Raw genomic sequence first — 115,343 nt, 5'->3', positions numbered from 1 at the left:
CTTGATGCGGTAGAGCAGGCGCCCGGCCCAGGTGCCATAGATCACGCCCTCCACCTCGGCGCGGTTTTTCACCAGCACGCGCAGCAGCTCGGTCAAATTTGGGGTGCTCCAGTCGCCCGCGATAAAGCTCTCGGCAAAACCGATGTCGCCCGACTTGAGGGCTGCGCTGCAGACATTCCAGTTGTGCAGTTGCAGGCTGGCGTGGGGCAGGGCCTCGCCACCAAAGCGCTGCATGCTGCCGTCGGGCAGTTGCACCGTCAGGCTGCCGTGGCGCAGGTGCTGCAGCAGCTTGAGCACGGTGCGGGCCGCCGCGGGGGTGCCGCGGGGCAGCGTGAAGGAAGGTGCGGTGGAGGTGATGCTGTTGGGGTTCATGGGCGTCTCACACGGTCGTGAAAATTCGTGGAATGGGGTTAGCGGGTGGTCAAGGTCGTGGGTGGCACTGGTTTGCGGAAGAACGGGACCCGTTTGAGCCACAGCTTCAGCGCCTGCCAGTGGATGCGTGCCACGACGCCCAGCGTCATGGCGGGGTAGGTCCACAGCGCGCGGCGCACGCTCTGGGCGTTCAATAGCTCCAGCGTGCCGCTCACGCTGGTCTCGATCAGCGGGCCTTGGGCGTCGTCGTAGTCGACACGCGCCACGGTGCGCTGCAGGTCGGGTGTCAGCATGAAGCGGAAGCGGTAACCACCCTCCACCGGGCAAAACGGTGAGACGTGGAAGACCTTGTCTGCGCGCAACTCGGCGCCGTAGCGGGGCTGGTCCAGCAGGTAGCAGTGGCGCTCGCCAAAGGTGTTGTTCACCTCCACCACGATGGCGCGTAAGGTGCCGTCCGTGCGTTGGCAGTACCAGAAGCTCACGGGCTTGAACGTGAAGCCGAGTACGCGCGGGTAGCAGTGCAGCCAGACTTCGCCATTGGCATCGTTTATGCCCTCGGCGTGCAGCAGCGCATCCAGCCAGGCCAATGCGCCGCCCTGTTCGGGGCCGCGGCCATCTCCATGGTCGCGGTCATAAAAACTCAATGCGGCCCAGCAGTTGCGTGCCAGCGCGCCGGGGCCCTGCGCCTGCAGGCTGCGCAGCGGCAGCATGAGGAAGTAGGTGCCATAGGCAAACGCATGGTGCGCGGGCCGCAGCCGCGTGTGGCGCACCTGCCCAAAGCCCAGCAAGGCGGTGGATGGTGTGCGCGCAGCGTGGGCCATGGATCAGACTTCCGCGGCCAAGAGGGCCTGCAGGCGTTTGGCCACGCCGAGGCCGGATTTCAAGCCATCCTCATGGAAGCCATAACCCGTCCACGCGCCACAAAAGTAGGTGTGGTGCTGGCCCTGCAGCGCGCCCACCTCGCCCTGCGCGCGGATGGCGGCCAGGTCAAACACCGGGTGGGCGTAGTCATAACTGCCATGCACATGCTCGGGGGCAATCTCGCGCACCGGGTTCAGCGACACCACCACACTTTGCGCAAACGGCAGCGGCTGCAGCATGTTGAGCAGGTAGTGCAAGCAGACGCGGGCGGCATCCTGCGTGCCGTCGGCACTGCGCTCGTAGTTCCAGGCGGCCCAGGCGCGGCGGGTGCGGGGCAGCACGGTGGTGTCGGTGTGCAGCACGGCGCGGTTGGCCTGGTAACGAATGGCGCCCAGCGTGGCGCGCTCCTGCGTGGTGGCATCGGCCAGCAGCGCCAGCGACTGGTCCGAGTGGCTGGCCAGCACCACCTTGTCAAAGTGCTCGGTCTGGTCGTGGCTGGTGATCAGCACGCCCTCCGGCGTGCGCTTGATCTGCTGTACCGGGGTGTTCAGGCGTTTGTCTGCAATCTGCGCGACGATTTTTTCTACGTAGTGTTTGGCGCCACCGGTCACCGTCCACCACTGCGGGCGGTTGCTGACCTGGATCAGGCCGTGGTTGTGGCAGAACCGGATCATGGTCGCCACGGGGAACTGCAGCATCTGGTCGGTTGGGCAGCTCCAGATGCAGCCCAGCATGGGCAGAAAATACCAGTCGCGGAACTCGGCGCTGAGCTGGTGCTGCGCCAGAAAGTCGGACAGCGGCTGCATCAGCTCCACCTCCGCGTTGCGCTCTGCAATGTGCGTTGCCAGACGGTTGAAGCGCAGCACATCGCGCAACATGCGCAAGAAGCGCGGGTTGAGCAGGTTGCTGCGCTGGGCAAACACGGTGCTGAGCGTGGAGCCGCTCCATTCCAGTGGCCCGCCTGACTTGGCCCCGGGCACTTGGACCGAAAACGACATGTCCGACTTGGCCGTTTCCACACCCAGTTCGGCCAGCAGGGCGATGAGGTGCGGATACGTACGCTCGTTAAACACCAGAAACCCTGTATCCACACCATGGGTGATGGGGCCTTGGGGGCCCGGCAGCGTGACATCCACCGTGTGCGTGTGGCCACCAAAGTAGTTGCCGGCTTCGAACAGCGTGAGCTCGGCCTGGCCGCGCAGCGTGTGGGCGACGGCGAGGCCGGAGATGCCGGAACCAACGATGGCGATTTTCATGGCGAGTGGGGCAGCGTGGTGGTGGATAAAGGGATGATGTAGACTATAAAGTAATTATGTGACTAATTGGTAATTTTTTAATGCAACGGGTTTTTTGATGGGTGTTGCACCCGTAAAAACCTTGCCTCCTGTATGGAGGCGTCACGGCTCTGTCAACGTGCTGACACACAGCCCGTCTAGAATTCCGCGAAATTGGAACTGAAAGGTCGCCATGCTTTACCCTGAACTCTTCAAACAGCTTGAATCGGTCCGCTGGGACATGGACAAAGACATTCCCTGGGCCGCCTTTGAGGGCGACAAACTGTCCGACGAGCAGGCCGCCACCATCAAGATGAATGCCATCACCGAGTGGGCGGCCCTGCCCGCCACCGAGATGTTCTTGCGTGACAACCGCGGCGACAGCGACTTTTCCGCCTTCATGTCGATCTGGTTTTTTGAAGAGCAGAAACATTCGCTGGTGCTGATGGAGTACTTGCGCCGCTTCCGTCCCGACATGGCGCCCACCGAGGAAGAGCTGCACGCCGTGCGCTTCGAGTTCGACCCGGCGCCTGTGCTGGAAACGCTGATGCTGCACTTCTGCGGCGAAATTCGCCTGAACCATTGGTACCGCCGCGCCAGCGAGTGGCACACCGAACCCGTCATCAAAGCGATCTACACCAAACTTAGCCAGGATGAAGCCCGCCATGGCGGCGCCTACCTGCGCTACATGAAGCGCGCCATCAGCAAGTTTGGTGTGGAAGCCAAGAGTGCATTTGCCAAGGTGGGCGTATTGATGGCCAGTGCGCGCCGCACGGCCCAAGCCTTGCACCCCACCAACCTGCATGTGAACAAGGCTCTGTTCCCCCTGGACACCATCCAGAGCCGCCTGCCCAACCCCGAGTGGTTGGAGCACTGGCTGGACAAACAAATCAACTTTGATGCCGTGTGGGAAACCAAGGTGGTCGAGCGCATCTTGCACAACATGAGCTTGCTCATGGAGCGCAGCTTTACCACCGTGCAGGAACTCAACAAGTTCCGCAAAGAGCTTGCGCGCGACCTGGGCGCCAACCTCGACCCGGCTTCACCACGGGCGGTCTGAGGCGGGGGCTGCGGTGAGCGGCAGCAGCCGCTCCAGGTTGATTTGGACCTTCACGTCGCGGTGGGCCACGCTGGCCACAATCCGGTATTCACGCACGCTGCTGTCGCGGATGGTGGGCTCCACTGTGGGCAGGCCGGCACGGTTGATGAGCACCGCCACACGCGGTGTGGTGGTATTGGCGCCGCGTTTGATCACCACCGCCACTTCATTGGTGGCCAGGCGTACAAACGAACCCGGTTGGTAAATCCCCACGGCCTTGATCAGGGCCGCGCCGGCTTCGTCAATCGCTTTCTTCTCGTCAAAGTAGCAGGCCTGCATGGCCGCTGCCGGTGCAATCGGCGCGCGTGCGGCCCGGGGCGCCAGGCGCGCCGCAAACATGTCGGCCCGCTGGATCAGGCGGGCGATGCGCTGGGCCCTGTTGCGTTCGGCCAGCGGACCCGGGGCTTGGGTGTGATGGCCGCGCACGGCCTCCAGCCAGTCGTGGTCACCAATGCCCATGCTGCGCAGCTGCTCGGCCGAGCGTTGGGCGTGGGTGCTGATGGCCGCGCGTTGGACGGCATTGGGCGCTTCCACCTGCAGAGCCAGCCGGTCTTGCAGCTCGGTCATGGCCACATTCATGGTCAGCGCCGTGCGCACCACCAGTGCCTGGTCGTCGGCGGACCAGTTCAGCACGTCTTTGGCCGCCAAGCCGCACATCACGCTCACCAGCATGGAATGGGTGGCGCTGTACATGTGGGTGTCGGTGGCGGACAGGTAGATCAGCGCGAACAGCGTGCCGTCCGGGTTGCGCAGGCTGTGGCGCTCCAGTTGGCGCAGCAGGCGCGTCAGGCGGTCGGCAAACGAGGTGGCGTGGGTGTCGCGCAACAAGGTGTTGGCGGTTTCCTGAAGGTCCAGCCAGTCCATGCGGTCATCCTGCTCGGCCTGGCGTTCGCTGGCCGAGTCGCCCGAGATCTTGGCACCGGCAATCTCACCCAGCGGCTTGTCTTCGCGTACTAGGTCGTACAGGCGTTCTACGTAGGCGCGGTGGTGCGCCTCGGAGTCGGCCACGTCGATAAACAGGCCGCCGCCGCGCTGGGAAATTTCGTCGAGCTCGCGGCGCGAGACGACCACAAAGGACTTGCGGGCCAGCAGAACGCCGTCCTTGTCCACCAGCGGAAAAGGCAGGGGCTGGCCAAGGCGGATGGACTCGATATTGACGGGGACAAGGTGCATACAGGTCGGCGGATTATGCAATGCCGCCCAAGGGCGCAGCGCCGTGCTGCTAGCATTGCCCGCATGTCTTCTATCGACCCAACTCCGGCTTTTCTTCAAAAAATTGTGGATGCCAGCACCCTGGCGGCGGGCCTGGCCACGCTGCCCCGGCCCTGGGTGTTCACCAACGGTGTGTTTGATGTGCTGCACCGTGGCCACGTGATGTACCTGGCGCAGGCCCGCGCGCTGGGCGGCAGCCTGATCGTGGCGCTGAACACCGATGCCTCGGTCAAACGCCTGGGCAAGGGTGACGACCGCCCGCTCAACGCCGAAGCCGACCGCGCCATCGTCATGGCCAGCCAGGAGGCGGTGAGCCTGGTGACCTGGTTTGGGGAAGACACACCGGTGGCGATCATTGCGCAGATCCGGCCCGACATCCTGGTCAAAGGTGGCGACTACGACATGGCCAAGCTGCCCGAGACCGCGCTGGTCGAGTCTTGGGGCGGTCGCGCGCTGGCGTTGCCCTTTGTGGCGGGTTACTCCACCACCAAGCTGGTGCAGCGCATCCGCGCCAGCTGACCCCCGCCGTGGTGCGCCAGGGGGTACGCGTAGTTTGCTATTAAATCAATAGCTGTTTGCGCAGTGCCCATATGGGCTAGAGCCCTAAAAGGCTTTAAATTTCCGGGGTGCCAAAGACCGCGGTCCACAAGGCCAGCCCGGCTGCCCGCTCGGCGTTGACCGACTCGGCGTCCACCTGTGTGGGCTCTTCGTTGAGCCGCGCCCGGTGTTGCAGCAGGCGCAACTGGCGGTAGGCTTGGGCGGCGTCTTCCCCCACGGGCGCGGGCAGCAGGCCGCAGGCCTGGGCGCGCTGCAGCAGCGCAATATTGCCTACATTGGGCAGCAGCTCCGCATGGTGCTGGCCGTGCGCCAACAGCAGGTACTGCACCGCAAACTCGATGTCCACCATGCCGCCCACGCTGTGTTTGACGTCAAACTGCCCATCCTTGTCGGCATGGGCGCCGCGCACCTTGGCGCGCATGGCTTCGATTTCCAGCCGCAGGGCGTTGGCGTCGCGTGGGGTACGGATCACGTTGTCGCGCACGGTGTCAAAACGCTGCTGCAGGCTGGCCGGGCCCAGCACGCAGCGCGCGCGTGTCATGGCCTGGTGCTCCCAGGTCCAGGCGGTGTTGCTGCCGCGTTGTTCCTGGTAATTGGCATAGGCGGTGAAGCTGGTGACCAGCAGGCCCGAGTTGCCATTGGGCCGCAGCGCGGTGTCGATCTCGTACAGGTCGCTTTCGCCGGTTTTCACGGTCAGCCAGTTAATGAGTTTGCGTACCAGCGCGGCGTAGATCTCTCCGGCGCGTTCGTCCTCGTCGTCGTAGAGGAACACGATGTCCAAGTCGGAGCCATAACCCAGCTCTTTGCCACCCAGCTTGCCGTAGGCAATGATGGCGAACTGCGGCTCGTCGCGGTGGCGGGTTTTCAGGCGGTTCCAGCACCAGCGGGTGGTGGTGCGCAGCACGGCTTCGGCCAGCGCACTCAGGTCGTCGGCCACCTGCTCCACGGTCAACCGGCCTTCCACGTCGCGCGTCAGGATGCGAAACACCTCGGCATGGTGGGCGCGGCGCAGCAGGTTCAGCAGCGCTTCATCGTCGTCTTCGGCGCTGCCTTGCAGGGCGCGTAGGCGGCGTTCCAGGTCGTCCTCAAAGGCGACCGGGTCAAAACGTTCTTCCAGAATGGCGTTGCTGGCCAGCTCGTCAATCACACCCGGGTGCTTGAGCAGGTAACGCGCCGGCCAGCGTGCGGTGCCCAGCATGCGCAGCAGGCGCTCGTGCACCAGGGGGCGCTCCAGCAGCATGGCCAGGTAACTCTCGCGGCGCAGCAGCGGCTCCATCCAGTCGGCCAGGCGCACGCAGGCCTCTTCGTTGACGCGGCCTTCGCGCAGCCACAGGGCCGTGCGTTGCACGAGACGACCCAGGCGCGCCCGCGACTCGTCTTTCAGGGCCAACACGCGCGGGTGCTCGCGCCAGAGGGTGATGCGCTCCTTGAAGCGGCCTTCCAGGTGTTCCAGCACCGCGTCCAGGTCGGAGGCCATGGCGCTGCCACCGCCCTTGGTGCAACCGCGGCATTCCGGCTGGTTGCCCCCCAGCAGCGCATCAAACTCCTGCGCCACCAGCTCGCGGTGTTTGTCCAGCTCTTGCAGCAAGGCGGTGCTGTCGGGCAAATCGAGTGTCTGGGCAATCCAGTGCAGGTCGGTCTCGTCGGTGGGCAGCACATGGGTTTGCTGGTCGTCCAGGTACTGGATGCGGTGCTCCACCTGGCGCAAAAACACATAGGCCCGTGCCAGCGCATCGGCGGTGTCCTGGGGCATCAGCCCGGCGCGCACCAGGCGCTGCAGCGCGCTCACCGTGGGGCGGGTGCGCAGCTCGGGGTACTGGCCCCCGCGCACCACCTGCAGCAGCTGCACGGTGAACTCGATCTCGCGGATGCCGCCGCGCGAGAGCTTCACATCGTTGCTGCGCTCGGGCCGGCCTGCGCTGCGTTTGGCGGCGTGGTCGCGGATCTGGCGGTGCAGGCCACGCAACGAATCGAACACGTTGTAGTCCAGGTAGCGGCGGAACACAAACGGCACGACCACGCTACGCAGCTGCTGCGCGCAGCCCGAGCCAAGGGCCTGCGCCGGTGCCACCACCCGGCTCTTGAGCCAGGCAAAACGCTCCCACTCGCGCCCCTGTACATGGAAATACTCCTCCAGCGCGCCCAGCGACACCGCAGGCGGGCCCGAGTTGCCATTGGGGCGCAGCGCCAGGTCGACCCGGAACACCATGCCGTGCTCGGTGGTGTCGCCCACCAGCGCGTAGACGGCCTTGACCATCTTGGCAAAAAATTCCTGGTTAGAAATACGGCCACGGCCCTCGGTGTTGCCGGTCGTCTCGCCGTCCTGGTCGTAGACGTAAATCAGATCAATGTCGCTGGAGACATTCAGTTCGCGCGCGCCCAGCTTGCCCATGCCGATGATGCACAGCTGGCACAACTCGCCTTGGGGCGTGCGGGGGCTACCGTGTTGCTGCTCCAGCGCGGCATAGCTGTGTTGGTAGGCCTGGTCCAGTGCCAGTTCGGCCAGCTCGGTCATCACGCGGGTCACTTCGCCCAGGCTGGCCTGCTCGTCACAGTCCAGGTGCAGCAGGCGCTCCATGGCCAGTTGCCGGGTGACGCGCAAGGCCGCGCCGGTGTCGAATCCTTGGGTCAGCAGGGCCTGCAGCAGTTCCTGCAATTGCGTGCGTTGCAGCGCGCTGGTCTGGCAAAGGTGCAACTGGTCGGCATAACGGCGGCGGATACGCTGGCCAAAGCGCGAACCCTCGGAGCGAGGTGGCTGCTCATTGCGGGTCATAATTCCTGACATAGTCCCGATAGCACGATGAATGATTTGACTCCCGCCCCCTCGCTCTGGCTCAAAGCGTCTGCTGTGACCGCAAAGTGGGCGCTTCGCTTGTTGTTAACGGCTTGGCTGGTTTTGGCTTTGGCATGGGCGGGACTGCATTTTTGGATTGTGCCCCGAATCGGCGAACTCCGCCCGTGGCTGGAACAACGGGCCTCCGAGGCGCTGGGAACCACCGTGCAGATCGGTGGCATTGCCGCCATTTCCAATGGGCTGATCCCCTCCATCGAGCTGACCCAGGTGCGCCTGCTGGACCCCCAGGGCCGCGATGCGCTGGTGCTGCCTTCTGTTCAAGCCGCACTCTCCCCCCACTCGCTGCTGCGCATGGGGGTGGAGCAGCTCTACATTGCCAAGCCGGTGTTGGACATCCGCCGCACTGCCGATGGCCGCTTCTGGATTGCCGGTATGCCGCTGCCCGAGAGCGGCAGCGACGACAGCGCAGCACTCGACTGGTTGTTTGCCCAGTCCGAGCTGGCGATTGTGGGCGGCACGGTGCAGTGGACCGATGAGCTGCGCAGCGCACCCGTGCTGGCCCTGCAGGACGTCAACCTGGTGCTGCGCAACCGCCTGCTCTCACACGCCGTGCGCCTGGATGCCCAGGCCCCCGCCGCCTGGGGCGACCGCTTCACCCTGTCGGGCATCTTCCGCGAGCCGCTGTTGTCACGCCGTTCGGGCCACTGGCAAAGCTGGGATGGCCAGCTCTACGCCAGTTTTCCGCAGGTGGACCTGGCGCATTTGCGCCGTTATGTAGACCTGGGTGTGGACCTGGCGCAGGGTCGGGGAGCCCTGCGGGCATGGGTGGATGTGAAGAAGGGGCTGGCCACTGGGGCCACGGCCGATGTGCAGATGGCCGGCGTGCAGCTCACCACCGGCGCGAACCTGCCGGCTCTGGCGCTGCGCACGGTGTCGGGCCGGGTGGGCGCGCAACGTCTGGACGGTGGGTCCGAAGTGTTCACCCAAGCCCTGCAATTTGAAACCGAGGACGGCCTGCGCTGGCCTGGTGGCAACGTGCTGCTGCGCCGCTGGGATGCCGAAGGCAGCACCCCGGCCCGCGGCGAAGTGGTGGCCGACCGGCTGGACCTGGCTGCCATGGGTGCGATTGCCCAGCGCCTGCCTTTGGGGGATGCGCTGCACGCCGGGCTGAAACAGGTGGGCGCGCGCGGACTGGTGGAGCAGTTGGACGGCAACTGGCGTGGGACCCTGGAACAGCCTGAAACTTACGCCCTCAAAGGGCGGGTCAGCCAGCTCACCATTCCCGCCCAGACCGGTGATGCGGCGCGCCCGGGCTTTCAGGGGCTGGACGTGGACTTTGACCTGAACCAGGTGGGCGGCAAGGTCCAGCTGGTACTGGACAAAGGCGTGGTCGACGCCTACGGCATTCTGGAAGACGGGCCGGTGTTCTTCGAGCAGTTGCGGGCCGATGTGGTCTGGCAGCGCCAGGGCGAGGCCTTCACGGTGACGGGCAGCAATGTACGTTTTGCCAATGCCGATACCCAGGGGGAGCTGTTGTTCAAGTGGCAGTCCGCCACCAACGGACCCGGTGTGTTGGACCTGCAAGGCAGCCTTGCACGCGCCGAAGGCACACGGGTGCACCGCTACCTGCCGCTGGAGCTGGACAAAGAGGTGCGCGACTACGTGCGTGGTGCGGTGCTGGCGGGCACCGCCACCGGGGTCAAGTTCAAGCTCAAGGGCGATCTGGCGCGGTTTCCGTTTGCAGATGCCAAGCAGGGCGACTTCCGTATTTCTGCCAACGTGCAAAACGCCACCCTGGCCTATGTGCCGCCCTACCTGCTGCCCAAAGACAGCCTGCCCTGGCCGGCCCTGCAGCAGCTCAACGGTGAACTCGTCATCGACCACGCCACCTTGCAGGCCAAGGTGGACCGCGGGGTCCTCGCGGGCACGGCCATCCAGCTGGGCAAGGCCGAGGGGCTGATGACCAATATTTACGAAGGTGCGCAGCTGCAAGTTACGGCCGAGGCCAAAGGCCCATTGGCCGATGTGCTGGGCGTGGTCAACCGCTCACCCCTGGGCGGGCTGTTGGACAACGTGTTGTCCACTGCCAGCGCCACGGGTCTGGCGGACTACAAACTCAAGCTGGCGTTCCCCATCGCTGATGTGGATCGCGCCACGGTGGCCGGCTCTATCGTGCTGTCGGGCAATGACTTGCAGATCACCGCCGACACGCCACGCCTGCAACGTGCCCGGGGCACGGTGGCCTTCACCGAATCGGGTTTCACCGTCACCGGCGGTAACGCGCGTGCGGTGGGCGGCGATATACGCATCGACGGTGGCCTGAACTTGCAGACCGCCCCGCCCACCAACACGGCCCCGGCCGCGCGCGTGGCGGTGCCCGCCACCTTGCGCCTGCAGGGCACGGCCACGGCCGAGGGCCTGCGCCAGGCCAAAGAGCTGGGCCCGCTGGCCCGCCTGGCGGACGATATGCGCGGCTCGGCCGCCTACAGCGTAGCGCTGGGCCTGCGCGCGGGCACCCTGGAGTGGCAGCTCAACTCCAGCCTGGTGGGTATGGCGCTGGCCTTGCCCGCCCCGTTTGCCAAGCCGGCCGATCAGGCCCTGCCGTTGCGGCTGGACAGTACCGCGGTGCGCGCCGTGCCCGGTGCGGCGCCCGTGCGTGCGCAGGAGCAGCTGCGCCTGGAGCTGGGGCGATTGGCCTCGGCCGTGTATGTGCGGGATGTGTCGGGGGCCCACCCGCGTGTGCTGCGCGGTGCCATTGCGCTGGGCCTGGCCGATGACGAGTCGGCCCCGCTGCCCGACGAAGGGGTAGTGGCCAACGTCAACATGGCGGTGCTGGACGCCGATGCCTGGAGCGATGTGCTGGAGCGTGTGGCCGGTGAGAGCCAGCCCGCGGGCAGCCCGGCGGCCTCAGGGGCCTCCGCGGCCATGGGTTACCTGCCCACGGTATTGGCCGTGCGTACCAAGGAACTCACGGTGGCCGGGCGCAAGCTGCACAACATGGTGGTGGGCGGAGGGCGTGATGGCCTGGTCTGGCGCGCCAACCTCGACGCCACCGAACTCAGCGGTTACCTGGAGTACCGCCAGCCCACCGGCACCAACGCCGGGCGCCTCTACGCCCGTCTGGCCCGCCTGGCGGTGGGGCAAAACACGGCGCAGGATGTGGAGAGCCTGCTCGACGACCAACCCACCACGATTCCGGCGCTGGACATCGAGGTCGAAGACTTTGAGCTGCGTGGCAAAAAACTGGGCCGGGTGGACCTGGAGGCGGTGAACCTGGGCGCCGCCGGTGCCCGCGAGTGGCGCCTGAACCGCTTCAACATCCAGACCCCCGAGGCCACACTCACCGCCAGCGGCAACTGGGCCAACCTGGGCGGCCCAACGGCCGGCCGCAGCCTCAAGGAGCGCCGCCGCACGGTGCTCAACTTCAAGCTCGACATCAACAACTCTGGCGAACTGCTCACGCGGTTTGGCATGGCCGGTGTGGTGCGCAATGGCAAGGGCAAGGTGGAGGGCCAGGTGGCCTGGCTCGGCTCGCCCATCACGGTGGACTACGCCAGCATGGGGGGCGCCTTCAATGTGAATGTGGAGACCGGCCAGTTCCTCAAGGCCGACCCTGGCATTGCCAAGCTGCTGGGGGTGCTGAGCCTGCAGTCATTGCCGCGCCGCCTGACACTGGATTTCCGCGATGTGTTCAGTGAGGGGTTTGCGTTTGACTATTTCCGTGGCGACATTGCCATCGAGCAGGGCGTGGCGCGCACCACCAACCTGCAAATGAAGGGCGTGAACGCCGCGGTGCTGATGGAAGGCCAGGCCGACATTGCCAAGGAAACGCAAAAACTGCGCGTGGTGGTGGTGCCGGAAATCAACGCCGGCAGCGCCTCGCTGATTGCGGCAGCCATCAACCCGGTGGTGGGTCTGAGCACCTTTTTGGCCCAACTGATTCTGCGTGGGCCGCTGGTCAACGCGGCCACCCAGGAATTCACCATCGACGGCACCTGGTTGGACCCCAAGGTCACCCAGGTCGAGCGCCGTTAACCCCCTCTTTTTCTAGGAGCCATTGCCATGCGTGTTGCCGCCCTCCAGATGGTGTCTACCGACCAGCTGTCGGACAACCTCCAACAAGCCCAGACGCTGCTGGAGCAAGCCGCCCAGGCCGGTGCCGAGCTGGCCGTGCTGCCGGAGTACTTTTGCCTGATCGGCCAGCGCGACTCGGACAAGCTGGCCATCCAGGAGACCTTTGGCAGCGGGCCCATGCAGGATTTCCTGGCAGCCACCGCGCGCCGCCTGGGCCTGTGGATCGTTGCCGGCACCCTGCCGCTCACCGCCGGGCAAAAAGACCGCGTGTTCAACAGCTCGCTGGCTTACAACCCGCAGGGGGAGTGTGTGGCGCGTTACGACAAGATCCACCTGTTCCGTTTCGACAATGGGACCGAGAGTTACGACGAGTCGCGTGTGTTGGAGCGCGGCAGCACGCCCACTGTGTTTGCGCTGCCCTCGCGTGACGGTCACACCTGGCGCGTGGGCATGAGCATCTGCTACGACATGCGCTTTCCCGAGCTGTACCGGGCTTATGCGGAGCAAGGCGTGGACCTGATTCTGGCGCCCAGTGCCTTCACCCACGTCACGGGCCAGGCGCACTGGGAGGTGCTGTTGCGCGCCCGTGCGATCGAGAACCTGTCCTTTGTGGCCGCGGCAGCCCAAGGTGGGGTGCACCCCAGTGGGCGGCGCACCTGGGGCCAGTCCCTGCTGATTGACCCCTGGGGCCACGTGCTGGCCCAGCAGGCGCAGGGTGCGGGTGTGGTGCTGGCCGACTGCGATGCGGCGCGCCTGCTGCAGTGCCGCAGCCAGCTGCCTTCGTTGCAGCACCGGGTGCTCGTGTAATTGCTATGAAAACAGGAGCTGCTTGCGCATATTCCACCTGGGCTAGAGCCCTAAATGGCTTAAAAATCAGTCCTCTTTCTGAGGCGTCTGGGTCTCTGCGTCCGGTGGTGGCAGCTCGCCGCGCGTGCGCCCTGCAAACATGGTCCACCAAATGATGGCAACAAATATCAGTCCGGCCCCTAGGGCTTCCAGCAGCAGCAGTGTCATGGGGCGTTATCGGTCGGTCGTGGCAATGCTGCTGATTGTAGGAACGCTGGTAGGCTGTGGCAGCGTGCCGGTCTACACCCCTGTGGCGACTAACCCGGCCCCAGCACCGGCGCGGCCCGCCGCGGCACCTGTGGAAGGGGCCCTGACGCAGACCCGTGGCACCTGGGTGCCGGTGCCTTGGTCCGAACTGCCCGGCTGGGGCAGCGACAACCTGTTTGAAGCCTGGAACGCCTGGCTCAAAAGCTGCGAAAAAGCCGCCGTACCCTGGGCCGCGCTGTGCCCCGAGGTGCGCCGCCTGAGCATTGGCAGTGCCCAAGAGCAACTGGCCTGGATGCAGGTACGCCTGCAGGCCTACCGCATCGAATCGGCACCGGGCGAGTCCACCGGGCTGTTGACCAGTTATTTCGAACCGGTGATCGAGGCCAGCCGGGTGCCGGCGCCCGGCTTCACCGTGCCGCTGTACGGCCCCCCGCCCGGCCTGGCCCAGCGCAAACCCTGGTACAGCCGGCAAGAGATGGACACCCTGCCCGAGGCGCAAGCCGTGCTCAAGGGCCGTGCCATCGCCTACATGGCGGACCCGGTGGATGCGCTGATCCTGCAGATTCAGGGCTCGGGCCGCGTGCGCATGGCCCAGGCCGATGGCAGCCAACGCTGGGTGCGCCTGGCCTATGCCGGTACCAATGACCAGCCTTACCGCAGCGTGGGCCGCTGGTTGCTGGACCAGGGGCTGGTGAAAGACGCGTCCTGGCCCGGCATCAAAGCCTGGCTGGCACAAAACCCGGGTCGCCAGCAGGAGCTGCTGTGGAGCAACCCACGTGTGGTGTTTTTCAAGGAAGAAACCCTGTCCGAGCTGGAGTCGGCGTTTGGCCCACGCGGCGCCCAGGGAGTAGCCCTGACGCCGGGTCGCTCGATTGCGGTGGACCCCGGCAGCGTTCCGTATGGCACGCCGGTCTGGTTGGTGTCGCCCGGGCCGCAAACCAGCCTGCAAAAGCTGGTGTTGGCGCAGGACACAGGCAGCGCCATTACCGGAGCCGTGCGGGCGGATTACTTTGCCGGCTGGGGCGCCGAAGCGGGTGATCTGGCCGGCCGTTTGCGCCAGCCGCTGCAGATGTGGGCGATTTGGCCGAAATAGGTCGTATAGCGTTACCATGGCAACACAGCAACCTTGAAGCCTTCAAAAGGACGGACCCCATGAGCAAAGAGATGCGCGAGATTGACGAGCGGACCAACCTGGCCGCCAACAGCATGTTTGAGCTGCTGCTGTTTCGTTTGGGCGAGGCTGCCAACAACGACCGGCGTGAGCTGTTCGGCATCAACGTCTTCAAGGTGCGCGAAATTCTGGTGATGCCCGAGATCACCGCCATGGTGAACTCGCCGCCCGAGGTGATGGGGGTGGCCAATATCCGCGGCCAGATGATCACTGTGATCAACCTGCCCATGGTGGTGGGCTGCAAACCCACCAAGGGCCTGGGCATCTTGCTGGTGACCGAGTTTGCGCGTACCACGCAAGCCTTTGCGGTGGAAGAGGTGAACGAGATCGTGCGCTTGGAATGGAAACATGTCTTGTCGGCCGAGAACTCGGGCGGCGGGCTGGTGACCAGCATTGCACGCCTGGACGGCGCAGCCGAAAACACCCGCCTGGCCCAGGTGCTGGACGTGGAGCAAATTCTGCGCGATGTGATGCCGCAAGAAGTGAAGGCCGAGGAGTCAAAGGGCATCCCCAAGCTGCGCCTGGACCCGGGCCAGGTCATCCTGGCGGCCGACGATTCAGCCGTGGCCCGCATGATGATCGAGAAGGGGCTCAAGACCATGGATGTGCCCTACATCATGACCAAGACCGGCAAGGAAGCCTGGGAGCGCCTGCAGTCCATCCACGCGGCGGCAGCGGCGGAAGGCAAGTCCGTCAAGGACAAGGTGGCCCTGGTGCTGACCGACCTGGAAATGCCCGAGATGGACGGCTTCACGCTCACGCGCAACATCAAGCAGGACGGCCGCTTTAGCCAGATCCCCGTCATTATCCACTCGTCGCTGACCGGCGCCACCAACGAGAGCCATGTGAAGAGTGTGGGCGCCGATGCCTACATCGCCAAATTTGTGGAAGAAGAGCTGGCCGCGACGATTCGCGACGTGCTACACCGTTAGCGCTGTGCGGGGGCCGGTTTCGCCGCCGGGCCGCCCCAAGGCGAAATGCGCCCCCTTGGGGGGCAGCGACCCGCGTAGCGGCGGAGCGTGGGGGCCTTATGGGCCCCTTTTACATTTTGCATTGCACCAGCCGTGAACCGTGCTCCAGCACAAATTCGCGGAAGGCACCGTTGACCCCGCTCAGCGCAGAGTCGCGCCGGTGCAGCAGGCACCAATCCAGCATCTTGGGCATGTCGTCCATGTGCAGCACGGCCAGCTTGCCCGCCTCGATCTCCACCTGGAAGGTGTGGGCCGACAGAAAGCTGATGCCCATGCCCGCCATCACGGCCTGTTTGATGGTCTCGTTGCCTGACAGCTCCATGGTTACCCGCACGGGCAGCGACTGGGCCTGCAGCAGGTGGTCAAAAAACTGCCGCGTGGCCGAGCCCGGTTCGCGAAAGATGAAGGGCTCGTCGCGCAGTGCATCCCAGTGGATGCGGCGCTTTTTGGCCAGCGGGTGGTTGGCGGCGGCGACCACGCAGTGCGGGTTCTGCGCAAAGGTCTCGGCCTCCACATCGGCCTCGGACGGCGGGTAGCCCGCAATCGCCACGTCCAGCTGGTGGTCCTGCAGCATGGCCAGAATGGTTTCGCGCCGGTCGACCGTGAGCTTGAATTTCACACCGGGCCAGTGCTTGGCAAACGCCATCAGCAAGGCTGGCGCAAAGTAGTGCGCCGAGGACACCACGCCCAGGTGCAGCAGGCCACCCACACCGCCCTCGGTGTCGTGGAAGGCGCCGATGGCCTCCTCTGCCATGGTCACCTGGTTCAGGATGCGCCGGGCCTGGCGCAGCATCTCTTCGCCGGCCTGGCTCAGGCTCACCTTCTTGCCAGCTTTCACCAACAGCTGCAGGCCCAGCTCGGATTCCAGTTGCTGCACCTGCATGGACACGGCGGGCTGCGTCACGTTCATTTGCTCCGCGGCCCGTGAGTAGCTCAGCTGCGTGGCCACGGCCTCAAACAGGCGCAGCTGGCGCAGGGTGAGGTTTTTGAGCCGGTGGTCGCGTTTGCCGCCCTGCGGCTCGGACGCAGGGGCCGGGGACCTGCGGGATATCCCTAGGGGTTTGCGGGCAGGCGCAGGGGTGGGGGTGCGGGTTTTCATCGGTGTTTTCCCTAGGGATTCAGCAGGTGGCAGCCCTGCGCCCCAGAGGCGGCCGGGGGTGGACGCAGGGCCTGCGCCGCATTCTAGTGATCTATCAGGTTTCCTGATGAATTTCATAAAAAAGTCTGCGTTGTGCCTATAGCTCAGGCTGTCTACAGTCACTCCAATTCTTCGTAACTGCACCGCACATGACCACTCGCTCCCAACCCGTCCCGTTCCCCGTCTGGAACCAGGACCACGCCGCCAAGCTGGACCAACCCAACCTGCTGCTGTACCGCTCCAACCTGCTGGGCTCTGACCTGCGCATTACCAATTACGGCGGTGGCAACACCTCGGCCAAGATCAACCAGAAAGACCCGCTGACCGGCAAAGACGTGTCAGTGCTATGGGTCAAGGGCTCTGGCGGTGACGTGGGCTCCATGAAGCTGGATGGCTTCTCCACGCTCTACATGGACAAGCTCAACGCGCTGCAAGGCATTTACCGCGGTTCTGACTTTGAAGACGAAATGGTGGGCTACCTGCCGCACTGCACCTTCAACCTCAACCCACGCGCCGCCAGCATCGACACACCGCTGCACGCCTACCTGCCATTTGCGCATGTGGACCACATGCACCCCGACTCGGTCATCGCGATTGCCGCCATGGCCAACAGCGAAGCCATCACGAAAGAAGCCTTTGGCGGCACCATCGGCTGGCTGCCCTGGCGCCGTCCCGGCTACGAGCTGGGCCTGCAACTGCAACGTTATGTGGCAGCGCACCCCGGCCTCAAGGGCCTGGTGCTGGGCGGCCACGGCCTGTTCACCTGGGGCGATGATTCGCGCACTTGCTACGAGAACACTGTGGCCGTGATCGAGCAGGCGCAAACCTGGCTCGCTGCGCAAGCCCAGGCCCGCAAGGCCGTTCCATTTGGTGGCGCCAAGGTCAATGCGCTGGATGTTGCAGCCCAAGACGAGGTGCTGGCCCGGGTGTTGCCTGTGTTGCGTGGCCAGGCCTCGCAAAGCGGCCACAAGCTCTTGCATGTGGACCGCCAGGCCGTGGTGATGGAGTTTGTGAACAGCCAGCAGCTCGAAGCGCTGGCGGCCCTGGGCACCTCCTGCCCCGACCACTTTTTGCGCACCAAGATCAAGCCATTGATCCTGGATGAGTCGGTTTACACCCTGGGTGGTGCCGAGCTGTCCAAGGCCATTGCCACCAAGCTGGCCGACTATCGCGCCGACTACACGGCTTACTACGAACGCTGCAAACGCGCCAACAGCCCGGCGCTGCGTGACCCGAATCCCGTCATCATCCTGTTGCCCCGCATCGGCATGGTGGCGATTGCCAAGGACAAGGCCACGGCCCGCATTGCTGGCGAGTTTTATGTGAACGCCATCAACGTGATGCGCGACGCCAACGCGATCGACACCTATGTGGGCCTGCCTGAGCAAGAGGCGTTTGACATCGAGTACTGGCTGCTCGAAGAAGCCAAGCTGCAGCGCATGCCCAAGACCAAACCCCTGGTCGGCAAGGTGGCCCTGGTCACCGGTGGCGCCGGTGGTATTGGCCGCGCGATTGTGGAGCGCCAGCTGCAAGAAGGCGTGTGCGCCGTGCTGCTGGACATTGATGCCGCTGCGTTGGAGTCCACCGTGGCCGAACTCTCCAAGAAGTTTGGCAAAGACGTGGTGCGCGGCGTGGTCTGCGACGTGACCAGCGAAGAGTCGGTCATTGCGGCCTATGCCCAGGCTGCCATCGAATACGGTGGCGTGGACATCCTGGTGTCCAACGCCGGCATCGCCTCCGCCGCGCCACTGGAAGACACCACGCTGGCGCTGTGGAACCGCAACCAGAGCATTCTGGCCACGGGCTATTTCCTGGTGGGCCGCGAAGCCTTCCGCCTCATGAAGGCGCAGGCCGTGGGCGGCTCCATGGTTTTCATTGCCAGCAAGAACGGCATGGTGGCCAGCAACCAGGCCGTGGCCTACTGCGCGGCCAAGGCCGCCGAGATCCAGCTGTCACGCAGCTTTGCGTTGGAAGGCGCACCGTTGGGCATCCGCTGCAACGTGGTGAACCCCGATGCCGTGATCCGAGGCAGCAAAATCTGGACTGGTACCTGGAGCCAGGAACGCGCCGCGGCCAACAAGGTGAGCGAGGAAGAACTCGAAGCCTTCTACCGCGACCGCTCCATGCTCAAGCGCAGCGTCTTCCCCGAAGACATTGCCGAGGCCACCTACTTTTTGGCCAGCGAACTCGCAGCCAAATCCACCGGCAACATCCTCAACGTGGACGCAGGCAACCTGGCTGCTTTCCCACGTTAAGACCACAGGCATTCGAGACACACCATGACACAACAGATCAACACCGGACTGATCGCCGACCACAACGCCCAGGCCGCAGCGCGCGTGAACCTGGACTATGAAACCCTGGGCGAACAGCTAGCCCGCCGCGGCGTGGACATCGCGGTCCTCAAGGCCGACGTGGCGAAGTTTGCCGTGGCCGTGCCCAGCTGGGGCGTGGGCACCGGCGGCACGCGCTTTGCGCGTTTCCCCGGTCTGGGCGAGCCGCGCCATGTGTTCGACAAAATCCAGGACTGCGGTGTGATCCAGCAGCTGGTGCGCTGCACACCCACCGTGTCGCCCCACTTCCCCTGGGACAAGGTGAATGACTACAAAGAGCTGCGCCAGCATGCCGAAGCCAACGGTGTGGGTTTTGACGCCGTCAACTCCAACACCTTCTCCGACCAGAAAGACCAGCCGCTGTCGTACAAGTTCGGCAGCCTGACCCATGCCGACGCGGGCGTGCGCGCCCAGGCCGTGGCGCACAACCTGGAGTGCATTGAGATTGGCAAGCAACTGGGCAGCAAGGCGCTGACCGTGTGGATTGGCGATGGTGCCAACTTCCCCGGCCAAAGCCACTTCCGCCGCCAGTTCGAGCGCTACCTGGACAGTAACCGCCAGATTTACGATGCGCTGCCGGCCGACTGGCGCATGTTCCTCGAACACAAGATGTTCGAACCCGCGTTCTACGCCACGGTGATCCAGGACTGGGGCTCCAGCCTGCTGGCCGCGCAAACCCTGGGCCCCAAGGCGCGCTGCCTGGTGGACCTGGGCCACCATGCGCCCAACACCAACATCGAGATGATCGTGGCGCGCCTGGTGCACGCACAGAAGTTGGCTGGCTTCCACTTCAACGACAGCAAGTACGGCGACGACGACCTGGACAGCGGCAGCATCAACCCCTTCCAGCTGTTCCTGGTGTTCAACGAACTGGTGGATGCCGCACAAACCGGTGCGGCCGAGTTCGACCCGGCCTACATGCTGGACCAGTCGCACAACGTGACCGACCCCATCGAGAGCCTGATGACCAGCGCCGTGACCGTGCAGCGCTGTTATGCCCAGGCCCTGCTGGTGGACCGCAAGGCACTGACCGCCTACCAGGACAGCAACGACGTGTTGATGGCCGCCCAGACCCTGAAGCAGGCCTTCCACACCGATGTGACGCCCTTGCTGCAAAAGATTCGTATGGATGCGGGCGGCGCTGCCGACCCGGTCCAAGCCTACCGCGCCAGTGGTTACCGCAAGCAGATGGCGGCTATTCGCCCTGCCAGCGGCCCCAGCAGCGGCATTGTTTGAGCGTGGTTGCCATTGGCAGTTGCGCACTCCCCATCGACCCCGGTGCATCGTGTCCCTTTGTGGCCGGTGCAAGCGGTATCGAGACCGGCCTTCGGGTCAATTTTTTCTACTAACAATTCCAGGAGACACGCATGAAGAAACAACTCAAAACCCTGCTGACCATTGCCTTGAGCGCGGCCCTGGTCAGCCCCGCGTTTGCGGCCGACAAAATCGCCCTGGTGGTGAAGAGCTTGGGCAACGGCTTCTTTGACGCCGCCAACCAAGGTGCACAAGAAGCCGCCAAGGAACTCAAGAACGTCGAGATCATTTACACCGGCCCCGCCAAAGCAACCGCCGAAGGCCAGATCGAAATCGTGAACTCGCTGATCGCACAAAAGGTCTCCGCTATCGTGATCTCCGCCAATGACCCCGACGCCCTGGCCCCCGTGCTCAAGCGCGCCATGGACCGCGGCATCAAGGTCATCTCGTTTGACTCCGGCGTGCGCAAAGACGGCCGCCTGATGCACCTGAACCCCTCCAGCAACCCGCTCATCGGCGAGAAGCTGGTGAAGATGACCCAGGAAGCGATTGGCGCCACCGGTGAAGTGGCCGTGTTGTCCGCCACCGCACAAGCCACCAACCAGAACATCTGGATCGAAGAAGCCAAGAAGGTGCTGGCCCAGCCCGCCTACAAGGGCCTGAAGCTGGTCAGCGTGGTCTACGGTGACGACCAGACCGACAAGAGCTACCGCGAAGCCCAGGGCCTGTTCAAGAGCTACCCCAACCTGAAGGCCATCATTGCGCCCACTACCGTGGGTGTGGCCGCAGCCGCCAAGGCCGTGCAGGATGAGAAAAAAGTCGGCAAGATTTTCGTGACCGGTCTGGGTCTGCCTTCGGAGATGGCTGGCCACGTGAAGAGCGGTGCGGTCAAGTCCTTTGCCATCTGGAACCCCATCGACCTAGGCTACTCTTCCATCATGGCTGCCAGCCAGTTCATCTCGGGCAAGGTCACTGGCAAGGCGGGTGACAAGGTGTCGTTGGGCCGCGTTGGCACCGTGACATTGGACGCCAATGGCGAAGCCGCCATGGCTGAGCCTTTCACGTACGATGCCTCCAACGTCGAGAAGTTCGCAAAATTCTTCTAACACCCCCGTGGCTGTAGTGCTGCGCACTTTCGCTTCCCCCCCCCCTTGCAGGGGGCAACACCAGCAGCCCGGCGGAGCCGGTTCTGCGGTGTTTCTGGTGAAGGCGCGCTCCGGCTGACGGAGTCGTTGAACAGCTAAGTTCGTGGGGCATCGCTCTCGGGTAGATGCCCCTATTTTTTGGAATGTTGGATTCTCATCATGTCTGATGTATTGCTGAGTCTGCGGACCATCCACAAACGCTATGGCGCAACCCATGCGCTGCGCGGGGTGGACCTGGATTTGCGGGCCGGAGAAGTGCTGGCCCTGGTGGGCGAGAACGGCGCGGGCAAGTCCACGCTGGTCAAAATGCTCACCGGCGTGGTGCCGGTGGACGAAGGGGTGATCACGCTCAATGGCAAGGTGCAAAGTTTTGCCAACGCACAGGCCTCCCAGGCCGCAGGCATCCTGGCCGTGCACCAGGAAACGGTGATGTTCGAAGAACTCAGCGTGGCCGAGAACATTTACGTGGGGCGCCACCTGATGCGCGGCCCCTTTATTGACTGGTCGGCGATGAACACGCAGGCCCAAGCGGTGCTGGACCAGATTGGCGCACGCTTCAAGGCGGTCACGCTGGTCAAGGACCTGAGCCTGGCCGAGCGCCACCTAGTGGAGATTGCCCGGGCCCTGTCGCAAAAGGCCTCGGTGGTCATTCTGGATGAACCCACGGCCGCGCTGTCGCAGGCCGAGATCCGCGACTTCTACGGCATAGTGCGCCAGCTGCGCGACCAAGGCGTGGGTGTGATCTTCATCACCCACAAGTTCGACGAAATTTTTGCGGTGGCCGACCGCTACGTAGTGCTGCGCGATGGCGCGGCCGTGGGCAGCGGCGCCATTGCCGATGCGACCGAGCAGGAGCTGGTCAAGCTCATGGCTGGGCGCGCCATCGACCAGATCTACCCGCATATCGCTTCCACCCCGGGCGAGGTGGTGATGACGGTGAAGAACCTGTCGCACCCTACCGAATTCAACAACGTAGCCTTCGAGTTGCGCCGTGGCGAGATCCTGGGCTTCTACGGCCTGGTGGGCTCGGGCCGCAGCGAAGCCATGCTGGCCCTCATGGGCCTGAACCCTTCCGCGCAGGGGGAATTCACGGTCTGTGGCCAGACCTTGCACGCGCGCCGCCCTGGCGACGCGATTGCCGCCGGCATTGCCTATGTGCCTGAAGAGCGCCAGCGCCAGGGTGGCATTCTGGGCTTCTCGGTAGAGCACAACATCAGCCTCGCCGGCCTGTCCCGTTTTGCGCGCGGTGTGTGGTTGTCCAAGGTGCGCGAGTCGGCGCTGTGCCAGCGCATGATCGAACGCCTGCGCATCAAGACGCATTCGCCCGACACCTTGCTGTCCGGCCTGTCCGGCGGCAACCAGCAAAAGGTGGTGATCGCCAAGTGGCTGGGGCTGGACCCGCGCATCGTGATCCTGGACGAGCCCACCAAGGGCATCGATGTGGGCGCCAAACAGGCCGTCTACCAGCTCATTGCCGAGATGGTGGAGCAGGGCCTGGCCGTGATTCTCGTGTCCAGCGAATTGCCCGAGGTCATGCACCTGGCGCACCGCACCATCGTGATGCGCCGCGGCGTGCAGGTGGCGGAATTTGACCGTGCGAACGCGCACGCAGAACAGATCGTGGCCGCGGCCTCGGGCCTGGCCGCGGTGCCGGTGGCCTGTGCGCCCGCAGTCGCCACTGCGCAGGAGGCGCTTACAGCATGACATCCTTGAAATCGATTCGGCGCGAATGGCTGCTCCTGGCCATCATCGTCGCCATCGCACTGGCCGTGGGTGCCCGCGCGCCGGTCTTTCTGACCTGGCGCAACGGCCTGGACATCGCCAATGACTCCGCCATCCTCGCCATCCTGGTCATGGGCCAGATGCTGGTACTGCTGACGCGCGGCATTGACCTGTCGGTCGCGTCCAACCTGGCGCTGACCGGTATGGTGTGTGCGCTGATTGGCAAGGCCTGGCCGGGTGCTTCTGTGCCCGTGCTGCTGGTCCTCGCCTTGGGTGTGGGCGCGTTGCTCGGTGCCGTGAATGGCTGGCTCATCACCCGCTTTGAGCTGCCACCGATTGTGGTGACGCTGGGCACCTTGTCGGCCTATCGCGGTGCCATTTTTGTGGCTAGCAAGGGTGCCTGGGTGTCTGACCAGGACATCCATGCCGTCATCAAAGGGCTACCGCGTGAAGTGTGGCTGGGCCTGCCCGCGCTGGTCTGGTTTGCGCTGGCCGTACTGGCCCTGACCGCCGTGTTTTTGAAGCTGCGCCGCGAAGGCCGCGAGATCTATGCACTGGGCGGCAACCCGCATGCGGCGGCCTATGTGGGCATCTCGGCCAACAAACGGCTGATGATGGTCTACACGCTGTCGGGCATGCTGGCCGGTCTGGCCGGGCTGCTGTGGGTGGGGCGCTATTCCATTGCCTACACCGAGCTGGCCGCGGGCTATGAGCTGACCGTGGTGGCGGCCTGCGTGATTGGTGGCGTGAGCATTGGCGGCGGCGTGGGCTCGGTGCTGGGTGCGGCACTGGGCGTGCTGTTCATCGGCGTGGTCAACGGCGCGTTGCCGGTGATCCAGGTGTCGCCTTTTTGGCAGCAGGCGATTGCCGGTGCCGTGATTTTGATTTCGGTGACGGTGAATGCCCGTGCCGAGCGGCGCGCGGGGCGCCAGATTCTGGAACACAAAGCGATGACAAGCACGACCACCCAAGGAGCCGCAGCATGAAGGCCTGGAACACATGGGAGCGGGTGCTGCTGGCCCTGCTGGTCGTGCTGCTGGTGGTGTTTGGCATCGCCCAGCCGGGCTTCATGACGCCTGACGCGTTGGCCGACAGCACCTTCAACTTCAGCGAAAAAGGCATCCTCGCACTCGCATTGGCATTGCTCATCATCACCGGTGAGATTGACCTGTCCATCGCCGCCATCCTCGCCTTGAGCTCGCTGGCCATGGGCTACGCGATGAAGGCGGGCGCGGGCCCACTGGGCATGACACTGGCAGCATTTGTGACCGGTGGCGTGGCCGGTGCTGTGAACGGGGTGCTGGTCACGCGCTACAAGCTGCCTTCCATCGTGGTGACCATTGGCACGCTGTCGCTGTACCGCGGCCTGGCCATGGTGGCGCTGGGCGACCAGGCCATCTCGGGCTACCCCGAGGTGTTCTCCACGCTGGGTAATAGCTATGTGGGTGAGGTGATCGGCGTGCGCTGGCTCATCATCCCGATCGAATTTGCTGTGCTGCTCGTCGGTGCCATCGTGGTGGGCGTCACGCTGCACCGCACGGTGCTGGGCCGCCGCCTCTACGCCATTGGCGCCAACCCCGTGGCCGCGCGCTTCTCGGGCATTGAGGCGGACCGCTATCGGCTCGCGCTGTTTGTGTTTGCCGGCCTGATGGCAGCGCTGGCAGCCATCATGCTGACCGGCCGCATTGGCAGCACCCGCCCCAATATCGCCATGGGCTGGGAGCTGGACGCCATCACCATGGTGATCCTGGGCGGCGTGGCGATTGAAGGCGGGCGTGGCAGCATTGTGGGCACCATGCTGGCCGTGTTGCTGCTGGGCTTGTTCACCTTTGCCATGGGCATGGCCAACGTGACCGGCATTGTCATGAGCATGGTGATTGGTGCGCTGCTCATCGTCTCCATGGTCTTGCCGCGCTTGTTGAAACGCCAGGGAGCGCACGCATGAACGCCGCTGTGCCAACTGAGAAGTACGCGTTTCGCATGTTCCTGAATCCCGGCTGCGTGGCGGAATACAAAAAGCGCCACGACGAGATTTGGCCCGAACTCAGCGCCTTGCTGAAGGATGCAGGCGTCAGCGACTACAGCATCTACCTGGATGAGGAAAACCACGTGCTGTTCGCCGTGCTGCGCCGCGCCAAAGGCCACACCATGGATGCGTTGCCCAGCCACCCGGTGATGCAGCGCTGGTGGGCCTACATGGCCGACATCATGCGCGCCAACCCCGATGGTTCCCCGGTGGCCGAGCCGCTGCCCTGTCTGTTCCACATGGCGTGAAGGTGGTGGCTGTGAACGATGCACTGACGCTGGTGATCGACATCGGCAAGAGCCACGCCAAGCTGCTCATGGTGGATGCGCAAGGCACGGTGGTGGAACGCCATGGGCGTGACAACGCCAGCGTGCCATCGCCCCTGGGCTACCCGGCACTCGACGTGCAGGGTCTGGAAGACTGGATGGCGCAGACCCTGCGCGCATCGGCCCATACGGCCCGCTGCCGCCGCGCCATAGCCTCTACCCACGGCGCCGCGCTGGTGGCGCTGGGTGACGAAGGTCTGGCCTGGGCTCCGGTGGACTATGAATTTGATGGCCTGGCGCAGCACCCCTTGCTGGCCCAGGCGTTTGACGCAGCCGCCGATGGTTTTGCGCAAACCCTGTCGCCCGACCTGCCCGCCGGCCTGAACGCCGCGCGCCAGCTTTGCTATGTGCAAAACCTGCACCCCGAGGCCTGGCGGCGCACGCGCTGCCTGCTGCCCTACGCGCAGTACTGGGCCTGGCGCCTGAGTGGCCAGCGCGCCAGCGAGGTCTCTTCGCTGGGCTGCCACACGCACCTGTGGCGCCCGCAGGATGGTGGTTTCTCCGCACTGGCGCAGGCCAAGGGCTGGGCCGCGCTGTTTGCGCCGCTGCGGTCCGCCTGGGAGGTGCTGGGCACCGTGAGCCCTGGTATTGCCGAGGCCTGGGGCCTGCCCGCGCACTGCCAGGTGCATGTGGGTGTGCACGACAGCAATGCCTGCCTGGCGCGCTACCTTGATGCGTCGGTGGCCAATGCTGCGGCCCTGACCGTGGTGTCGTCTGGCACCTGGACCGTGCTGATGGCACCCGGCGCGCCCACGGCCAGCCTGCAGGCCGAGCGCGACATGCTGGCCAATGTGGACGTGCTCGGCCGCGCCACACCCACCGCCCGCTTCATGGGCGGGCGCGAGTTTGCCGCGCTGCTGGACGGCGCCGCGCCCGATGCGGGCACGTTGGTCGATGTGCAGACGTTGGTGGATTCGGCCACGCTGGCCACGCCCTCGTTTGCCGAGCACGGTGGTCCGTTCATGGGGCGCCAAGGGCAGGTATTGCGCAACGGCCAGCCACTCGCGGCCGCTTTGCCACCGGGCCAGCGCGCCGCACTGGCCGCGCTGTACTGTGCGCAGACCACGGCCTGGTTGGTCGATCGACTGTGGGACGACGTGGACTTGCCGCGCACGGTGGTGTTAGAAGGGCCGTTGGCCCACAACCCGCTGTATTTGGCGCTGCTGCAAGCCCTGTTGCCACAGGTGCGCTGCTTGGCCAGCCATGATGCGATGGAGGGTACGGCGCGGGGGGCTTGGTTGTTGTCGCGCTGGGGTGAGTCGGCGGCTTCGGTGTTGGAGCCGGTGGAGGTTGCGCAGGTGTCGGGGTTGCAGGCCTACCATGCGGGCTGGTTGGCTGCGTTGTCGGTTTGAGTGGCGTTGCTTCTTTAACACCCACTCCCCCAGCCCCTCGCCCCGTCGGCGAGGGGAGCCTTTCAACAGCCGATCTTGTTGCGTCAATCCGGTGATGGCCTTAAAGGGCAAGGTTGCCACTGGGTTGGTACTCCACGGCCGGAGCATACGGTTGTGGCAACCTCACACGTGCTGGCGCTCCCCCACTGGCGGGCGCAGCCGCCAGCGTTGGCAAACACGCACCTCCGAAGCCCCACAACCGCAGCCCAGGGCCGTGGAGCGAACAAACAGTGGCGACCTCACCCCAGTAGCCACGTAACCGGCGCGTCAAAAACCAAATATGGCTGTTAAGGCTCCCCTCGCCGACGGGGCGAGGGGCTGGGGGAGTGGGTGTCCAAAAAAGCGGTGCAGCCGAGCCAAAAAACCTAACGCAAAGAAACCCGAACCTGCACCTCCGTCCGCACTAGGCCACTCTGCTGCTGCCCCCCCGTCAACCCACTAGTGCTGGACTGCGAACTCTGCTCCGACTCCCCCACCGTAGTCCACTCGTCCAACGGCAACGCCAGCACGCTGCTGGTGGCCGAGGTCGCAGTCGCCCCGGGCAGGGCTGAACCAGACCGCAGCGCCTGCTGCGCCGCCAGTTCCAGCTCCACCAGTGTGCCACCGTCCCAGCGCGGCGTGGCGCTAAAACCCGTGCCCGCTTCCAGCAGCACGGTGCCCACGGTGGTCACCACACGGCCATTGCGCACAAAGCCCTGCAGCAGGCGGATGGGCGTGGTGGTCTGCAGCCCCAGGCGTACGGGTCGGCCGTTGAGCACCAGCGCCTGTTGCGTGGCCGAGCCGCTGTTGCGCGACTGGTTCATCTGCGCGCTAGGCCGGTTGCCCAGCTCCACCCCGCTGCGCTGGCTGTCGTCGGACTGCACCTGGCGCACTTCAATGAGCAGGTTGCGCATCGGCAGCGGCACCGGGTTTGCTATTGAATCAGGAGCTGCTTGCGCATATGCGACGGGGGCTAGAGGCCAAAATGATGCAAAAACCAGGGCGTGGCGGCGGTTCATGGGCGGCTCCGGGGTGGGGTGGCAGTGGTGGGCTGGGGCTGCAGGTGGCCCAGCGGCAGGGCGCTGCTGGCCTTCACCTCGCCCAGCGAGAAGCTGGTGTGCAGGTCTTTCACATTGGGCAGGTTGATCAGCACCTCGCGCGCGAACTGGCTGAAGGTGTTGAGGTCGCGGCTGACCACCTGCAGCTCGAAAGTGCCGGTGCCGCTGATGTAGTGGCAGCTGATGACTTCGGGAATCTGGCGGATCGCCTCTTCCAGCGCGTGCAGCACGTCGCCGCTGTTGCGGTTGGCGTCCAGCCGCACAAAGGCCAGCACGCCCAGGCCCATCTTGTGGCGGTTGATCTCGGCGCGGTAGCCGGTGATGAAGCCGCTTTCTTCCAGCGCCTTCACGCGGCGCCAGCAGGGCGCGGCACTCAGGCCCACGCGCGTGGCCAGCTCGGCGTTGCTGAGGCGGCCGTCGTTTTGCAGTTCGTTCAGGATGGCGAGGTCGAAGCGGTCAAGTGTTTCCATAAACACCATTATGAAGAAAGATTCATTCTTTGAAAGCCCATATGAGGGCAAAGAACGCAAAGACATATCCGCGTGGCAGGCCTACACTTTGCCGGCAGCTATAACGGAGACAAGCACTATGAATGCACCCCTCAGCCGCGACCTGCCCGAGCACATCCGCACGGCGCTGGACACGGTCACCCTGGACGACAAATATGCGCTGGACTACGGCCGCGCCTTCATGAGCGGGGTGCAAGCCCTGGTCAAACTGCCCATGCTGCAGCGCGTGCGCGACCAGCGCCTGGGCAAGAACACGGCTGGCTTCATCAGCGGCTACCGCGGTTCGCCGCTGGGCACCTACGACCAGTCCCTGGTCAAGGCCGAGAAGTACCTCCAGGCCCACCACATTCACTTCCAGCCCGGCGTCAACGAAGAGTTGGCCGCCACCGCGCTGTGGGGCACGCAGCAGCTGGGCTTTGCCCCACCCGGCAGCAACAAGTACGACGGCGTGTTTGGCATCTGGTACGGCAAGGGCCCGGGCGTGGACCGCTGCTCCGACGTTTTCAAACACGCCAACATGGCAGGCACCACCCCCTGGGGCGGTGTGATTGCGGTAGCGGGGGATGACCACATCTCCAAGAGCAGCACCGCCGCGCACCAGAGCGACCACATCTTCAAGGCCTGTGGCACGCCGGTGTTCTTCCCGGCGAATGTGCAGGAGATCCTGGACCTGGGCCTGCATGCTTTTGCCATGAGCCGCTTCTCGGGCGTGTGGGCGGGCATGAAGACGATCCAGGAGATCGTCGAGTCCAGCTCCACGGTGATGATCGACCCGGACCGCGTCATCACCCGCGTGCCGGCGGACTTCGAGATTCCCCCGGGCGGCTTGCACATCCGCTGGCCCGACCACGCGCTGGAGCAGGAAGCCCGGCTCATGGACTACAAGTGGTACGCGGCGCTGGCCTATATCCGTGCCAACCGGCTCAACTACAACGTCATCGAAGGCAAAAACGACCGCTTCGGCATCATCGCCAGCGGCAAGGCCTACAACGACACGCGCCAGGCCCTGCTGGACCTGGGGCTGGACGACGCGACCTGCCAGCGCATCGGCATCCGCCTGCACAAGGTGGGCGTGGTTTGGCCGCTGGAGGCGCAGCTGACGCGCGAATTCGCCACCGGCCTGCAAGAGATTCTGGTGGTAGAAGAAAAACGCCAGGTCATCGAATACCAGCTGAAGGAAGAGCTGTACAACTGGCGCGCCGATGTGCGGCCCACGGTGCTGGGCAAGTTCAACGAGGTGGAAACGCCCGACCACTACGGCGCCGGCGGGGAATGGTCCATGCCCAACCCCATGGCCAACACGCTGTTGCGTGCCAACGCCGACCTGTCGCCAGCCATCATTGCGCGCGCCATTGCCCAGCGCATCAAGAAGCTGGGGCTGGATGCGGACACCAGCGCGCGTATCGACGCGCAAATGGCGATCCTGGAAGCCAAGGAACGTGCGATGCACGTGATCGAACTCTCGGGCACCAAAGGCGCGGACCGCCAGCCCTGGTTCTGCTCGGGCTGCCCGCACAACACCTCCACCAAGGTGCCCGAAGGCTCGCGCGCCATGGCCGGCATTGGCTGCCACTTCATGACCATCTGGATGGACCGCAGCACCGACGGCTTCACGCAGATGGGCGGCGAGGGCGTGCCCTGGGTGGGCCAGCAACCCTTCACCAATGAGAAGCACATCTTCGCCAACCTGGGCGATGGCACGTACTTCCACAGCGGCCTGCTGGCCGTGCGCCAGAGCATCGCCGCGGGTGTGAACATCACCTATAAGATTCTGTACAACGACGCCGTGGCCATGACCGGTGGCCAGCAGGTGGGTGAGCGGCCCGAAGGACACTCCGTGGTGCAGATAGCCCAGAGCATGCGTGCGGAAGGTGCTATCAAAATCATAGTGGTGACCGACGAACCCGAGAAATACGACGATGTGGTGGGCCTGCCCGAAGGCATTGCCATCGAGCACCGCGATGAACTGGACCGCATCCAGCGCGAGTTCCGCGAGATTGCGGGCACCACGGTCATCATTTATGACCAGACCTGCGCGACCGAGAAGCGCCGCCGCCGCAAGCGCGGCACGCTGGTGGACCCAGCCAAGCGCGTGGTCATCAACGAGCTGGTCTGCGAGGGCTGTGGCGACTGCGGCGTGCAGAGCAACTGCATGAGCGTGGAGCCGCTGGAAACCGAATTCGGGCGCAAGCGCCAGATCAACCAGAGCACCTGCAACAAGGACTTTTCCTGCGTCAAGGGCTTTTGCCCCAGCTTTGTCACGGTGGAAGGCGGCAGCCTGAAGAAGGCCGCCAAGCCCAAGGCGGGTGACGCACAGACCGCCTCCTGGCCGGCCCTGCCCGAGCCGCAGATTCCTGATGTGGCCAGCGCGCCCGGAGGCGTTTGGGGCACCATCGTCGCCGGCGTGGGCGGCACGGGCGTCATCACCATTGGCCAGCTACTGGGCGTAGCCGCCCACCTGGAGGGCAAAGGCATCGTCACGCAGGACGCCGGTGGCCTGGCGCAAAAGGGCGGCGCCACCTGGAGCCATGTGCTGATTGGTGCCAGCCAAGATGCTATCCGCACCACCCGCGTGGGCACGGCCTCGGCCGACCTAGTGCTGGGCTGTGACCCCATCGTGGTGGCGGGCAAGGAAACCCTGGTGCGCATGCGCCCGGGTCGCACCCATGTGGCGCTCAACACCAACAGCGCGCCTACGGCCGCCTTTGTGAAGAACGCCAACTGGACCAACCCCGGCGAGCAGTGCGTGGCCGATATCGCCAAGACCGTGGGCGAGGGCAACCTGGGCGTGTTTGACGCCGATGCGGCCGCCACCCATTTGTTGGGTGACAGCATCTACACCAACCCCATGATGCTGGGCTATGCCTGGCAAAAGGGCTGGATTCCGCTGGGGCTGGCCTCGCTGATGCGTGCCATCGAACTCAATGCCGTGGCCGTGACCAACAACAAGGCCGCCTTCGAGTGGGGCCGCCGTGCCGCGGTGGACTGGCCGTCCGTGCAGCGCGCCATCAACCCCGGCCAGGTGATTGCCTTCACGCCGCGCCAGCACCAGTCGCTGGATGCCCTGGTGAGCAAGCGGGTGGAATTTTTGACCGGCTACCAGAACGCGGCCTACGCCCAGAGCTACGCTGACTTTGTGGCCAAGGTCCGCGTCGCCGAGGCTTCGGCGGTGGGCGGCGACAAGCAGCCGCTGACCGAAGCCGTGGCCCGCTACCTTTTCAAGCTCATGGCCTACAAGGACGAGTACGAGGTGGCCCGCCTGCACACCGACACGGCCTTCCGCGCCAAGGTGGAGGGCATGTTTGAGGGCGACTTCAAACTGGCCTACCACCTGGCGCCGCCCCTGCTGGCCCGCAAGAATGACAAAGGCGAGTTGCAAAAGATGCGTTTTGGCGGCTGGATGCGGGCTGCCTTCGGTCTGCTGGCGCAGCTCAAGGTGCTGCGTGGCACGGCGCTCGATGTGTTTGGCTACACCCACGAGCGCCGCGAGGAGCGTGCCTTGGTGGGTGAGTACCTGACCGCCATCGATTCACTGCTGCCCACCCTGAGCGCTGGCAACCGCGACGCGGCGGTGGCCTTTGCCCGCGTGCCAGAGCAAATCCGTGGTTTTGGCCATGTCAAGGCGCGCCATCTGCAGGCCGCGCGTCAGCAATGGACAGTGTTGCTGGAGAAGTACCGGCAAACCCCGACTGTCAAGCAAACCCAGGCCGCCTAGGGCCTTGCTGCCCGGCGCTGGCCGGGCCGGTGCACCCGCTTACAATGACCGGTTGCCTCCCCCGGAGGCGGTATGCCAGTGCGCGACCGGTTTTTGGGGCGGGTATTTTTGTGTTTGACCCATTTTGTGGAGTTTGCCTGTGTTCATTTCTTCTGCTTTTGCCCAAACTGCCCCCGCTGCTGCCGGTGGCGACATGCAATCCACCCTGATGAGCATGCTGCCTTTGGTGCTGATGTTTGTGGTGTTGTATTTCGTGATGATCCGCCCCCAGATGAAAAAGCAGAAAGAGCACCGTTCCATGCTGGATGCCTTGGCCAAGGGTGACGAAGTGGTGACAGCCGGCGGCGTGCTCGGCAAGGTCGCCAAGCTGGGTGACAGTTATGTGGGCCTGGAAGTGGCCAGCGGCGTGGAAGTGCAAATCCAGCGCAGTGCCGTGGTGCAAGTGCTGCCCAAGGGTTCCATCAAGTAATTTCTCTCAAAGCGACGCGCGATCATGAACCGTTATCCGGTATGGAAGTACGCGATCATTCTGATCGCGCTCGTGGTGGCTGGGCTGTATGCCCTGCCCAACCTGTTTGGTGAATCCCCTGCAGTACAGGTTTCTCCCGCCAAGGCGATCTTGAAGCTGAACACTGCGTCTCTGTCCGAGGTGGAGGAGGTACTCAAGGCGGCTGGCCTGAGTCCTGACGCCATCAGTCTGGAGAACGGGTCTATCAAGGCCCGCTTTGCCGACACCGACGCTCAGCTGAAGGCCAAGGATGCTTTGCAAAAAGCCCTGAACCCCGATGCGGCAGACCCTGCGTATGTGGTGGCACTTAACCTGCTGTCCCGCTCCCCGGCATGGCTCACTTCCATGCGTGCGTCGCCCATGTATTTGGGGCTGGACTTGCGCGGTGGTGTGCACTTTATGCTGCAGGTGGACATGCAGGCGGCCTTGACCAAAAAGGCCGAATCCCTGTCAGGCGACATTCGCAGCACCTTGCGTGAAAAGAATGTGCGCCACAGCGGTATCACGCGCAATGGTCAGGCCATTGAAATCCGTTTTCGTGACGCGGCAACCGCCCAGGCCGCCAAGCGCATCATCCAGGACCAATTCGTGGATCTGGACACGGTGGAAAGCGCCGAGGGTACCGACGTCAAGATGGTGGCGACCATCAAACTCGTGGCCGCGCGCACGGTGCAAGAGCAGGCGCTCAAGCAAAACATCACCACGCTGCACAACCGGATCAACGAATTGGGGGTGGCCGAGCCTGTGATCCAGCAGCAGGGTCTGGACCGTATCGTGGTGCAGTTGCCCGGTGTGCAGGACACAGCCAAGGCCAAAGACATTTTGGGCCGTACGGCCACTTTGGAAATCCGTCTGGTGGATGAAGGTACCGAGGCACGCGCTGCCGAATCGGGTGCGGGGCCGGTGCCTTTTGGTTCCGAGCGTTACCTGGAGCGCAGCGGCCAGGGCGTGATTGTCAAAAAGCAGGTGATTCTGACCGGTGAAAACCTGACCGATGCCCAGCCTGGTTTTGATGGCCAGACCCAGGAGCCTACGGTCAACCTGTCGCTGGATGCCAAGGGTGCCCGCATCTTCCGGGATGTGACGCGTGAGAACATCAACAAGCGCATGGCCATCATCCTGTTCGAAAAGGGCAAGGGCGAGGTCGTGACCGCACCTGTGATCCGTTCCGAAATCGGGGGGGGGCGTGTGCAAATTTCCGGTCGCATGACCACGGCGGAAGCGGCCGACACCTCTTTGCTGTTACGCGCGGGCTCCCTGGCGGCACCGATGGAAATCATCGAAGAACGCACCATTGGCCCCACCTTGGGGGCCGAGAACATTGCCAAAGGCTTTAACAGTGTGACCTGGGGCTTCTTGGCGGTCGCGGTTTTCATGTGTTTCTATTACATGTTGTTCGGTGTGATCTCCAGTGTTGCGCTGGCGTTCAACCTGTTGCTGCTGGTGGCTGTGTTGTCCATGCTGCAGGCCACGCTCACCTTGCCCGGTATGGCGGCCATGGCCTTGGTGCTCGGTATGGCGATTGACGCCAACGTGCTGATCAACGAGCGTGTGCGCGAAGAGCTGCGCAACGGCGCGTCGCCGCAGGCCGCGATCCATGCCGGTTACGACCGCGCCTGGGCCACCATCATCGACTCCAACGTCACCACCCTGATTGCCGGCCTGGCCTTGCTGGCCTTCGGTTCTGGGCCGGTCCGTGGCTTTGCGGTGGTGCACTGTCTGGGCATTTTGACCAGCATGTTCTCCGGGGTCTTCTTCTCCCGGGGGGTGGTGAATTTGTGGTACGGTAAGCAAAAGAAGCTCAAAAGTGTGTCCATTGGCACCGTGTGGCGCCCTGATGCCGGTCATCAGGTTACGACCAACTAAAGGGTAAGAGCATGGAATTCTTCAAAATCCGCCGCGACATTCCGTTCATGCGCCATGCATTGGTGCTGAATATCGTGTCGCTGGTGACATTTATCGCAGCAGTTTTCTTCCTGTTCTCGCGTGGCCTGCATTTGTCGGTGGAATTCACTGGCGGCACCCTCATGGAGGTGAGCTACTCGCAGCCCGCCGACCTGAATGTGGTGCGAAGCACCATCGATACCTTGGGCATCAAGGATGTGCAGGTGCAAAACTTTGGTACCGCGCGCGATGTGCTGATTCGTATGCCGGTGCAAAAAGGCACAACCTCTGGCCAACAAAGCGATGTTGTCATGGCGGCGCTCAAGGCGGCGGACGCTTCGGCTACCATGCGTCGCGCCGAGTTTGTGGGACCACAGGTGGGCGACGAGTTAGCGGCAGACGGACTCAAGGCCCTAGCCTTTGTGGTGGTTGGCATCATGCTGTATCTGGCGATCCGCTTCGAATGGAAATTCGCTGTGGCCGCCATCATTGCCAACTTGCATGATGTGATCATCATCCTGGGCTTTTTCGCCTTCTTCCAGTGGGAGTTTTCCTTGCCCGTGCTGGCGGCGGTGTTGGCCGTACTGGGCTACTCTGTGAACGAATCGGTGGTGATTTTTGACCGGATCCGCGAGAACTTCCGCCGCTTCCGCAAGATGAACACTGAGGAAATCATTAACAATGCGATCACCTCGACGATCAGCCGCACGATCATCACCCATGCTTCCACGCAGATGATGGTCCTGTCTATGCTGCTGTTCGGTGGAGCGACCCTGCATTATTTTGCGCTGGCGCTGACCATCGGCATTTTGTTCGGCATTTACTCCTCGGTTTTTGTGGCCGCTTCCATTGCTATGTGGCTGGGCATCCAGCGCGAAGACTTGGTCAAGGGCGGCCCGAAGAAAGAGACTGACCCTAACGACCCCAACGCTGGCGCGACGGTTTAAGCTCCAAGCATGGCCACCTCACCCGCATTGACCCCCAGGCTGCAACTCGCACGCGCCTTGCGTGAGCGTTTTCTGGCGGAAGCCGGCAAGGCAGCGCTGGAGATCAGCGGTGTGGTGCAAGAGCGCCTTACGACGCTGATGGACGAGTTGGTCAACGCGCGCGAGTCCCAATCGCGCCGGGACACCTGGATGGCGTACAAGCGTTGCCGTCCCTTGTGGGTGGACGGCACCATGAAGGTTTGGCGCGAATGCCTGGATCCACCCAAGCAAAAAAAGGCTGTGGGCCTGGAGGCTGCGGGCTTGGAGCTGGTGGGGACCGAAGTGGTAGAGAACAAGATTCTCGCCTCCCGTTTGGTCTTGGCTGTCAACGAAAAGGTACTGCCACAGCTCGATGATCTGCGGGTACGTATCCGGTTCCTGGAGAACCTGGAAGAACTGGAGGGCAACGATCTGCTGCGTCCCGAAGTGCTGGTGCTACTCATGGTGGAGCAGTGGGCACAGTCGGGCATGCCAGCGGAGTCTTGGCCCATGGTCAACGAAGTGGTACAGCGTTTACTGATAGAGCGACTGGTTGTGGCCTACAAAAATGCCAACGACCTGCTGATCAGCAAAGGTGTAATGCCCACCATCGAACTCAAGGATCGTGTGAAGGCTCCGGTGCGTGCGCCGCAGCGCCCGCGTCCGCCGCCTGCGCCAGGCATGCCTCCACCGCCCGGTGACATGTCGCCGAGTGGTTATGGCGACGTCGGCCACGGCATGAACCCCGGCGGCAATTACGCCCAAGCCTATGCACCCACGGGTCATGCAGGATTGGGCGGGGGTGCACAGCATTACCCTGGCAACCAGGGTAATGCTGGTATGGATGCCGGGGGCGGTCATGGGGGTGGCGCCTCTGGCGGGTATGCCCCGGGTGGCACACAGCATGCCAGTATGGACGCTGGCGGCGGGCCTGCCGGCCCCGGTGGTTCCGCCAGTGGGCCGCGGTCTGGTGGGGGTGGATTCTTTGGTGGCCGTTTGGGTTGGGGTGGTGGTGCCTCGGCACCCGCAAGCCCAGGCAGCTCCGCCCCTCAGGCAGGGGCTCCCTCATCGCCGACACCTTTCTGGCGCCAGTCGTCTGGCTCTCACAGCATGCCGGGCCAAGCATATGGTGCGGGTGAGGAGACCCGAATGCTCACGGCCACCACGCCGATTGCACGTGCGCGCAGCCGCGCACAGGGCGTCATTGGGCAAATCCGGCGCCTGTTTGTGAGCCATGGTGGCGGAGACTTCAGTGGCACGGCACACCACGCACCGTCGCCTGCATTGGCGGCTGCCATCGCGCCAGGTGTGTCCAATATGGTGTACGCCGCCGGCGGCACGATGTATGAGGACTACAGCCCGGCCGGAGTCGCTCGGGTGGCGGGTGACTTGCGCGAAAAGTCGACCGAACTCAAGAAAAAAGCTGAGACCAAGGGCGAAAAGGCCACGATCGAGATCGTGGCGCTGATGTTTCAAGCCATTCTGGCTGAAGAGCGTATCCCGCCTGGTATCCGCGTATGGTTTGCGCGCCTGCAAATGCCGGTGTTACGCGTCGCGTTGGAAGACCCTGACTTTTTTGGCACGGCTGACCACCCCGCTCGCCAGCTGATTGACCGCATGGGCTCTTGCGTCATGGGGTTTGATGCATCGGGTGTGCAGGGCGGTGCCATGGAAACCGAGATCAAGCGCATTGTGCAGGTCATCGAACAATACCCCGAAACGGGTAAAAAGGTATACCAGATCGTCTTCGAGGAATTCCAGAAATTTCTCTCCAAATTTCTCACGGAAAAAGGGCCGACCCAAAAAGTGGTGAGTGTGGCCCAGCAGGTAGAGCAAAAAGAGACTCTGGCCATCCAGTACACCATCGAGATGCGCAATATGTTGAAAGACATGCCGGTGCGCGACGAGATCCGTGACTTCCTGTTCAAGGTCTGGGCCGAAGTGCTGGCCGTGGCGGCGGTGCGCAAGGGGCCGCAGCACGCCGATACGCTGGTGCTCAAAAAATCAGCAACAGACCTGATCTGGGCGGCCAGTGCCAAGCCCAACCGTGCCGACCGCGCGCGCGTGATTCAGGACTTGCCCAATCTGCTGTTGCGTCTGCGTTCGGGCATGACTTTGCTCGCAATGCCGCCTAGCGAGCAGGAAGGCCATGTCAAACGCATCAGCGATACGCTGGCTGACGCGTTTATGTCGAAGACACAAGCCATTCCACAGGCCCAGATCGATGCCATGGCGCAGCGCTTGGGCAATCTGGAAGACTTTGTGTCTGAGGACGGCATGGGCGATTTGCCGCTGGATGCCGAGAGCATCGAGATGATGCTGGGCATTGATGCGTCTGCCATCGAAGTGGTGGCCAATGGCGGCTCCAAACCCACGGCGGCCATGCTGGCCTGGGCGCAGGAGTTGCAGCTGGGATCCTGGTTCACGCTGGACCACAACAACCACATCACCCAGGTGCAGTTTGCTTGGCGCAGCGACCGCAAACATCTGAACCTGTTTGCGTCCAGCGCCGGCAAGAGCTTCTTGATCCAGGGTGGACGTTTGGCTGCCTACCTGCAGGCGGGACTCTTGCTGCCGCAAGAGGAAGAAGCACTCACCGTGCGTGCCACGCGCGATGCCCTAGCCAAACTCGAAGCCAATCCCGAACGTCTGCTCGCCTGAGTCGTGCGCAGTGAGGCCGAGCGGCCTCAAGTAGAGCCGGCCAACCCCGGTGGGTCGTCCACCGCCCTGTGCAATGGGTTACTTAATGGGCCACACGCTCGGTGGCATCGTCGCACAGCTCGTCGAGCACCAGCGCATCGGGCTCCAGGCCAAAACTCCAGAACACCATCAGGATGATGACCTTGAGCTCATCCAGAGCCACTGGGCCGCCGGGCGCGGCCATGGCACGGTCCAACACCACCTCCCGCAAGTGTGCAGGAAGTACCCCCGCTGACTCCAAAAAGCGGATGAAACCCAGGCACTGGACGCCCAGGTGGTTTTGTTCGTACTGTGGGTAGATACGCACGCTGGTGGGCAGAGGTTGGCGCAACCAGGGCTCTGCCGCCGGGCTGGTTGATGCCTCCACGGCGTCCGGAACTCGGGGGCGGGCACTGCGGGCCGCGCTGTTCAAGCCTTGCAGCCAAGCCAGCGCATCCTCAATTTCATCCGACTCAAAGCCGACGGCGCTGAGTTTGCGTTGCAGGTGGGCGGGCTCGGGGCAGCCCTCGTCCGCATAGTAGTTTTCGTAAACGAAAGCGAGCACTTCAAACATGAAGGCCAATATAGCGCAGAAAAAAGCCCTGCACGGTTCCGGTGCAAACTGCCCCGCTTTTCCGGCGTTTAGCCCCGGGCCAGACGCTGGAACAGGCTGCCCGGCAGGCGCGCCACATGGCCCTGCAATTCCAGCCCCATCAGCAAGGCTTGCAGCGTGGGCGTGTCCAGCCCGGTGCGGGATTGCAGCGCATCCAATCCGGCGGGCTCAAAAGCCAGTGCGGTCAGCAAAGACTGTTCAACGCCAGAAAGTCCCTCGGAGGCCGCAGTATCTGCGTGAGCAGCTCCTGAATCCATAGCGCCCACTAGGCCTGTGGGGAGCGCAAACTCTTCCAGAATGTCCTGGGCACTTTCTACCAGCTTGGCGCCCTGTTTGATCAATGCATGGCAGCCACGCGCCTGGGTGGCGTGGATGGAGCCCGGAATGGCGAACACGTCTTTGCCCTGTTCGACCGCCAGGCGGGCGGTGATCAGCGAGCCCGACTGCAACGCTGCTTCGACCACCAGCGTCGCCTGCGACAGGCCGGAAATGATGCGATTGCGTTTGGGAAAGTTCTCGGACAGCGGCGGGGTGCCCAAAGGGTATTCGCTGATCAGCAAGCCCTGTTGGGCAATCCGGTGGGCCAGCTGGAAATGCGCCTTGGGGTAGACCCGGTCCAGTCCGGTGCCCACCACGGCAATCGTGGCCAATTGGTCTGGGGCGGCGCCGTCCAGCGCACCTTCGTGGGCGGCGCCATCAATGCCCAGGGCGAGTCCGGACACCACGGTCAGCCCCGCCTGGGCCAGGGTTTGGGAGAATTGCCGTGCATTTGCCACACCTTGGGCGGTCGGGTTGCGGCTGCCGACCACGGCGATGCTGCTTGGGGCAGTCCGGGCCCAACCAGCTTGTAGGTGGCGGGCATGGCCCATGGCGTACAGCAGCAGGGGCGGGTCTTCCGTGTCCAGCAAGGCAGCCGGATAACAGGGGTCACCCAGTGTTAACACATGGCGCTGTTGTGGGTTTTGTTCCAGCCAGTCCCACGTGGTTTGCAGCAGGTCCGCCAGACCCTGCGGCACTTGCTGCAGGTTTTCGGCCTGTTTGCTGCTGACGCAGGCTTCCAGCGCGGCTGCGCTTTGTCCAAAAATCTGCTGGGGCAGCCCAAAGCGGGCCAGCAGCTTGCGGCCGCTGCTGTTGCCCACTCCGGGGGTGAGCTGCAAACGCAGCCATGCAGAGAGTTCGTCGCGCTCCACGTGCGAAGGCGCTGCTGGTGGCTCGGTCGCCGAACTTAGCGTGGATTGACCAACCGGTCACCCACACGCACGCTGTCGGTGATTTCCAGAATCAACGCGTAAGACACGCGGTCGAAGGTGCGAAACACCATGAGCAGGCCGTTGCGTTCGTTGGGCAGCTTCATCAGCGGTCGGGCTGGGTCAGTTTTGTCCATGATGCGTTGACCATCCTTGAGGATTGCCAGCACATGGCCCGCCTCCATGCCGTCTTGCGTCCCGCGGTTGATGGACACAACCTGGCTCTGGCCCGCGTTGATCACTGCGCTGCCGTAGACCGACACAATGCGTGCCTCCACCGTTTGTGAAGGGGCATGGGGCGTGTAGGTAGACAGTTCGCGTGCAGGCTCGGGCAGCATGCGGTCACCCACCCGGATTTCTTCTTTTGCCGAGATGATGTCGATGGTTGCAGGCACTACGGCGCTCTCGGGTTGTCCTTTTTCGCCTTGCACCTCACCAGTGGTTTCGCTGCGAGTCAACTGGGCTTTGCCGATGTATTGCGCTTCGTAGCCCAATACTTCGCCAGTTCCGGGGTCCTTCAGCGGCGTTGCATTGCGGAAAAGCCGGAAAACTTGTTGTTTCGCCTGATCGTCCAACATCGGTGCACCGTTGGAGCCTCTTGCATAGGCCCGGTCGCCGCGGGTGAGCAACACGCGTTCTTCTTGTGTGGCCACGATGCGGGGCGCCGATTGCAATTCGTTTGCGTCGACGATCAGCGGTTCGGCCAAAAACGCCTCAATCACCCGGCTTTTCAGGGCAGGCAGGGCCAAGTCGGCCAGGGCTTCGTAGCGGGTGCGCGGTGTTACGCGGATGGTGTCAGGTACAGCGCCTTCGCCACCCGTGCCAGCCACGCGCAGAGTAGCCCGGTCGCCCAGACGCTCTAGGACCAGCACTTGGCCGGGGTAAATGCGATGGGGGTTCTTGATGTCGTTGAGGTTCATGCCCCACAGCTCGGGCCAGCGCCAGGGGCCCTTGAGGAAGAGCTTGGAGATGTCCCACAGGGTGTCGCCACTTTTGACGGTGTAGCTGTCGGGGGCGTTGGCGGCCAGTTCGCTCAGCGGCACGCCTTTTTGGGCGACTTCGTTGGCGGTTTGTTTCTGGGCCGCGGAGATCGGAAAGTTCTGCGCCCAAGTGCCGGGGGCTGCCAAGGTGCCGGCCAGCACGGCCACAGCGGCAAGCGCCACGCGGGATTTCGCCATCAGGTGTGTCGTCATAAGGTGCGAATCGGTGAATGAACTTGATAAGTTACGCACGATTTTGCGCTCAAGCCCTTGATTCGGCAACGTTTTTAGCCCCTCGGTAGTGCAAGCAATCGTAAAAGTGGCGAAAATAGCCACATCTCTTAGGCAGTTCCCATGGCTTTACTCCCGATTCTTTGCTACCCCGACCCCAAACTCCACACCGTGGCCAAACCCATCGCCGCTGTGGACGCCCGCATCCAGCAGCTCGCCACCGACATGCTGGAGACCATGTACGACGCCAAAGGCATTGGTCTGGCCGCTACGCAGATCAATGTGCACGAGCGTCTGATCGTCATCGACGTGTCGGAAGAGCGCGACCAGCCCATGGTGCTGATCAACCCCGAGCTGGTCTGGACCAGCCCCTCCACCCACCTGAATGAAGAGGGCTGCCTGTCGGTGCCCGGCATTTACGACGGGGTGACCCGTTTTGATGCGGTGCATGTGAAGGCGCTGGACGAGAAGGGCAACAGCCGCGTGATCGAGGCCGATGGCCTGCTGGCCGTCTGTGTGCAGCACGAGATGGACCATTTGCTGGGCAAGGTGTTTGTGGAATACCTGTCGCCGCTCAAGCGCAACCGCATCAAGACCAAGATGATCAAGGCCCAGCGCGAGGAATCGCGCTAAGTGACCCAGACCGTTGGCCCGGCAGCGCGGCCCCTGCGCGTCATCTTTGCCGGTACGCCGGAATTTGCCCGCGTGGCGCTGGAGCGCCTGCACGCCGCGGGCCACACCATTGCCTTGGTGCTGAGCCAGCCCGACCGCCCGGCCGGGCGCGGCATGAAGCTACAGGCCTCCGCCGTCAAGCAGTTTGCACTCGAACACGCCATTTCCGTGGCCCAGCCGCGTAGCCTGCGTCTGGACGGCAAGTACCCCGAAGACGCCACTGCCGCGCGCCAGGCCATTGCTGATGCGCAGGCCGATGTGATGGTGGTGGCTGCCTACGGGCTCATCCTGCCGCAATGGGTGCTGGATGATATGGCGGCCGGCGGCAAGCTCGGCTGTTTGAATATCCACGGCTCCCTATTGCCACGCTGGCGTGGCGCCGCGCCCATCCACCGTGCCATTGAAGTGGGCGATACCGAAACCGGCGTCACCATCATGCAGATGGACGTAGGGCTGGACACGGGCGACATGCTGCTCAAAGAGGCGCTGCCCATTCTGGACACCGACACCACGGCCACGCTGCACGACAAGGTGGCCAATCTGGGTGCGGCCATGGTGGTGCAGGCACTGGACCTGGCTGCCCAGAGTGCTTTGCAACCCGTGAAGCAGCCCGAAGCGGGCGTGACCTACGCGCACAAGATCGAAAAGCACGAGGCGCCGATTGATTGGCGCCTGGACGCCGCCGCCATCGTCCGCCGCGTGCGTGCCTTCAACCCATTCCCCGGTGCCAGCACGGTGCTCCATGGCGAAACCATCAAGGTCTGGGGCGCGCATGTGGGTGAAGGCAGTTCCACCGCTGGTTCAGGACAAATAGTGGCTCTGGCCCCCGAAGGTATTGCGGTAGCAGCTATGAATTCAGTAGCGGTGTTGACTGAGCTGCAACGCCCCGGTGGCAAGCGCCTGCCCGCCGCAGAGTTTCTGCGCGGTAGCCCGCTGCAGGTGGGCCAGCGGTTTGAGCTGCCTGCTGCGCCTGAGGCGTCCTGATGTTTTTCCTGCGCAGCAACTACACCCACCCCGAGTTTCGGCGCGGCTTCAACGACATGCTGGGTGTGTCGCCCGGCATTGCCGCCTGGGGTCTGATGACGGGCGTGGCCATGGTCAAGTCCGGCATGAGCACCTTCGAGGCGCTGTTCATGGCGCTCACGGTGTTCGCTGGCAGCTCGCAGCTGGCGGCGGTGCCGCTGTTGATTGCCGGGGCGCCCATGTGGGTGATTTTGGTGACCGGGTTTTGCGTGAACCTGCGTTTTGTGGTGTTCAGTGCGCACATGCGGCCTTACCTCATGCACCTGCCGCGCTGGCAGCGTCTGGTCACGGGTTATCTGTCGGCCGACCTGACCTATGTGTTGTTCGTCAAACAGTTCCAGCATCCGGCCACCGATGAAGCGGGCCGAACCGCCCAAATGGCTTACCTGGCCGGTAACGGCGGTATCAACTGGTTCAGCTGGACGGCCAGCAGTGTGCTCGGTGTGGTGCTGGCCAACTTTGTGCCCACGTCGTGGGGCCTGGGTTTTGCGGGCATTCTGGCGCTGGTGGGCATGATGGCCTCGCTGGCCACCAGCCGACTGCGCTGGGTGTCGGCCGGGGTCGCAGGCGCTGCCGGCGTGGCGGCCTTTGCGCTGCCGCTCAAGCTCAACATCCTGGTGGCGATTGCCGTGGCGGTCACGGTCTGCCTGTTGCTGGACAAGCGGCCCGATACCTCGCACCCGCCGCACCATCCACCCAAGGACCCCGCATGAACTGGGACAGTTTTTTTGTCGGCACCACCGACGGCTGGACCCTGCTGACCACGTTCGGGCTGGCCTGCATCACGGTGATTGCACGTTCGTTTTTCTTCATCACCGACAAGGACTGGTCGCTGCCCGCCTGGGCCCAGCGTGGCCTGCAGTACGCCCCCATTGCAGCACTCTCCGCGGTCATCGTGCCCGAGATCGTCATGTCGCAAGGTCAACTCATCCACACGTTCAAAGACGCGCGTCTTTACGCGGTAGCGGCAGGTCTGGCCTTTTTTGTCTGGCGCCGTGGCGCCGGCCAGGCGGTGCTGGGCACCATCGCCTCGGGCATGGCGGTCTACCTCCCGCTGCACATCGGCCTCGGCTGGTGACGCTAGTGCCCCCACGCTCCGCCGCTGCGCGGGTCGCTGCCCCCCGCGAGGGCTAATTGCCTAACGGCGCTGGCCGCCAAGCGGTCCAGAACGCCTTGGGGCGGCCCGGCGGCGAGTTCCGTGGTCGTTACGTGCTAGCCGCGTCTTGCGCACTTCTACAATGCCGGGTATTGCCGCACCCCGCGCGCGCTTTCTACTACCTGAGGTTTCCCCCATGCAAGTGATCCGTTTTTCTGACCTGATTGCCCAAGGCAAAGTCGCTGGCAAGCGCGTGTTCATCCGTGCCGACCTGAACGTGCCGCAGGACGACGCGGGCAACATCACCGAAGACACGCGCGTGCGCGCCAGCGTGCCCGCCATCCAGATGGCGCTGGACGCCGGTGCCGCCGTCATGGTGACCAGCCACCTGGGCCGCCCCACCGAAGGCGAATTCAAGCCCGCTGACTCGCTGGCCCCCGTGGCCAAGCGCATGGGCGAGCTGCTGGGCCGCGAAGTGCCCGTCATCGCCAACTGGACCGACGGTGTTGACGTGAAACCTGGCCAGCTGGTGCTGCTGGAAAACTGCCGCGTCAACAAGGGCGAGAAAAAGAACGACGAAGTGCTGGCTAAAAAAATGGCCGCGCTGTGCGACATCTTTGTGCACGACGCCTTTGGCACCGCCCACCGCGCCGAAGCCTCCACGTATGGCATCGCCCAGTTTGCCCCCATCGCCTGCGCTGGCCCGCTGTTGGCCGCTGAGATGGATGCCATCAGCAAAGCCCTGCTGGCGCCCAAGCGCCCCCTGGTGGCTATCGTGGCGGGCTCCAAGGTGTCCACCAAGCTGACCATTCTGAAAAGCTTGGCCGAGAACGTGGACCAGCTCATCGTGGGTGGCGGCATTGCCAACACCTTCATGCTGGCCGCTGGCCTGAAGATTGGCAAGAGCCTGGCCGAACCCGATTTGCTGGACCAGGCCAAGGCCGTGATCGAGGCCATGAAAGCGCGCGGCGCCGCCGTGCCCATCCCGACGGACGTGGTGACCGCCAAGACCTTTGCTGCGGACGCCGTGGCTACCGTGAAAGCTGCGACCGATGTGGCAGATGACGATTTGATTCTGGACATTGGCCCACAAACCGCCCAAGCCCTGGCCGACCAGCTCAAGAAGGCCGGCACCATCGTCTGGAACGGCCCCGTGGGCGTGTTCGAGTTCGCCGCGTTCGAGAACGGCACCAAGGTGATTGCGCAGGCGATTGCCGAGTCCAGCGCCTTCTCCATTGCCGGCGGTGGCGACACCTTGGCGGCGATTGCCAAGTACGGCATCGAGCAACAAGTGGGTTACATCAGCACTGGCGGCGGCGCCTTCCTGGAAGTGCTGGAAGGCAAGACCTTGCCGGCGTTCGAGATTTTGACCAAGCGCGCAGCCGGTTAATTTGCTATCAAATTGGAAGCTGCTTGCGCAGGTTCCACATGGGCTAGAGGCACTTTCGGCACTAAACCGAAGGTGCCTTTGCTTTTTATTGGCTAGAGCGGCGCCGGTGCCGTGTCCAAGCTGGCATAACGCACTTGGCCACGCCCACCGTATTTGGCCTGCTGCAGTTGCGCGCTTGCCAGGTCCAGCAGGTCGCTGGCTTGGCCGCTGTGGGGGCTCACGCGGGTGCCAACGCCTACGCTGACTGACACCACCTCGCCACCAGACAGGCCACTGTGGGGCAAGTGCAGCTGGCGCACACGGCGCTCCATCTCTTGCGCCAAGGCCCGCGCATCCTCATGCGACGTGTCGGGCAACAGGCAGGCAAATTCTTCTCCGCCAAAACGCGCAACCACATCGGCCGGACGGCGCAACACGGCCTTGAGCGTGACCGCAATCAGACGCAGACAATCGTCCCCCGCCTGGTGGCCATGGCGTTCGTTGTAGGCGCCAAAGTGGTCCACATCCAGCAACACCAGCGACAAGGACAGGCGGCTGCGCGTAGCACGCGCCCACTCGGTGGCCAGCTGCTGGTCAAAGTAACGCCGGTTGAAGACGCCGGACAGGCCGTCCAGCAGCACCAGTTTTTTGAGCAGATCGGACTGGAATTTGAGCGTGAGGTGGGTGTGCACACGGGCGCGCACCACGGCCGGGTTCACGGGTTTGGAGATGAAGTCCACCGCGCCCAGGCCCAGGCCATGGGTTTCCTGGCCGGCATCGGGCCGCGCGGTGACGAGGATGATGGGAATGTGCGAGGTGGCCTCTTGCGCCTGAAGCTGGCGGCACACGGCAAAACCGTCCATACCGGGCATCAGCACGTCCAGCAGCACCAGGTCGGGCGGGTTGCTCTGGCACACGGCCAACGCCTGTTCGCCTGACGTGGCCATGAAAACCTGGTAGTCCCCGGCAAATGCTTGCACCAGCAGCTGTATGTTGTCCGGCTGGTCGTCCACCACCAACAGTTTCGGCTTGCCGTGTGTGCTGTCCAGCAGCGCAGCGGTGTGGGTGGCGGGGGCGTTCATGGGGGCGGCGAGGAACGTGGAAAGGGCGGGCAGTCATTCAACCACAGCCCCTCGGTTTGCGCCCTCCGGGCTAACCCCGCCTGTGTGTTTCTTGTGCCTGCCATGTAACCAAGGTACAAACAAGCGTGTGAAAATAGGTAACTCACTCTAGGAGACCGTTTCATGCCCAGTCGCGCCACCAAAATCGTTGCCACCCTCGGACCCGCCTCCAGCGATCCCGCATTGCTGGAACAAATGATCCGTGCCGGCGTCAACGTGGTGCGGCTGAACTTCAGCCACGGCAAGGCCCAAGACCACATCGACCGCGCCCGCCTGGTGCGCGAAGCCGCGCAACGCGCTGGCCGCGAAGTGGCCATCATGGCCGACCTGCAGGGCCCCAAGATCCGCGTGGGCAAGTTCGCCGAAGGCAAGGTGTTCCTGGAGCCTGGCCAAAAATTCATTCTGGATGCCGCCCGCGTTGAGTTGGGTGACATCGACGCTGTGGGCCTGGACTACAAGGCGCTGCCTTCCGAAGTGAGTGCGGGCGATGTGCTCTTGCTCAACGACGGCCTGATCGTGATCACCGTGGACGCGGTGAAAGGCGAGCAGGTGCACACCACCGTCAAGCTGGGTGGTGAGTTGTCCAACAACAAGGGCATCAACAAACAGGGTGGCGGACTGACTGCGCCTGCGCTGACCGGCAAGGACATGGAAGACATCCGCACCGCGATGAGCTTCCAGGCTGACTACGTGGCCGTGAGTTTCCCCAAGAACGCCACCGACATGGAAATGGCGCGCCAGCTGTGCAACGTGGCCGCGGCCGAATACAACCACAAGCCCGGCCTGATCGCCAAGATTGAACGGGCCGAAGCGATCCCGAAGTTGCTGGAAATTTTGCTGGCCTCCGACGGCATCATGGTGGCCCGCGGCGACCTGGCCGTGGAAGTGGGTAACGCTGCCGTACCTGCGCTGCAAAAGCACATGATCAAGCTGGCCCGCGAGCACGACAAGGTCGTGATCACCGCCACGCAGATGATGGAATCCATGATCACCAACCCCGTGCCCACGCGCGCCGAGGTGAGCGACGTGGCCAACGCCGTGCTCGACGGTACCGACGCCGTGATGCTGTCCGCCGAGACCGCTGCTGGCAAGTACCCGCTCGAAACCGTGATCGAAATGGCGAAGATCTGCCTGGCCGCCGAGGGCAGCGAACACGTCAAGCTGGACGCTGATTTCACCGGCAAGACCTTCACCCGCATCGACCAGTCCATCGCTATGGGCGCGCTGTTCACGGCCCATCACCTGGGTGCCAAGGCCATCGTGGCCATGACCGACAGCGGCAGTACCGCGCTGTGGATGAGCCGCCACCTGATCCATGTGCCGATCTACGCGCTGACCCCCAAAGTCACGACCCAACGCAAGATGACGCTGTACCGCAATGTGCGCCCGCTCTTGATGGGCTCTAGCTCTGACCGCGACACCGCACTGCTGGACGCTGAGAAACACCTGAAGAGCCGCGGCATTGTGCAAAAGGGCGAGATCTACGCCATCACCTGCGGCGAGCCCATGGGCGCGCCCGGTGGCACCAACATGCTGAAGATCTGCGCGGTGAACTAGCAAGCCCCACGCTTGCTCTGCGTGTGGCAAGCGACACATCAAGGGACCTTCGGGTCCCTTTTTTACACCGGGCTTGCGGGTAAACCCTCGGCGGTTAGAATCCCCTATCGGTAAAAAGTTACCAAGCGGTTACCAAAACCGCGGCGACGGGTTTTTAACTTCCTGGGGACATCCATGGCACTCGTTTCGATGCGCGAGCTTCTCGACCACGCGGCAACGCATAACTATGCGATTCCGGCGTTCAACGTCAACAACCTGGAGCAAGTCCAGGCCATCATGGAGGCCGCCAAGGAGACCGGAGCCCCCGTGATCATGCAGGCCAGCGCCGGCGCCCGCAAATACGCAGGCGAGCACTTCCTGCGGCACCTGATCCAGGCCGCCGTGGAAAGCTACCCCGGCATCCCCGTCGTCATGCACCAGGACCACGGCCAAAGCCCCGCGGTCTGCCAGGGCGCGATCGACCTGGGCTTTAGCTCGGTGATGATGGACGGCAGCCTCGAAGCCGACGGCAAGACGATTGCCAGCTATGAATACAACGTCGAAGTCACCCGCAAGGTGGTGGACATGGCCCACAAGCTGGGCGTGACGGTGGAAGGCGAACTGGGCTGCCTGGGCTCTCTAGAAACCATGCAGGGCGACAAGGAAGACGGCCACGGTACCGATGCCGTCATGACCCGCGAACAGCTGCTGACCGACCCGGAAGAAGCCGCTGACTTTGTGAAACGCACGCAGCTGGACGCCCTGGCGATTGCCATTGGCACCAGCCACGGCGCCTACAAGTTCACGCGCCAGCCCACGGGCGACATCCTGGCGATCGAGCGCATCAAGGAAATCCACCGTCGCATTCCCAATACCCACTTGGTGATGCACGGCTCCAGCGCGGTGCCACAAGAGCTGCTCGCTGCGATCAACCAATACGGCGGCAAGATGGCCCAGACCTGGGGCGTGCCGGTGGAAGAGGTGCAGCGCGCGATTCCGTTTGGCGTGCGCAAGGTCAACATCGACACCGACATCCGCCTGGCCATGACCGCCGCAGTGCGCAAGTTCCTGTTCGAGAACCCTGACAAATTCGATGCCCGCGAATGGCTCAAACCCGCCCGCGAAGCCGCCAAGCAGCTGTGCAAGCAACGCTACATCGAGTTCGGCTGCGAAGGCCGCGCTGCCAGCATCAAGGGCCACAGCCTGCAGGTCGTAGCCGGTCAGTACGCCCGGGGCGAACTGGCCCAGGTCGTGCAAGACTTCGCTGCCGCCTGAAGACCTCTGCACCGGTTGCCGGTGCGAACTTGCGATAATCCAAGGCTTCGCCCTCCATCCTGGGGCGAAGCCTTTTTACTTATGTGGACGCCATGACTTCAGCTTTGCACACCTCCGCCCTGTCCCTTCCCCTGCTTGCCCGTGGCAAGGTGCGCGATAACTACGCGGTGGGCGAGGACCGCATCCTGATGGTGGCCAGCGACCGTTTGAGCGCGTTCGACGTGATCATGGGCGAGCCGATTCCCGGCAAGGGCGCGCTGCTCACGCAAATGGCGCTATTCTGGTTCGAGAAGCTGGGCCCCAACGGCGCCAACATCTGCCCCAACCACCTGACTGGTGACGCACCCGAGAGCGTGGTGCTGCCCTCCGAAGTGGCGCAGGTGACCGGCCGTTCCATGCTGGTCAAGCGCCTCAAACCCCTGCCCGTGGAGGCCGTGGTGCGTGGCTACCTGGCCGGCAGCGGTTGGAAGGAGTACCAGGAGAACGGTGCCGTGTGCGGCGTGAAGTTACCCGCTGGCCTGAAGAACGCCAGCAAGCTGCCCGCGCCCATCTACACGCCCGCTGCCAAGGCCGCCGTGGGCGACCACGACGAGAACATCACGTTTGAGCAAACCGTGGAGATGATTGGCCTGGACCTGGCCACACAAATCCGCGATATCAGCATCCGCATCTACCAGGCCGCGGCCGAGATTGCGCTGACCAAGGGCATCATCATTGCCGACACCAAGTTCGAGTTTGGCCTGGACAAAGATGGCACGCTGACCTTGATGGACGAAGTGCTGACGCCCGACTCCAGCCGTTTCTGGCCGCAGGAGAGTTATGCCGAGGGCACCAACCCGCCCAGCTACGACAAGCAGTTTGTGCGCGACTGGTTGGAGCAGGCCCTGGTAGACGGCAAGCCTTGGGACAAGACCCCGCCCGCACCACGCGTGCCCAACGAGGTGATCACCAAAACCGCCGCCAAGTACCAGGAAGCCCTCACGCGCCTGACGGCCTGAGGCAGCACAGGTTCGGGTCGCACCGCATGTCTGCCTCTTTGGTGGCGCGCAGCCTCGCCAGTATTTGGCACCCCTGCACGCAGATGCAGCGCGCCGCCCAGGTGCCGCCCCTGGCCATCGTGCGCGGGCAGGGGCCCTGGCTCTATGACGAGACCGGGAAGCGCTACTTCGACACCCTCAGCTCCTGGTGGGTCAATCTGTTCGGCCACGCCGATGCACGCATCAACGCCGCCCTGAAGGACCAGCTCGACCAGCTGCCACACGTGATGCTGGCGGGCTGCACCCATGCGCCTGCGGTAGAGCTGGCCGAACGGCTCTCGGCACGCACCCAGGGCGTGCTGGGCCATTGCTTCTTTGCCAGCGACGGCGCCTCGGCGGTGGAGATTGCGCTCAAGATGGCCTTCCACCACTGGCGCAACCGCGGCCTGCCCGACAAGCGCAGCTTTGTCTGCCTGCGCCAGGGTTACCACGGCGAAACCCTGGGTGCGCTGGCGGTGACCGATGTGCAGATCTTCCGCGATGCCTACGACCCGCTGCTGATGCGTTCGCACCAGGTCATGTCGCCCGATGCCCGCCAGGCTTTGCCAGGGGAGTCGGCGGCCGATGTGGCCCACCGTGCAGTAGCTGAATTGCAGACCCTGCTGGAGGCCCACCACGGCGAGATTGCCGCCCTCATCCTGGAGCCCCTGGTGCAGGGCGCGGCCGGCATGGCCATGTACGACCCGGTCTACCTGCAGATGGCGCGTGCCCTGTGCGACCAGTACCAGGTGCTATTGATTGCCGACGAGATTGCCGTGGGCTGTGGCCGCACGGGGACCTTCTTTGCCACCGAGCAGGCGGCGGACGCACAGGGGCAGGTGCCCTGGCCCGACCTGCTGTGCCTGTCCAAGGGCATCAGCGGGGGTTACCTGCCGCTGTCGCTGGTGCTCTCGCGTGACCGCGTGTACGAGGCCTTTCTGGACGAGGACGTGGCGCGCGGCTTTTTGCACTCGCACTCTTACACCGGTAATGCGCTGGCCTGCCGCGCAGCGCTGGCCGTGCTGGATAGGTTTGACCAGGACGACGTGCTGGCGCACAACCGCCAGCAAGCCGCCATCCTCAGCGCCGCCCTGGCGCCCCTGCACAGCGATCCACGCATCGAGCACTTTCGCCACCTCGGCATGATTTGGGCGTTTGACGTGCGCGAGTCCGTCGTCGGCGCGCGTTTTGCCGAGCGCTTTCACCTGGCGGGCCGGGCGCGCGAGCTGCTGATCCGCCCGATTGGCCGCACCGTCTACCTGCTGCCGCCCTATGTGCTGGACGCAACCCTGTCCCCCTGGCTGGCGCAGCAGCTGCTGGCCACGCTGGACGATGTGCTGAACCAAGCCCCCCACGATGCTGATAGACCACCTGAACCGCCAACTGCGTGAGCGTGCGGCCCAGGCCCTGACGCGCCAGCGCCGCACGGCACTCACGCCCTGCGCTCCGCAACAACAGGTTGCTCTGGACGGGCAGCCGGCGCGCGAGCTGCTGGCCTTTTGCAGCAACGACTACCTGGGCCTGGCCAACCACCCCGCGCTGGTGGCGGCCCTGGCGGAGGGCGCACAGCGCTATGGGGCCGGCAGCGGGGCCTCGCACCTGGTCAGCGGCCACTCGCAGGCCCATGCGGCGCTGGAGTCCACCCTGGCAGACTGGATCGCTCCCCAGATTCCAAATGCCCAGGCCCTGTACTTTTGCACCGGCTACATGGCCAACCTGGCCCTGCTCACCGCGCTGGCGGGCGAGGGCGCCGCCATTTTTGCAGACAAGCTCAACCATGCCTCGCTGGTGGACGGGGCGCTGCTCTCCAAAGCTCCGCTGCAGCGTTATGCGCACCGCAACCTCACGGTGCTGGAGCGTCAGCTGCGCCAGAGTGATGCGGCCCTCAAACTCATCGTCACCGATGCCGTGTTCAGCATGGACGGGGACCTGGCCGACCTGCCCGCCCTGCTGGCGCTGGCCGAGCGGTATGACGCCTGGCTGGTGGTGGACGACGCACACGGCTTTGGCGTGTTGGGTCCGCAGGGGCAGGGCAGCCTGGCGCATTTCGGTTTGCGCAGTGAGCGCCTGATCTGTATGGGCACGCTGGGCAAGGCTGCGGGTGTGGGCGGTGCCTTTGTGGCAGCGCATCCCACCATCATCGACTGGCTGGTGCAAACCGCGCGCCCCTACATCTACACCACGGCCGCGCCGCCCGCCATCGCCCACGCCCTGAGCGCCAGCCTGGCCCTGATCGCGGGGGACGAGGGCGCACAGCGCCGGGCGCAGCTGCAGCAGCGCATTGCACAGCTGCGCGGTGAGCTGTCAAAAATGATAGCTGCTCGCGCAGTTCTGGCGTGGGCTCTGGCCGATTCGAGCACTGCAATTCAGCCCCTCATCGTGGGCGACAACGCGGCCGCACTGGCCCTGTCGGCCGCACTGGAGGCCCAGGGCTTGTGGGTGCCCGCCATCCGCCCACCCACGGTGCCGGTGGGCACGGCGCGTCTGCGTATCACCCTGAGTGCTGCACACACCGAGGCCGACGTGCAGCGCCTGGTGGCCGCGCTGGCTGCCGCAGCGGAGGAGCTGCATGGCTAATGTGTTTGTGACCGGCACCGACACCGAGGTCGGCAAGACCCACATCAGCGCAGCCTTGTTGCACTGGGCAGGCCAGCAGGGCTGGCGCAGCGCGGGTTTCAAGCCCGTGGCCGCGGGGCTGGATGCGGACGGGCGCAACGAGGATGTGCAGCGCCTGCGTGCGGCCAGTTCCTTGTCCCTGACGGAGGCTGAGGTGGGGCCACTGCAGTTCCAGGCCGCCTGCGCGCCACACATTGCCGCAGCCCTGGAGGGGTGCAGCATCGATATGGATGGCCTGGTGCGGCAGGCGCGTGCGCTGGCGGCCCGAGCCGATGTGCTGGTGGTCGAAGGTGTGGGCGGGTTTTGTGTGCCGCTGGGCCCGCAGGGCGACACGGCGGACCTGGCCGTGGCGCTGGGCTACCCCGTGGTTCTGGTGGTGGGGCTGCGCCTGGGTTGCATCAGCCACGCTCTGCTGACGGCCGAGGCCATTCGCGCACGCGGCCTGCGCTTGGCGGGTTGGGTGGCCAATACGGTGGACCCGCAGATGTCGCAGCTGCAAGCCAATCTGGACACCTTGCGCGACGAATTGCAGCGCCGCCACCAAGCGCCCTGCCTGGGCGTGGTGCCGCGCTTGGCGGACGCCCACCCGGCGGCCACCGCGGCTTGCCTGGACCGTGCGGCACTTCACAGGGTGCTGGCCCCATGAGCGCCCGCCCCGCCGCGCTGGCGCCCCTGGTGGACGCCGCCTTCCTGGCCAACCCCTACCCGGCCTACCAGGCCCTGCGCGAAGCCGGCGCTATCCACTGGAGCACCGAATTTTTTGGCGGTGCCTGGTTGCTCACCCGCCATGCCGATGTGGAGCAGGTGCTGCGCGACCCACGCTTCTCGGCCCAGCGCACCGGCGGCTGGGTGACGAACCGTGAGCAGCAGCGCGGCGAGCTGGCCGGTTTTCAGCAGTTGTTCGCGCGGGCCATGTTGTTTCTGGATGCGCCGGACCACGGCCGCATCCGCAAGGTGCTGAACGCGGGCTTCAAACCCGCCGTGCTGCAGGCCCTGGCCCCCTTCATCGAAGACACGGTGGCCGAGCTGCTGGACGCAGTGCAGGGCGCGCCCTCGTTTGATGTGATGCAGGCCTTGGCCCGGCCCCTGCCCACCCGCGTGATTGGCCGCATGATGGGCATTGAGAACGCGGCGAATGAAGACTTCGCGGTCTGGTCCGACGACCTGGCCAGCTTCATCGGTGCCCCGCTGGCCACCCACGCCCAGGCGCGCCGCGCCCAGGCCAGCCTGCTGGCCATGGGCCGTTATTTTGAAGGCCTGCTGGCCCGCCGCCGCGCCCAGCCGGGCGACGACCTGGTGAGCCGCCTGCTGCAGGCCGAAGCCGCTGGCGAGATCCAGAACCACGCCGAACTCTTGGCCCAGTGCGCCATGCTGCTGTTTGCCGGCCACGAGACCACGCGCAACCTGCTGGGCAATGGCCTGCATGCCCTGCTGAGCCACCCGGACCAGTGGCAGCGCCTGCAGCAGGAGCCCGCACTTATTCCCAGCGCGGTGCGCGAGCTGCTGCGCTTTGACAGCCCGGTGCAGTACACCGGCCGCCGGGTCACCACCACGCTGGTGCTGCACGGCCAGACCCTGCAGCGCGGCGACCTGGTGGTGCCGCTCATCGGTGCCGCCAACCGCGACCCGGCACGCCACCCGCAGCCCGACCGGCTGGACATTGCCGGGCGCGACGGTGGCTCGGTCTCGTTTGGCTCGGGCGCCCATGTGTGCATAGGCGCCATGCTCACGCGCATGGAGGCCGAAATCACCTTTCGCCAGCTGCTGCAGCGTCTGCCTGGCCTGCGCCTGGCCGACGCCACCCCGCAGTGGGTGGCCAACCCGGCCTACCGCGGCCTGCAGCAGCTGCATGTAGTAACCGGCTAACACCCACCGCCGCGCGGCGCTGCCAAACTTTGTAACTGCTAGTTACAAATATCACCCGGATGGGGGATGTAACTAACTGTTTGTCCTCTGTAAAGTCCTTCGATTCTGCGCAGTCCTCCGTTCGTTGGTGGGTGCCTTATGACAATAACAAGCCCCACCCATGTCGGACCCGCTCCCCGCTATTCATCGCCCGCACCCGCTTCGTTCCACACTTATAACGGTCTTACTGTTGTCGGTGGTGGTGGGTGCTGGTGCCCAAGCCCAGACCAATGCCCAGCGTGATGCCGCAGAGCAGCGCCGGATCCAAGAGCGCGACGCGCAGCTGCGCGAACAGCAGCAAACAGCCCCAGATGCGCGCCGGAACGCACCCGTCGCAGCAGCGCAACGCTTGCCCGAATCCGAATCGCCATGCTTTCCCATCCGCCAGCTTGAGCTTCGCGGAGAAGCCGTTGGGCAATTTGCATGGGTATTGGCCAGCCTCTCGGGTCCGCAGAATACCGACAGCCCCTTGCGCAAATGCCTGGGCACCCAGGGCATCGGCATCCTGCTGCAGCGTGCCCAAGATGCCGTGGTGGCCAAGGGGTTTGTCACTACCCGCGTGTTGGCCCAGCCGCAAGACCTGAGCAGTGGCAGCCTGGTGCTCACCGTGGTGCCAGGTCGGATCCGTAATATCCGTTTTGCGGACTCCGGTGCGTCTCTGACCTCAACAGCCACTGCTGTGGCAGCACAACCCGGTGACATCCTCAATCTGCGTGATGTGGAGCAGGCGCTGGAAAACTTCAAGCGCGTGCCCACAGCCGAAGCAGATATTCAGATTACCCCGGCCGACCAACCCGACCACAGCGACTTGGTCATTGCCTACCAACGCACCACGCCCGTACGGCTATCGCTAGCACTGGACGACAGCGGCGGTAAAAGCACCGGCCGCTACCAAACCAGTGCCACCTTTTCTTGGGACAACCCGCTGGGTCTGAACGACCTGTTCTATGTATCCCAAAACCACGACGCCGGTGGTGGCGACCCCGGCCCGCGTGGCACGCAGGGTTACACCGTGCACTACTCCATCCCTTACGGCTATTGGACGCTGGGTAGCACTTTCAGCGAGAGCCGCTACCACCAGACCGTGACCGGGCTTACTCAAGACTACGTTTACAGCGGCACCAGCGGCAATGCCGAACTCAAGCTCTCCCGCCTGTTCTACCGCGACGCCACCCGCAAAAGCACCGCGCACCTCAAAGCCTTTGAGCGCCACTCCAACAACTACATCGACGACACCGAGGTGCAGATTCAACGGCGTGTAGTGGGCGGCTGGGAGCTGGGCTTGGGCCACAAAGAGTTTCTGGGCAGCGCCACGCTGGACGCCAACTTGGCCTACAAGCGCGGAACCCGGGACTTTGCGGCCATGGATGCCCCGGAAGAGTCCACCGGACAAGGCACCGCACGCTTCAACCTATGGGTGGCAGACGTCACGCTAACCCAACCCTTCAAATGGCGGGACCAATCCCTGCGCTACCAGGCCAACCTGCGCCTGCAGGGCAATGAGACGCCGCTCACCCCCCAAGACCGCTTCAGCATTGGTGGGCGCTACAGCGTGCGCGGCTTTGATGGCGAAAGCAGCCTCACTGGCGACAACGGCTGGCTGCTACGCCAAGAACTGGGCTGGGCACTGGGCAACAGCGGACAAGAGCTGTACCTGGGCATTGATGCCGGTGGCGTTAGCGGCCAGAGCGCGGAGTTCCTGGCAGGCAAAGCCCTGAGCGGCGGGGTTGTCGGTCTGCGCGGCAACTACCGCAAATTGCAATATGACCTGTTTGTCGGTGCGCCGCTGTACCAGCCCTCTGGCTTCAAGACCGCTGAGACCACGGCGGGCTTTAGTTTGAACTTGGCGTTTTGATCCGTTCGCTATTTCTTCTCCACTCTTTAAGGAAACCTTATGAAACCCACCAAGACCACCTTGATTGCAGCCACGTTGCTGATCAGTACAGGAATTACTTTCGCACAGAGCGCCCAACCAAACTTCGTAGGCCCAGCCATCGGTTTGACCGTTTCCGCCATCCAAAACAAAGTGGATTACGAAAGCACCGTTCCCTCCATCAATGGTCAAAACACGCAAACCAATGACTCAGAAGCCGCGCTGATTGCTTCCTACGGTTTTGCACTGTCCCCTGACTGGGTTGGGACGGTGGGAATTTCCTACAGCGTCAAATCGACTGACGCTGGAAAAGTGAACTACACCGCAGGCACTGCGCAGTCGTTCTCCGGTAGTTTCAAAGACCACTTGGCCATCTCTTTTGCACCAGGCTACCGCGTGGGCCCCAATGCATTGGTCTATGGCAAGCTGGCATTTCACCAACTCAAAGCGGACTTCACCGACACAGCCTCGTCTGGTGGAACCAATACGCATACCGGCACAGGTATCGGCTTCGGTGTTGCTTTCGCCATCGCTCCCAAGATGGAACTGCGCGCGGAATATGAGTCTGTCGCGTACTCCAGCCAAAAGACACAGCTCACCACCGGTGCACCAAAACAAGCCGGCCTAACAGTTGGCCTGCTCTACAAGTTCTAAGCCATCGTAGCCAGACCAGGCAGCTGCCTCACCGCACTTTCACCACCCCATGACAGACAGCCGTAGCTTCCAAATCATTGCGCCCGCTTTCAATCTGCCGCCTCATAGCGATGCCGAGGCTTTTGGCAGTGCTGTCTGGCTATGGATGCATGGCCCCAATCATCGCAATTTGCCCCTGACGGCGCTAGACCACATGCTCTTGCCCGCCATTCGTTTGCGCCAATACGTGCTGATACTAGAAGAACGCCCTGAAGGAATCACCCGCCCCATAGGGTATTTGGGCTGGGCCAATTTGAGTGCTGAGGCTGAAAGCCGCTACCTGCGTAACCCCTACCAAGGCCTGCGCAATGAGGACTGGAACAGTGGCGACCGTATGTGGCTCGTCGATTTCTTTGCGCCGTTTGGTGATAGCCAAAAAGTCCACGCGCTTTGGAGTCCGTTTTTTGCCAACGCGAGCGTGCGCTACATGTACCACCGTAGCCACGAGCGTGGAGTGACCGTGCGCACCCTCAATGGCGCGCAAGTGGACCCAGCCCACGCCCGCCAATGGTGGACCGACCGCCCCATGCTGGCCGCTTCGCACGGCGAAGCCACCTCAACCCTGATTGCAGACGGAGCCAAATCCCCATGAACAAGAACCTGTACCGGATTGTCTTTAACGCCCGCCGCGGCATCCGCATGGCGGTGGCAGAAACTGCTTGCGCCCAGGGCAAGCCCGCCAGTGGCAACACCCAGGGTCCTGGCGTTCCGGCATCAAATAGGCCTCTGGCCCTGACAGATATTGCGCCAGCAGCTATCAAATCCATAGTGTCAGCGGTCGCCCTGCTTGGCCTGCCGCTGCTACTGCAAGCCCAAGTGGTGGCTGACCGCACGGCCCCCGGTAACCAGCAGCCTACTATTTTGCAAACGGCCAGCGGGGTCACCCAGGTCAACATCCAGGCGCCCAGTGCAGGCGGGGTGAGCCGCAACACCTACAGCCAGTTTGACGTGAGCCGCCAAGGCGTCGTCCTCAACAACAGCCGCACGGACTCCAACACCCAAATCGCAGGCTATGTGCAAGGCAACCCGTGGCTGGGAGGCAGTGGTGCGCGCGTTATCCTCAATGAGGTCAACTCCACCAACCCCAGCCAGATCCGTGGCTATGTGGAAGTGGCGGGCCAGCGCGCCGAAGTCATCATCGCCAACCCGGCAGGCATTGCCGTCAACGGCGGCGGTTTTATCAACGCCAGCGCCGTCACTCTGACCACCGGAACACCTGTATTCAATGCGGGCAACCTGGAGGCGTTTCAGGTACGCGGCGGCTCCGTGGTGGTGGACGGCGATGGCCTGGACACCCGCACCGCCGACTACACCAACATCTTGGCGCGCGCTGCCCAAATCAACGCCGGCATCTGGGCCAAAGACATCAAGGTGGTGAGCGGCGCCAACGACATCAGCGCCAGCAATGCCGCCAACCCCACCGCCACCGCAGCCCCCGGTGCAGGCACAGGAACCGCACCAGCCTTTGCGCTGGACGTTGCCGCACTGGGCGGCATGTATGCGCAAAAAATCACTCTGGTGGGCACCGAGTCCGGCCTGGGTGTGCGCAATAGCGGCGTCATCGGTGCTACGGCGGGCGATGTGACGGTTAACAGCCAAGGCTGGCTCACCAACAGTGGCACTATCTCCGCCGTGGGCAGCACCCGCATCCAAACCCAGGGTGACATCACCAACACGGGTGACATCGTGGCTACCGACACCACCCGCATAGCCACCGCAGCCACCCTGCGCAACCAGGGCCTGATAGACAGCGGCAACGCCGCAGGCACCAGCCAAACCCAGATCAAGGCCACCACGGTGAAGAACCTGGGCACCGCGCGCATCTACGGCGACACCGTTAGCGTTGCAGCCACCACCCTGACCAACGACAAAGGCACGACGTCCAGCAGCACCGCAGCGGCAACGCTGGCGTCTCGCCAGGGCCTCAACATCGGGGTAGACACTCTCAACAACCTCAACGGCGCCAACATTTTGAGCCTGGGCGACATGGCCATCGGTGCCAGCCTGGACGCCAATGGCCAAGCCACCGGCTCGGCCACCACCCTGACCAACAGCGCCAGCACTATTGAAGCCCAGGGCACCCTGCGCATCCACAGCGCCACCATCAATAACCTCAACCCCCTGCTCGAATGGGAGAAGGACGCGGGCACCCCCGGCGTCAGTGGCACGGTCTACTTCACCACCGGCGGCACCTTTGAAAGCAAAGATGGTGCGGTGTTGGCAGCAGGCTCCGGCAGTCTTTCTGGCATGTCGCACGGCGGATATGCCTATTACAAAGTAATTGCCTATGAGGTGGAGGAGACTTGCACCGGCGGGCGCAACCCGATTTGCACGCCCACTGGCAACATGCTGCCTATCTATGGCTATGACAAAGGCGCGGCCCAAGCCGACAGCACCTCTGGTGCCTACACCTTTGATGCGTTTGCCAGCTACGTGCAGACGGACTACAAAGCCGTCGTCACCAAAAGCACCCCTGGGCGCATTGCCAGTGGGTCAGACATGACGCTGGTGGCCAGCACGGGTGTCGTCAACGACCAAAGCATGATCGTCTCTGGCGGCGCACTCACCATCACCGCCCCCAGCATCGACAACCGAGCCCGCACCATCCAGCTGGACTCGGTACGCAACGGCACCAGCTACAGCTGGGCCCAGTACGACGAAGGCTGCGGCAACATCAAAGGCTGCAACTACAACTACCAGGCCTACCGCCCGGGCACCTACCAAAGCAACGTAGCCTCTACCCAGGTGTTAGACACCAGCGTGCGCCAAGCCGCCAGCACAGTGCCGCTCACCGCGCCCGGCACCACCCCGTCCGCCCAAACCGGCATCAACCTGCCCAACAGCAGCCTGCTGCGCATCCAAAGCGACCCCAGCGCCCCCGTGCTGGTACAAACCGATCCGCGCTTTACCAACTACAGAAGCTGGCTCAGCTCCGACTACATCACCAGCCGTATCAGCCTGGACCCCAGCGTCACCCAAAAGCGCCTGGGTGACGGCTTTTACGAGCAGCGCCTCATCAACGAACAAGTGGCCCAGCTCACCGGGCGCCGCTTCCTGGGCAACTACACCAGCGACCAGCAGCAGTACCAAGCCCTGATGGACTCGGGCCTGACCTTTGCCCAGACCTACAAGCTGCGCCCCGGCATTGCACTCACCGCCGAGCAAATGGCCGTGCTCACCACCGACATCGTCTGGCTGCAGCAAGAAACGGTGAACCTGCCCGATGGAACCACCACCCAGGCCCTGGTACCCCACCTCTACGCCGCCGTGCGCCCCGGCGACCTCAACGCCCAAGGCGGCCTGCTCAGTGGCAACACGGTAGCCATCAACAGCAGCGGCGAAGTACGCAACGGCGGCACCATCCTGGGCCGCACCGTGCTGGAGATCAACGCCAACACCATCAACAACCTGGGCGGCCAAATCGCGGCCGACGATGTGAAGCTCACCGCCAGCCAGGACATCAACGTCACCGGCGGCAGCGTGACCGGTCAAAACAGCCTGAGTGCAGTTGCGGGCAACGACATCAACATCACCAGCACCACCGCCGGCACACAGGGCGGCAGTGGCGACTACACCTACAGCCGCACCGGCCTGGACCGCATGGCGGGCCTGTATGTAGCAGGCCCCGGCACCCTGCTGGCCAGCGCGGGCAACGACCTCAACATCATTGGCGCCACCATCCAGAGTGCGGGCAACACCCAACTGAGCGCAGGCAACACCGTCAACCTGGGCACCCTGCAGGCCAGCCAGAGCAACAACGTAGGCGCAGGTGATGCCAAGAACCACCTGCTCACCAGCCAGACCAGCGATGTAGGCAGCACCGTCAAAGCAGGCCAAGCCCTCACCCTCAGCGCCGGGCAAAACATCATTGCCAAGGCAGCGGATCTGAAGGCCAAGGGCGATGTGAATATCGCAGCCCAAGGCACCGTACTGCTCAACGCAGGCCAAACCCGCTCCAGCTACGACGCGGTGCTGACCAAGTCCAGCTCCGACCTCATCAGCACCACCACCACCCGCACCCAAACCCAGGCCAGTGCGGCTACGGCGCAGGTCAGCAAGGTGCAGGGCCAGAACGTCAACATCGTTGCCGGGCAAAACCTCATCAGCGTAGGCACCCAGTTCAAGGGCACCGACAGCCTGCGCGTAGAAGGCAAAGACACCAGCACCTTCTACGCCGCCACCAACATCCACCAAAGCACCACCACCGTCCAGAGCACCACCACGCTCAGTGGTTTGGCCGCCCTGGGCGACTACCTGGGCCTGTCCCAGCTGGTGCCGCTGGAGAAGAAAGAAAGCACCGACGCAATAGCGACCAGCACCAGCATAGGCACCCGCCTCCTATCGGATAAGAAAATTGAGATTGGCGTGGGCAACAAAACCGAGCTGCAAGGCGCCACGGTAGAAGCCCAGCAGATTGCGTTTGTTCAGACAGACCCGAACAAACGGGGCGAACTCATCCTGGGCGGCAGTATCGACACCACCCAGACCAGCCATACCGAGAAAACCGAGACCCTGGGCCTGTACCAGGAGATGAAAGGCAAGGGCAGCACCACTGAAATCCTGAACCAGACCCAGATCAAAGGCAATGTGTCATTCGACGCGGCCCTCAAGATCACCGTCCAAATCCCTGACACCAAAGGTGGCCAAGCACTCAAGAGCCAGATCAATGCGCTGGTGGCCCAGAGCGGCGGTACAGGTCTGGAATATCTGAACCAACTCGCAGCCGACCCCAACATCCAATGGGACAAGGTAGCTCTGGCCAATGAGAAATGGAGCTATGACCAAGCGGGCCTCACGCCTGCGGGGGCAGCCTTGCTGTCCATTGTGGTGGCGGCCTACATGCCTGGAGCCAGCGGTTTGTTTGGCACCACCACGGCAACCGGCACCACGCTGGGTGGGGTTGCGCTCACGACCACCACCGCCGGTGTCACCACCGCCACCTTTGCAGGGGCTGCGCTGAACGCAGGCTTTACCGCACTGGCCAGCCAAGCGGCTGTGGCCATGGTCAACAACAAGGGCGACCTTGGCAAGACGCTGGAGCAGCTGGGTAGCGAGCAGAGCATCAAGAACTTGCTGACCACCATGGTGACGGCGGGGGCGCTGAATGCCCTGGGTAATTCCACCCTGTTCAACGGGCAAAGCGGAACAGCCGCTGCTGGTAGCAACGGCATCTCTACCGCGCAAACGGCAGCCACCTTTGGGGACAAGCTGCTCAAGAACATCACCAACAACCTTGCGGGCAGTGCGATTGATGCGGCCATCAACGGAAAAGCCTTTGATGAAAAGACGCTGACCAATGCCTTGGCCAGTGCGCTGGTGACGACGGGGATGGCGCAGGGGGCGAATGCCATTGGGGACGCTAAAGAACACAACGATATCAACGGCTTTACCCAAAAGGTGGCCCATGCCGTGCTGGGTTGTGCGGGTGGCGCGGCTATAGCGGGCAATGGCAGTGGTTGCGCACCGGGTGCCGTGGGTGCAGTGGTGGGTGAAATGGCTGCCGAGTACTACATGGACAGCAATATAAACAACGGCAAGTCTTTTGCAGAGAACAAGGCCAATGCCTTGGCGTTTGCGAGGGTGATGTCTGCAACAGCTGGGGTGATTGCCGGCGGTGGTGGAGATAACGCGGCTGCGGTGAATATTGCGAATACGACGGGGACTAATGCGGCGGAGAACAATTTTCTCAAGCACACAACCAACTGGCGCAGCAGCCAATGGGGAGCATTTAAGGAGGAGTTAGCGCGCTGCAAGGTAACGTCAGGTTGCAATGTTGATGCTGTCTACAGTCGCTGGACAGAAATTAGCAAGCAGCAACAGGGAGCAGCACAAAATGCTATAGCCAATGGATTGTTGGGGGACCCTGATAGTGCTTCAAAAGCAGGGCAAGAAATTGGCTATGCAGCAGCTTCACTAAGCGTGACCCCCAACGACGTGTGCGATGCGGGTGATATGCGTTGTTACAGCTTTGTACAGAGTCAAAATTCTCAAGCCGCTGCCATTGTGCGAACTACGATTGGGGTCGCTATCGGTGGTGATGTAATGGATGGCGCTGTAGGGCGTATTGGGGAGGGACTGGCGCCAGGAGCTACTCCGGGAAAAGCAAGTGCAGGTAAGACAGGCTCTGGGGCCAAAACCTGCTCATTCCGTGGCGACATGCAAGTCAAAACCAGCAACGGCTACACCGCCATACGCGACATACGTATAGGGGACTACGTATTCTCACAAGATGAAGCAACAGGTAAAGCAAACTTTAAACAGGTGCTAGCCCAATACAGCAACCCGTATGCCGAGACCATGTACATCGACATCAGAGGTGGTAATGGTCAGGTGCAACAAATTGTCTCCAACACCATCCACCCATTCCTGTCACAACTGCCAGATGGGGAACCAAATCCACCGAAGCAATCGGAAGGCCACGTTTACCACGGCTCCATCACGAACGCCTACTGGGTGGATGCAGCCAACCTGCGGCCCGGCTACAAGCTGCTGGGTAGCAATCAGCAGTGGATGGAAGTGCTGCAAACAAAGCGCACACAAGAACCGCTACAGGCCTACAACCTGACCGTTGCAGACTTCCACACTTACTTCGTTAAAGCTGAAGCGGGCAATGATGCAGTTTGGGTACACAACAACTGCTGGGATAGCTTGCCCAATGAGGCGGTAAACACGGGGAAGACTACCCCGGATGGGCGAGCAATTTATTCGTTCACCGATGCTGATGGAGCGACGAAATTGGCCTACAAAGGCGTGGGAAATGATCCACGCTTCTATGATCCAAAGGTATACCCACCAACCGTGTTGCCACCCGGCAATGCTGTTGCGTTGCCCGCACCAGTTGCGAACTCCAATCTGCTGCAAACCACTTCCACGCCTGCACAATTGGCTGAAACATTGGGGTATCAAAGAACCAACTACCTCGTTAAAGGGCAACCTGTCTATTACAAGGCCAATGCACCTGAAGGTGAGAGATACATCAGTCCAGATGTGGGAAGCGGCAACGGTACGGGCTCTCACAATGGTGGTGTTTGGAAAGCAGCATCTTCTCCAGCAGATCTTGGAAACAAAACAACAAGGTCTGGCACTTACGATGCGAACATGAACTGGATGAAAGATTGAGGTACTGTTGTGAATTTCACTGACTTAATTGAAGAGCTAACGGAGATCAACGATGCCATTCTCCCTATCAAAGGAAGAATTGATGACTTGTCTCTCCCGGTATACAAGGCCATGCCAAAACAAGGCGAGGTAAGGCTGTGGCTTGGATACGAACCTCTCGGATACGGTCAAGAACTAAACAGTCGCAGACTACTTCAAGCGCTCAAAAACTACCATGCAACGAATGCAATGCTTAAAGTCGTATTGAATACTGATACATATCAAGCTGATTACAGCTCGGTTTCAAATTTCTATGAAGTCGAGAAAATTGAGTATGACAACGGTGTTTTTGTATTGGTTGCCGGGAATGAATTACTTACCGCTCGAAAATACGCCCCTCCAGACCCATACCTACTCCAGATGCAGCAAGAGCACCCCGGCAACTCTATTTGGTTTCCATATCGTCATGGCGTGGATCCTGCTGTTGGTGATCTCCCATCCACTTGATTTATCCCCGCCTCGTCTTCAACCTTAGAGGCGGTGTCATGTCAAAGTGTCAGCGACACCTCACTCGTTTCGACCCCGTTTTTTAACGCGATTGACCGCTCGCACCGTCGCTAAACACGGTGGTTCAAATCATTTTCACCATCGTTTTTGCCTAGCTCTGGGCAATTCCCCGCATCAGCGCACGTTTGCTCCCGCCCTGCGCGGACAGTGAGCTTCATAGATTGAGTTTGCAGGTCTGAGACACACTGAGCGCTACGCACAAAAAAAGCATCCAGCCCTTATGGATATTGCGCAAGCAAGCTATCAAATCCATAGTGACAGCACCGGCATCAACCTGCCCAACAGCAGCCTGCTGCGCATCCAAAGCGACCCCAGCGCCCCCGTGCTGGTACAAACCGATCCGCGCTTTACCAACTACAGAAGCTGGCTCAGCTCCGACTACATCACCAGCCGCATCAGCCTGGACCCCAGCGTTACCCAAAAACGCCTGGGCGACGGCTTTTACGAGCAGCGCCTCATCAACGAACAAGTGGCCCAGCTCACCGGGCGCCGCTTCCTGGGCAACTACACCAGCGACCAGCAGCAGTACCAAGCCCTGATGGACTCGGGCCTGACCTTTGCCCAGACCTACAAGCTGCGCCCCGGCATTGCACTCACCGCCGAGCAAATGGCCGTGCTCACCACCGACATCGTCTGGCTGCAGCAAGAAACGGTGAACCTGCCCGATGGAACCACCACCCAGGCCCTGGTACCCCACCTCTACGCCGCCGTGCGCCCCGGCGACCTCAACGCCCAAGGCGGCCTGCTCAGTGGCAACACGGTAGCCATCAACAGCAGCGGCGAAGTACGCAACGGCGGCACCATCCTGGGCCGCACCGTGCTGGAGATCAACGCCAACACCATCAACAACCTGGGCGGTGTCATGTCCACCTGTCCGCAACACCTCCCCCACTAATTTCAACCCCGTTTTTGGCGGGATTGACCGCTTGCCCCGTCGCTGAATGCGGTGGCCCGAATCTTTTTCACAGCCGTTTTGCTTAACCTTTGCGCTGATTTCCGCGTCAGGACGCGTTTGCTCCCGTCCCATGCGGACAGTGAACTTGCAGAGCTGGCGTTCGCCAGTACGGCGCGCGCTACCTTCGCATCCAATACCCCACCAGCAAACCATCCAGCGCTTGGACTACAACTGTGCGTTTGGGCTGTGCCTGCGCCAAGTCTGTTGTGCTGTATCCGTTCCATTTCTCTTCCGGTGTCAATCCATCCAGGTTCTGATGTGGTCGGGCGTGGTTGTAGAACAGGGTGAACTCGTCCAGCGCCAGTTGCAGTGCGGCTTTGGACGGAATCACGAGTTGGCGCAGCAGCGGCTTCAAGGTTCCAAACAAGCGTTCGATCCTTCCGTTCTGCCAAGGCGCGCAGGTTTGGATACGCTGGTGGCCAATGCCCGCCAGCTTCAAGAAGGTGGTGAACACCCAGCTGGTAAACACCCGTTCGTTGTCGGTGCGCAATCGCTTGGGTTTGCCGTGTCTGGCAATCGCAAAACACAAGTGCCCCAACATCGCCCAACTGTTGCGCTTGAGCAGGGTTTGCAAACACAGCACCAACCGGGAGCCGTGGTCCAGCATTCCGATTACGGCATGCTGTGTGCCACAGGCGTCGGTGTAGAACATCATGTCCATGGCCCACACCGCGTTGATGGGTACCGGGCGTGGAAGTTGGCGGCGCATGTCCCGGCGCAGATCAGCCAGGGCATGTTGGTTGGTTTGGATGCAGTGGGCGACAAAGCTCTTACCCACGGTGCATGTCTTGATGGCGTGGGCTTGGTGCAAGCGGTTAAAGGTGGCGGCGATCTGGCGACAACCCGCATGGCCCATCAGCACCTTGAGCCGCAGCACCTCCTGAATGACCCAGTCAGGTTTGCGGCGGTTGGCATGTTCGACCTCGGGCAGGTGTGCAAGTGCAGGCTGACGTGCAAAGCGATGCGGCTGCGCTTTGATCACTTGCCAAGCGCGCCATCCCACGATGCCAACCATCCAAAACCAAAGCAAACACACCATCATCCGCAACGTTTCTACCCCTTTTTGCGGCGGGATTCTAGAAGTGATTGACCATAGAATAGGCCTCTAGCCCAGATAGAACGTGTGCGAGCAGCTATCAAATCCATAGTGTCAGCAGCCGCCCTGCTTGGCCTGCCGCTGCTACTGCTAGCCCAAGTGGTCGCGGACCGCACCATCCAGCAAGCGCAGCGTGCGCTCCTTCAACTTCAGCAAATACGGCGAAGAAGGCGCCAAGTAACTGGCCATACGCGCCCGACAAGAAGGCATGGCCGATGTGGCGCGCCAGCTGCACGTACGCGCCGACTGAGGTGCACACACGCGCTGCGCGCTTAAGGCGCGGCTTCGATGGCGGTCACGACGATGGCGCCTTCCTTTTGTTCGGCGCTAAAACGCACCTTGTCGCCGGCTTTGGCTTTGTCCAGCAGGGCCGGGTCGCGCACCTGAAACACCATGGTCATGGGCGGCATGTCCAGGTTTTTGATCTCACCGTGTTTGATGGTGATCTTGCTGGCGGCCTTGTCGACCTTGCGGATTTCGCCGCTGCTCATCTCGCTGGCTTGGGCCCAGGTGCTGCTTGTACCCAGGGTGGTGAGAAGCACGGTGGCCAGCAGCTTGCGGGTGGTGTGTGAGAGTTTCATGGGGTGTCCTTATCGGTAACTTTGGTAGATCGACGTCGCGCCGCCCTTGGCGACCAGCAACACGTCATACGGGTCTTTGCGGCCCTGGTAGATGGCGCCATCCATGCCGGGTGAGCCGACCGGCATGCCCGGCACGGCCAGGCCCAGGGCTTTTGGCTTCTCGCGCAGCAGGCGCTGGATGTCTTTGGCAGGCACATGCCCTTCGATGGCATAACCCGCCACTTCGGCTGTATGGCAGGAGCCCAGGGCTTCAGGCATGCCCAGGCGCTTGCGGGCTTCGGCATTGCCGGTCTCCTGTACGGCCACCTTAAAACCGGCCCGTTCCAGGTGGGCCACCCAGTCTTTGCAGCAACCGCAGTTGGGGTCTTTCCAGACCTGGATGCGGGTGCGCTCTTTGGCGGCCCACACGGGCAGGGCCAGTGTGGCCAGCCCTGCCGCCAGCACGCTGCGGCGTGAGAGTGTGGGGGCGCTCATGGTTTGGACCCCACGGCTACCGTGCCCTTCATGCCCGCTTCGTAGTGGCCGGGGTGCAGGCAGGCAAAGTGCACGGTACCTGCCTGGGTGAACTGCCAGATCACCTCGCCGGTTTTGCCGGGCGCCAGGCTCACCAGGTTGGGTTCGTCGTGCTCCATCTCGGGGAACTTCAGCATCTGCGCGTAGTGCGCTTTCAGGTCGGCTTCGGTACCCAGGTTGAACTCGTGTTTGAGCTTTCCTGAGTTGGTGACCACAAAACGAATCGTCTCACCGCGGCGCACCTTCACGGCGCTGGGCGTGAAACGCATGGCATCTGTCATGTCGATGGTGATGGTGCGTGTGACCTTGGCCGCAACGCCGGGTTTGCCAATCGCCTGGGTGCCGTGGCCGCCCGCATGGTTTCCTGCAGCAAAAGTGCCACTGGCGCCCGCCAATACTGCGCAAGCAGCTATTAATTTAATAGTGTTTTTCATGGGTTTTTCCAAAGGATTTAGTGGTGTTGGTGGGTGGCAGGTTTGCGCACCTGCACTTCGGTGGCGGGCGCCGCGCCGGCGGCTGGGCTTTCAGCTTTGAAGCGGGCCGGGTCCGGCAATGGGCCGGTCCATTCATAGGACTGCGTACCTGCGGGTTGCTTGAACCAGCCGGGGTCTTTGTAGTCACCGGGTTTCTGGTCCTTGCGCACCTTCAAGATGCTGAACATGCCGCCCATCTCCACCCCGCCATACGGTCCCTGGCCCGTCATCATGGGGGCGGTGTTGTCGGGGATGGGCATCTCCATCTCACCCATGTCGGCCATGCCGCGTTCGCCCATCACCATGTAGTCGGGCACCGCTTTCTGCAGTTTGCCCACCAGGCCGCGGTGGTCCACACCAATCATGGTGGGCACGTTGTGGCCCATGGCGTTCATGGTGTGGTGGCTCTTGTGGCAGTGGAAAGCCCAGTCGCCTTCCTCGTCAGCCAGAAACTCGAACTGCCGCATCTGCCCCACCGCAATGTCGGTAGTGATCTCAGGGACTCGCGCCGCCAGCGGCCACGGCCCGCCGTCGCTGCCGGTCACCTGAAACTCATGGCCGTGCAAGTGGATGGGGTGGTTGGTCATGGTGAGGTTGCCCACGCGAATGCGCACCTTGTCGTTGTGGCGCACGTTCAGCGTGTCGATGCCGGGAAAGACCCGGCTGTTCCAGCTCCAGAGGTTGAAGTCCAGCATGGTCATGGTTTTGGGCGTTTTGCTGCCGGGGTCAATGTCATAGGCGTTGAGCAGAAAACAAAAGTCACGGTCCACCTCGCTGATCAGCGGGTGTTTGGCTTTGGGGTGGGTCACCCAAAAGCCCATCATGCCCATCGCCATTTGTGTCATCTCATCGGCATGCGGGTGGTACATAAAGGTGCCGGGGCGGCGTGCCACAAACTCGTAGACAAAGGTTTTGCCCACGCCGATGGCGCGCTGGTTGAGCCCGGAGACGCCGTCCATGCCATTGGGCAGGCGCTGGCCGTGCCAGTGCACGCTGGTGTGTTCGGGCAGTTTGTTGGTGACAAACACACGCACGCGGTCGCCCTCCACGACTTCGATGGTCGGGCCGGGGCTCTGGCCGTTGTAGCCCCACATGTGCGCCTTGAAGCCCGGCGCCATCTCGCGCAACACAGGCTCGGCCACCAGGTGAAATTCCTTCACGCCGTTGTTCATGCGCCAGGGCAAGGTCCAGCCGTTCAGGGTGACCACCGGGTTGTAAGGCCGGCCAGAGTTGGGCACCAGCGGGGGCTGAGTGTTGGGCGATGCCTGCAGCACCGGCTCGGGCAGGGCCGCCATCGCCACGCGGCTTACCGAGGCCGCAGCGACTGCGCCCACGGCAGTGGCGGCTGCGCCGTTGAAAAAATTGCGTCGGTTCATGGGGTGTCCTTGTTGGGAGGCCATTCAGTGGCCTCCTGGGGTGGAAGCCGCGCGGGCCTCGCTGGCGTTGGTGCTGGTTTCGCCGCCCAGGGTGTCCAGAGGGGCGCCGGCCAGCAGGGCTTGCAGGTTGGCGTGGGCCAGCCAGAAATCGCGTTGTGCGGCAACGTTGGTGCTCTTGGTCATCGTCAGCGTCTGGCTGTCGTCCAACACGTCAAACACGCTGGTCAACATGCCGTTGTAGCGCAGCACCAGCTCGTCATGGATGAACTGGCGCAGCGGCAGCACCTCGGCTTGCAGGTGCTTGGCGATGTCGTAGTGGCTGCGGTAGTTGATATAGGCCGTGCGCGCCTGGCTGCGCAGCAACACGGCCTGGGCGCGCACGCGGGCGGCATCACCCATCGCATCCCACAAGGCGTCGGCGCTGTCGGGCACGGTGGTTTGCTGTTTGCGTTGCCACTGCAGGGCGGCTACCCGCAGGTCGCTGCGTGCCTGCACGGCTTGTGCCTCCACATCGGGCATGTCCAGTGCTTGGGCGGGTAAGGCCGGCAATGTGCTGGGCAGGGTGAACTGCGTGGCCTCGCCCCACAGCCCCAGCGCCACGGTGAGTGTTTCACGCGCGGCAAAGGCGGCCTGCTCGGCCCGCACCAGCGCCAGCGCGGCCTCGGACAGTGCCGCCTGGCTTTGCGCCTGGGTGAGTTGGCTCACATTGCCGGCCTGAACCATGCGCCGCGTCAGTTCGCCGCTGGCCTCGGCCGTGGCCTTGGCCTCGCGCAGCAGCTGCGCGCTGTGGGCGGCGGCCACGGCATTCACCCAGGCCTTGAAGGCTTGGGCTGACAGCACCGTGATGGCCTGCTGGGCACGCAGCTTGGCCGGGGTGTACCGGCCCGTCGCGTCGCTGATGGACAGCCCTTCACTGCCCAGCGCGGCCTGCAGTGCGGGGTTGTTCAGCAGGGCAATGCGTACGGCCGTATTGGCCGTCAGCGGCGCGTCCAGCAGGCTGGCGAGGGTGCTGCGGTGGTCTGCCGCAGGGTGGGGCAACTGGACGGTGGCGCCCTCGGTGCCGATGAGTTTGCCCGCCACGCTGGTTTGCAGGTCGGTAATGCCCCCGTCGGGTGGGGCGGCCCAGGCCAGGCCGCTGCAGACCAGCAGCGCGGCGGCGCTGAGTGCACGCAGGTGGGCCTTCATGGTGCGGCTCCCTGGGTGGGCGGTGCGGGTGTGCGGGCCTGCTCCTGTTCCCACTTCAGTAGGTCGGCGTGGCCGCGCTTGAATTGGCCCACGGCCGCGTTGGCGGCTTTCCAGTCCAGCACCGTGGTTTCCACGCCCTGGGGCAGGTCGACAAACACCGAACGGTAGGCCACGGCGGGAACCGGGGTGCTGGCCTGGCTGGCCTGCAGGGTGGGCGTGGGGTCCAGGCGCACACTGCCGGGCGCTTGGGCCTGGGCAGCAAGTGTGCTGGCGCCGGCGAGCACAGCCGCAGAGACTAATCGGTACAGCCGCCAACGGGCGTACCAGGGGGAGATAGGCATAAGAATGTCCTGACAAAAGGCGTGAACGGGGTGGGAATACAGCGCCCAGCAGCACACCGCTGCGGCGCCACCGCGGGCACAGGCTCGAAGTCCAGACGGACTTAGGGCCTGAAGGTCAGGAAATGGGTGGTTTGTGCCCCAGCGCGAGAACGGCGCTGGTGAACTGCGCGCTGGCGGCGCGCGGCAGCCCATGCGGCAAGGCCTGCGTTGCGGACTGCAGCGCAGGCACCACGAGGGCGACCGTGAAGCAGGCCTGGCAAGAGGCGCAAGTTGCGCAGGGGTCTGCGGTATGGCTGGTCTGCGGGGCGGTGGCGGGTTCCGCCTGCATCTCGTGGCAATTGCTGTGCGCTGCGGGGGGGCTGGCTGCTGCCACCATGTCGGCTGCGCGTGTTTGCGCCGCCATCTGAATCGCCATGGCATCCCCCGCCCAGGCGCGCAAGGGCACCAGGGCAATCAGGATCAACAGGAGCACGAGGCGGCGCATGTTGTCTTGGTGGGGGGGCGGGGCGAATAGTTCCCGAAAACGCCGAATCAGTTCAGCGCCATGCTGAGCTTGCGCCGGTAGGCGGACACCAGCTGGGCTTGCGGGTCGGTCTCGGCCACCACCTTGCCCACCACCTCAATGCCACCCGCGGCCTTGCCGGCGTCGGCAGGGTGGGCCTTGGGTTTGGGCGGGGTCAGCAGCTCCAGAATCGCCACAAAGGTTTTGCGCGGCACCGCGTCGCCCCAGGCCTTGTCGCGCATGATGATTTCCAGCAACTCGTCCATGGCGCCGGTCCAGTCGCCGCCCACCATCAGCACACGGGCCTTGGCCAGGCGGGTGTCGAAGTCGCGTTTGTTAGTGGCAATCACTTCGTCAAACTGCGCGGGTGTCCACAGGCCGCGGTCGTCGGTCACCACAAACTTGATGGCGTCCAGAAACTGGCCCAGCGCCTCAAAACGCAGCTGGCGTGGGATCTCGGTGAGTTTGGGCGCCAGCGCGGCTTCGGCGTCCTCCAGCAGGTCGTTCTCGATCAGCAGCTTCACGTAGTCGTAACGCGCGTCGTCGTTGCCGGGGTCCACGGCCAGCGCCTCCAGCAGCTTGTTCAGTGCGGCCTGCGGGTCGCCCGCGGCGGCCAGGGTCTGGGCGTCTTCGGTGTCTGCCTCGGCTTCCAGCACGGCCTCGGAGGGCACATGTTTGTCCAGAAACTCCTTGATCTTGCTCTCGGGAATGGCACCCATGAAACCATCAGCCGGCTTGCCATTGATCATGAGCACGCAGGTGGGGATGCTGCGGATGCCAAAGGCCTGGGCCAGCTGTTGCTCCTGGTCGGAGTCGATCTTGACCAGCTTGAAGCGGCCGGCGTACTCTTCTTCCACCTTTTCGAGTAGCGGGCCAATCACCTTGCAGGGGCCGCACCAGGGCGCCCAGAAGTCCACCAGCACCGGGATCTGGTGGGAGGCGGCGACGACTTCGGCCTCAAAGTTTTCGATGGTGACGTTGATCATTTGGAGTAGCTCGGGGTGAAAAAGTAAAATTCAATTCTGGCCACGTGCGCAAACCCTGCGCCGCCAGTCCACCTGGCGCTCCGCAAGGCGCTTTCAGCACTATGAAAACCATTCAAATCGGCGTTGTCATGGGGTCCAGCTCTGACTGGGACACCATGCAACACGCAGTCCAGATTCTCCAACAGTTTGGCATCCGCTTCGAAGCCCGGGTGGTTTCTGCCCACCGCATGCCCGACGACATGTTTGCCTACGCCGAAACGGCCGTGGCGCGCGGTCTCAAGGCCATCATCGCCGGTGCCGGCGGTGCGGCCCACCTGCCAGGCATGTTGGCGGCCAAAACCACGCTGCCGGTGCTGGGCGTGCCGGTGCAAAGCAAGGCGCTGTCGGGTGTGGATTCGTTGCACAGCATTGTGCAAATGCCCAAGGGCATCCCGGTCGCCACCTTCGCCATTGGCCCGGCTGGGGCTGCCAATGCGGCCCTGTTTGCGGTGGCCCTGCTGGCCAACGAGAACCCAGACCTGCGCATGGAGCTGGACGCTTTTCGCATCGACCAAACCGAGGCCGCCCGCAAGATGGTGCTGCCGATTACTGGAAGCGCGGTCTAAATGGTTTCTGAGCACGCAGCAGCCGGTTTGGGTGGGGCCAAGGAAATGACGCTGGGCGTCATGGGCGGCGGGCAGCTGGGGCGCATGTTTGCCCACGCGGCCCAGCAAATGGGCTTTTTCACCGCGGTGCTGGACCCGGACACCAACAGCCCGGCCGGCCGTATCAGCCACCACCACATCCAGACCGCCTACACCGACCCCGCGGGCCTGGCCCGGCTGGCTGAGGTGTCGGTCGCCATCACCACCGAATTCGAAAACGTGCCGGCCCAGGCCCTGAACCAGCTGGCCCACACCCGCCCGGTGGCGCCCAGTGGCGCTGCCGTGGCCATTGCGCAGGACCGCGCGGCCGAGAAGGCGCACTTTGTGCAGTGCGGCGTGCCCTGCGCACCGTATGCCGTGATCGAGACGGCCGAGCAGCTGGCGACGGTGGACGCAAACCTGCTCCCGGGGATTTTGAAGACCGCCCGCATGGGCTACGACGGCAAGGGCCAGGTGCGCGTCAAAACGCCGGCCGAGCTGGCTGCCGCTTGGGCGGATCTGAAGGGCGTGCCCTGCGTGCTGGAGAAGATGCTGCCGCTGGCGCTGGAGTGCTCCGTCATCGTCGCGCGTGGTGCCGACGGCCGCTGCGTGAACCTGCCGGTGCAGCGCAACCTGCACCGCGAAGGCATTCTGGCCGTGACCGAGGTCTATGAAGGAAATCTGCCTCCTGCCCTTGCTGCGCGTGCGGTAGCAGCTGCGAAATCGATAGCAGAAGGTGTGCAGTACGTGGGCGTGTTGTGCGTGGAATTTTTTGTGCTCGACGAGTCCAACCCCGCAGCTGCCGGCCTGGGTGGCCTGGTGGTGAACGAGATGGCACCGCGCCCGCACAACAGCGGCCACTACAGCATGGACGCCTGTGATGTCTCGCAGTTCGACCTGCAAGTGCGCACCCTGGCGGGCCTGCCGCTGGTGCAGCCCCGCCAGCACAGCCCGGCCATCATGCTGAACCTGCTGGGCGACATCTGGCCCGACGAAGGCCGTGATGGCGGCGTGCCCGACTGGGCTGCCGTGTTAGCCCTGCCTGGCACCCATCTGCATCTCTACGGCAAGCTCGACGCCAAGCCGGGCCGCAAGATGGGCCACCTCAACGTCACTGGTGCCACCGTGGACGGCGTGCGCGCCACCGCGCTGGAAGCCGCGCGCATCCTCGGCATTGCCGCGTTCTGAGCCGCCCGCCCATGATTGTGTCCGCCTACCAGTTTGCCGACGGTGTGGAGCTTGCTCCTGATTCCATAGCTGCTTGCGCAGAGGTGGTGAGGGCTGGAGGCCTGATTGGCTTGCCCACCGAGACCGTGTACGGCTTGGGTGCCGATGCGTCCGACCCGGCCGCGGTCGGCAAAATTTTCACGGCGAAGGGCCGACCGGCCGACCATCCGCTGATCGTGCATGTGGCCGCGTTTGACGGCGGCATGGGCGGTGTGGCGCACTACTGCGCGCGCGTGCCGGCGTTTGCGCAGCAGCTGATGTCGGCCTTCTGGCCCGGCCCGCTCACGCTGATCCTGCCGCGCCGTGAGGGCGTGGGTGCGGCTGCGGCCGGCGGGCAGGACAGTATTGGCCTGCGCTGCCCTGCGCACCCGGTGGCGCAGGCGCTGCTGGCGGCGCTGCGCAAACCCACCGATGGTGGGCGTGAGGTGTGGGGCATTGCCGCGCCCAGCGCCAACAAGTTTGGCCGCGTGAGCCCGACCACGGCCGCGCATGTGCTGAGCGAGTTTGGTGACGAGCTGTTGATTCTGGACGGCGGCCCGTGTGAGGTGGGCATCGAGTCCACCATCATCGACTGCACGCGTGGCGCGCCGGTGCTGCTGCGCCCCGGCTCCATCACCGCGGCCCAGGTGGCCGATGCCTGCGGTCGCCAACTGCTCTCGAAAGAGGAGCTGGAGGCGAAGAACCAGCCGGGGCCACGGGCTTCTGGAACCTTGGAGTCGCACTACGCGCCCAGCGCCACGGTGCGCCTGATGGATGCCAAGGCGCTGCAGGCCGCATTGGACCTGCTGAGCGGCGCCAGCCCGCCGGATGCGCCCCCCACCATTGCGCTGTACCACCGCAGCCCGCTGCATGTGCGTTCGCCCCTGGTGGCGGCCCATCGCATGCCCAACCACGCCCAACCGGCGGCCCACGAGCTGTTTGCCAAGCTGCGCGAGATGGACGCCCAGGGCGTCAAACTGATCTGGGTGGAAACCCCGCCCGATGCGCTGGAGTGGGACGGTGTGCGCGACCGCCTGACCCGCGCCAGCGCATGACACTGTTGCCCCCACGCTCCGCCGCTGCGCGGGTCGCTGCCCCCCGAGGGGGCTAACTCGCCTTGGGGCGGCCCGGCGGCGAGTTGTGGCCCCCATGCTCCACCGCTGCGCGGGTCGCTGGCCTCAGGGCAGGTGTTTGTCCCCGGTGCGGGCGGCGGCCTCGTAAATGCGGGGCAGCGCAAAACCATGGGTTTGCATGAGTGAGGCGTTCATGGTGACGATGAAATGCTGGGCCTGCGTGATGGGCATCTGCGCCGCGGGCATGCCCCGCACCGCAATGTCCAGCGCCCGCCGGGCCGCTTCTTCGCCTTGTTCGTAGGGCGAGGTACCCACCGCCAGCATGCCCCCGTCCTCGGTGAAAAACCCATTGCCCGAAATGACGGGCACCCCGGCGTTGGCGTCGGTCCAGGTCACCACCTCGCGGGCGCTCACCAGGCTGGGGTCCTGGGCAGAGCGGCGCAGGCTGCGGTAACCGGTCAGCAGCAGCACATCGGCCGATGGGGCCAGGCTGCGCACCTGGGCCTGCCATTCGGGCCAGGTGCGGACCTGTGTGGTGGACTGCAGCACCACCGGCCCCCAGGCAAAACCGCGGATTTGTTGGAGGTCGCCCTCCACGCTGTGCGAGGCGTCGCCCAGGTAGGCCAGGCGCAGCGGGCGTTGCAGCGCCTTCAGGCCCTGGGCCTGGCCCAGCGCCTCCTGGATGGCGGCCAGTGGCAGGCGCTCCAGAATGCCGGTGGCGTTGGTCGCCTTGTCGTAGCCGTAGTCCGCGGCCTCGTTGTTCACGCCGGCAAACACTATGCTGATGCCGGGCTGGTTCACCAGGTAACGCGCGGCGTAACTTTGGGCGTCGTCGTCCAGCGCAATCACCACATCCGGCCGCATCTCCGCAATCACGTTGCGTGCGGCAATGCCGGCGGCCTGTTTGTAGGCTGCGGTTGGGTGGCGTTTGGTGTCCATGTAGTGCCAGCGCAGCTGGTAGCGGTAGCTGTTGCGCAGCACGCGGTTCAGCCCCACATTCACATCGCGCGACCAGGCGTACTCGGGGTCGTAGCTGTGCAGCACCAGAATGCGCGGTTTGCTGATGTTGAGCCAGCCCAGGTAGGCCACGGCCAGCACCACAAACAGCCCCATCACCCAGGTTTCGGCCTTGATTTTCATAACAGCCCCAACGATTGCCAGAACGGCAACGAGGCGTAGACCGCTGCGGGGCGCGCCAGGTTCATCACGGCGTTAAACCGCAAAAACGAGGGCTCGTCATAGATGTGGCGTGCCTGGTTTACCGCACGCAGTTGCAGGTAATACGAACACTGGTAGGGAAAAAACCAGGTCTCGGCAAACAGCAAAATCATGAAACCCAACACCCAGGGGTTGACGCCATGCACGGCGCCCAGCGGCATCAAAATGGCTGCAAACACCACAATGGTGGCGTTGATGGGCACCACCAGGCGCACCAGGCAGATCAGCACAAACAGCAGCGCAACAAACCCTTGCAGGTGGGTCTGCAGCAAGTCGCTGAGCGCGGGCAGGCCTTGGCCCAGCACCTGGTCCAGCCCCAAGTAACCCAGCGTGGCCACCATGCCGCTCACACCGCCCAGGTAGAGCAGAAAGGTCCAGTCGACCTGCTCGATGAGCTCTTTTTTGCGCAGCACGCCAAACAGCAGCAGGCCCAGCAGCATGGCCATCACCAGCCAGGGCGGTTGCACCTTGTGCAGTGAACTCGACACAATGCCCAGCACCACAAACAGCAGCGCCCCCACGGCGGCCCACTCGCGCATGCGCAAGGGCCCGAGCAACTCCAGCTGCTGGGCAATCAGTGCCTTGGGCAACACCGGGTTCTCGCGGTTGCGAAACCACAGGGCGGCCGCCACCGCGTACACCCCGCACAACATGGCCACCACCACCAGCGAACAAAACAGCCAGGTCAGCCACTGGAAGTGGTCCTGGTCCTGCGCGGGCAGCAGACCAAACACCGCGAGGTTGACCGACTTGCTGGTCATCACCGCGGAGGACAGCAGGCTCAGGCCCCCAAAACACGAGGCCGCCAGCCGTGTGGCGGCCGGGCCGCCCCGCGCCAGGTGCAGGCCATCCGCCATGTCCGACAAAAACGGTGCCAGCATGGCCACGCGGCCATTGGCGGTAGGAATGACCGGCGTGAGCAGGCTGCCGGTCAGGAACACACCCAGGTTGTGTGCGACCTGGTGGTTGGGCAGGCGCAGCAGCAGCGCCAGCATGAAGCGGTAACTCAGGCCCGAGCTGACAATCACCGCGCTCAGCGCCAGCATGCTCAGCGCCATCACAAAACCGTCGGAGCCAAACCCCGAGAGGATGACGGAGGCAGGCACCAGCCCGGCAATCAACGTGGCCATCAGCGCAAACAGCGCGGGAATGTAGTCGTCCAGACCGCTGAACACCCACATGCACACGGTGGCGGTGAAGATGGCCAGGAAGATGGTGGCATGGGGCTCCAGGCCCCAGCGCGCTTGCAGCAGAGGGCCCGACAGCAGCAGCACCAGTGGCAGCAGCAGGGTGAGCAGCCAGCCCACCAGTGCACGGTGGCTGGTGGCTGCGGGGGCCGTGGCCGGGCGCACCACTGGACCACCTTGGAACGGTGTGCCCGCCAGGTGGCAGGACAGCGACGCCAGCAGCCCGCCCTGCAGGCGCGGGTTGCTGGTCAGCAGCGTCTGCAGCGCGGCCCTTGGAATCTTCAGGCCACTGCAGTCGCTGCGGGCCTGGGCCCCGTGCAGGTAATGCGCCATGTCGGCGGCGGCCTCTTCCCCCCAACGCTGGGGGCCGCTGGGTGGTGCTTGGTCTGCCATGCCCAGACGGCGCACGCTGCCGCTGGTGAGCAGGTAGAGCGCGCTGGCGGTGTCGCCCGCGTGGTAGAGCGTGGCGCCAGCCTCCCACTGGCAGGGCTGCACATGGGGCAGCAGGCGCGCCAGGCTGGCGTGGCTGCATTGGCCCAGCAGCGGGTCGTCCAGCAGCGCCTGCATGGCAGACGCACTGTGCGCCGTGTCCAGGGGGATCGTTGCGCTCACGGTGCGGCGGCGCAGTAGGCGTCGGTGCTGTACTGCGCGACCACGGTGGCGGTGGTACCCACGTCCACCACAAACTCCGAGGCCCCGTAGTGGCCCCGTGCCGCGGCCTCGGGGGGCCAGTCGTAGGTGTAGCCCAGGCGGGTGAACGGGTAGCCGGGGCCGGCCGGGTTGTTGGCCACATAGGCGTTGCCCATCTGGCGCAGCACAAAGTTGCGCAGCTCGGGCGCGCCGTCGGCGGTGGGGGTGATGGTGCAGCGTGGTGTGTTGTTGGCGTCGGTGCTGCTGCCCAGACAGGGGCGGCTGATCTGGGCGCGGGGCACCTGCATCACCACAAACTGGCCCTTGCGCCACTGCGGTGGGGTGTGCGGCGGCAGGCCCAGCAGTTGCTCCAGGCGTTCGCGCAGCGCGTCGCCCTGCAGCTTCCACTGGCGGCACTGCGCCTGCACCTCGCCGGCCAGCGTGAGCCATTGGCGGTCGCCACTCACGGTGTAGTGGCAGGGCACACCTTCGCAGGGCGCGCGTTGGCTGCCGACCCAGGACACCATCTCCACCGTGTCGCCCGGCGGCAGGGCTTGCAGCGGCAGCACCTTGGCGGGTGAGGCCACCGCGGCATCGGCAATGGCGGCGTGGTACACGCCCCAGGCGTCGGTGGCCTTGGGGGGGCTGGCGCAACCAGCCAGCAGCGCACTAAGCGCCAGCAGGGCCAGCAGGCGGCGGGGCAAGGGGTGGGACAAAGAGGAGGGCATGGGCGGGGGTCTCCAAACGGTGGCGCAAATCCGTGGCCAGTTGCAGCACCTGCTGCGGCAACTGGGCGTTGCTGGTTTTGCAGCGGTCTAGCAGTCCCAGAACCTCGGTGCGCAGCTGTGCGAGAGCAAGCTGGAGTTCGGCCAGTCGGCCGGTGCTGCGCTCGGGGGAGGCCAGCCAGGCGTCGTGCTGAGCTTCCAGTGCAATCAACTGCTGCAGGTAGCCCGCAAAGCGCGCATCGTCATTGGGCGGCGTCTCTGCCACCGGCTCGGGGCCCTTGAACCAGCGCACCACCACCAGCAGGGTGGACGCCACCGAGAGCACCAGGCCGAACAGGGCCTTGATCTTGTCGAGCGTGGCACTCGACAGCAGCGGGTTGTTGCGCTCCAGGTAGAGCGAGGTGCCCTGCGCCATGGGGTAACCCGAGGGCACGGTGATGCGGGCCTCGTCGATGTTCATGCGCAGGCGCGCGCCCATGGCCGGGCTGTACAGCGTTTCCAGCACCTTGAAGATGGCGCGCGGGTCGGTGTCCTTGTGGGCCACCAGGTGCAGGTTGACGCCGATGGTGCGAATGTCCTTGGCCGGCACGGCCGGCTTGACCTTGTACATATAGGCCGAGATCTGGCTATCGGCCACCCAGCCCAGGCGCAGCGAGAGTGAGCGCGGGAAGGGAATCTCCAGCAGCTGGTACCCCTTTTGTTTGACCAGGTAGTCGGCCACGTCGGACGGCGCGAAGGACGTCACCACAATCGCCTCGGGCATCTTGCGTTCGGGCAGGGCCACCAGCTCTTCGGAGCTCAGGTTGCTTTCCACATAGTCCACGCCTTCGACCAGACCCGAAAAGTCCAGTACCTGTTTGGCAATGATGCGGGTGCCGCCTTTTTTGCTGCCCAGGTTCACGCGTTTGCCGCGCAGGTCGGTGATGTCCTGGATGCCGGGGCGCACCAAAAAGTGCAGCAGCTCGGTCGCTACCGTGGCCACATGGGTCACGTTGGCGTATTCGGCGTCCAGACCGCCTTGCACAAAGGCCAGGTCCAGCTGGCCCTGGTCTAGCAGCGCCAGCGCCTCTTGGCTGCCCTGGGCCGGGATCACCTGCAATGAGACGCCGTGGTCCGTGGCCTCACTTTGCAGGCTGCGCGCCAGAAAGTGGCGGTTGCTGAGCAGGTCGCCGCCCGAAATCTTGAGGTGGTAGGTGCGTGGCAGGATCTCGAACACAAAGTGCCCGGCGATGCCCAGCAGCGTGAGCAGCACCAGGCCCGCCAGCGCCTTGCGCAGGCCGTGGTGGCGCTGCACGCGCCCCAGCACATCCATCAGTATTGCTTCTGCGTCTTTGGCCATGCTGCTGCCCTATGCCACGGGGAAGAGGTGCTGGCTGGCCACGATGGCCTGGCCTTCCGCACCCAGTGCAAAGTCGATGAAGGCCTGTGCGGTGGGGCCTACATCCCCATACACCACCAGGTACAGCGGTTGGGTAAAGCGGTAGCGGGCCGAGAGCACCGTGGTGCGGGTAGCCGGTACGCCGTCAATCGACAGGTAGGTCAGGGGGGTGGCATCGCGGTCTTTGAGCGCCACATAGCCAATCGCCAGCGGGTCGGCGGCAATTTCCTTGGCCATCTCTTTTGCACTGCTCACCTCCAAGGCCTGCAGCGTGAAGTCTTCACCCTGCAACACCAGCTCTTGCAAAAACTGGCGCGAGCTGGAGCCTGGCGCGCGGGAGACCACGCGGATGGGCGCAGTCGGCCCGCCCACGGCCTGCCACTCGGTGATCTCGCCCATGAAGATGGCTCGCACCTGCTCGGCCGACAGGTTGCGCAAGGGGGACTGCGGGTGCACGGCAATCGCGATGTCGTTTTTGGCCACCAGGTAGCTGCGTGTGCGCGGGCTGTCTTCGGCTTCGCTGAGTTCGCGTGACATGGCGGCCACGTCGATGGCACCGCGCTGCACCGCAATCAGCCCGGCCAGGGAGCCGCCTTGTTCCACCGCCACGTCTACCATCGGGCGGGTGCGCGCGAATTCGGTGGCCAAGGCCCGGTTCAGGTCCAGCATGGCGTTGGCGCCGGCCACCAGTAGCGAGGCGCGCAGTCCCGCGTGCGGACGCTGGTGCAGCCACCACCAGCCGGTGGCACTGGCGGCAATGCCCAGGGTGCCGAGGGAGGTGAGCAGGAGGCGGCGTTGCAGGCGCATGGTCAGTTGGGGTTGGCAAACATCAGGCCATCGAGGACCCAGTAGGGCTGCGGTTTCTCGAAGTGGCGCAAAAAAGCCTCGACCGCTTTGCCACTGCCCACGCGACTGACCAGGGTCAGCTGGCTGCGCAGCGGGTAGGTGCCGTTGGCCACCTGGCGCGCGACGGGGGGCACACCGTTGATGGACAGGTAAGCCAGGCCGGGGGTGTCTTCATTCATGGCCAAGTAGGTGATGGCGTCGGGGTTTTTGGCCACCATAGCGGCGCGCTGGGCGGCGCTGCGCACCTGGGCCTTGGCCGAGAAGGTGGCCCCGTCGATGAGGGCTTCGCTCTTCCAGATGTCGGTGAGGCCGCCGCCGGGCGGGCCGATCAGCAGCTGGATAGTTTTGCCCTGGGGCACGCCCAGGGTCTTCCAGGAGCTGATCTGGCCGCTGAACACCGCGCTGAGTTCGGCATGGCTGAGGTTGCGGATCGGGTTGCTCGGGTGCACCGCAGCCACCAGGGCGCGGTAACCCACGGTTTTCTGGCTCAGCACAATGTTGCGGCGGGCAAATTCACGGTGCAGCTCGTCGGGCAGCTTGCCACTGACGATGGCCACGTCGGCCGTGCCGTCCAGCACTGCCTTGTAACCGCGGCTGGAGCCGCCGGCGTTGACCACCACGGTGGCGTCCGGGGTTTGCGCCATGTAGTCTTCGGCCACATGCTGCACAAACGCGAGAAAGGTGGTGGAGCCCACGACCCGGATCGCGCCCGCAGCCTGCGCGCCTGCGCAGGCCAGCCAGGGCGTGAGCAGCAGTGCAAACAGCAGGCGCAGTGCGGGACGGGTCAAGGGCGGGGCCTCAGGTGGGGAATGCAGCGCTGCAGCATAGCACCGCGCCGTGCTTTTCCCGCCTCTTATTGGTCACGCCCGGCCCATTCCACCAGCGCGTCCACGGCGGGGCGGGCGTCGTTGGCGTTGGCGTGGTTGATGACGGCCACCAGCACATACCGTTTGCCGCTGGCCGCCAGCACATACCCGGCGCGCGCCACCACATTGCTCAGGCTGCCGGTCTTCAGGTGGGCGCTGCTGCTGCCTTTGACGCGGCGCAGCGTGCCGTCTACGCCCGAGATCGGCAGCGAGGACATCAGCTCCGACATCACCGGCGACACATAGGCGTGTTGCAGCATACGGCCCAGCGCCTGCGCCGTGATGCGCTCCTGGCGCGAGAGGCCAGAGCCGTTGTCCAGCACCGGGGCTTCTTCGCTGCCCAGTCGCTCACGCCACCAGCGCTGCACGACCGTGCGGCTGGCGCCAAAGCTGCCGGCCGCCAGTTCGGTCGGTTCCGCGGCGCTGGCCGGCGTGGGCGCGTAGGCCGCACGGCCCAGGGTCAGAAAGACCTGCTGCGCCATCACGTTGTTGCTGAACTTGTTGATGTCGCGGACCACTTCGCTCAGCGGGGCGGAGCTGCTGGTGAACGCAGGTTTGCCGGCGGCCAGGGCGGCGGGTACGGTGCCTAGGCGCACGCTGCCCTGCAGTTTGCCGCCCAGGGTGTCCCACAGGCCCAGCACCGCGCGCTGGGCGTAGGTTTTGGGGTCGGCATAGGCCACGGGCCAGACCTTCTCGCCGCAGCTGGCCGGGTAGCTGCCCAGAAAACGAATCCGCAGCGGGTCGGCAAAGTCGGCCTTGAGCGTGCCGCGGTAGTCGCCGCAGTCGCCGTTGATAGTCAGCGGCACGGTGGCGGGCAGGGCCACGCCGGCCAGCGGCGGGTCGTACTGCACCTGGGCCACTTGGGCCGCGCGGTCGGGCGTGAAGGTCATCACCACCGACTTGAAGTTGATCAGCAGGGCATCGGGCGCCGCGTTGTAGGGGCGCAGCGGCTCACCGTCGAACTGGGCGGGGTCCACCTCGGGCAGGCTGAAGGCGCTACGGTCCAGCACGATGTCGCCTGCAATGGTTTTGATGCCCAGGCCCTGCACGCGGCGCAGCAGCAGCCACAGGCGCTCCAGCACCAGCTTGGGATCGCCCTGGCCTTTGATATAGAGGTTGCCGTGCAGCACGCCGTTGCTAACGCTGCCTTCGGTGTAGACCGGCGTATTCCACTGGTAGGCCGGGCTGAGCAGGTCCAGCGCGGCGTAGGTGGTGACTAACTTCATGACCGAGGCCGGGTTCATGGGCGCGCTGGCACGGTGGGCCAAGCGTGGCGCGGCAGCAGGGTTTTGCGCGTCCACGACCAGAAAGGCCACCGCATCGCGCGGCACCTTGGCACGGGCCAGGGCGGCGTCCACGTCGGGGGGCAGGGGTTGGGCGGTGGCAGAGAGGCAGGCCAACAGACCGGTGGTCAGGCTGCGCAGGAGAATTCGGGTGGGCAAGGGCATCGCCGGATTATCCGGGCAGCCCCGATAATCAGGGCACGCCTCGCTTGCCTCTTGTGGCACCCGCTCTGCACCTTGTAGTCCGAGATTGCTCCTAAAACAGGAGCTGCTTGCGCAGTATCTACGGGTGCTAGAGGTCAATTTGGCTTAAAACTATGAAATTGCTGGCGATTGATTCTGGAACCGAACACCTGTCCATTGCCGTGGGCCGTGAAACCACCGTGTGGCAGTACGCCGGGGTGGGTGGCGCGCGCGCGTCCACGGATCTGATTGCTGGCGTGCTGGACCTGCTGGCCCAGGCGGGCCTGCCCATGGCCGCGTTGGACGCGATGGCCTTTGGTGCCGGGCCGGGTTCGTTCACGGGTTTGCGCACCGCTTGCTCGGTGGTGCAGGGGCTGGCCTTTGGCGCCAAGGTGCCGGTGCTGCCGGTGGATTCGTTGCTGGCCGTGGCAGAAGATGCCCGCCAGTCGGCGGCGGCCGAGGCGCCGGCGCTGCAGGTGCTGGCGCTGCTGGATGCGCGCATGGACGAGATGTACGCCGCGCACTACGCCTACGCCCACGGGCAGTGGCGGGTGCTGAAGCCCCGCCAATTGCTGCGCCCGGAAGCGCTGCGCCTGCCCGCGGTCGATGCCAACCTGGGCCCGCTGTTGCTGGCCGGCAATGTGTTTGCCGTCTACGCCGAGCGCCTGGACCCAACGGTGTTGCAAGGCGGCACGGTGGTGCCGGCCTTGCCTACGGCCGCAGCCATGCTGCGCCTGGCCCCCGCCCTGCTGGCCGCAGGGCTGGCGGTGGACGCGGCCCACGCCATGCCCAGCTACATCCGCGACAAGGTGGCCAAAACCACGGCTGAGCGCATGGCCGAGAAAGCGGCTGCCGCCGGCGCCCTTGCATGAACACGCAGCCCATGGCCACGTTTTCCCAGGCCTCCGAAGCCGCGTTTGAGCCACTGCTGGCCGACCGGCTGGACGAGGTCCTGCGCGTGGAGCAACGTGCCTACGCCCACCCCTGGAGCCACGCCAATTTTCTGGACGCGCTGCACAGTGGTTACCAGGCCCAGATGCTCATGGCCGATGGTTATGTGCTTGGTTACTTTGTGGCCATGAAAGGCGTGGACGAGGTGCACCTGCTCAACATCACCGTGGCGCCCGAATTTCAAGGCCAGGGTTGGGCCCGTGTCATGCTGGATGCGCTGGCCGTGTGGGCGCGCGGCCAGGGCGTGCAATGGCTGTGGCTGGAGGCGCGTGTGAGCAATGTGCGCGCCCTGCATGTGTACGAGCAGTACGGTTACCGCCGCGTGGGCCAGCGCAAAGCCTATTACCCTGCCGGCAATGGCCAACGCGAAGACGCGGTGGTCATGAGCCTGCCCCTGTACCCTTGACGAGATACTCCCACCCATGGCCCTGACCCTTGACGAGCGCCAACGCGCCATGCTGCTGGAGATGGGCGTGCGCGTCTGGTTGCCCGGTACCGTGTTTGAGACCGAGCCGCCTTCGGTGGCCGTGTCCACTGCCCCGCCTGTTGCTGCCCAGCCGGCCGCTACGGTGGCGCCTGCTGCCCCTGCTGTGCCCACGCCGGCCCCCGTGCGCGCCGTGCCCGTGGTTCGCCCGCCTGTCGTCGTGGCCCGCGCCGCCGGTACGCCGCTGGATTTGGGTGCCCTGGACTGGGAGGCCCTGGCCGACACCGCCGCCAGCTGCCAGGCCTGTGGCCTGTGCGCCGGCCGCAAACACGCCACGCTGCAGCCCGCCCCTGGCCAGCGCGACTGGCTGGTGGTGGGCGACCCGCCCGAGGAAGACGAGGACCGCGCCGCCCAGGCCTTTGTGGAAAGTCCAGGCCTGCTGCTGGACAACATGCTCAAGGCCGTGGGCGCTAGCCGTAGCGCCGATGCGCAAGGCGCCAAGGCCGCTTACGCCACCAATGTGGTGAAGTGCCGCCCGCCGCACGGGCAGATCCCGCAGGCGGCGGACCTGGCGCAGTGCGCCCAGTACCTGCAGCGCGAAATAACGCTGGTGCAACCGAAGGTGATTCTGGCCATGGGCCGCTTTGCCATCCAGACCCTGTTGGCCGAACACGGCGCGCTGGCCACTCAGCCACTGGGCAAACTGCGCGGTACGGTGTACCAGTACCAGGGCATTCCGGTCATCGTGACCTACCACCCCAAGCTGCTGCTGCGCAACAGCGCCGACAAGGCCAAAGCCTGGGCCGACCTGTGCCTGGCCATGGATGTAAAAGACGCCTCCGTAAAATAGCCCTATGACCTTTCTAGACCAGTTGCGCACCGCCGAGCGCCAAAACGGTTCCTTGTTGTGTGTGGGCCTGGACCCCGAGCCGAGCAAGTTCCCGGCGCACCTGCAGGGCGATGCCGGCAAAATTTACGACTTTTGCGCGGCCATCGTCGATGCCACGGCCGACCTGGTGAATTCCTTCAAGCCCCAGATCGCCTACTTTGCCGCGCACCGCGCTGAGGACCAGCTCGAAAAGCTGATGGCGCACATGCGCCGCACGGCGCCCCAGGTGCCCATCATCCTGGATGCCAAACGCGGGGACATTGGCAGCACCGCCGAGCAGTACGCCAAAGAGGCCTTTGAGCGCTACGGCGCCGATGCCGTCACGCTCTCGCCCTTCATGGGCTTTGACTCGGTGGCGCCTTACCTCAAGTACCACGGCAAGGGCGCCTTCCTGCTGTGCCGCACCTCCAACCCTGGGGGCGACGACTTCCAGCCCCAGCGCCTGCTGGACCTGCCGGGCCAGCCACGTCTGTACGAGCACATTGCTGCCTTGGCCCAAGGCCCCTGGAACCTGAATGGCCAGTTGGGCCTGGTGGTGGGCGCCACCTACCCTGCAGAAATTGAACGTGTGCGTGCGCTGGCACCCACGCTGCCGCTGCTGATTCCTGGTGTGGGCGCGCAGGGTGGCGATGCGGTGGCCACGGTCAAGGCCGGTTGGCGCAGCGCCGATGGGCAGACCACCGGGCCCATCATCGTGAACTCCTCGCGCGCCATCCTGTACGCGTCGGCAGGGCCCGACTTTGCCGCGGCGGCCCGCCAGGAGGCCCTGCGCACGCGCGATCTGCTGCAAGCTGCCACTCGTTAGGCGCTGGGTGACCGGCTGTCTCCGGCACCGGTAATTGTTTGTAAGAACGCTGGGCAGCACTGGGGGCGGTCGATAACCTCCGCCTCCTATCCACTCCACTTTGGAGCCCCCATGCGCGAACTCGTGGACGAAGCCGACCTCGCCACGGCCCCCCCTTCCGGCAACTCCCCTCTGGAATCGGGTGCACTTACCGCCATGGCGCTGGCTACCGCGGCCGCCCTGGCGGCCTGCGGTGGCGGCGAAGGGGGGACCGATCCCACAACGGCCGCCCCCGTGGGCGGACGCACCATTTCCTTGCGGGCCATGCCAGCTGCGGCCGCGATCAGCGGCGCCAGCATCAGCACCGAACAAGCGTCGCGTTTTTTGCAGCAGGCCCAGTTTTCTGCCAGCGATGCCGACATTGCCCAGGTGCGCAACCTGGGCTACGCGGGATGGGTCGAGCAGCAGGTGGCCACCCACTTTGGTACCCGGGGCTGGGACTGGCTCAATAGCCAAGGGTATGCCGACCCTCACAGCACCAACAACTATTACGACCAAAGTTACCCCGCCGACCACATGGTGTGGAGCCAGCTCATGGCCAGTAGCGATCCCATGCGCAAACGCATGGGCCTGGCGCTGTCGGAGTACTTTGTGGTGTCGCTCTCGGGGCTGGACTTTCGCTGGCGCAGCCACGCCATGGCGCACTACTGGGACACCTTGTGCGCCTACGCGTTTGGCAATTTTCGCGGCCTGCTGGAGTCGGTGACCCTGCATGTGGCCATGGGCTACTACCTCAACACCAAGGGCAACAAAAAAGAAAACGCGTCAGGCCGCCAGCCCGATGAAAACTACGCCCGCGAGGTGATGCAGCTGTTCACCGTGGGCCTGCACCTGCTCAACCCCGACGGCACCCAACAACTCGATGGCAACGGCAAGCCCCAGGACACCTATACCGCCAGCGATGTGAGCAACCTGGCGCGCGTGTTCACTGGCTACGACGTGGACATGAGCCAGAACGTCAACGTGACGGCCAACGGCAACACCGTGGGCAACACCAACTTTGCCCGCCTGCCCATGGTGGTGACCAGCGGCAACCACTCCACGCTGGCGGCCACGTTTTTGGGCACCACCATCCCGGCCAACACGCCGGCGGCGGCGGCCCTGAAGACCGCGCTGGACACCCTCTTCAACCACCCCAACACGGCGCCTTTTTTCTGCAAGCAGATGATCCAGCGCTTGGTGACCAGCAACCCCAGCCCAGCCTATGTGGGCCGGGTGGCGGCCGTGTTTGCCAACAACGGCCAGGGCGTGCGCGGGGACCTGGCCTTTGTGTTTGCCGCCATCCTGCTGGACGACGAGGCGCGCAACGCCACCGGCCTGAGCGGGCTGGAGTACGGCAAGCTGCGCGAGCCCATGCTGCGTCTGGCGCAATGGGGGCGCACCTTTGGCGTAGGGTCCGCCAGTGGCGCCTGGAAGATTGGCGACCTGAGCAATGCCGGTACCCAGCTCAGCCAGAGCCCGCTGCGCGCGCCCTCGGTGTTCAACTTCTTTCGCCCTGGTTATGTGCCGCCCAGCACCGCGCTGAGCAATGGTGTGGTGGCCCCCGAATTCCAGTTGGTGACCGAGAGCAGCGTGGGTGGTTACCTCAATTACATGATGGGCGTGATCGACAGCGGGTTGAACTCCGGCGACATCAAGGCCGCCTACACCACCGAGCTCACCCTGGTACTGGACCCCGCTGCGCTGGTGCGCCGGCTCAACCTGCTGCTGTGTGCCGGCCAGCTCTCAGCCAGTACCCAAACTGTCATCGTCAATGCCCTGCTCGGTGTCACGCTCAACTCCAACAGCTCGGCCACCCTGAAGCGCCAGCGCGTGTGTGCGGCGGTGCTGATGGTGATGGCTTGCCCCGAATACCTGATCCAGAAGTAGAGGGCCACCATGTCCATGCTGCCACCCGAATTCCAGACCCGGCGCGCCTTTCTGCGCCGCAGCGGCCAGTTGGCGCTGACCGGCACTGCATTGCCTTTTGCACTCAACCTGGCCGCCATTGGCGAGGCGGCGGCCTTTAACGCACCGGCCGGGGACTACAAGGCCCTGGTCTGTGTGTTTTTGTTTGGCGGCAATGACTACGCCAACACGGTGCTGGCGTATGACGACCCCAGCTACAACCAGTACAGCACAATCCGCGGTGGCGGCGCCGGGCAAACGGCGGGCGGCATTGCGCTGGCCAAGGCAGCGCTTACGCCCACCCGCCTGAACCCCATCACGCCGCCGGTGGACACGCTGGGCGCCACCACCCGCGAATACGCCTTGCACCCGGCCATGACCGGCTTGGCCAATCTGTTCAACACCGGCAAGGCGGCGGTCCAGCTCAATGTGGGGCCGCTGGTGGTGCCGCTCACACGCGCGCAGTACAACAACAGCAACCGCACGTTGTACCCGCGTCCGCCGCAGCTGTTTTCGCACAACGACCAGCAGTCGCTGTGGCAGTCCTCGTCGCCCGAGGGTTCCACCGTGGGCTGGGGTGGCAATATGGGCGATGTGGTGCTGCAAAACAGCCTCAACAGCAACTCCTTGTTCACCTGCATGTCGGTGTCGGGCAATGCGGTGTTTTTGTCGGGCGACACGGCGCTGCAGTACCAGGTCAGCACCTCGGGTGCCATCAAAATCCGGCCCGCCACCGACACCACGGTCTACGGTTCTTCCTCGGTGCGCAGCACCATCGACAGCCTGATCCGCCAGGCCCGCACCCACAAGCTGGAGAACGAATACAACGTGGTGACGTCGCGCGCACTGGCCGCTGAGGCCTCGGTGACCAATGCCCTGGCGCTGAGTCCGTCCACCTTTGGCACCACGCCCAATCTGCGGCCTTTTCAGGCCACGTTTGGTACCGACGCTTTGTCGACCCAGCTGCAGATGGTGGCGCGCCTGATCAAGGGGCGCAATGTGCTGGGCGCGCGGCGTCAGGTGTTTTTTGTGTCCATGGGCGGCTTTGATCTGCACGACAACCTGGTGGCGCAGCAGGCCACGCTGATGGGGCGCTTGAGTACCGCCATGACGGCCTTCTACCAAGCCACCGATGAATTGGGCGTCGCCAACCAGGTCACCACCTTCACCGCTTCTGATTTTGGCCGCACACTGGCTTCCAACGGCGATGGCTCCGACCACGGCTGGGGCAGCCACCACATGGTGGTGGGCGGCGCGGTGAATGGCCAGCGCTTTTATGGCGTGGCCCCCCCCATCAGCGTGGCTGATACCAAAGACGGCGGTGGCAACTACCTGCCTGAGAACGCCTGGCATGTGGGCCAGGGCCGTTTGTTGCCGCGTACTTCGGTGGACCAGTACGCGGCCACGCTGGCCAAGTGGTTTGGCGTGAGCGACGCCGAAATGCCGGGCGTCTTGCCCAAGATCGTGAACTTTGGCACGGCGGCCAGCCGGCCGGACTACCCGACCGATCTTGGCTTTATGCAGTAAATGCTATTGATTTGGTAGCTGTTTGCGCATATTCCACGTGGGCTAGAGGCTGTTTTGGCTTAAAAATTACGTGGCGGGTGCGCTCGCTCCAAAAACTCAGCGCAAGTACCAGATCGTCTGGTCCGGCTTGATGCCAAACACCGTTTCGCCGTTTGCGCCGATCTCGTTGAGCAGTATGTTGGGGATCAGCTGCCACTTGCCGCTGACGCGCTGGTAGACCCGGCCGTCGGTCCCCGCCGCATAGACCGTGCCGTTGCCGGCGACCGCGACGTCGCGCGCCTTGGGCTCCGCGCTCCAATCCACCCAGCTTGCAGCGGCCTGGCCCGAAGGCGGGTTGTAGCGCGACACCGTGCCGTCCGACCAGGTGACCCAGGCATGGCCCTGCGGGTCGACCGCGATGCGCCGGGCATTGCTGGAGATGGGTTCCCAGGTGGCATTGCTTGTGAGCCGGTAGATGCCGTAATTGTTGGCGGCCGTGCCCACCATCCACACCGTGCCATTGGCGCCCACTGCCACGTCGCTGGCCAGCGGCACTGGGTTTTGGTTCACGGGAGAGATCCAGCCCTTGACGCCCTGGTTGTTGGGCCCCCAGTACGCCACATAGCCGTTGGCACCCACGACCCAGGGCTGCAGCTTGTTGTCCACGGCGATGCGCACGGCCTTGACGTTGCTGGGCAGCGTCTGCGGCGTTGCGCCAACGGTGCCGCCGACAACATCGCCATTGCTGTTGATGGCCCACAGGGCCACGTTCTTGCTGGCGTCTACACCCACGCCAATGTCCTTGGCCAGGGTGTTGCCGGGGTAGGCCTCCCATGGCGATATGGCGTTGGCTGCCGCACCTGCGCCTGTGCCCGTGTTCGGCTGCACGGCCGACAGGGTCAGGTTGAAATAGGCCACCGAGCTGGCCTCATAGTTGGTCACATTGTTGGCCCCATATCTGCAATACGGGTTGCCGACGCGCATCAGCGGGTTGTAGCAGCCGCTGGTGGGGGTGGGCCATTCGTACAGGGTCAACGCGGGGTGGCTCACCTTGAGGGTCTGCATCTTTCCGGCTTCGGCGACCACCACCAGGGGCGCGCCAAAGCGTTGTGCGCTGCCGCGCACGCTGGTGCTGGCCGTGCCGTCTGCGGCCGTGTAGATGGCTTGCTTGACCACGCCGTCGTCGGCAGAAATGCCGTTGTCAACCCTGCATCCGTTGTCGCCAAATGCGGCGGCATTTGTCTCGTTGGATTTGAAGATGGTAGGCATGCAGCCGAACCAGATGGGGAAGTTGGCCACCGGGGTGCCATCGCGCCAGCGCAGGCGCACCGTCAACTTGCCAAAGCCATTGCCCGCACCGGTCTGGCCGTCGCCGCTGACCACGGCCAGGCGCATGCACTGGGTGCTGTAGTCGTCATTCTTGGCGGGGCAGTCGGCGGGCCAGCCGCCCGCGGGCGCCACCGGTGGCTCCTGGGCGTTGTCCACCACGGCCTTGGTCACGGTGGCGGGCGGCGCGCCGCAGCTGGAGGCGATGCTGGCGGCGCAGACCTTGGGGTCGTTGCTGGTGCAGGCCGCCAGCACAATGCGTTCGCAGCTCTTGTAGTCGATCAGCTTGTCCTGCTGGTAGCACTGCTGCGCCGCCTGGGCGCCCTTCCTCCAGGCGTTCACTTCCAGCTCGGGCACGTTGCAGGTTTTGTCGCAAAAGTCGATGGCGCCGCAAAACTGCGCCCGGTTGGTGGCGCCTTCGGTGCAGACCTTGCACTGCTCCTGCAAAGACAGTTTCTTGTCCTGCTTCTGGTTCGCCGCATCCTGCTCCGCCAGGGAGCGCTGCAGCTGCGTCAGCGGGGCGTTGCTGACGGGCTTGGTGGCGGCCGGGCACAGATTGGGCTGGAAGTACTTGCTGCACTTGGGGTAGGTGTAGGCCGAGACGATGCCGGTGAGCGACTTCACCACGCCCGTGACCCCGCCCGAGGGAATGCTGGCCTCGGCCAGCTCGGCCGCCACGCGGGCCACATCTTCCTCGGTCACCACACCGTTGATCTTGCCCTCGAAGTCCGCCATGTCGGAGGCCTGTTTCACCTGGTTCAGGCCTTTGTAGGCGTCTGTCGAGACACCGGCTTTGTAGAGCGCCCGGAGTTCCTTCAGGCCTTCTTTCAGGGAGTTCACCTTGGCGGGGTTTGCCGGCTGGGTCGGTGCACCACCCGAGCGCACTGCCGCAACGACAGCGATCAGCGGCTTGACGACCGCCGTCACCTGGCCACCAATCACGCTGGCGCAGGTGGCGCCGTTCTTGGCCGCGCCCATGCCGCAGTCTTGCCAGGTGGCCGGTGCCTTGGCCCAACACACCGGCCCCACCCCGTCATAGCCAATGGGGCAGGACCTGTAGCACAGCCCGGCGTCCAATTCCTTGCCAGCCTCGCAAATGCTGCCCTTGATGACGCCGATGTTGATGCCCTTGGCGCATGACAAGTCAAACGCACCGGGCCGCAGGCCGACCGAGGTGCAGCTGGGCACGGTCTTGGGGCGGCACAGGCAGCAGCCAAAGGGCTCGTAGCCCTCCTTGCACTTGGGGTAGGCAATGGCGCCCCACATCTGGCAGCTGTTGGGCGCCTCGGCGGCATTGCAGCGCCCCAGCATGCCGCTGTTGCTGAGTCCGTCCGAGCCCTTCCACGGGTAGCCTACGCCCCGGCCGTATTCGGCCAGTCGGCAAAACAGGCCGTCATTGCGCCAGCCGGGCGGGCAGTTGGCATGGCAGTCCAGGCCCACGCGGGTCTGGCCCGGCTTGCACTGCGCATAGCACAGCGCGCCAATCCGCTCGCTGCCGGTCGGGCAGTTGGTGGGCACGGTGCCCACGCCGCGGGTGACGGTGTCACGCCAGCAAAACTCGGGGCCATCGGAGGGCGTGGGGCAACTTGGCTCCGGCACCGTGGTCACCCCCATTGCAACGGTCTGCGCCAGGTCGCGCTGGTCCAATGTCGCCAGGGCCAGGTCACGTTCATCGGCATACCGTTTGCTGACAAACTGCATCTGGCTGTAGTAGCTGTCGATCAGCTGCACGTTGCTGGCCTGGCCCATGTCCACGGCTTTGCGCGCGCGCTCCAGCGCTGCCTCCATGGCCGCCTGGTGGTCTTCCTGCAGCAGGCCCGTCTGCTCCACCGTGCGTGGGCGGTTCTGCGCCAGTGCGGCCTGTGCGTCGGCCTTCAGTTTGGCAATCGCATTCTGGTCCGCCGCCGCGTTGCCCGACATGGCCGGCAAGGGGCTGCTGGCGGCGCCCCGCAGCGCGGTGATGCTGGCATTGGTGCGGGTCTGGAAGGTGGCCAGGGCTGCGTCCAGCCCCTGCTTGAGTTGGGTAAAGGCCTGGGACTGGTCTGTCACGGCCTTGCGGGCGGCCTCTTGCCGCGCCACTTCGTCAGCCCGGGCTTTGGCCTCGGCGGCCGCCTTGGCATCCGCTGCGGCCTTGGTGGCTGCAGCCTGTTGCTGGGCCTGCATTTGGGCCGTGGTGGCGGCCTGCTGTGTGGCTTGCTGGTTTGCCGCTGCGGCCTCTGCCTGGGTGAGGATTTGGACCGAGGGAACCGCAGCCCGGGCGGCGACCGGCGTGGCCTTGAACAGCTGGTTGGCGCCACCATTGCAGTCGTACTGCGTCAGGCTGGCGCCATTCGCCAGGCTGATGCCCAGCACATCCAGGCACTTGTTGCTGTGCTTAAAAACGAAGTTGCCAAAGCCGGCACCCCGGTCGACATACTTGAGCAGCTGGTTGGCACCGCCATTGCAGTCGTACTGCTGGACCGCCATGCCATTGGCCTGGCTGATACCGTTGATGTCCAGGCACTTGTTGCTATGCCTGGCCACGATCTGGAAGAAGCCGCCTTCACCCTGGACAAAGTTGAACTGTTGGCTGGGGGCTGCCGCGCAGTCTTGCTGCAGCAGCGTGGTGTGATTGGCCAGGCCGGCAGCATTCATGCCGAGGCATTTGTTGCTGTGCTGGGCGGTGATGGTGTGGGGGCCATTCTGCGCAAACGCCGGCTGCGCCAGCCCGCCTATTAGCAGCGCCACACACGCCAGAACCCGCAAGACCATCCCGCACAGATCGGTATTTTTCATTTGCTCGCCCCCTTCGTCACGCTTCGCAGTCGCAGGCACCGTGCCCGCGGCTGGAAAAACCGAAGCAGCATACCGCCAAGTCCTGCAAATTGCTGCAGTGTTTGTGCGGACTTAGGTGGGGCGGGCCGTGAATTTTGGCCCGCCGGCAAGGGGCGGGCTACTTGAAGAAGCTGGTTTGTGTGCGACTGACGCTATTGATTTGATAGCTGCTGACGCATATTCTGCGAGGGCTAGGGTCTATTTTGGCTTGATTTTCTCTAGGCGGCAGGCTTTTCAATCCCCAGTTCGGCCAGTTCTGCGTCGGTGAACACGCGGGAGCGGGTGTGGAAGGCCTTGCCCTCCGGCCCTTCGAGCGAGAAGGTACCGCCGTGGCCTTCGATGACGTCGATGATGAGCTGGGTGTGTTTCCAGTATTCGTATTGGGCGATACCGATGTAGAAGGGGCTGCCGCCGATGTCGCCCAGGTACACATCGCCTGCACCCATGGTGATTTCGCCGGGCAGGTAGCAGTTGGCCGCGCTGTTGTCGCAGCAGCCGCCACTTTGGTGGAACATCAGATCGGGGCCGTGTTTGGTTTTGAGGAAGGCCACGAGTTCCAGGGCGGCTGGGGTGGCTATGACTTTGTCGACCATGCTTTTGTCTCCTTTGGGAGGAACTGCTGAGCTTGCTTTGTTGGCGCTCGCAGCTTCGTGAACTGTATGGGCGGCCACCTCATACTGGGGTACCAGAAATCGGCGTCCGCCCACACAGTCCACGAAGCCGGGTGCTTGGCGCTCCACCGTCGCGTCGTATTACAAAAAGCCACGTGGATTCCCCAGGGGGGACCGCCGATTTCTGGTACCCCAGTATGAGGTGGTTGCCCCTGGGGTAGCCGCGTGGCGCCCCCTCCGGCGAGAAGGGGGCCAATGGCTCCTTAGAAGAAACCGAGTTTGTTCTCGCTGTAGCTCACCAAGAGGTTCTTCGTCTGCTGGTAGTGGTCCAGCATCATCTTGTGCGTCTCACGCCCAATGCCGGATTCCTTGTAGCCGCCGAAGGCTGCGTGCGCAGGGTAGGCGTGGTAGCAATTGGTCCACACACGCCCGGCCTTGATGGCGCGGCCCATGCGATAGGCCACGTTGCCGTTGCGGCTCCACACGCCGGCGCCCAGGCCGTAGAGCGTGTCGTTGGCAATCGCCAAGGCTTCGGCTTCGTCCTTGAAGGTGGTCACGGCCAGCACGGGGCCGAAGATTTCTTCCTGGAAGATGCGCATCTTGTTGTGGCCTTTGAACAGCGTGGGCTGCACGTAGTAGCCGCCTTCCAGATCGCCACCCAGGTGCGCCTGGCCACCACCGGCCAGCACTTCGGCGCCTTCCTGTTTGCCCAGGTCCAGGTAGCTCAGGATCTTGGTCAGCTGCTCTTTGCTGGCCTGTGCGCCCATCATGCTGTCGGTGTCCAGCGGGTTTTTTTGCTGGATGGCGGCGATGCGCTTGAGCACGCGCTCCATGAACTTGTCGTAGATCGATTCCTGGATCAGCGCGCGGCTTGGGCAGGTGCAAACCTCACCCTGGTTAAACGCAAACAGCACCATGCCCTCGATGGCCTTGTCCAGGAACGCATCGTCCTTGTCCATCACGTCGGCGAAGAACACATTGGGGCTCTTGCCACCCAGTTCCAGCGTGGCGGGAATCAGGTTGTTGGCGGCGGCCTGGGCGATCACGCGGCCCGTGGTGGTGGAGCCGGTGAAGGCGATCTTGGCGATGCGCTTGCTGGTGGCCAGTGGCATGCCGGCTTCGCGGCCATAGCCGTTGACGATGTTCAGTACGCCGGGTGGCAGCAGGTCGGCAATCAGCTCGGCCAGGATGAGGATGGAAATGGGCGTGCTTTCTGCGGGCTTGAGCACTACACAGTTGCCCGCGCCAATGGCAGGCGCCAGCTTCCACGCTGCCATGAGGATAGGGAAGTTCCACGGAATGATCTGGCCCACCACGCCCAGTGGCTCCTGGATGTGGTACGCCACGGTGTTCTCGTCGATGTTGCTCAATGCGCCCTCTTGTGCACGCACGCAGCCCGCGAAGTAGCGGAAGTGGTCCACGGTGAGCGGGATGTCGGCGTTCAGCGTTTCGCGGATCGCCTTGCCGTTGTCCACGGTCTCGGCGTAGGCCAGCAGCTCCAGGTTTTGCTCAATGCGGTCGGCAATCTTCAGCAGGATGTTGCTGCGCGTGGCGGCGTCGGTCTTGCCCCAGGCGTCGCTTGCGGCATGGGCGGCGTCCAGTGCCAGCTCAATGTCTTCGGCAGTGGAGCGTGCGGCCTGGGTGTAGACCTTGCCGCTGACGGGGGTGATGACGTCGAAGTACTGGCCCTTGACCGGGGGCACAAACTTGCCGCCGATGAAGTTGTTGTACTGCTTCTTGTAGGTGATGGTGGCGCCGGCCGCGCCGGGTGCTGCGTAAATAGCCATGGTTGTCGTCCTCTTATGGTTGCTGTGTTGGCCTGCGTCGGGCTGTCCGGCAGGTACAGAGCTACCTCAAGACGCGTGCCAGCGAGGCAGTCACCGCGGAGCCTTGATTTCATTGCGTTTGTTGCGTTGCAGCACACCATGCAAGCTGTCCGCAAGCCAGGGCTGTCACGATTTGCCACAGTGACAGGTGTCACAAAATGGAACAGTTGGACGTTGGGGCGGGTGTGCGCCATTGCCTCGCACACCCCCCACCCCCATACTGTGCCAAAGCGGGGCGACCACGACCCCGCGCAGGAGACAACGTGCGACAAACCTCCCCCGTGCTGGCCTTGCGACAGGCCCGCCAACAGCTGCTGGAAACCGGCCAATGCCCTGTGGGCGTGTTGGATGAACGCTTGGCGCGCTCCTGGCACCGCAGCCTGGCCGCGGGCCTGGCGCCCGCCGGCCGCGCGGCCACCGACCATGCGGGCCATGCCAGCCTGCGCCAGGCGCTGGCCAACAGCCACGCGCTGCTGGCCCATTCGCGCCCGGTGATGGAATATGTGTTCGAGCAAGTGCGCCACAGCCAGAGCGTGGTGGTGCTGGCTGACCAGCACGGCATGCTCATGCACACGCTGGGCGACGTGAGCTTTGTGGGCAAGGCCGAGCGCGTGGCGCTGACCAGCGGCGCCTCGTGGCACGAAGCGCATCGCGGCACCAACGCCATCGGCACCGCACTGGTGGAGCGCAGTGCGGTAGAGATCCACGGTGGTGAACACTTTCTGGAGCGCAACGGCTTTCTCACCTGCGCGGCCTCGCCCATCCTCTCCGCCACGGGCGAACTCATGGGCGTACTCGATATCTCGGGCGACCACCGCCATGGCCATGGTCACACGCTGGGTCTGGCGAGTACCGCCGCCCGCATGATCGAAAACCGGCTTATGGTGGCCACCTGCAAACGCAATATCCGCCTGCACCTGCACGTCCAGCCCGAGGGCATTGGCAGCGTGGCTGAAGGCATCGTTGCGCTGTCGGATGATGGCTGGGTGGTGGGCGCCAACCGCGTGGGGCTGGCGCTGCTGCGCCTGAACACCGGCGACATTGGCGCCACGCTGTTGGAGCGTGTGCTTGATGTGCGGCTGGACGATTTGCTGTCGCGCCACAAACGCCGCCCCCAGCAGGTGCAGCAGCTGCGCCTGCACAACGGTGCGGTGCTGTTTGCGCAGCTGCAGGTGGATGCCTCGGTGCTACCGGTTGTCAGCCTGTCTTCACCGACCTCAGCCCACGCCAGCCAGAGCGATGCCCTGACCGCGCTGGACACGGGCGACGCCCGCTGGCGCAGCGCGGCGGACAAGGCGCGCCGCGTGGTGGCCAAACCCATTCCCGTGCTCATCCAGGGCGAGTCCGGCGTGGGCAAGGAGCTTTTTGCCCGCGCCCTGCACGCCAGCGGCCCGCGCCGCACAGGGCCCTTTGTGGCCATCAACTGCGGTGCGATTCCCGAAAGCCTCATCGAGTCCGAGCTGTTTGGCTACGTGGCCGGTGCCTTCACCGGCGCGCGCAAAGAAGGCAGCCTGGGCCGCCTGCGTGAGGCCGAGGGCGGCACGCTGTTTCTGGACGAGATTGGCGACATGCCTCTGCCCATGCAGACGCGGCTGCTGCGTGTGCTGCAGGAGCGCACCGTCACGCCGGTGGGCGCGGGCAAGGCCGTGCCAGTGGACTTCGCGCTGGTCTGCGCCACGCACAGCAAGCTGGCCGAGGCGGCCGAGCGCGGCACCTTCCGCCAGGATTTGTACTACCGCATCAACGGTCTCACCGTGCAATTGCCGGCGCTGCGCGAGCGCAGCGACTTTGTGGCGCTGACCGAGCGCCTACTGGCCGACCTGAGCCCGGAGCGCGAGGTGCAACTGGCGTCCGAACTGTTGGCCCGCCTGAGCGCCTTTGCCTGGCCCGGCAACTTGCGCCAGTACGCCAGCGTGCTGCGCACCGCCTGCGCCATGCTGCTGGACGGCGAGGACACGCTGGACTGGACCCATATGCCCGACGATTTGGTGGACACACTGAAGGTGGGAGATGCCGTGAAGACGGCGCCCATGGAGCCCGCTGCCGCTCAGGCCCCGCAAAGCCTGCAGGCCTTGGGCCACGCCGCCATCCAGCAGGCGCTGGAGGCTGCGCGCGGTAATGTGTCGCTGGCGGCCCGTCAGTTGGGCATCAGCCGGCAGACGCTGTACCGCAAGCTGCGCACATGAATCGCTATTATTTTGATAGCTGCTGGCGCAAATAATACGTGGGCTAGAGGCCAATTTGGCACTCAAGCGGGCTAGGTCTTGGCGCCCGCCTTGATCAGCGCAGCCCGCACCTCTTGTTGATCGCCGAAGGTGGCGAGGAGTAGCGCGTTGATGCTTCTTTGTCCAGGGTCGACCGCATTAGGGCTCGCACCCGCCTTGAGCAGCGGGCCCACGGCGGCGCTGTTGTAGTGCTTGATGGCGTCGATCAGCGCTGCGTCGAGTTCCTTGCGCCCTGAGAAGGCGTTGGAGTCGAGGCGGAACTGGACTTGGCCTGCGCAATGGGCGCGCACTGCCTCACCCAAGGAGCCCACCCGGTCGCACGGGTCCATCAGATTCCCGGCTTGGGGGTTGGCAGCGCGCAGCGCCAGTTGCAAACCCATGTAGTTGCCGTTCGACGCAACCGTCGTGTCATCCGAGAGCAGCAGGGTGGAGTGCCCATCGGCGTTCGCCGTCTGCACCACCAACTGCAAGCGCACATCCTGGTCGCCGGCAAGGTTCTGTGGCAGGGTGAGTTGCAGGGTGCCATCGCTACGCAGGGCCACGGGGTCTTTGGCCAGATCGACCGCCCAGGGCAAGGGCTCGCTGCGTGCCAAGATGCTGGTGCTGCCATCGCTGGCGGCCTGGCTCAGCACCAGACGAATGCTTTCCACCCGGCAGTCGGCCGCCGCTTTACAGGCATTCGCGGGCGCCAGCGCTAGCTCTTGAATGCGCATGCGCAACGCCCCCTGGGTTACCTGTGCCTGGCCTTGCAGGTGCACGCGCAAGCGCCCATCGTCGAGTAACCAGTTGCTGAGCAGCACTGCAAACTCCGGTGTGCGCACGCGCGTGCTCAGGCGCCAGGAGGCATCGGTTTCGTCCGCGCCCCGCGTGCGTTCTACCCCCGCCACCGACGCGTCATCGACTGCCACGCTGTCCTCTGCCATGGTCATGACTGGCCAGTTCTCGGGCTGTTCCTCTGGCGACCACATGGGCGAGAGCGCACTCCACGCGACCCAGCCCACCACCGAGAGCGACAGCGCGATCGCGCCGCGCCGCGCCCAGCGAAGGCCACTTCGGACGCGTGCCGGCGACGGAAGCCTAGACGCGTAGTCCGGCTCTGGCAGGTCCGAATCAGGCAGGTCCGAAGGTGACGGGGCGTCAGTATCTGGGTGTAGCGATTCCGAGGCTTCGTCATCACTGTTTAGGCCGGTTCCGCGGGACGTTTCGGCGTCGGTTTCAATATGAAAAGGCCATGCCTCGTCCTCTCCCCGGAGCACCAGGGAAACGTACCAATAGTCGTCTTCTGAACCTGGCAGATCAGTGGGAAGGGTGAATTCGGCCGTGACGGCCTGCACCATGAGCTCGCCGTCCACCATCGTGGGGACCGGGCTGGCCATAAATTTGCGCTCCCAGATGCACCCAAAGCCGCTCATGTCTTCGCTTGGCGAATCGATGGTCACCAGCAGTGTCCAGACCTGCGCCTTCAGCGGTCGTGTCAGGTTGAAGGTTGCCATCGTGGGCACGCCGTGGGGCACCGGGTCCTGTGAGAGGTGCAGCGTGACGCCATTGCCGCGCAGGCGGCTGAGCCAGAGCATCAGGGCTCCGGCGGCAATCCCTATGCCCGCGAGCGCCGCCAAGCCCTTGAACCATTCAGCGGTTTCTGGGTAGGGCATGAGCAGCCCCCAGACCAGCGCGTTCCAGGCGATGGCGATCACAGTCACTATCGGGGCGCCATTGCCTGGCGAGTTTTCTGGGTGGGGCATCGTATTTTTAGGTAAACACAGCGTTCGCTCAGGGCGCTGCGCGCTTATTCCACAGGCGTCAGCAGCGGCTTCAAATACCGCCCCGTGTGGCTGTCCGGATTCGCTGCAATGTCTTCCGGCGTGCCCACGCCCACCACCCTGCCGCCACCCGCGCCGCCCTCAGGCCCAATGTCGATCAACCAGTCGGCGGTTTTGATCACGTCCAGGTTGTGTTCGATGATGACGATGGTGTTGCCCGCGTCGCGCAGTTGGTGCAGCACCTTGAGCAGCAGCGCAATGTCGGCAAAGTGCAGGCCGGTAGTCGGCTCGTCCAGGATGTAGAGCGTGCGGCCGGTGTCGCGCTTGCTGAGCTCCAGCGCCAGCTTCACGCGCTGCGCCTCCCCGCCCGACAGCGTGGTGGCGGCCTGGCCCAGGCGGATGTAGGACAGGCCCACGTCCAGCAGGGTTTGCAGCTTGCGTGCGATGGTGGGTACGGCCTGCAGAAACTCGTAGGCGGCCTCCACCGTCATGTCCAGAATCTGCGCGATGTTCTTGCCCTTGTAGAGCACCTCCAGCGTCTCGCGGTTGTAGCGCTGGCCCGCGCATACGTCGCAGGGCACGTACACATCGGGCAAAAAGTGCATCTCCACCTTCACCATGCCATCGCCTTGGCAGGCCTCGCAGCGACCGCCGGCCACGTTGAAGCTGAAGCGGCCCGGGCCATAGCCGCGTTCGCGTGCCGTGGGTACCTCGGCCATCAGTTCGCGGATGGGCGTGAACAGGCCTGTGTAGGTGGCAGGGTTGCTGCGTGGGGTGCGGCCAATCGGTGACTGGTCGACGTTGATGACCTTGTCGAAGTACTGGATGCCGTCGATGCTCTCGTGCGTGGCGGGTTCGTCGTGCGCGCGGTAGAGCTGGCGCGCCACGGCGGCGTATAGCGTGTCGTTCACCAGCGTGCTCTTGCCCGAGCCGGACACACCGGTCACGCAGGTGAGCAGGCCCACGGGAAAGTCCACGTCCACACCTTTGAGGTTGTGGCCGCTGGCACCCACCACGCGTATGGCTTGCATATTGCCCTGCGTGGCAATGTGGTGCGCCTGGCGCTCGGCCCATGCCAGTGCGGCCTTGCTGGGTGCGCCCTTGCCGCTGCCTTTGGCCACGGGTTTGGCTTCGGCCACCACGGGCAGCCAGGGCGTGCGGCGCTTGGGCACTTCAATCTGCAGCGTCTTGGCCAGGTACTGGCCGGTCAGCGAGTCGGGGTGCGCCTTCACTTCGTCAAACGTACCCTGGGCGATCACGCGCCCGCCATGCACGCCAGCGCCCAGGCCCATGTCGATCACATGGTCGGCGGCGCGCATCATGTCTTCGTCGTGCTCCACCACCAGCACGCTGTTGCCAATGTCGCGCAGGTGTTGCAGCGTGCCGATGAGGCGGTCGTTGTCGCGCTGGTGCAGGCCGATGCTGGGCTCGTCGAGCACGTACATCACGCCGGTCAGGCCGGAGCCGATTTGTGATGCGAGGCGGATGCGTTGGCTCTCGCCGCCGCTTAGTGTTTCGGCGCTGCGGTCCAGGCTCAGGTAGTTCAGGCCCACGTCGTTCAAGAACTTCAGGCGCAGGCCAATTTCGCGGATCACCTTGGACGCGATCTCGCCCCGCGCGCCGGGCATTTGCAGCGTGTTGAAGTACTCAAAACTTTCGCGCAGCGTGGCGTGGCTGATTTCAAAAATGGCTCGGGCCTGGTCACCTTCGCCGACCTTCACGTGGCGCGCTTCCTTGCGCAGGCGCGAGCCAAAGCAGTCGGGGCAGGGCTGGGTGCTGCGCAGGCGGCCCAGGTCTTCACGCACCAGGGCCGAGTCGGTTTCGCGGTAGCGCCGCTGCATATTGGGGATGATGCCCTCGAAGGCGTGTTTCTTGGTGACCTTCTTGCCCTGCGAGGCGCCCGAGTCCATGATGTAGCTGAACTTGATTTCTTCTTCGCCCGAGCCGTGCAGGATGGCGTGTTGCACGGTGTCGGGCAGGCTGTCGAAGCCGGCCTCGATGTCGAACGCGTAGTGCTTGGCCAGGCTCTCCAGCATGCTGAAGTAGTAGCCGTTGCGCCGGTCCCAGCCCTTGATAGCGCCGCTGGCCAGGCTCAGCGTGGGGAAGGCGACCACGCGCGTGGGGTCGAAAAACTCGTGGTTGCCCAGCCCGTCGCAGGTGGGGCAGGCGCCCACGGGCGAGTTGAAGGAGAACAGGCGCGGCTCCAGCTCGCTGATGGAGTAGCTGCAGATGGGGCAGGCGAATTTGGCGTTGAATAAGTGCTCTTTAGGCCTCTGGCCCTCGTCGCTATTGCGCGAGGCGCTATCAATATCGGAGTCCTTGGGTGCATCCATTTCCAGCGCAATGGCCCGGCCATTGGCCAGGCGCAGCGCGGCCTCAAAGCTTTCGGCCAGACGCTGCTTCAGGTCGGCGCGCACCTTGATGCGGTCCACCACCACATCGATGTCGTGCTTCTCGGTCTTCTTGAGCTTGGGCAGGTTCTCGGCCTCGTAGGCCTCACCGTTGATGCGGAAACGCACATAACCCTGGGCCTGCATGTCGGCAAACACATCCAGAAACTCGCCTTTTTTCTCGCGCGCCAGCGGTGCCAGGATCATGAGGCGCGTGTCTTCGGGCAGGGCCAGCACGGCGTCCACCATCTGGCTGACCGTCTGGCTTTGCAGCGGCAGGTTGTGGTCCGGGCAAAACGGCGTGCCCGCGCGGGCAAACAGCAGGCGCAGGTAGTCGTGGATCTCGGTCACCGTGCCCACGGTGGAGCGCGGGTTGTGGCTGGTGGCCTTCTGCTCGATGGAGATGGCGGGCGATAGGCCCTCGATCATGTCCACATCGGGCTTATCCATCAGCTGCAAAAACTGGCGCGCGTAGGTGCTCAGGCTCTCTACATAACGGCGCTGGCCTTCGGCATACAGCGTGTCAAACGCCAGACTGGACTTGCCCGACCCCGACAAGCCCGTGATCACCACCAGCTGGTTGCGCGGGATGTCCAGGTCGATGTTCTTCAGGTTGTGGGTGCGGGCACCCCGCACGCTGATGTTTTGCTGCTGCAGGGCCCGGGCAAGGTACTTGCCATCCTCGTGGGCCGCCAGGGAGTTGCCGTCGTCAGTAGGAGAGTTCAAGTTCGTGGCCGCCAAAAGAGTAACCCGCCATGATAGACAATGTCGGGTTGCGGTGTCACTTCCCGGTTTCTGCCGCCTTTATTGCCTGAGAGTGACTGCCGTGTCCGCCCCCTCCGTTCCCGATACCACGATGACGCCGCTGGAGCGTCGTTCCAGTGCCTCACTTGCACTGATTTTTGCCCTGCGCATGCTGGGGCTGTTTTTGGTGTTGCCCGTGTTTGCCCTGGAAGCGCACAAATACCCCGGGGGTGATGACGCGGCGCTGGTCGGCATGGCCATGGGCATTTACGGACTGACCCAGGGCCTGTTGCAAATTCCGTTTGGCATGGCCTCCGATCGCTTGGGGCGCAAGCCGGTCATGGTGTTGGGCTTGGTGATTTTTGCGGCGGGCAGCGCCATGGCGGCCTGGGCACCCACGCTGCCGTGGTTGGTGGCCGGGCGCGCCTTGCAAGGGGCGGGTGCCATCTCGGCCGCGGTGACAGCCTTGCTGGCGGACCAGACGCGCGACGTGGTGCGCACCAAGGCGATGGCACTGGTGGGCGCCAGCATCGGACTCGTGTTTGCGCTCTCTCTCGTTCTATCGCCCCTGTTGGCGGCCTACTTGGGCTTGCATGGCCTGTTTGCCATGACTGCGACCCTGGCCTTGGGGGGCATTGCGGTGGTGCTGTGGTGGGTGCCGCCCGAACCCGCACAGCATGTAGACCAGGCGCGCGGTGGTTTGTTGTCTGTGCTGGGCCACCCGGCGTTGCTGCGCCTGAATGTTGGGGTATTTGTGTTGCACGCAGTGCAGTTGGCCATGTGGGTGGCGCTGCCAGGCATGTTGGTGCAGGCCGGGCTGGTGCGTGATCTCCACTGGCAGGTGTATCTGCCAGCGGTGCTGGCATCGTTTGTGGTGATGGGCGCGGCCTTGTTCCCGTTGGAAAAAAGAGGCTACCTGCGCGCCGTATTTTTGGCGTCCATTGGACTGATTGGGCTGGTGCAGTTGGCGCTGTTGGCCGTCAGTAGCAGCGGTGCAGCACCGGGCGTCTGGATGCTGGGGCTGCTGCTGCTGCTGTTCTTTTGCGGCTTCAATGTGCTGGAGGCCAGCCAGCCCAGCCTGGCTTCGCGCGTGGCACCTGCTGCCTCCCGCGGCGCGGCGCTGGGGGTGTACAACACCTTGCAGTCGCTGGGCTTTTTTGCCGGTGGTGCGGTGGGGGGCTGGCTGGTCCAATCCGCCGGGCCACAGGCCCTGTTTGCCTGCTGCGCAGTGGCCATGCTGGCTTGGTTGGTGGTGGCCTGGCCCATGCAGGCCCCGGCACCCCGGGCGGCGGCATAATCTGCGATTAATCTGGAGAAAACCATGGCATCCGTCAACAAAGTCATTCTGGTCGGCAACTGCGGTCGCGACCCTGAAATCCGCTATCTGCCCTCTGGCCAGGCTGTGGCGAACGTCAGCGTGGCCACCAGCAGCCGCCGCAAGGACCGCAACACCGGTGAGACGGTGGAAGACACCCAGTGGCACCGCGTGACCTTTTATGACCGCCTGGCCGAGATCGCTGGTGAATACGTGAAAAAAGGCCGCCCCATCTACGTGGAAGGTCGACTCAAGTACGGCAAGTACACCGACCAGTCGGGTATTGAGAAGAACACCGTGGACATTGTGGCTACCGAGCTGCAACTGCTGGGCGGCCGTGAAGGCATGGGTGGCCCGTCCGATGGCGGCGATGAAGGCGGTGCACCGTCCCCCCGCCGCATGGCACCTCCCGCAGCCCGCCCTGCGGCTGCCGCACCGGCTCCGCGCCAGGCGCCCGCGCCGCGGCCTGCGAGTGGCTTTGACGACATGGACGACGACATTCCGTTCTGACCCGGAACCGGGCAAAGAAAAAGCGACCCTCGGGTCGCTTTTTTCATGGGGAGGCCGTGGCTTAGAAGGTTCGGCCTTTGGTCACGGTTTCGCGAACAATCTTCCAGCTGTCGCCCACGCGTGTGAGGGACAGGGTCTTTTCCACGCTGTCGCGGTAGTCGACCGAGCCGTATTCCTGTTTGAATGACACTTCAGCGGTTTTGGCGTCGCAAGCCAGGGGTTTGATGTCGCTGATGGTGGTCTGGATGTCGCCCTGCTTGCCAATGCGTTTTTTGCGCAGATTTTCCCAGGCGTTGCGGCTCAGGCCCATCGCGGGGATGAAGTTGTCGGCGTAATGCCCCAAATAGCTGTTCGCATCCTTGGAGTTCCAGGCGGCCAGCCAGGTTTGCACCGCCGAGGGGGTCTGGGAGCAGGCTTGGGTCACGGGGTCGGGTTTGGGCACGGCAGGGGCGGGGGCCACCACCACAGGCGCGGGCAGTGGTGTCAGCGGAGCGGGTTTGGGGCTCGCTACGGGCACAGGAGTTTTTTCGATGGAGGGCAGGGTGTGGCTGCTGCACTCCATCAGGTCGTCCTGGTCTTCGGTGCCGCCGGCGGTGCTGGGCAGGTCGGTGGACAAGGGGCGCAATTGCAGGGCTTGCAGCAGCGAGCCGGACGATGCCAGTACACGCGCATGCGAGAGTTGCAGGTCGTATTCGGCGTTGGCCAGTGCACGGCGCGCCTGGTAGTACTCGTTTTCGGTGTCCAGCAGGTCCAGTAGTGAGCGTTGGCCAATGTCGAACTGCTGTTGGTAAGCCACGCGGGCTTTGGATGTTGAAAGCTCGTGCTGTTGTAGCAGCTTGATTTGTGAGCCCAGGCGTACGGAGTCGTTGTAGGCAATCTGGCCGGTTTGCCAGACATCGCGGCAGGCCTTGTCCCGCAGGTCAAAGGCCACATTCAGTTTGGAGGCGTATTGCTTGACCTTGGCGATGTCCGAGCCGCCGCGGAAGAGGTTGTAGCTCAGTACCAGTTCCAGCACGGAGTCGCGGTAGTCACCGGTCACGCCACTCTGGTTGGTTTCAAAACTCTGGCGGGCACGAAATTCCAGTGTCGGGTAGAGCGGGGATTTGCGCAGGTTCATGTCGGCGCGGTAGGCGCGCAGGGTGGAGACCGAGGCCAGAAAGTCCGGGTTTTGGGCCACTGCGCCGCGCAAAAACTCGATGCCCTGAGGCATGGCGCCCACCAGCGGCTGCGGGGGGCTGAGGGTAGCTGCAGGAATGTCGCCCACCAGGCGCTGGTAACGGGCTGAGACGTCATGCAGGTTGCTGACTTCGGTAATCCAGTTGGATTCAGCCAATGCCATGCGGCCCGAGGCTTGTTCCAGATCCACACGTCGGCCCACGCCGGCCTGGACTTTTTGGTTCAACCGGTCGTAGACCTCGCGGTGGGTCAACAGGTTGTCTGCCGCCATCTCTACCAGTTCCCGGTAACGAATCACATCCAGATAGGCACGGGCCGTTTCCAGGCCGGTTTGGTTGCTGACCGATTGCAATTCATAGTAAGTTGTTTGCTGTGCGTGACTCAAGCGCCGTACTTCGTTCAGGGTAGCAAAGCCGTCGAACAGGGTTTGGCGTAGCAGGATGCTGGCACGGTTGGCGCTGTAGGACTTGGCGTCTGCCAGCGATGGTTTGACGGTTTCATTGGCCGAGGTACCTGCTTCCAGGTCCACCCGGGGTAGCCACGCACCTTCTGCCGACTTGCGTTCTTGCTGCGAGGCTTCGAAATTGTGAAAACGGTACTTCACTTCAGGGTTCTGAAGGATGGCGCGCTCCACCGCATCTTTGAGCGTAGTGGGCGATGCGAGTGGGTTTGCCGTTTGGGCATGGGCGCCCCAGGTGAGCGCGATAAGCGCAATGGCTTGGCTGATGGTCGTCAGTCGGGTCATGGATAGAAACTTCTTGGGTTCCAAGCGTGCCATGCTTGTGTGGAGAGAGATGCGCTATGCTAATCTTTTGCACAACGCCTGCCTTGTGATTATCGGGGTGCCCTTGTTTTTGGGCACCCTTTGATTCACTTTCCAAGGTGGAAAACCCGGCCTAAATGCGATGAATTTCACGTTATCCGGATTTTTTTCGGTGGTACCCAGACTCTCATGAGTGGAGTCGCACGCCGTCGCATGACAGGTATGGCTTCGCTGCATGGGGTGCTGGCGGTTTTGTGCTGCCTGGCATTGCTAGTGGGTGTGGCGAATGGTGCCGCCGACTTTGACCGCTTGTTGTCCAGTCTGACCCAGCGCTGGGGCAATGCACCCACTGCAAAGTTCAATGCGTGGCGATCAGTGGTGCAGGCCGGCATGGCCGCTTCCGACTCTGAGCGGATCAAGCGGGTGAACGGTTTTTTTAACCAGCAGCTTCAGTTTGCAGATGACAACGTGGTGTGGTCACAGCCCGATTACTGGGCGACGCCCATGGAGTCGATTGGGCGTGGTTCTGGCGATTGTGAGGACTTCTCGATTGCTAAGTATTTCACTTTATTACAGACCGGGGTCGCCCCGGAGAAGCTGCGCCTGATTTATGTGCGAGCAAAAACAGGTAGCGCAGAAGGGGCTCCGACGCAGGCGCATATGGTGTTGGCTTACTACGCCCAGCCGGATGTCGAGCCCTTGATCATGGACAACCTGATTCCTGATATCCGTCCCGCATCGCGCAGGCCCGATTTGGTGCCAGTGTTCAGCTTCAACAGCGCGGGGGTGTTTGCTGGCATTGCCGGAGGCGAGTCGGCGGCAGCGGGTGGCACGGGGCGTTTGTCGCGTTGGGAAGATTTGCTGCGGCGTGCCAAAGCAGAAGGTTTTGAATAAGTCGTTGGCAAGAGGAGATTGTTATGTCGATGTACCGTCAGTTGTGGTTGGCCATTGTGGCCAGTATGTTGTTGGCTTTGGGTGGCAGTTTGTTGGCATCTTTGCTCAGTGCGCGGGGTTATCTGGAGTCACAGCTGTCCATCAAGAACACGGACAACGCGACAGCGCTGGCACTTTCGCTGAGTCAGGGCAATCCGGATGCGGTGATGGCGGATTTGGTGGTTGCGTCGCTATTCGACAGCGGTCACTATGAGTTGATACGCATCACGGACCCCACTGGCAATGCGATTGCCGAGCGCATCAGTGATGCCAAGGATGCTGGTGCGCCGAAGTGGTTCATCCATTTGTTGCCCATTGCAGCGACCCCCGGGCAGGCACAGATCAGCAGTGGCTGGAAGCAGTTTGGTACGGTGACGTTGGTGAGCCACAGCCGGTTTGCGTATGGGGCGTTGTGGAAGAGTGCTTATGAGATGGTGGTGGCACTAATGCTTGCAGGGCTGGTCGGGGGGTACCTTGGGGCGCTGGTATTGCGGCGCTTGCGGGGGCCCCTGGATGCAGTGATTGCGCAGGCAGATGCAATCACTCAGCGTCGGTTCATGACGATTGATTTACCGACTGTCCCGGAGTTACGACAGTTGGCTGTCGCGATGAATGCCACGGTGGGGCGTTTGAAGTCGATGTTCGAAGAAGAGGCGGGACGCTTGGAGTCGGTGCGTCGGGAGGCGAATTGTGATGCATTGACCGGCTTGGCAAATCGGTCGCATTTTCTTGCGCGATTTCGTCAAGCCCTGGATTCCGAAGAGGCAGATGGGGGCGGGCTCATCTTGCTGCGTTTACATGACCTTGTCGCTATTAATCGTGATTTAGGCCGCTCCGCTACAGATGATTTTCTGTGCCAAATTGGAGGAGTTTTTCTGTCAATTGAGACGTCTGCAGGGGCGATTGCCGCACGGTTGAATGGTGCTGATTTCGCATTGCTGCTTCCACCCTCCGTACAGGGCCGTTCACTCGCCCAAACCCTGTTGCTACAGGTAGAGCATGTGACACAAGCATTTGGACAAGGTGAGCGGCCGGTCAACGTCGGTTACGGGAGTTTTCGCCATGGTGCCGATTTAGGGGGCGTGTTGGCCCGGGTGGATGCTGCCTTGGCCGCCTGCGAAGCTACGAGTGGCAGTGACATTTGTGAGGCAGTGCAGGAGGAGGGAGATGAGATGCCTCGCACTGCAGAGCAATGGGCCGTGTTGATTCGACGGGCGTTGGAGCGGGGCTGGGTACGTCTGATTTCGTTTCCTGTCATTGATGCGGCTGGTCGGATGTCACATCGGGAGTGTCCTTTGCGTTTGATGTTTGATGAAAAAGGAGAGTGGCTGCCCGCGGGGAAATTCCTTCCTGTGGCCCAACGCTTGAAGTTGACGCCTGCGCTGGACTTGGCTGCTGTAGGAATGGGCCTGCAAGATTTGCGGGCGAATCCTGATTTGCCAGGATTGGCGATCAACCTTTCGCCCAGCTCGGTGGTGGAGCCAGAGTTTCGTGCCAATTTGATTGAGCTGTTGTCAAAACATACGCTGGAAACTGGTCGGCTATGGTTGGAAGTCGCGGAGGCGGGGGCGGTGGCTGATATAGATAGCTTCCGCGCTCTGTGTGGTGAGCTGAAGCCGTTTGGATGCCGATTGGGGCTGGAGCACTTTGGACACCATTTCAGTCAGATTGGTCAGTTGCACGACATTGGGCTGGATTACCTCAAAGTAGATGCAAGTTTTGTGCGGGGTATCGATACCAATGCGGGAAACGCTGCCTTTCTGAAAGGACTGTGTAATATCGCCCATGCCATTGATTTGCTTGTGTTTGCGGAAGGGGTGACTACCGCCCAAGAGCTGTCTTTGTTATCAATATTGGGTTTTGATGGCGCGACTGGACCTGCTGTTAGAGACCCCGTGGTAGGACACGGGGCTCCGCCGCGCAATTAGGCTTAGTCGGTAATCAGCTTGCCCTTGGACAGCAGGTCCGCCACGATCTGCTGGTCATTAGAGAAGCTGCCAACCAAGTTGACCCCTTGCAGTGTGATGACCTGGTCTTGCTTAGATTCCTGGTACCCCCCGGCAAACTGTCCCGCACTGCTGATGTGTGCAATGGTGTTACCCCCGACATACTCGAAGTGCAGATAGTTCGCCAAGTTGCCTGTATCCAGGCCTGTGTGGACTTCTGCGGTCAACAGGTCGCGCAAGTCAAGAATGTCGCCGTTGCTACTCACGGGGGCCACGTCAAAGCCGATGATGGTGTCAGATGCTGCGGAAGCCCCTGTGGTGCCTCTGTCGGATAGCTGCCACTTGAATGTGTCTACAAGTCCATCGGTCAACGCTGTGGTGCCACCATACAAGGTGTCATTTCCAGCGCCACCATTAATCAGATCGGCACCGGCATCACCCCGAATCGTGTCATTCCCCTCATTGCCTCGCAGTTCGTCATTGCCCGCGCCGCCTTGGATATCATCATTGCCGGCACCGCCTTCCACGTAGTCTTTACCGCTGCCGCCGAGCACAATGTCATTGCCCTCGTTGCCGTACAACTGATCGTCGTCAGCACCACCGTCAATCGTATCAACGCCTGTGCCGCCTTTGATGATGTCGCCGCCCGAACCACCATTGAGCGTGTCATTGCCCTCGAATCCTGACAGGGCGTCGTTGCCTGTAGTGCCAGTCAATGTGTCTGCGCCTGTAGTTCCCTGAACTTCGTTGGTAACAATATGCAGTGTCAGACTGGAGGATGAGGAGTCACCCTGGTCATCTGTCAGTGTGTAGCCAATGGTTTGGTCGGGGATGTTGCTAGCAGCGCTGTTGAGGTTCACTGCGTTGAAGCGCACTCCGTCGATCATGACGCTGGCGTTGCTGTTGGGTTCGATGCGGATACTGCCGATACTGCTCCAGGTGCTGGGCAGCGTGACATAACCTTCGCTTGTGATGGCGATTTGTCCCAATAGATTGCCGGCAATGTCGTATACCGTTACTGCGATGGCCGTGCCTGTGCCCAGGTTGCTGTTGCCTGCGTTGATGTTCAGTTGCAGATTCGTGACCCCTTGGGCGTAGGTGGCACGGTTAAACGTAATCAACAAAGTCTCAAGGTTGTCCACCCGCTGGTTACTGCCGCCCCCACTGATGCCAACTCCAGGAGAGCCTCCGTAGTTGATGGTCCCATCCGGGGCGTTGATGTTTCCTGTGCGCGTGACACCCTGTAGGGTCACGCCAGAGGCTGTCGGATCGCTCTCGAAGCCCACCGTTTGTTGTGCGCCCGTGGTGGGTGCCGTGGTTTGTGAGGCCGGAGGCGTGTACTTGTAGTACCCGTCGCTATGGAACACCAAGGTGGATCCATCTGTGGAGCTTGTCCAAGTCAGCTCATTGGCTGCATTGACACTGTAACTTCCACCCCCAAGAGTGCCAGAGCTCGGCGTTGTCAGGTTAAAAGTCGCTCCGTTGAACGTAATGGATGTGACTTTGGCATTGTCTACCGTGTTGTCGGCGCCTGCTCCCAGGTTGAATACTGTGACTGCTTGTCCTGCGCCGTCAGTCCCGGTTGCGGTGACTACATTGCCTTCAAAGAATGTGTTCTTCAGAAACAATGTGTCGCGGTCTGCGCTGGCCACCGGTCGACCATTGATGATTTTGATACTCTCGACTGCACTAGCAACGTCGCCATCACGGTCCACCACGCTGAAGCCGATGTCAATTTGGTCGCCACTGCTCGCCGCACCTTGTGTGTAGTAGGAGTAATCACCGTTTTCAAAGTTGAAAACAAGCGTACCTTTGGTGAATCCCAGCGCAGAGTTTAGTGTCAGCAAAGTGGCGTTCAAAGTCACAGTGGTGTGAACACCTGTGCGATAAAACTCGTCGTAAGTGATCTGGTTTGTTCCGTTGAAGGTAAAGCGTACGGTTGTGTCTGCCACTGCGTCAGCATCATTGCTGTCGAGCACTACGTCGATGTAGCGAACATAGCCGCCATCTGCGCCAATCTTCACATAGGGGTTGCCGCCGGTCGTCCCCACGTTGCCACCAAAGCTCGGGGGAATGGTTGCGGTGAGAGCCGCCGAGAGCTGATTCAGGTCGTTCACCAGAATGGCGGAATCCTTTGTATTGCTCTCGTCTGCATCTACGTTGTGAATGCTGTCCAGAGGCGCCGTATTGCTGATGCCGCCACCAATGCCGATAGCGTAAGACTGAACGGAAGGGTTGTTGGTCAGGAACTGGGAGTAACTGACGGGGTTGGCGGGCGCATTGGTCTCTGTTGTCGGGGTGAGCGTGCCGCTTCCGCCCACGTTCGTGGTGGGGACGCCATCGGAGACGAAGTACGCAATATTGGTCTTGCTGGTGTCGATGGTGCCGAACATGTCTTGAATTTTGTACAAACCATCCTCATAGTTTGTCGATCCACCAGATGCGGGAATTGCGTTGATGGCAGCAATCGCTTCCGCCTTCGTGGTCAGCAATGTAGTGCCGGCGGTGGCAGTTCCAGAAAAATACCCAACCTTCACAGTCACGTTGGCAGACTCATCGTAGTATTTACTCACCATGTCAATGAGTGCTTGTTTCGCGACAGCCAATCGGTTGGAAATGGTTGCGTCGCCGTTTGCATCCACAACGCGTACGGCACCACCGTCTCCGGTGTTGATCATGCTGCCAGAGACATCCAGCATCAAAATCAGGTTGTAGTTCGTGGCTGCACCACTTTGCGGAACCTCCACGGTATGTGACTGTACCGATGGGGCGTCGTCCACGATGGTGACCTGTAAATTTGCAGACCCACCCGTGCGCGTGTAGGTGAACTGTTCCACCAGATTCAAAGGCGTAGCGCCTGAAGCGCTGTCGTTATCCACGTTGTCCGAGAGTGTGTAGGTGTAGCTGCCAGTGGTCCGGTCAACGACCAAGGTGCCATAGGGTGTTGTCGCGGTGTAGGTGTTCCCTACAAGGGTGACTGTGGTGCCAGTGGGGCCGGTAATGGCGGTAATGTTGCCACTCAACCCCACATCATTGGTCCACAAGCTGCCGCTGGCGCTACTGACACCTGCGCCGCTACCGGTGCTCAATGCCGACTCATTGACGCTCGCCAAGTCATCGCGTGCGTTGTAGGCGGCGAGGCTGACCGAGCCTGTGCTGGTTTGGCCGTCTTGGTCTGTCAGCGTGTAGCTGAAAGAGCCAGACCCCGCTGCTGCCGGTGTGTAGGTATAAGTTTGGGTCGCCGAGTTGTAGGTCAAGCCTGTTGGGAGTGCGCCATTGGCGGTGATCGTGGCGCTGTCGAGCAGAAGGTCATTTGCCATCAAGTCCGCACGCGTGAACGTAATTGTTTGTCCTACCAGCGCCTGATAGGCGTCATTGGTGGCGACTGGTGCGCCGTCGTTGACTGGCGACACGGTGATGGTTGCTGTCGCCGTGTTGTTTGATACCAAGCCCGCGTTGTCCTTGCTCGTGTACGTGAAGGCGGTGGATCCGTTCCAATCCGATGACGGCATAAAGTAAAAGGTGCGTGCGTTGGCGCTGGCTGTGTAGTCGACGCCCGTTGCTGCCAATTGGGTCATCGCTGCATCTAGGTACAGACGGCCGTTGACGGGCAAACTTGCCAGAGTGAAGACACCAATAGTTCCGTCTATGTCACTTCCCGTAACAGTGACCAGAATGGCCGTGTCCTCGCTTCCGCTTGCCGTGGCATTGTTCACCACGGGGGCATCATTTACAGGAACCACTGTGACCGTGGTGGTCGCCGTATTGGAGTTTGTGGTTCCATCCGTCACAACTACGGTGATATTGCGGGCTGTGGAACTCGGGTTCTCCTGGGTGTTGGAGAACGTGATAGATCGCAAGGCGGCCTGATAGTTCGCGAGCGAGCTTGAGCCTGTCAGCGTGATGACATTCCCGACTATGGATGCGGTGATGCCTGCTGACAACACGCCGACGGTTAGCACGTCACCTGCTTGTGCGTTGGTCAGTGTAATGGTCGCGCCGGCCATTGCGGTGGAGTCAGCGTCTGTGATGACGATGTCCGTGTCGGCGATCGCCACTGCTGCACCTCCTTCTGTGAAGGTCGTGAGGTAGTTCGTTCCCGTGGTTGTACTGTTGTTGCTGTCTAGATCCAGGGTCGGCGGAGCGTCATTGTTGAGTATGGAGCCCGAGCCGGTGTCGCCGGTGGAGACCAGGGGGTTGGAAGAGGAGCCTGCGCCCAGGATGACGGACTCGGTGGACTCGGTGAGCACGTCATCGATGACGGCCACGCGCACC

General features: G+C 63.6%; 87 protein-coding genes (1 of these 87 running past the window's edge). 51 read left to right on the top strand and 36 right to left on the bottom strand.

Annotation, left to right across the window (positions count from 1 at the left end; all coding sequences use genetic code 11):
- The 3 genes in view from AC097A_RS13225 to AC097A_RS13215 are tightly spaced (at most 38 nt apart) and all read right to left on the bottom strand, a layout consistent with a single transcriptional unit that may run on beyond the window.
- Positions 1 to 372, bottom strand: the beginning of a protein-coding gene (locus AC097A_RS13225) for a class I SAM-dependent methyltransferase (RefSeq protein ID WP_479621195.1). It extends 864 nt beyond the left edge of the window; only the first 372 of its 1,236 coding nucleotides appear in the window; the start codon lies at positions 370 to 372; its stop codon lies off the left edge, out of view.
- A gap of 38 nt (positions 373 to 410) precedes the next feature.
- The gene (locus tag AC097A_RS13220) at positions 411 to 1,193 is read right to left on the bottom strand and encodes a DUF1365 domain-containing protein (protein ID WP_479621194.1); all 783 of its coding nucleotides are present in this window, start codon (positions 1,191 to 1,193) and stop codon (positions 411 to 413) included.
- Between the two features lie 3 nt (positions 1,194 to 1,196).
- The gene (locus AC097A_RS13215) at positions 1,197 to 2,489 is read right to left on the bottom strand and encodes an NAD(P)/FAD-dependent oxidoreductase (protein WP_479621193.1); all 1,293 of its coding nucleotides are present in this window, start codon (positions 2,487 to 2,489) and stop codon (positions 1,197 to 1,199) included.
- 211 nt (positions 2,490 to 2,700) lie between these two features.
- Here AC097A_RS13215 and AC097A_RS13210 point away from each other — a divergent pair, with 211 nt between their 5' ends.
- On the top strand, positions 2,701 to 3,567 hold the full coding sequence (locus AC097A_RS13210) for a ferritin (RefSeq protein ID WP_105262978.1): 867 nt from the start codon (positions 2,701 to 2,703) through the stop codon (positions 3,565 to 3,567).
- Here the strand turns inward: AC097A_RS13210 and AC097A_RS13205 are convergent.
- On the bottom strand, positions 3,550 to 4,779 hold the full coding sequence (locus AC097A_RS13205; protein WP_479621192.1) for an HD-GYP domain-containing protein: 1,230 nt from the start codon (positions 4,777 to 4,779) through the stop codon (positions 3,550 to 3,552). The two genes, AC097A_RS13210 and AC097A_RS13205, sit on opposite strands and share 18 nt — an antisense overlap.
- Positions 4,780 to 4,842: 63 nt before the next feature.
- On the opposite strand from AC097A_RS13205, the gene AC097A_RS13200 reads away from it, so the two are divergent.
- Positions 4,843 to 5,337 (top strand): adenylyltransferase/cytidyltransferase family protein, encoded by a 495-nt coding sequence (locus AC097A_RS13200; protein WP_479621191.1) that lies wholly within the window; start codon positions 4,843 to 4,845, stop codon positions 5,335 to 5,337.
- A 94-nt stretch (positions 5,338 to 5,431) separates the two neighbouring features.
- Here the strand turns inward: AC097A_RS13200 and glnE are convergent, their stop codons facing one another.
- A complete protein-coding gene (gene glnE, locus AC097A_RS13195) occupies positions 5,432 to 8,149 on the bottom strand; it encodes a bifunctional [glutamate--ammonia ligase]-adenylyl-L-tyrosine phosphorylase/[glutamate--ammonia-ligase] adenylyltransferase (RefSeq protein WP_479621190.1) in 2,718 nt (905 codons plus the stop codon).
- A gap of 27 nt (positions 8,150 to 8,176) precedes the next feature.
- Between glnE and AC097A_RS13190 the strand changes: the two genes are divergently transcribed.
- Together AC097A_RS13190 and AC097A_RS13185 are read left to right on the top strand one after the other, a co-directional pair.
- Positions 8,177 to 12,205: a YhdP family protein gene (locus AC097A_RS13190; RefSeq protein ID WP_479621189.1), complete on the top strand. Its 4,029-nt coding sequence runs from the start codon at positions 8,177 to 8,179 to the stop codon at positions 12,203 to 12,205.
- A 27-nt stretch (positions 12,206 to 12,232) separates the two neighbouring features.
- Positions 12,233 to 13,051 carry a carbon-nitrogen hydrolase family protein gene (locus AC097A_RS13185; RefSeq protein ID WP_479621188.1) on the top strand — a complete coding sequence of 273 codons (819 nt, stop codon included), beginning with the start codon at positions 12,233 to 12,235 and terminating at the stop codon, positions 13,049 to 13,051.
- A gap of 66 nt (positions 13,052 to 13,117) precedes the next feature.
- Here AC097A_RS13185 and AC097A_RS13180 read toward each other — a convergent pair whose 3' ends face one another.
- Positions 13,118 to 13,258 carry a hypothetical protein gene (locus tag AC097A_RS13180; protein WP_479621187.1) on the bottom strand — a complete coding sequence of 47 codons (141 nt, stop codon included), beginning with the start codon at positions 13,256 to 13,258 and terminating at the stop codon, positions 13,118 to 13,120.
- On the opposite strand from AC097A_RS13180, the gene mltA reads away from it, so the two are divergent.
- Complete coding sequence (gene mltA / locus AC097A_RS13175; protein WP_479621186.1) at positions 13,191 to 14,390, top strand: murein transglycosylase A; 1,200 nt, start codon at positions 13,191 to 13,193, stop codon at positions 14,388 to 14,390. The genes AC097A_RS13180 and mltA overlap by 68 nt on opposite strands.
- A 59-nt stretch (positions 14,391 to 14,449) precedes the next feature.
- Positions 14,450 to 15,400, top strand: coding sequence for a chemotaxis protein CheW (locus AC097A_RS13170; RefSeq protein ID WP_315480292.1), 951 nt, complete (start codon positions 14,450 to 14,452; stop codon positions 15,398 to 15,400).
- Between the two features lie 109 nt (positions 15,401 to 15,509).
- Here the strand turns inward: AC097A_RS13170 and AC097A_RS13165 are convergent, their stop codons facing one another.
- Positions 15,510 to 16,538, bottom strand: a complete 1,029-nt coding sequence (locus AC097A_RS13165) for a LysR substrate-binding domain-containing protein (protein ID WP_479621185.1) — start codon at positions 16,536 to 16,538, stop codon at positions 15,510 to 15,512.
- A gap of 188 nt (positions 16,539 to 16,726) precedes the next feature.
- Here AC097A_RS13165 and AC097A_RS13160 point away from each other — a divergent pair, with 188 nt between their 5' ends.
- The 8 genes from AC097A_RS13160 to AC097A_RS13125 all read left to right on the top strand — a co-directional run bounded on the left by AC097A_RS13160 (position 16,727) and on the right by AC097A_RS13125 (position 26,735).
- Positions 16,727 to 18,832 (top strand): bifunctional rhamnulose-1-phosphate aldolase/short-chain dehydrogenase, encoded by a 2,106-nt coding sequence (locus AC097A_RS13160; RefSeq protein WP_479621184.1) that lies wholly within the window; start codon positions 16,727 to 16,729, stop codon positions 18,830 to 18,832.
- 24 nt (positions 18,833 to 18,856) lie between these two features.
- Positions 18,857 to 20,146, top strand: a complete 1,290-nt coding sequence (gene rhaI, locus AC097A_RS13155) for an L-rhamnose catabolism isomerase (protein WP_315494368.1) — start codon at positions 18,857 to 18,859, stop codon at positions 20,144 to 20,146.
- A 131-nt stretch (positions 20,147 to 20,277) separates the two neighbouring features.
- Complete coding sequence (gene rhaS / locus AC097A_RS13150) at positions 20,278 to 21,270, top strand: rhamnose ABC transporter substrate-binding protein (protein ID WP_315494367.1); 993 nt, start codon at positions 20,278 to 20,280, stop codon at positions 21,268 to 21,270.
- Positions 21,271 to 21,468: 198 nt separating this feature from the next.
- Positions 21,469 to 23,013 carry a sugar ABC transporter ATP-binding protein gene (locus AC097A_RS13145; RefSeq protein WP_479621183.1) on the top strand — a complete coding sequence of 515 codons (1,545 nt, stop codon included), beginning with the start codon at positions 21,469 to 21,471 and terminating at the stop codon, positions 23,011 to 23,013.
- Entirely contained in the window at positions 23,010 to 24,017 is a 1,008-nt protein-coding gene (locus tag AC097A_RS13140; protein ID WP_479621182.1) for an ABC transporter permease, read from the top strand. The genes AC097A_RS13145 and AC097A_RS13140 overlap by 4 nt, the downstream gene beginning before the upstream one ends.
- On the top strand, positions 24,014 to 24,976 hold the full coding sequence (locus AC097A_RS13135; protein ID WP_479621181.1) for an ABC transporter permease: 963 nt from the start codon (positions 24,014 to 24,016) through the stop codon (positions 24,974 to 24,976). The genes AC097A_RS13140 and AC097A_RS13135 overlap by 4 nt, the downstream gene beginning before the upstream one ends.
- On the top strand, positions 24,973 to 25,305 hold the full coding sequence (rhaM, locus tag AC097A_RS13130; RefSeq protein WP_479621180.1) for an L-rhamnose mutarotase: 333 nt from the start codon (positions 24,973 to 24,975) through the stop codon (positions 25,303 to 25,305). Before AC097A_RS13135 ends, rhaM begins: the two co-directional genes overlap by 4 nt.
- Positions 25,306 to 25,316: 11 nt before the next feature.
- Positions 25,317 to 26,735, top strand: a complete 1,419-nt coding sequence (locus AC097A_RS13125; RefSeq protein WP_479621179.1) for an FGGY-family carbohydrate kinase — start codon at positions 25,317 to 25,319, stop codon at positions 26,733 to 26,735.
- A gap of 404 nt (positions 26,736 to 27,139) precedes the next feature.
- On the opposite strand, the gene AC097A_RS13120 is transcribed toward AC097A_RS13125, so the two are convergent.
- Both AC097A_RS13120 and AC097A_RS13115 read right to left on the bottom strand, forming a co-directional pair.
- Positions 27,140 to 27,772 carry a hypothetical protein gene (locus AC097A_RS13120; protein ID WP_479621178.1) on the bottom strand — a complete coding sequence of 211 codons (633 nt, stop codon included), beginning with the start codon at positions 27,770 to 27,772 and terminating at the stop codon, positions 27,140 to 27,142.
- On the bottom strand, positions 27,769 to 28,281 hold the full coding sequence (locus tag AC097A_RS13115) for an Lrp/AsnC family transcriptional regulator (protein ID WP_479621177.1): 513 nt from the start codon (positions 28,279 to 28,281) through the stop codon (positions 27,769 to 27,771). Before AC097A_RS13115 ends, AC097A_RS13120 begins: the two co-directional genes overlap by 4 nt.
- Positions 28,282 to 28,399: 118 nt before the next feature.
- Between AC097A_RS13115 and AC097A_RS13110 the strand changes: the two genes are divergently transcribed.
- The 5 genes from AC097A_RS13110 (at position 28,400) to AC097A_RS13090 (ending at position 38,053) form a co-directional block, all read left to right on the top strand.
- The gene (locus tag AC097A_RS13110; RefSeq protein ID WP_479621176.1) at positions 28,400 to 32,035 is read left to right on the top strand and encodes an indolepyruvate ferredoxin oxidoreductase family protein; all 3,636 of its coding nucleotides are present in this window, start codon (positions 28,400 to 28,402) and stop codon (positions 32,033 to 32,035) included.
- Positions 32,036 to 32,174: 139 nt separating this feature from the next.
- A complete protein-coding gene (gene yajC, locus AC097A_RS13105) occupies positions 32,175 to 32,504 on the top strand; it encodes a preprotein translocase subunit YajC (protein WP_105262997.1) in 330 nt (109 codons plus the stop codon).
- Between the two features lie 24 nt (positions 32,505 to 32,528).
- Positions 32,529 to 34,409 carry a protein translocase subunit SecD gene (gene secD, locus AC097A_RS13100; protein ID WP_479621175.1) on the top strand — a complete coding sequence of 627 codons (1,881 nt, stop codon included), beginning with the start codon at positions 32,529 to 32,531 and terminating at the stop codon, positions 34,407 to 34,409.
- An 11-nt stretch (positions 34,410 to 34,420) separates the two neighbouring features.
- The gene (secF, locus tag AC097A_RS13095; protein ID WP_105262999.1) at positions 34,421 to 35,374 is read left to right on the top strand and encodes a protein translocase subunit SecF; all 954 of its coding nucleotides are present in this window, start codon (positions 34,421 to 34,423) and stop codon (positions 35,372 to 35,374) included.
- Between the two features lie 9 nt (positions 35,375 to 35,383).
- Positions 35,384 to 38,053 carry a DUF1631 family protein gene (locus AC097A_RS13090; RefSeq protein WP_479621174.1) on the top strand — a complete coding sequence of 890 codons (2,670 nt, stop codon included), beginning with the start codon at positions 35,384 to 35,386 and terminating at the stop codon, positions 38,051 to 38,053.
- Positions 38,054 to 38,135: 82 nt separating this feature from the next.
- On the opposite strand, the gene AC097A_RS13085 is transcribed toward AC097A_RS13090, so the two are convergent.
- The 3 genes from AC097A_RS13085 to AC097A_RS13075 form a co-directional block, all read right to left on the bottom strand.
- Positions 38,136 to 38,645, bottom strand: coding sequence for a Smg family protein (locus AC097A_RS13085; RefSeq protein WP_105263001.1), 510 nt, complete (start codon positions 38,643 to 38,645; stop codon positions 38,136 to 38,138).
- 68 nt (positions 38,646 to 38,713) lie between these two features.
- A complete protein-coding gene (dprA, locus tag AC097A_RS13080) occupies positions 38,714 to 39,874 on the bottom strand; it encodes a DNA-processing protein DprA (protein ID WP_479621173.1) in 1,161 nt (386 codons plus the stop codon).
- Between the two features lie 35 nt (positions 39,875 to 39,909).
- On the bottom strand, positions 39,910 to 41,124 hold the full coding sequence (locus AC097A_RS13075) for a LysM peptidoglycan-binding domain-containing protein (protein ID WP_105263003.1): 1,215 nt from the start codon (positions 41,122 to 41,124) through the stop codon (positions 39,910 to 39,912).
- Between the two features lie 141 nt (positions 41,125 to 41,265).
- Here AC097A_RS13075 and def point away from each other — a divergent pair, with 141 nt between their 5' ends.
- The 5 genes from def (at position 41,266) to AC097A_RS13050 (ending at position 45,323) form a co-directional block, all read left to right on the top strand.
- Positions 41,266 to 41,775, top strand: coding sequence for a peptide deformylase (gene def / locus AC097A_RS13070; protein ID WP_105263004.1), 510 nt, complete (start codon positions 41,266 to 41,268; stop codon positions 41,773 to 41,775).
- A gap of 33 nt (positions 41,776 to 41,808) precedes the next feature.
- Complete coding sequence (fmt, locus tag AC097A_RS13065; RefSeq protein WP_479621286.1) at positions 41,809 to 42,798, top strand: methionyl-tRNA formyltransferase; 990 nt, start codon at positions 41,809 to 41,811, stop codon at positions 42,796 to 42,798.
- Positions 42,798 to 43,550 carry an AzlC family ABC transporter permease gene (locus AC097A_RS13060; RefSeq protein ID WP_315480307.1) on the top strand — a complete coding sequence of 251 codons (753 nt, stop codon included), beginning with the start codon at positions 42,798 to 42,800 and terminating at the stop codon, positions 43,548 to 43,550. Before fmt ends, AC097A_RS13060 begins: the two co-directional genes overlap by 1 nt.
- Complete coding sequence (locus AC097A_RS13055) at positions 43,547 to 43,915, top strand: AzlD domain-containing protein (protein WP_315480308.1); 369 nt, start codon at positions 43,547 to 43,549, stop codon at positions 43,913 to 43,915. Before AC097A_RS13060 ends, AC097A_RS13055 begins: the two co-directional genes overlap by 4 nt.
- 214 nt (positions 43,916 to 44,129) lie before the next feature.
- Positions 44,130 to 45,323, top strand: coding sequence for a phosphoglycerate kinase (locus AC097A_RS13050; RefSeq protein ID WP_479621172.1), 1,194 nt, complete (start codon positions 44,130 to 44,132; stop codon positions 45,321 to 45,323).
- 92 nt (positions 45,324 to 45,415) lie between these two features.
- Here AC097A_RS13050 and AC097A_RS13045 read toward each other — a convergent pair whose 3' ends face one another.
- Positions 45,416 to 46,384 carry a diguanylate cyclase domain-containing protein gene (locus AC097A_RS13045; RefSeq protein ID WP_315494356.1) on the bottom strand — a complete coding sequence of 323 codons (969 nt, stop codon included), beginning with the start codon at positions 46,382 to 46,384 and terminating at the stop codon, positions 45,416 to 45,418.
- A 162-nt stretch (positions 46,385 to 46,546) separates the two neighbouring features.
- Here AC097A_RS13045 and pyk point away from each other — a divergent pair, with 162 nt between their 5' ends.
- The 13 genes from pyk to AC097A_RS12980 all read left to right on the top strand — a co-directional run bounded on the left by pyk (position 46,547) and on the right by AC097A_RS12980 (position 65,897).
- Positions 46,547 to 47,980: a pyruvate kinase gene (gene pyk, locus AC097A_RS13040; RefSeq protein WP_105259458.1), complete on the top strand. Its 1,434-nt coding sequence runs from the start codon at positions 46,547 to 46,549 to the stop codon at positions 47,978 to 47,980.
- A 174-nt stretch (positions 47,981 to 48,154) separates the two neighbouring features.
- Entirely contained in the window at positions 48,155 to 49,234 is a 1,080-nt protein-coding gene (gene fba / locus AC097A_RS13035) for a class II fructose-bisphosphate aldolase (RefSeq protein ID WP_479621171.1), read from the top strand.
- 92 nt (positions 49,235 to 49,326) lie between these two features.
- Positions 49,327 to 50,232 carry a phosphoribosylaminoimidazolesuccinocarboxamide synthase gene (locus AC097A_RS13030; RefSeq protein WP_479621170.1) on the top strand — a complete coding sequence of 302 codons (906 nt, stop codon included), beginning with the start codon at positions 49,327 to 49,329 and terminating at the stop codon, positions 50,230 to 50,232.
- A gap of 26 nt (positions 50,233 to 50,258) precedes the next feature.
- The gene (bioA, locus tag AC097A_RS13025; protein ID WP_479621169.1) at positions 50,259 to 51,641 is read left to right on the top strand and encodes an adenosylmethionine--8-amino-7-oxononanoate transaminase; all 1,383 of its coding nucleotides are present in this window, start codon (positions 50,259 to 50,261) and stop codon (positions 51,639 to 51,641) included.
- Positions 51,607 to 52,827 (top strand): 8-amino-7-oxononanoate synthase, encoded by a 1,221-nt coding sequence (bioF, locus tag AC097A_RS13020; protein ID WP_479621168.1) that lies wholly within the window; start codon positions 51,607 to 51,609, stop codon positions 52,825 to 52,827. Before bioA ends, bioF begins: the two co-directional genes overlap by 35 nt.
- The gene (bioD, locus tag AC097A_RS13015) at positions 52,820 to 53,512 is read left to right on the top strand and encodes a dethiobiotin synthase (RefSeq protein ID WP_479621167.1); all 693 of its coding nucleotides are present in this window, start codon (positions 52,820 to 52,822) and stop codon (positions 53,510 to 53,512) included. Before bioF ends, bioD begins: the two co-directional genes overlap by 8 nt.
- Positions 53,509 to 54,732 carry a cytochrome P450 gene (locus tag AC097A_RS13010; protein ID WP_479621166.1) on the top strand — a complete coding sequence of 408 codons (1,224 nt, stop codon included), beginning with the start codon at positions 53,509 to 53,511 and terminating at the stop codon, positions 54,730 to 54,732. Before bioD ends, AC097A_RS13010 begins: the two co-directional genes overlap by 4 nt.
- Before the next feature lie 160 nt (positions 54,733 to 54,892).
- Positions 54,893 to 56,626, top strand: coding sequence for a ShlB/FhaC/HecB family hemolysin secretion/activation protein (locus AC097A_RS13005; RefSeq protein WP_479621165.1), 1,734 nt, complete (start codon positions 54,893 to 54,895; stop codon positions 56,624 to 56,626).
- A gap of 39 nt (positions 56,627 to 56,665) precedes the next feature.
- Positions 56,666 to 57,298 carry an outer membrane beta-barrel protein gene (locus AC097A_RS13000; RefSeq protein ID WP_479621164.1) on the top strand — a complete coding sequence of 211 codons (633 nt, stop codon included), beginning with the start codon at positions 56,666 to 56,668 and terminating at the stop codon, positions 57,296 to 57,298.
- 49 nt (positions 57,299 to 57,347) lie between these two features.
- Positions 57,348 to 57,929, top strand: coding sequence for a toxin-activating lysine-acyltransferase (locus AC097A_RS12995; RefSeq protein ID WP_479621163.1), 582 nt, complete (start codon positions 57,348 to 57,350; stop codon positions 57,927 to 57,929).
- Positions 57,926 to 64,456, top strand: a complete 6,531-nt coding sequence (locus AC097A_RS12990; protein ID WP_479621162.1) for a two-partner secretion domain-containing protein — start codon at positions 57,926 to 57,928, stop codon at positions 64,454 to 64,456. The genes AC097A_RS12995 and AC097A_RS12990 overlap by 4 nt, the downstream gene beginning before the upstream one ends.
- Before the next feature lie 9 nt (positions 64,457 to 64,465).
- Positions 64,466 to 64,942, top strand: coding sequence for a hypothetical protein (locus AC097A_RS12985; protein WP_479621161.1), 477 nt, complete (start codon positions 64,466 to 64,468; stop codon positions 64,940 to 64,942).
- 280 nt (positions 64,943 to 65,222) lie between these two features.
- Positions 65,223 to 65,897, top strand: a complete 675-nt coding sequence (locus AC097A_RS12980) for a hypothetical protein (protein WP_479621160.1) — start codon at positions 65,223 to 65,225, stop codon at positions 65,895 to 65,897.
- 178 nt (positions 65,898 to 66,075) lie between these two features.
- On the opposite strand, the gene AC097A_RS12975 is transcribed toward AC097A_RS12980, so the two are convergent.
- From AC097A_RS12975 to trxA, 9 genes are all read right to left on the bottom strand, one after another.
- Positions 66,076 to 66,960, bottom strand: coding sequence for an integrase core domain-containing protein (locus tag AC097A_RS12975; protein ID WP_479621159.1), 885 nt, complete (start codon positions 66,958 to 66,960; stop codon positions 66,076 to 66,078).
- A 365-nt stretch (positions 66,961 to 67,325) separates the two neighbouring features.
- The gene (locus AC097A_RS12970) at positions 67,326 to 67,634 is read right to left on the bottom strand and encodes a copper-binding protein (protein ID WP_479621158.1); all 309 of its coding nucleotides are present in this window, start codon (positions 67,632 to 67,634) and stop codon (positions 67,326 to 67,328) included.
- Positions 67,635 to 67,643: 9 nt separating this feature from the next.
- The gene (locus tag AC097A_RS12965) at positions 67,644 to 68,108 is read right to left on the bottom strand and encodes a DUF411 domain-containing protein (protein ID WP_479621157.1); all 465 of its coding nucleotides are present in this window, start codon (positions 68,106 to 68,108) and stop codon (positions 67,644 to 67,646) included.
- A complete protein-coding gene (locus tag AC097A_RS12960; protein ID WP_479621156.1) occupies positions 68,105 to 68,581 on the bottom strand; it encodes a cupredoxin domain-containing protein in 477 nt (158 codons plus the stop codon). The genes AC097A_RS12965 and AC097A_RS12960 overlap by 4 nt, the downstream gene beginning before the upstream one ends.
- Before the next feature lie 17 nt (positions 68,582 to 68,598).
- Complete coding sequence (locus AC097A_RS12955) at positions 68,599 to 69,996, bottom strand: multicopper oxidase family protein (protein WP_479621155.1); 1,398 nt, start codon at positions 69,994 to 69,996, stop codon at positions 68,599 to 68,601.
- 24 nt (positions 69,997 to 70,020) lie between these two features.
- Positions 70,021 to 71,181, bottom strand: coding sequence for a TolC family protein (locus AC097A_RS12950; protein ID WP_479621154.1), 1,161 nt, complete (start codon positions 71,179 to 71,181; stop codon positions 70,021 to 70,023).
- Positions 71,178 to 71,522 carry a hypothetical protein gene (locus tag AC097A_RS12945; RefSeq protein WP_479621153.1) on the bottom strand — a complete coding sequence of 115 codons (345 nt, stop codon included), beginning with the start codon at positions 71,520 to 71,522 and terminating at the stop codon, positions 71,178 to 71,180. Before AC097A_RS12945 ends, AC097A_RS12950 begins: the two co-directional genes overlap by 4 nt.
- 115 nt (positions 71,523 to 71,637) lie before the next feature.
- The gene (locus AC097A_RS12940) at positions 71,638 to 72,006 is read right to left on the bottom strand and encodes a hypothetical protein (protein WP_315480326.1); all 369 of its coding nucleotides are present in this window, start codon (positions 72,004 to 72,006) and stop codon (positions 71,638 to 71,640) included.
- Between the two features lie 47 nt (positions 72,007 to 72,053).
- Positions 72,054 to 73,010 (bottom strand): thioredoxin, encoded by a 957-nt coding sequence (gene trxA, locus AC097A_RS12935; protein ID WP_105259443.1) that lies wholly within the window; start codon positions 73,008 to 73,010, stop codon positions 72,054 to 72,056.
- Between the two features lie 101 nt (positions 73,011 to 73,111).
- Here trxA and purE point away from each other — a divergent pair, with 101 nt between their 5' ends.
- The 3 genes from purE to AC097A_RS12920 are packed head-to-tail and all read left to right on the top strand — an operon-like array spanning position 73,112 to position 75,894.
- Positions 73,112 to 73,615: a 5-(carboxyamino)imidazole ribonucleotide mutase gene (gene purE / locus AC097A_RS12930; RefSeq protein WP_105259442.1), complete on the top strand. Its 504-nt coding sequence runs from the start codon at positions 73,112 to 73,114 to the stop codon at positions 73,613 to 73,615.
- Positions 73,616 to 74,821, top strand: coding sequence for a 5-(carboxyamino)imidazole ribonucleotide synthase (locus AC097A_RS12925; RefSeq protein ID WP_479621152.1), 1,206 nt, complete (start codon positions 73,616 to 73,618; stop codon positions 74,819 to 74,821).
- 11 nt (positions 74,822 to 74,832) lie between these two features.
- Entirely contained in the window at positions 74,833 to 75,894 is a 1,062-nt protein-coding gene (locus tag AC097A_RS12920; protein ID WP_479621151.1) for an L-threonylcarbamoyladenylate synthase, read from the top strand.
- A 123-nt stretch (positions 75,895 to 76,017) separates the two neighbouring features.
- Here AC097A_RS12920 and AC097A_RS12915 read toward each other — a convergent pair whose 3' ends face one another.
- From AC097A_RS12915 to dacB, 7 genes are all read right to left on the bottom strand, one after another.
- On the bottom strand, positions 76,018 to 77,052 hold the full coding sequence (locus AC097A_RS12915) for an ABC transporter substrate-binding protein (protein WP_479621150.1): 1,035 nt from the start codon (positions 77,050 to 77,052) through the stop codon (positions 76,018 to 76,020).
- Entirely contained in the window at positions 77,049 to 78,929 is a 1,881-nt protein-coding gene (locus AC097A_RS12910; RefSeq protein WP_479621149.1) for an SLC13 family permease, read from the bottom strand. The genes AC097A_RS12915 and AC097A_RS12910 overlap by 4 nt, the downstream gene beginning before the upstream one ends.
- Positions 78,926 to 79,675 (bottom strand): hypothetical protein, encoded by a 750-nt coding sequence (locus AC097A_RS12905; protein WP_479621148.1) that lies wholly within the window; start codon positions 79,673 to 79,675, stop codon positions 78,926 to 78,928. Before AC097A_RS12905 ends, AC097A_RS12910 begins: the two co-directional genes overlap by 4 nt.
- Positions 79,617 to 81,011, bottom strand: a complete 1,395-nt coding sequence (locus AC097A_RS12900) for a TAXI family TRAP transporter solute-binding subunit (RefSeq protein WP_479621147.1) — start codon at positions 81,009 to 81,011, stop codon at positions 79,617 to 79,619. Before AC097A_RS12900 ends, AC097A_RS12905 begins: the two co-directional genes overlap by 59 nt.
- 9 nt (positions 81,012 to 81,020) lie before the next feature.
- On the bottom strand, positions 81,021 to 81,857 hold the full coding sequence (locus tag AC097A_RS12895; protein ID WP_479621146.1) for a phosphate ABC transporter substrate-binding protein: 837 nt from the start codon (positions 81,855 to 81,857) through the stop codon (positions 81,021 to 81,023).
- A gap of 2 nt (positions 81,858 to 81,859) precedes the next feature.
- The gene (locus tag AC097A_RS12890; protein ID WP_479621145.1) at positions 81,860 to 82,684 is read right to left on the bottom strand and encodes a substrate-binding domain-containing protein; all 825 of its coding nucleotides are present in this window, start codon (positions 82,682 to 82,684) and stop codon (positions 81,860 to 81,862) included.
- 65 nt (positions 82,685 to 82,749) lie between these two features.
- Complete coding sequence (gene dacB / locus AC097A_RS12885) at positions 82,750 to 84,210, bottom strand: D-alanyl-D-alanine carboxypeptidase/D-alanyl-D-alanine endopeptidase (protein WP_479621144.1); 1,461 nt, start codon at positions 84,208 to 84,210, stop codon at positions 82,750 to 82,752.
- A 152-nt stretch (positions 84,211 to 84,362) separates the two neighbouring features.
- Between dacB and tsaB the strand changes: the two genes are divergently transcribed.
- The 6 genes from tsaB (at position 84,363) to AC097A_RS12855 (ending at position 90,750) form a co-directional block, all read left to right on the top strand.
- Positions 84,363 to 85,100: a tRNA (adenosine(37)-N6)-threonylcarbamoyltransferase complex dimerization subunit type 1 TsaB gene (gene tsaB, locus AC097A_RS12880; protein ID WP_479621143.1), complete on the top strand. Its 738-nt coding sequence runs from the start codon at positions 84,363 to 84,365 to the stop codon at positions 85,098 to 85,100.
- Entirely contained in the window at positions 85,097 to 85,585 is a 489-nt protein-coding gene (rimI, locus tag AC097A_RS12875; protein WP_105259432.1) for a ribosomal protein S18-alanine N-acetyltransferase, read from the top strand. Before tsaB ends, rimI begins: the two co-directional genes overlap by 4 nt.
- A gap of 16 nt (positions 85,586 to 85,601) precedes the next feature.
- Complete coding sequence (locus AC097A_RS12870) at positions 85,602 to 86,453, top strand: uracil-DNA glycosylase (protein WP_479621142.1); 852 nt, start codon at positions 85,602 to 85,604, stop codon at positions 86,451 to 86,453.
- A 4-nt stretch (positions 86,454 to 86,457) separates the two neighbouring features.
- A complete protein-coding gene (pyrF, locus tag AC097A_RS12865) occupies positions 86,458 to 87,297 on the top strand; it encodes an orotidine-5'-phosphate decarboxylase (RefSeq protein ID WP_479621141.1) in 840 nt (279 codons plus the stop codon).
- Between the two features lie 111 nt (positions 87,298 to 87,408).
- The gene (locus AC097A_RS12860) at positions 87,409 to 89,205 is read left to right on the top strand and encodes a DUF1800 domain-containing protein (RefSeq protein WP_479621140.1); all 1,797 of its coding nucleotides are present in this window, start codon (positions 87,409 to 87,411) and stop codon (positions 89,203 to 89,205) included.
- A 9-nt stretch (positions 89,206 to 89,214) separates the two neighbouring features.
- Positions 89,215 to 90,750 carry a DUF1501 domain-containing protein gene (locus AC097A_RS12855; RefSeq protein WP_479621139.1) on the top strand — a complete coding sequence of 512 codons (1,536 nt, stop codon included), beginning with the start codon at positions 89,215 to 89,217 and terminating at the stop codon, positions 90,748 to 90,750.
- Between the two features lie 96 nt (positions 90,751 to 90,846).
- On the opposite strand, the gene AC097A_RS12850 is transcribed toward AC097A_RS12855, so the two are convergent.
- The 3 genes from AC097A_RS12850 to exaC all read right to left on the bottom strand — a co-directional run bounded on the left by AC097A_RS12850 (position 90,847) and on the right by exaC (position 97,267).
- Positions 90,847 to 94,830, bottom strand: coding sequence for an RICIN domain-containing protein (locus AC097A_RS12850; protein ID WP_479621138.1), 3,984 nt, complete (start codon positions 94,828 to 94,830; stop codon positions 90,847 to 90,849).
- Between the two features lie 257 nt (positions 94,831 to 95,087).
- Positions 95,088 to 95,462: a DUF779 domain-containing protein gene (locus AC097A_RS12845; protein ID WP_479621137.1), complete on the bottom strand. Its 375-nt coding sequence runs from the start codon at positions 95,460 to 95,462 to the stop codon at positions 95,088 to 95,090.
- Positions 95,463 to 95,743: 281 nt separating this feature from the next.
- Positions 95,744 to 97,267: an acetaldehyde dehydrogenase ExaC gene (exaC, locus tag AC097A_RS12840; protein ID WP_315848647.1), complete on the bottom strand. Its 1,524-nt coding sequence runs from the start codon at positions 97,265 to 97,267 to the stop codon at positions 95,744 to 95,746.
- A 302-nt stretch (positions 97,268 to 97,569) separates the two neighbouring features.
- Between exaC and AC097A_RS12835 the strand changes: the two genes are divergently transcribed.
- Entirely contained in the window at positions 97,570 to 99,492 is a 1,923-nt protein-coding gene (locus AC097A_RS12835; RefSeq protein WP_479621136.1) for a sigma-54-dependent Fis family transcriptional regulator, read from the top strand.
- Positions 99,493 to 99,563: 71 nt separating this feature from the next.
- Here AC097A_RS12835 and AC097A_RS12830 read toward each other — a convergent pair whose 3' ends face one another.
- Both AC097A_RS12830 and uvrA read right to left on the bottom strand, forming a co-directional pair.
- On the bottom strand, positions 99,564 to 101,225 hold the full coding sequence (locus tag AC097A_RS12830) for a hypothetical protein (protein WP_479621135.1): 1,662 nt from the start codon (positions 101,223 to 101,225) through the stop codon (positions 99,564 to 99,566).
- Between the two features lie 92 nt (positions 101,226 to 101,317).
- On the bottom strand, positions 101,318 to 104,407 hold the full coding sequence (gene uvrA, locus AC097A_RS12825) for an excinuclease ABC subunit UvrA (protein WP_479621134.1): 3,090 nt from the start codon (positions 104,405 to 104,407) through the stop codon (positions 101,318 to 101,320).
- A 130-nt stretch (positions 104,408 to 104,537) separates the two neighbouring features.
- On the opposite strand from uvrA, the gene AC097A_RS12820 reads away from it, so the two are divergent.
- On the top strand, positions 104,538 to 105,722 hold the full coding sequence (locus AC097A_RS12820) for an MFS transporter (protein ID WP_479621285.1): 1,185 nt from the start codon (positions 104,538 to 104,540) through the stop codon (positions 105,720 to 105,722).
- 24 nt (positions 105,723 to 105,746) lie between these two features.
- Positions 105,747 to 106,250, top strand: coding sequence for a single-stranded DNA-binding protein (gene ssb / locus AC097A_RS12815; RefSeq protein WP_479621133.1), 504 nt, complete (start codon positions 105,747 to 105,749; stop codon positions 106,248 to 106,250).
- 61 nt (positions 106,251 to 106,311) lie between these two features.
- On the opposite strand, the gene AC097A_RS12810 is transcribed toward ssb, so the two are convergent.
- Positions 106,312 to 108,171 carry a TolC family outer membrane protein gene (locus AC097A_RS12810; RefSeq protein WP_479621132.1) on the bottom strand — a complete coding sequence of 620 codons (1,860 nt, stop codon included), beginning with the start codon at positions 108,169 to 108,171 and terminating at the stop codon, positions 106,312 to 106,314.
- Positions 108,172 to 108,411: 240 nt separating this feature from the next.
- Here AC097A_RS12810 and AC097A_RS12805 point away from each other — a divergent pair, with 240 nt between their 5' ends.
- Positions 108,412 to 109,083: a transglutaminase-like cysteine peptidase gene (locus AC097A_RS12805; RefSeq protein ID WP_479621131.1), complete on the top strand. Its 672-nt coding sequence runs from the start codon at positions 108,412 to 108,414 to the stop codon at positions 109,081 to 109,083.
- 23 nt (positions 109,084 to 109,106) lie between these two features.
- Complete coding sequence (locus AC097A_RS12800; RefSeq protein ID WP_479621130.1) at positions 109,107 to 111,050, top strand: EAL domain-containing protein; 1,944 nt, start codon at positions 109,107 to 109,109, stop codon at positions 111,048 to 111,050.
- A 2-nt stretch (positions 111,051 to 111,052) separates the two neighbouring features.
- Here AC097A_RS12800 and AC097A_RS12795 read toward each other — a convergent pair whose 3' ends face one another.
- Positions 111,053 to 115,336 (bottom strand): beta strand repeat-containing protein, encoded by a 4,284-nt coding sequence (locus AC097A_RS12795; RefSeq protein WP_479621129.1) that lies wholly within the window; start codon positions 115,334 to 115,336, stop codon positions 111,053 to 111,055.
- Positions 115,337 to 115,343: the final 7 nt, after the last annotated feature.

The sequence above is a fragment of the Rhodoferax sp. XS2R6 genome, from assembly GCF_056521365.1.
The sequence above is the reverse complement of the archived record's forward strand: the minus strand, read 5'-3'. Positions and strand labels throughout refer to the sequence as shown.

What these genes read in the sequence shown, in the direction of transcription:
- AC097A_RS12820 (WP_479621285.1), top strand. Translation starts at nt 104,538, where the DNA reads ATGACGCCGCTGGAGCGTCGTTCCAGTGCCTCACTTGCACTGATTTTT.
- AC097A_RS12955 (WP_479621155.1), bottom strand. Translation starts at nt 69,996, where the DNA reads ATGAACCGACGCAATTTTTTCAACGGCGCAGCCGCCACTGCCGTGGGC.
- AC097A_RS13190 (WP_479621189.1), top strand. Translation starts at nt 8,177, where the DNA reads ATGAATGATTTGACTCCCGCCCCCTCGCTCTGGCTCAAAGCGTCTGCT.
- AC097A_RS12920 (WP_479621151.1), top strand. Translation starts at nt 74,833, where the DNA reads ATGATTGTGTCCGCCTACCAGTTTGCCGACGGTGTGGAGCTTGCTCCT.
- AC097A_RS13005 (WP_479621165.1), top strand. Translation starts at nt 54,893, where the DNA reads ATGTCGGACCCGCTCCCCGCTATTCATCGCCCGCACCCGCTTCGTTCC.
- pyk (WP_105259458.1), top strand. Translation starts at nt 46,547, where the DNA reads ATGCCCAGTCGCGCCACCAAAATCGTTGCCACCCTCGGACCCGCCTCC.
- AC097A_RS12855 (WP_479621139.1), top strand. Translation starts at nt 89,215, where the DNA reads ATGTCCATGCTGCCACCCGAATTCCAGACCCGGCGCGCCTTTCTGCGC.
- dacB (WP_479621144.1), bottom strand. Translation starts at nt 84,210, where the DNA reads ATGCCCTTGCCCACCCGAATTCTCCTGCGCAGCCTGACCACCGGTCTG.
- pyrF (WP_479621141.1), top strand. Translation starts at nt 86,458, where the DNA reads ATGACCTTTCTAGACCAGTTGCGCACCGCCGAGCGCCAAAACGGTTCC.
- AC097A_RS13060 (WP_315480307.1), top strand. Translation starts at nt 42,798, where the DNA reads ATGTTTTTCCTGCGCAGCAACTACACCCACCCCGAGTTTCGGCGCGGC.
- AC097A_RS12810 (WP_479621132.1), bottom strand. Translation starts at nt 108,171, where the DNA reads ATGACCCGACTGACGACCATCAGCCAAGCCATTGCGCTTATCGCGCTC.
- AC097A_RS13140 (WP_479621182.1), top strand. Translation starts at nt 23,010, where the DNA reads ATGACATCCTTGAAATCGATTCGGCGCGAATGGCTGCTCCTGGCCATC.
- AC097A_RS13115 (WP_479621177.1), bottom strand. Translation starts at nt 28,281, where the DNA reads ATGGAAACACTTGACCGCTTCGACCTCGCCATCCTGAACGAACTGCAA.
- secF (WP_105262999.1), top strand. Translation starts at nt 34,421, where the DNA reads ATGGAATTCTTCAAAATCCGCCGCGACATTCCGTTCATGCGCCATGCA.
- bioD (WP_479621167.1), top strand. Translation starts at nt 52,820, where the DNA reads ATGGCTAATGTGTTTGTGACCGGCACCGACACCGAGGTCGGCAAGACC.
- AC097A_RS13200 (WP_479621191.1), top strand. Translation starts at nt 4,843, where the DNA reads ATGTCTTCTATCGACCCAACTCCGGCTTTTCTTCAAAAAATTGTGGAT.
- AC097A_RS12805 (WP_479621131.1), top strand. Translation starts at nt 108,412, where the DNA reads ATGGCTTCGCTGCATGGGGTGCTGGCGGTTTTGTGCTGCCTGGCATTG.
- AC097A_RS12945 (WP_479621153.1), bottom strand. Translation starts at nt 71,522, where the DNA reads ATGCCTATCTCCCCCTGGTACGCCCGTTGGCGGCTGTACCGATTAGTC.
- rhaI (WP_315494368.1), top strand. Translation starts at nt 18,857, where the DNA reads ATGACACAACAGATCAACACCGGACTGATCGCCGACCACAACGCCCAG.
- AC097A_RS12940 (WP_315480326.1), bottom strand. Translation starts at nt 72,006, where the DNA reads ATGCGCCGCCTCGTGCTCCTGTTGATCCTGATTGCCCTGGTGCCCTTG.
- AC097A_RS13220 (WP_479621194.1), bottom strand. Translation starts at nt 1,193, where the DNA reads ATGGCCCACGCTGCGCGCACACCATCCACCGCCTTGCTGGGCTTTGGG.
- mltA (WP_479621186.1), top strand. Translation starts at nt 13,191, where the DNA reads ATGGTCCACCAAATGATGGCAACAAATATCAGTCCGGCCCCTAGGGCT.
- AC097A_RS13180 (WP_479621187.1), bottom strand. Translation starts at nt 13,258, where the DNA reads ATGACACTGCTGCTGCTGGAAGCCCTAGGGGCCGGACTGATATTTGTT.
- AC097A_RS12980 (WP_479621160.1), top strand. Translation starts at nt 65,223, where the DNA reads ATGGATATTGCGCAAGCAAGCTATCAAATCCATAGTGACAGCACCGGC.
- secD (WP_479621175.1), top strand. Translation starts at nt 32,529, where the DNA reads ATGAACCGTTATCCGGTATGGAAGTACGCGATCATTCTGATCGCGCTC.
- ssb (WP_479621133.1), top strand. Translation starts at nt 105,747, where the DNA reads ATGGCATCCGTCAACAAAGTCATTCTGGTCGGCAACTGCGGTCGCGAC.
- AC097A_RS13000 (WP_479621164.1), top strand. Translation starts at nt 56,666, where the DNA reads ATGAAACCCACCAAGACCACCTTGATTGCAGCCACGTTGCTGATCAGT.
- AC097A_RS12965 (WP_479621157.1), bottom strand. Translation starts at nt 68,108, where the DNA reads ATGAGCGCCCCCACACTCTCACGCCGCAGCGTGCTGGCGGCAGGGCTG.
- AC097A_RS13110 (WP_479621176.1), top strand. Translation starts at nt 28,400, where the DNA reads ATGAATGCACCCCTCAGCCGCGACCTGCCCGAGCACATCCGCACGGCG.
- AC097A_RS13030 (WP_479621170.1), top strand. Translation starts at nt 49,327, where the DNA reads ATGACTTCAGCTTTGCACACCTCCGCCCTGTCCCTTCCCCTGCTTGCC.
- AC097A_RS12995 (WP_479621163.1), top strand. Translation starts at nt 57,348, where the DNA reads ATGACAGACAGCCGTAGCTTCCAAATCATTGCGCCCGCTTTCAATCTG.
- AC097A_RS13170 (WP_315480292.1), top strand. Translation starts at nt 14,450, where the DNA reads ATGAGCAAAGAGATGCGCGAGATTGACGAGCGGACCAACCTGGCCGCC.
- fba (WP_479621171.1), top strand. Translation starts at nt 48,155, where the DNA reads ATGGCACTCGTTTCGATGCGCGAGCTTCTCGACCACGCGGCAACGCAT.
- bioF (WP_479621168.1), top strand. Translation starts at nt 51,607, where the DNA reads ATGCTGATAGACCACCTGAACCGCCAACTGCGTGAGCGTGCGGCCCAG.
- AC097A_RS13215 (WP_479621193.1), bottom strand. Translation starts at nt 2,489, where the DNA reads ATGAAAATCGCCATCGTTGGTTCCGGCATCTCCGGCCTCGCCGTCGCC.
- AC097A_RS12960 (WP_479621156.1), bottom strand. Translation starts at nt 68,581, where the DNA reads ATGAAAAACACTATTAAATTAATAGCTGCTTGCGCAGTATTGGCGGGC.
- rhaS (WP_315494367.1), top strand. Translation starts at nt 20,278, where the DNA reads ATGAAGAAACAACTCAAAACCCTGCTGACCATTGCCTTGAGCGCGGCC.
- AC097A_RS13165 (WP_479621185.1), bottom strand. Translation starts at nt 16,538, where the DNA reads ATGAAAACCCGCACCCCCACCCCTGCGCCTGCCCGCAAACCCCTAGGG.
- AC097A_RS12925 (WP_479621152.1), top strand. Translation starts at nt 73,616, where the DNA reads ATGGTTTCTGAGCACGCAGCAGCCGGTTTGGGTGGGGCCAAGGAAATG.
- AC097A_RS13055 (WP_315480308.1), top strand. Translation starts at nt 43,547, where the DNA reads ATGAACTGGGACAGTTTTTTTGTCGGCACCACCGACGGCTGGACCCTG.
- AC097A_RS12895 (WP_479621146.1), bottom strand. Translation starts at nt 81,857, where the DNA reads ATGCGCCTGCAACGCCGCCTCCTGCTCACCTCCCTCGGCACCCTGGGC.
- AC097A_RS13160 (WP_479621184.1), top strand. Translation starts at nt 16,727, where the DNA reads ATGACCACTCGCTCCCAACCCGTCCCGTTCCCCGTCTGGAACCAGGAC.
- AC097A_RS13120 (WP_479621178.1), bottom strand. Translation starts at nt 27,772, where the DNA reads ATGAACCGCCGCCACGCCCTGGTTTTTGCATCATTTTGGCCTCTAGCC.
- AC097A_RS13210 (WP_105262978.1), top strand. Translation starts at nt 2,701, where the DNA reads ATGCTTTACCCTGAACTCTTCAAACAGCTTGAATCGGTCCGCTGGGAC.
- exaC (WP_315848647.1), bottom strand. Translation starts at nt 97,267, where the DNA reads ATGGCTATTTACGCAGCACCCGGCGCGGCCGGCGCCACCATCACCTAC.
- rhaM (WP_479621180.1), top strand. Translation starts at nt 24,973, where the DNA reads ATGAACGCCGCTGTGCCAACTGAGAAGTACGCGTTTCGCATGTTCCTG.
- purE (WP_105259442.1), top strand. Translation starts at nt 73,112, where the DNA reads ATGAAAACCATTCAAATCGGCGTTGTCATGGGGTCCAGCTCTGACTGG.
- AC097A_RS12990 (WP_479621162.1), top strand. Translation starts at nt 57,926, where the DNA reads ATGAACAAGAACCTGTACCGGATTGTCTTTAACGCCCGCCGCGGCATC.
- bioA (WP_479621169.1), top strand. Translation starts at nt 50,259, where the DNA reads ATGTCTGCCTCTTTGGTGGCGCGCAGCCTCGCCAGTATTTGGCACCCC.
- AC097A_RS13135 (WP_479621181.1), top strand. Translation starts at nt 24,014, where the DNA reads ATGAAGGCCTGGAACACATGGGAGCGGGTGCTGCTGGCCCTGCTGGTC.
- AC097A_RS12860 (WP_479621140.1), top strand. Translation starts at nt 87,409, where the DNA reads ATGCGCGAACTCGTGGACGAAGCCGACCTCGCCACGGCCCCCCCTTCC.
- AC097A_RS12915 (WP_479621150.1), bottom strand. Translation starts at nt 77,052, where the DNA reads ATGAAAATCAAGGCCGAAACCTGGGTGATGGGGCTGTTTGTGGTGCTG.
- AC097A_RS13090 (WP_479621174.1), top strand. Translation starts at nt 35,384, where the DNA reads ATGGCCACCTCACCCGCATTGACCCCCAGGCTGCAACTCGCACGCGCC.
- trxA (WP_105259443.1), bottom strand. Translation starts at nt 73,010, where the DNA reads ATGATCAACGTCACCATCGAAAACTTTGAGGCCGAAGTCGTCGCCGCC.
- AC097A_RS13085 (WP_105263001.1), bottom strand. Translation starts at nt 38,645, where the DNA reads ATGTTTGAAGTGCTCGCTTTCGTTTACGAAAACTACTATGCGGACGAG.
- AC097A_RS12800 (WP_479621130.1), top strand. Translation starts at nt 109,107, where the DNA reads ATGTCGATGTACCGTCAGTTGTGGTTGGCCATTGTGGCCAGTATGTTG.
- glnE (WP_479621190.1), bottom strand. Translation starts at nt 8,149, where the DNA reads ATGACCCGCAATGAGCAGCCACCTCGCTCCGAGGGTTCGCGCTTTGGC.
- AC097A_RS12845 (WP_479621137.1), bottom strand. Translation starts at nt 95,462, where the DNA reads ATGGTCGACAAAGTCATAGCCACCCCAGCCGCCCTGGAACTCGTGGCC.
- AC097A_RS13045 (WP_315494356.1), bottom strand. Translation starts at nt 46,384, where the DNA reads ATGAACGCCCCCGCCACCCACACCGCTGCGCTGCTGGACAGCACACAC.
- rimI (WP_105259432.1), top strand. Translation starts at nt 85,097, where the DNA reads ATGAACACGCAGCCCATGGCCACGTTTTCCCAGGCCTCCGAAGCCGCG.
- AC097A_RS12870 (WP_479621142.1), top strand. Translation starts at nt 85,602, where the DNA reads ATGGCCCTGACCCTTGACGAGCGCCAACGCGCCATGCTGCTGGAGATG.
- AC097A_RS12970 (WP_479621158.1), bottom strand. Translation starts at nt 67,634, where the DNA reads ATGAAACTCTCACACACCACCCGCAAGCTGCTGGCCACCGTGCTTCTC.
- tsaB (WP_479621143.1), top strand. Translation starts at nt 84,363, where the DNA reads ATGAAATTGCTGGCGATTGATTCTGGAACCGAACACCTGTCCATTGCC.
- AC097A_RS12900 (WP_479621147.1), bottom strand. Translation starts at nt 81,011, where the DNA reads ATGGCCAAAGACGCAGAAGCAATACTGATGGATGTGCTGGGGCGCGTG.
- AC097A_RS13185 (WP_479621188.1), top strand. Translation starts at nt 12,233, where the DNA reads ATGCGTGTTGCCGCCCTCCAGATGGTGTCTACCGACCAGCTGTCGGAC.
- AC097A_RS13205 (WP_479621192.1), bottom strand. Translation starts at nt 4,779, where the DNA reads ATGCACCTTGTCCCCGTCAATATCGAGTCCATCCGCCTTGGCCAGCCC.
- AC097A_RS13145 (WP_479621183.1), top strand. Translation starts at nt 21,469, where the DNA reads ATGTCTGATGTATTGCTGAGTCTGCGGACCATCCACAAACGCTATGGC.
- AC097A_RS12905 (WP_479621148.1), bottom strand. Translation starts at nt 79,675, where the DNA reads ATGCCCTCCTCTTTGTCCCACCCCTTGCCCCGCCGCCTGCTGGCCCTG.
- AC097A_RS12850 (WP_479621138.1), bottom strand. Translation starts at nt 94,830, where the DNA reads ATGAAAAATACCGATCTGTGCGGGATGGTCTTGCGGGTTCTGGCGTGT.
- AC097A_RS13075 (WP_105263003.1), bottom strand. Translation starts at nt 41,124, where the DNA reads ATGACGACACACCTGATGGCGAAATCCCGCGTGGCGCTTGCCGCTGTG.
- AC097A_RS13010 (WP_479621166.1), top strand. Translation starts at nt 53,509, where the DNA reads ATGAGCGCCCGCCCCGCCGCGCTGGCGCCCCTGGTGGACGCCGCCTTC.
- def (WP_105263004.1), top strand. Translation starts at nt 41,266, where the DNA reads ATGGCTTTACTCCCGATTCTTTGCTACCCCGACCCCAAACTCCACACC.
- AC097A_RS12950 (WP_479621154.1), bottom strand. Translation starts at nt 71,181, where the DNA reads ATGAAGGCCCACCTGCGTGCACTCAGCGCCGCCGCGCTGCTGGTCTGC.
- AC097A_RS13050 (WP_479621172.1), top strand. Translation starts at nt 44,130, where the DNA reads ATGCAAGTGATCCGTTTTTCTGACCTGATTGCCCAAGGCAAAGTCGCT.